Source organism: Tessaracoccus luoxuelianae (assembly GCF_054483915.1).
Genome location: NZ_CM137013.1, coordinates 3071731 through 3183704 on the forward strand (window position 1 = coordinate 3071731; position 111974 = coordinate 3183704).

Sequence of the window (111974 nt, forward strand, 5' to 3'; positions counted from 1 at the left end):
CCCGCCTGTAGTGTTGCGCGCATGACCGCGAAGTTGATTTTGCTCCGCCACGGCGAGAGCGAGTGGAACGCCAAGAACCTGTTCACCGGCTGGGTGGACGTGGACATCAACGAGAAGGGCATCGGGGAGGCCAAGGCCGCCGCCGGACTGCTCCAGGCCGAGGATCTCCTCCCCGACATCCTGCACACCTCGCTGCTGCGCCGCGCCATCCACACCGCCTACCTGGCGCTGGACGGCTGCGACCGTCACTGGATCCCCGTCAAGCGCAGTTGGCGCCTCAACGAGCGCCACTACGGTGCGCTGCAGGGGAAGAACAAGGCCCAGACGCTGGAGCAGTACGGCGAGGAGCAGTTCATGCTGTGGCGCCGCAGCTACGACACGCCGCCGCCGCTCATCGACGTCGACGACGAGTTCTCGCAGCACCACGATCCCCGGTACGCGGACATCCCCGAGGCGGACCGCCCGCGCACCGAGTGCCTCAAGGACGTCGTGGCGCGCATGCTGCCGTACTGGGAGGCGCACATTGTGCCGGACCTGGCCGAGGGCAAGACTGTGCTGGTGACTGCTCACGGCAACTCCCTGCGTGCGTTGGTCAAGCACCTGGACGGCATCTCGGACGAGGACATCGCCGGACTGAACATCCCCACCGGCATCCCGCTGTACTACGAGCTGGACGAGGACTACAAGCCGGTCACGCCGGGGGGTCGCTACCTGGACCCCGAGGCGGCCGCCGCCTCCATCGAGGCAGTGAAGAACCAAGGAAAGAAGTAGACCCGGCATCGCGCCTGGCGTAGGTGCAGGACTTGTGAGGCGATGACCGGGCGGCCCGTTGCGGTTGGCCTTGGTGCCTCTCCCAAGTTCGGAGATGCCCGGGTGGCTTGAGGGCCGCCCGGGCATCTCTTCACAACTCCTGCACTGGTCTCACCGTGGCGTGGTCGGGTCCGGGCGATGGCCGACGGGGCGGCCCTGGTGCGGCCCTGCTGAGGCGGGACGCCAGTCATGTGATCGTCGGGTTGGGCATCACTGCGCCGAGCCGCCCAGTCACCCAGCACCCTCATGCGCCTCCACAAGCCAGGTTGAGTAAGGGCGAGCCGCCAGACGAGCACTCCTGGAAACCATCCCTGATGGATCAGGCGCGGTGTGTGCCGGGGCCGCCGAACCGCTCCCTGAGGAGGGCCGCCCGCGAAGCGGCGTGGCCCGTCTCGAAGGGTCGTGACTATCACCTTCACGCGGATCTCATCGTCGTCCTAGAGTGGCCCCCATGAAGACAGCTGTGGTGACAGGGGCAAGTTCTGGGATCGGGGCAGCGACTGCGCGCCTCCTGGCGCGGGAGGGGTTTCGCGTGATCTGCGCGGCCCGCCGGTCAGACCGGATCGAGGCGCTGGCCGCCGAGATCGGCGGGGTCGCCGTCGAGTGCGACATCACCAGTGACGACGACGTGGCCCGCCTCGCCGAGGCGGCGGGCGGAGCCCTCGATGTGCTGGTCAACAACGCCGGCGGCGCGCTCGGGCTGGAGCCGGTGAGCGACGCGGACCTGGACGCGTGGACGGCCATGCTGCAGACCAACCTGATCGGCACCACCCGCGTCACCAAGGCGCTGCTCCCCGCGCTGATCGCGGCCCAGGGTGTGATCGTGTTCGTGACCTCCACTGCCGCCGATTCCGGCTACGAGGGCGGCGCGGGCTATTGCGCAGCGAAGGCCGGGGAGCGCGCCGTCGTCGAATCCATGCGCCTTGAGCTCTTCGACGTCCCGGTCCGCATCACCGAGATCTGCCCCGGCATGGTGCGCACGGAGGGATTCTCCGTCACCCGCTTCGGGGGCGACGAGGACCGCGCCGCGGCCGTGTATCGGGGTGTCGCGGAGCCGCTCAGCGCCGAGGACGTGGCGGACGCGATCACCTGGATGGCCACCCGCCCGTCGCATGTGAACATCGACAGGCTGACCATCCGCCCGCGGGCGCAGGCCGCCCAGCACAAGGTGTACCGCGAAGGTCAGTGACTGCGGCGACGCATCCGATCGAGCCAGGACCGGTGGCTCTCATCACCGTGCTCATCCTCCGCTAGGACGCCTTCATCGGCTACCTCGACCTCCGGGCGCCTCGTGCGGCGCAGCCGCACCAAGGCGCTGAAGAACTGGGCGGAGCGCTCGGACTCGCTCGCCACCACCCGACCGTCGGCTGTGGCCCACTGGACGTCGGCTGCTGACCGCTCCCCAGTCCTGATGTCGATCAGGTCCCCGAGGTAGCGCAGGACGACGGCGATGGCGGCGGCCACCGGAACGGCCAGGAAGGCGCCGATGATGCCGAACCAGACGCTCCCGAGCACCACAGCGAGCAGCACGACCACTGGGTGAAGCTGCATCACCTTGGACTGCAACAAGGGCTGCAGAATGTTGCCCTCCAGTTGCTGCACCAGAAGAATCAGGCCCAACACCAGCGCGGCGGTGGTGAACCCGTTGGAGACGAGCGCCACCAGGACCGCGAACGTGCCGGCGGTCACCGCTCCCACCATGGGGATGAAGCCGGCGATGAAGGTGATCACGGCCAGCGGGAACGCCAGGGGGACACCGAGCAGTGCCAGGCCGAGTCCGATGAAAAGAGCGTCGACGAAGCTGACGATGGCCTGCGTGCGGATGTAGCCGGAGACGGTGCCCCAGAGCCTGGTCAGGAGCTCAGTGGCATGGAATCCTGCGCGCCGCCCCACCACCCTTCGGGTCCAGCCCAGGAAGTTGGCGCCGTCCTTGAGGAAGAAGAAGGTCAGCACCATCATCAAGAGGAGGGTGATGACGACGTTGCCGACGCTGCCGCCGATGCTGAGCGCCTGAGAGAAGATCTCACCGGCCCGCGACTGCAGGTAGTCCAGCCCCTGCGTGATCCAGGTGTCAAGCTGCTCGTCCCGCAGGTTGAGCGGCGGCCCCGCCGCCCACTCCTGGAGACGCCGGACGCCCTGCACCGCCTGTGAGGACAGCTCAGGCCACTGCTTGGCCACGCTCGGCGCGATGCTGGCGATCAGCCCGGCGATGATCCCCACGCCTCCGAGCAGCGAGATCGCTGCCCCGAGGGCATAGGGCACCCCGACGCGCTTGAGCGCCGCCGTGGCCGGCCACAGTACCGAGGTGAGCAGGAGAGCGAGCACCAACGGGAGCACACCGTCCCAGAACTGGCCGAAGACCCAGCCGATAGCGGCCAGCGCCAGCGCGATGAGGAGGAACCGGCCCGCCCACAGGGCGAGCCAGCGTCCACCCTGGCCGATCACGTCAGCGCGGTCCACGGGCTCGGCCGGATCCGGGGTCAGGATCGCGTCACTCGGGTGCCCAGGCCGCGGGTCCGGGACGGAAGCGGCCGTCAGGTCCGGGTGCGGCGCGTCGCGTCCCTCCTGGTCCGCTGAGCTGTCCTGGGGCGCGGAGGCCCCACCTTCGCTCTGATCCTCGTGGTGGGTCACCCATCCTCCTTGCGTTCGCGGGCCGGGGTGTGACCGGCACCGGTCTGCCGCTCAGCGTACCGGGCGCCTGGGAGGCGGCGGATCAGGCGGCGTCGCGCAGGATCTGCGCCAACTCGTCGCGGGTCAGGGCGATCGGATTGCCCTTCATGGAGCTGCCCTTCATGGCCGCCTCGACCACGGCGTCGTGATCCCCCTCGGCGAGGCCGAGCTCGGCCAGCCCCGGGAGGCGCAATTGCTCCACCAAAGCCCCTAGCCAGGCGTCGAGCCGCTCCCCCACGAGGGCTGCGGGCGCTCCGTCGAACCGCTCACCGGTGATCGCTTCGGCTGCGACGGCGTACTTCGCCAACGCCGGGTTGTCCGGCTCGCGCTCCGCCATGGCGCGGATGTTCATGCGGGTGGTGACCCGGAGGAGGGCCGCACAGATGGCGCCGTGGGGTGCGCCTGTGGTGCCGCCCAGCGGACCGGCGAAGCCGTGGACGGCGCCGAGCTTCGCGTTGGCCAGCGAGAGGCCGCCCATGAGGGAGCAGAAGGCCATGTCCGTGCGCGCCTCCAGGTCCTCACCCTCGGCGACGGCGCGGGCCAGACCACGCGCAGCGGCCCGCAGACCCGCCGTCGCCAGGGCGTCGACCATCGGGTTGGCGAATCGGGACGTGAGCGGCTCCAAGCATTGGGTCAGGGCGTCCATGCCGGACTGCGCCGTCACCAGCGGGGGGCAGGTGAGAGTGAGGGCCGGGTCGACGATGGCCACCGTCGCCAGCATCGACGGCCCCCGCAGCGACACCTTCACCCGGTGCTCGACGGAGGTGAGGACGGCGTTCGCCGTCACCTCGGAGCCGGTGCCGGACGTGGTGGGCAGCGCGATGAACGGTGGGGATTCGTGCGGGAGCGGCTGGCCGCCGCCGATCACCTCGGCGTGGTCCATCGGGTCGGTGTCGCCGGCCGCCAGGGCCGCGACGGCCTTCGCCAGATCCAGCACCGCACCCCCGCCGATGCCGATGATGTGGTCCGCTTGGGCGTCGCGTGCGGCAGCGACGGCGGCGCGGGCGTCGTCGAAGCTGGGCTCACCGGTGAGCGCGAAGGAGCCGACGTCGGAGATGTCGCGGAGGACCTCGGCGTGGCGGTGGGTGTTGCGGCCGGTGACGACGAAGGGTCGCTCGCCGAGCCGTCGGCTGTGCTGAGGGAGTTCAGCCGCCACCCCCGCCCCGAACCGGATCGACGTGGCGGTGGCGAAGGTGAACTCGGTCATGCCTCCAGCGTGCCAGACCGACGGCAGACGAAGGCCCCGTCCCCCGGAAGAAGTCCGGAGCGACGGGGCCTCAATATCAACTCAGCTGTCGAAGCCGGCGGCCATGATGGCGGCCGCGTAGGCAGCCTGACCGGCAGCCGTGGGGTGCAGGCTCGCCGGGCTAAAGCCGGTGGGGAAAGAGAGGTCAGGCATCGGAGGATTCAGGAGCGTTGACAGTGGGTTGCACAGACCCTGTCCAGCGAAGTCGTCCTCGACGTCGACGAATACGCCTCCATTGGACAGAGCGACCACCTGGATCAGCTCGTTGAGCGCCCGGGTGGCCTGATCGACTTGGCCAGCGGAGAGCCACAGAGTGGAATCGAGGGTCGCACAGCCACTCATCGCGCTGACCTCAAAGAGGACTGGGTAGCCGGTGACGTAGATCGTCGCCTTCGGGGCCCGTTCACTCAGGGCCATCATTAGCAACGCGAGGCTCCCTCCGACTTGATCGGGCGTGGGCCTAGGCACAGCCAGCGCTGCGGCGCACGACTCTGGGCCGTCGGCGCAGGCCAACGAAATCTCGCCAAAGCCGACGTCGTTGCCACCGACGGTCAGGGTGATCCGTCTCGTCGTCGCCGGGACATGTTCAGCCTGATCAATCACGTCGGCGATCTTGGCACCGGACTCCGCGAGGAAGTTGACCTTGTATGCCTTGCCGACTAGCTGCACAGGGTATGCCTGCGAGAAACGGCCCGAAGCAGCGTCGATGAGGTCACCCGCACCGAGACCGGCCGCGTAGGAGTCGCCGAGCGCGGTGTAGCGCAGGGTCAACGGGTGTGGGTCCGGCACCGCCGCTGCGGGGGTGATGGTGGTGGCGGCGAGGAGGAGCCCCGCCGCGAGGGCCAACCCCTTGGTGAGAAGTCGATGCTGCATGTCTCGTGCCATTCTAGCGACGACCCTGGAGACGGAGCGCCGAAGGCCGATCTGAGGGGCCACACACGTCGTCGTGCAGGCCGCCCTTGATCCCCCGCGACGCATCTCCGTGATGCGAACCCTACGCCTGAATGCGACGCCCCGTGACCGTGGGTGTGCACGACTCGCCGTCGGACTCGCACCCCGTCGTCGGGGGTGCACACGCACCCACATTCAGACGGCGTGTCGTGCACCTGAGGGGCGCGCCAGGAGACGGCAACGGGCCCCGGAGTGCTTGCGCACCCGGGGCCCGTCGTCGTGTAGAAGCGGTTGTCAGAGCTCGATGAGCGCCTGACCACCCTGGACCGCGTCGCCGGGGGCGACGAGGATGGCAGAGACGACGCCCGCTGCGGGGGCGGTGATCTCCGTCTCCATCTTCATGGCCTCGAGGAGCAGCAGGACCTGCCCGGCCTCGATCTCCTCGCCGACGGTGACCAGCACCCGCGCGACCGACCCGGCCAGCGGCGCCACGACGGCGTTGGAGCTGACGGCGGACACGGAGGCCTTCGTCGGAATGGGGTTGGCACCGGCGTTGACGCCGATGATGACCGGCCCCATCCCCTGGCGCTCCTCTTCCTCGACCTCGACATCGATCTCGTATTCCGTCTCGTTGACGGTGACCTTGAGTTTCATTGGTTCTCCTGTGGCTGTGTCAGCGGACGTGGGGGACGGACCGGTCGTGGACGCGGGCCCGGCTGGCCGCGGCCCACCTGGTCTGCGACCCGTAACGGATGGCGCGCACCTTGGCCTTGTGGCCGAAGTACGCGGCCACCGCGGCGCCGATGGCGATGATGTCCGCCTCGGGGATTTGGCGGCAGTCCTCGAGGGACTCAACCCGTGCCTCGAGTACGGCAACCTTGTCCGTGAGAGCCGCGACAGCGTCGCGCAACTCCTGCAGTGTGGTGTCTTCCATCGCTATCCCCGATCAGGCCGGGCCGAGGCCGTGCTTCTTGGCGGGGCGCACTTCGCGCTTACCGACGAGCAGCTCGAGGGCCATGGCGATCTCGCGACGGGTGTCTGCCGGATCGATGATGTCGTCCACCAGGCCACGGCTCGCCGCCATGTAGGGGGTGGAGAACGTCTCGCGGTACTCCTCGACCAGTTCGGCGCGACGCGCCTCCTTGTCCTCGGCCGCGTCGATCTCGCGACGGAACACGACGTTGGCCGCGCCGGCAGCGCCCATCACGGCGATCTCCGCCGTCGGCCATGCGAACACCTTGTCCGCGCCGAGGTCCTTCGAACACATCGCCAGGTATGCGCCGCCGTAGGCCTTGCGCATCACGACGGTGATCTTCGGGACGGTGGCCGCGGAGTAGGCGTAGAGCATCTTCGCGCCGTGGCGGATGATGCCGTTGTGCTCCTGGGCGACGCCGGGCAGGAAGCCGGGGACGTCGACGAGGTTCACCACGGGGATGTTGAACGCGTTGCAGAAGCGGACGAACTTGCTGGCCTTGTCCGAGGAGTCGATGTCCAGCACGCCGGACATGACGCTCGGCTGGTTCGCGATGATGCCGATGGTGCGGCCCACGATCCGGCCGAAGCCCACCACGATGTTCTTCGCCCAGCCGGCCTGAACCTCGAGGAAGTCCGCGTGGTCCACGATCTCGGCGATGACCTCGCGCACGTCGTAGCCCTTGTTGGACTGCACGGGCAGGATGTTCCGGAGCTTCTCGTTGGGCTCCACCACGTCGTCGGGATCGACGATGGGGGCATCCTCGGTGTTGTTCTGCGGGAGGAAGCTGAGCAGCTTCTTGGCGATCAGGATGGCCTGCTCGTCGTCGTCGGCCACGAAGTGCACCACGCCGGAGCGTGCCATGTGCGCATCCGCGCCGCCGAGTTCGTCCTGCGAGACGTCCTCACCGGTGACCTGCTTGATCACGCCGGGGCCCGTGATGAACATGTGGGCCTTGCGCGTCTGGATGATGAAGTCCGTCAACGCGGGCGAGTAGGCCGCGCCACCGGCGCACGGGCCGGCGATGATCGAAATCTGGGGCACCGCGCCTGAGAGCAGGACGTTGGCGTAGAACACCTTGCCGTAGCCGGAGAGCGAGTCGATGCCCTCCTGGACGCGGGCGCCGCCCGAGTCGTTGATGAAGATGAACGGCGTTCCGGTGGTCAGCGACGCCTTCAGGGTCTCAGTGACCTTGATGGAGTGCGCCTCGCCGGCGGAGCCGCCCATGACGGTGAAGTCCTGGCTGGCCAGGTGGACCGGGCGCCCCAGCACGTAGCCGGCGCCGGTGACCACTCCGTCGGCCGGCATGTCCGCCTTGTCCATCCCGAAGGTGGTGGTGCGGTTGCGGCGGAAGGCGCCGGTCTCCTGGAAGGAGCCGTCGTCGACGAGGGAGGCGATGCGCTCGCGCGCCGTCATCTTCCCCTTGTCGCGGTGCTTCTGCAGCTTGTCCTCGCCGCCACCGGCGTGGACGTGGGCGCGCTTCTCGGTGAGCTGATCGAGGCGCTCAGCCATGGTGTATTCCTTGGGCATCTGCTTGCTCCTCAGACTGGCTCGACGGCGACGTGGTGCTCGCGGCCGGCGAGCGTCACCTTGTACTTGATGGGACCGGTGATGCCCTGGTGGCTCGCAGCGGCTACCTTCTCGGTGTTGAGCTGCTCCGGCGTCTTCGCCACGCTCTTGGGGCCTTCAGCGCGGGTCTTGAAGAACGCCGGCGCAACGCCCGGGAACATGGCGTTGGTGAGCACGTCCTCCTCGGAGCCTTCGAAGCCCTCGAGCGCCTCGGCCTGCGTGTGGAGGCTGTCCCATTCGGGCTTGAGGTAATCAGCGGGTCGGCCGGTGATGATGTCCTTCTTGGTCTGCTTCTGGGCCAGCTCGATGACCTCGGGGTTGCGGTCGCCGAGGCACTCGCCGTAGTAGCCGAGCATGAGGTCCGCGAACTCGCCCGTCATCACCTTGTAGCGGCCCATGAGGACGTTGAACACAGCCTGGCTGCCCACGATCTGCGACGACGGGGTGACCAGCGGCGGGTGGCCGGCGTCTGCCTTGACCCTGGGGACCTCTTCCATGACCTCGCGGATGCGGTCTCCCGCGCCCTGGGCCCGCAGCTGGGACTCCATGTTGGAGAGCATGCCGCCGGGAATCTGGGACAGGAAGATGTCGGTGTCCACCAGGGTGGCGGACTCGAATTCCTTGTACTTGGGGCGCACGCCCGCGAAGTGGTCGCGGATCTTGAGGAGGCGCTCCATGTCCAGGTCCGTGGTGTATTCGGTGCCCTCGAGCATCGCTACGAGCGACTCGGTGGGGTTGTGGCCGGGGCCGAGCGACATCGACGAGATGGCCGCGTCCACGACGTCCGCGCCGGCCTCGATGGCCTTCATCAGCGACACGAGGGTGACGCCGGTGGTGGCGTGGCAGTGCACGTTGATCTGCACGTCGCCGTAGGTTTCCTTGATGCCGCGGATGATGTCGTAGGCGGGCTGCGGCTGCAGCAGGGCGGCCATGTCCTTCAGCGCGATGGACTCGGCGCCCATGTCCAGCAGCTGGCCGGCGAGCTTGATGTAGCCCTCGACGGTGTGGACCGGGGAGATGGTGTAGCAGATGGTGCCCTGGGCGTGCTTGCCCACCTTCTTCACCGCGGCCATGGCGTGGGCCATGTTGCGGGGGTCGTTGAGGGCGTCGAAGACCCGGAAGACGTCCATGCCGTTCTCGGCGGACTTCTCCACGAACTTCTCGACGACCATGTCCTCGTAGTGGCGGTAACCGAGGAGGTTCTGGCCGCGCAGCAGCATCTGCAGCCGGGAGTTGGGCATCAACTCGCGGAACGTGCGCAGGCGCTTCCAGGGGTCCTCGTTCAGGAATCGGATGCACGCGTCGAACGTCGCGCCACCCCAGCATTCGACTGACCAGTAACCAGCCTGGTCGATGTCTTCGCAGGCGCCGACCATGTCCTCCATGGCCATGCGGGTCGCCATCAAACTCTGATGCGCGTCTCGGAGTACAAGCTCCGTCACGCCGATCTTTCGGGCTGTCATGGAGTAATCCAATCATGGCCGTCGGTCGCCCGGGACGGCACCCCCGAGATAGTCGGTCCGACCAACCCCTGTACGCTGGGGAACTATTCCTCTGCCGCCGTCGCCCCTAGTCGAGCGGGCACTGGGGCGGTCAGCGGGAGGACCGCCAGCACGTACCCACCGGCCTGTGTGGGGCCGGCCTCGAATGAGCCACCCAGCTCCTCGGCCCGCTCGCGCATGGACCCCAGACCCACGCCTGGGCACCACGGCCTGATCGTGTGCTGCTGCGCCTCCGCCGGCTCTCGGCCCCCGCCAATGAGGGCGGGGCCCTGCGCTGTCGTCGGGCGGAACGCGACAGATCGTGCCGGTGATCGTGCCGGTTGTGCATGCGCGACGGGAGACACCCCCGGGCGGCGTGCTGGAATCAGTCCTACGGCGGAACGACCCGCCAGCCACCAAGCCCATCATCGGAGATGCCCCATGATCGAGAAGCTGACGACGCTGGAGAAGGCCGCCCTGTTGAGCGGCAAGAACGTCTGGGAGTCGCGGGACCTCCCACGGCACGGCGTCCCCTCGTTCTTCATGGCCGACGGCCCCCACGGCATCCGCAAGCAGGTCGGCTCAGGGGACCATCTCGGGCTGAACGCCTCGGAGCCGGCCACCTGCTTCCCGACCTCCGCGACGGTGGCGAACAGCTGGGATGTCGATCTGGCCGACGAGGTGGGCCACGCCCTCGGGCGCGAAGCACGTGCCCTTGACGTCGACGTCCTCCTCGGCCCCGGCCTCAACCTCAAGCGCAGCCCTCTGGGGGGACGCAACTTCGAGTACTTCTCCGAAGACCCCTACCTGAGCGGCAAGCTCGCCGCGGCCTACGTCCGCGGCATCCAGGCCGAGGGCGTGGCCGCGACCCCGAAGCACTTCGCGGTCAACAGCCAGGAGCTCCGCCGCATGGCGTCGGATTCCGTCATCGACGAGCGGACGCTGCGCGAGCTGTACCTCACTGCCTTCGAGATCGTGGTCCGCGAGGCCGCACCCAAGGCGCTCATGAGCTCATACAACCGCGTCAACGGCACCTACGCCCACGAGCACCGCCACCTGCTCACAGACATCCTCCGCGACGAGTGGGGCTTCGACGGCGTGGTGATCAGCGACTGGGGAGGCAGCAACGACGCCGTTGCCGCCGTCGCCGCCGGGGCCAATCTCGAGATGCCCGCCCCCGGCTTCGACTCGGTGCGCCAACTCGTCGAGGCTGTCCGCGAAGGCCACCTGTCCGAGGAGACTTTGACGGCCAGGGCCGCGGAGGTGGTGGCGCTCGCGCTCGGCGCCCGCCAGTCCCCGCGGCCGCAGGTTGACCGAAACGCCCACCACGACATCGCCCGCCGCGCTGCCGAGGAGTCGATGGTGCTGCTCCGCAACGAGGGCGCCATCCTTCCGTTGCCCGCCGGCACCACCGTCGCGCTCATCGGGGACATGGCCGACACCCCCCGCTACCAGGGCGCCGGCTCCTCCGCCGTCAACCCCACCCGCCTGACCAGCGCCCGCGAGGCCATCGAGGGCAGCGGGCTGGAGCTGGCCGCGTTCGCCCAGGGCTACCGTCGGCACTCCCCCGCCGACGAGGACCTGGAGCGCGAGGCTGTCGCGGCCGCGGGATCGGCCGACGTGGCGCTGCTCTACCTGGGACTCGACGAGATCAGCGAATCAGAAGGCGTGGACCGTCGGCACATCGACCTGCCCGACGCGCAGCTCTCCCTGCTGCGGGCCGTGGCCTCCGCCAACCCGAACGTGGTCGTGGTGCTCAGCGCCGGCTCAGTGGTGGACATGGGCTGGGCTGACCAGACCCGGGCCGTGCTGCACGGCTACCTCTCGGGCCAGGCCGGCGCCGAAGCCGCGATGCGCGTCCTGACGGGAGCCGTCACGCCGTCGGGCAAGCTCGCCGAGACCTACCCGATGGCCCTGACCGACACCCCGACCTTCGGGCGCTTCCCCGCCGAGGGCCGCTCGAGCGTGTACCGCGAGGGCCTGTTCGTCGGGTACCGCCACGCTGAGGCCGCAGGGCGCGCCGTCCGCTATCCGTTCGGCCACGGCCTCAGCTACACCAGCTTCAGCTACTCGGACCTCTCCGTGAGCGAAGCCGGCGCCGAGTTCACCGTTAGCAACACGGGTCCGGTGGCCGGTTCGGAGACCGCGCAGCTGTACGTCGCGACGCCGGGCAGCGCCGTCGTGCGCCCGGAGAAGGAGCTCAAGGGCTTCGTCAAGGTTCACCTCGCGCCGGGCGAGTCACGCCGCGTCACGATCGCCTTCGACAGCTACACCTGGCGCCACTTCGACATCGCCACCGGTGGTTGGGTGGCTGAGGACGCCACCCGCCGCGTCCTGGTGGGCGCCAGCTCGGCAGACGTGCGCCTGAGGGGAGAACTGCACATCCCCGGGGTGACCGTCACCGGCGCCATCGCACCCGCGACGCTGCGCACCGCCATGCTGCGCGGCCTCACTGACGACGAGTTCCGCGACCTACTGGGCATCACCGTCCACCCGGAGCACGCGGACGGCACAGTGGACCGTAATGACCCACTCAGCGATCTCCGACTGGGGCGGAGCCCGCTCGGCCGTTTCGCGCACTGGGCCCTGAACACCCTGCGCCTCCGCAGCGAGGCCAAGGGCGAGCCCGACCTCAACATCCAGTTCCTCTACAACATGCCCTTCCGTGCCCTGGGCAAGATGACCGGCGGCATGGTCAGCGACGAGATGGTCGACGGCATCGTCACCCTCGTCAACGGTCACCACATCCGAGGGCTGCGGATGATCATCGGCGGCTTCATCCGGGCCCGCCGCACCACCAAGAACCTCACGCGCCAGCTCACCGCGGCCCGCTGAACCCAAGGAGATCCACACGATGTTGACCAAGATCCGCTCCATGTGGGCGGGATTCAGCGAACGCCACCCCGAGCTGTCCAAGTTCCTCATGTTCTTCATCCTCAGCAACGGCGTCACCGTGCTGCAGATCGTGATCATGCCCGTGTTCCGGGGGATCTTCGGCCGCACGTCGCTGATCGACACCGACTTCCAGGTCTGGCCCATCGGCTCCAACGTCGACGGCTCGCAATACTTCGTCTTCGACTACGCCGCGGGCGCCCTGCCCGATGGGGGTGGGGGCCTCGCGTACTTCCTGGCCGTCCAGCTCGCCATCCTCATTGCACAGGTGATCAACTTCTTCGCCCAGCGCAACATCACCTTCAAGTCCAACACCAGCATCTGGCGGGCGGCCTTCTGGTACTTCGTCGCCTACCTCGTCATCACGCTGGTGGCCGCGGCGGCCCAGGGCTTCTACAAGGCGCCGATCTACACCTTCTTCATCGACACGCTCGGCTGGGGCCAGACCGGCGAGACCACTGCCGATGTCATCACGATGATCATCAACTCGGCCATCTCGTTCTGGGTCTTCTACCCCATCTTCAAGGTGATCTTCAAGCAGGAGCCCGTCGGCACCGACGAGGCACCTGCCGAGCAGCACACGGCCTGAGAGGATCACCCACTGTGACGACGCTGTCCCTGGTGGTGCCGAGCTACAACTCGGCCGCCTACCTGCACCGCTGCCTGGACTCGATGCTGCCGTTCGATGACGACGTCGAGGTGATCGTCGTCAACGACGGCTCCACCGACGACACGTCCTCGATCGCGCACGGCTACGCCGGGGCGCATCCCGGCCGGGTCAGGGTCGTCGACAAGCCCAACGGGGGGCACGGGTCGGCCGTCAACGCAGGGCTCGACGCCGCCGCGGGCCGGTACTTCAAAGTGGTCGACAGCGACGACTGGCTGGATCGCGGTGCCCTCGCCTCGCTACTGGCCGTCCTTCGCGCCCAGGGCGACGAGCCGGTTGATCTGGTGGTGAGCAACTTCGTCTACGAGAAGGAGGGCAGAAGTCGCCGGCACGCGATGCGTTACCGCAACGTCCTTCCCCAGGGCCGCGAGTTCTCCTGGCGGGAGGTGGGACGATTCCGCCCCAATCAGGGGCTCCTGATGCACTCGCTGACCTACCGCACCGCAGTCCTGCGCTCATCCGGCATGCGGCTGCCGGAGCACACGTTCTACGTGGACAACCTCTTCGCCTTCGTGCCGCTGCCCTTCGTGCGGCGCCTGCAGTACCTCGACGTGGACCTGTACCGCTACCACATCGGCCGGGCGGACCAGTCGGTCAACGAATCCGTCATGCTGCGGCGGCTGGACCAGCAGCTGCGCGTCAACCGGCTGATGATCGAAGCCCTGCCCGACGCGGAGTCCACCAACCCTGCCCTGCACCGCTACCTGGTGCACTACCTGGGGTTGATCTGCGCGGTGTCGTCGATCATGCTGATCCGCGCGGGGCAGCCTGAGCACCTCCGGCAGAAGCGGGATCTGTGGCGCGACCTCCGGGGAGCCCACGCTTCGGCCCACCGGCGGCTGCGGCGCAGCGGCGTCGGCGCCCTGGTGAACCTGCCAGGCAAGGCGGGTCGGACGGTCTCCGTGTGGGCCTACCTCGCGGCGCAGCGCGCTGTCGGCTTCAACTGAGCGGCAGCAGCACCGTGCACTTGAACCAGTTGTCCTGGGCCGCGACGATGGCCTGACCGCCGTACTTCTCGGCGGCGAAGCGGATGCTCTTGAGCCCCAGCCCGTGGGTGCCGCCCACCTTTCGGGTGGCCAACTCTCCTTCCAGGTACTGCAGCTGCCCGTCGAAGTAGTTCTCGAACTTGCAGACCACGAAGCGGGCCTGGTTGAAGACCGCCACGCGGATGATGCGGTGCTCAGGATCCTCCAGTCGCGACACGGACTCGATGGCGTTGTCCAAGGCGTTGCCGAGGATGCTGGCCAGGTCCATCACCTCGACGAAACCCAGGGCTGTGCCGTCCGCCACGCAGGTGAAGTTGATCCCGCGTGAACGGCAGTAGCGGGCCTTCGAGGTGAGAACCGTGTCGAGAACCGGGTTGCCGGTGTCGAAGGCTGCTCCGAACTCGTTCAGTGTGTCTCCGAGGGTGTCCAGGTGCCGCCCGCGCCGCTCCGGATCTACCTCTGCACGGATCACCTCCAACTGGTGCTTGAGATCATGGGCGGCGCGGCTCACCATGTCGATGTCCCGCTTGGCGGCCAGATACTGGTCGTGCTGGGTGCGCAGAATCCCATCCATGGCAGCGAGTTCAAGATCGGCGCGCTGCTTGCGTAGCTGCTCGTGCTGGGCATAGAGGGCGATGTAGCCAGCAAGATCCACCAACGTGCGGATGTAGAACACCTCGATGGAGATCGCCCCACTGAACGGCGTGTTGGGCGTGATGAAGCTGAGGTTGCTGAGCGCGAACGTCGTCACCGCCATGGCGACGGCGATGGCGAGCATGCGGGGACCGACGGCCGGCGCCGTCCCGTCGAAGTGCCGGCGCTCAAGGATATGGGCCGCACCGAATGCCACCGCGTAGAGGATCAGCAGCACGATCGTCGGAACCAGGCCCGTGACCCCGGGTTCGGGGTGGAAGTAGAACGCGTGGATCTGCCACTCGAGCGAGGCCACAAGCTCGGCCAACACGAACGCGCGAGCGGCGACGTAGCCGACATCGCGGGGGCCGACCGTCGTGGTGACGGCGATGAAGGCGCACATGGCTGCGACCGCCAGCAGCATCCCGACCGTCCACAGCTGGATCGGGAGTGTGCCGGCGAACAGCTGCACGGAGACGAGGACCACGAGGCCCACGAAGGAGGTGGCAACGGTCCCCACCACCCCCCACCGTCGTGGCAACACCAGGATGTAGACCACGCACGCCAGCCATTCGGCCAGCCCTGTGATCTCGCGAGGGATGTTGGGCAGGACCTCAGTCACGCCGGGTGTCCCCCGAAGTGGCCGGTGAGCGCCTCGAGGAACGGCTTCTTCCGGGAGCGGCTCACGGGCAGCGAGATTCCGCCGGTGAGCTTCGACTCGCCCTCGCTGAAGCCCTCGACGTGACGCAGGTTGACCAGCAGGAAGCTGTTGGAACGGAAGAAGCCACGGGGCTCGAGTTGGGCGGACATCTCCTTGAGGGTGCCGATCATCGACAGCTTGCCGTCGCTGGTGTGGAACACAAGCCGATGCTTGATGCTCTCGATGTAGACCACGTCGACCAGGTTGACGCGGAGCACCTCACCGCCCACGCTGAGCACGATGTGGTCGTCGCGGGCGCGGTCGAGGCGCTGCAGCGAGCGCTTGAGCTCCTGGGAGAACGCGAAGTAGGGCACAGGCTTGAGGAGGTAACTCATCGCGTCCACCTCGTAGCCCTTGATGGCGAACTGCGCCATGTTGGTGACGAAAATGAGGATGACACCCGGGTCAACCTCGCGGATCAGCCGGGCGGTGGCGAAGCCGTCGAGGTTCTCCATCTGGACGTCGAGAAAGATGATGTCGAAGCGGGGACGGTAAGCGGCCGTGAGTTCAGAGCCGTCGGCGAACTCCTCCACGACGAACTGGCCAGCGTTCTCATGCTCGTAGCGGGCCAGGTAACTCTGCAGGAGGTGGCGGCTCTCCTCCTGGTCGTCGACAACTCCGATGCGGATCATGCGCCCTCCTCCCGGGTCCCACACATTATCAACCGGCACCTGGCGTGGCGCTGGTAGCCTCGCCCACAACTGGTTCCCGGGAGGACAGATGGATCTGTTGGTGGTGGGGTCGGGCCTGTTCGGGTTGACCATCGCGGAGCGGGCGGCAGCTGAGCTCGGGCTGCGGGTCGTCGTCGTCGAGTCGCGGGACCACATCGGTGGAAATGCCTGGAGCACGGTGGACGAGGCTACCGGCATCGAGGAGCACCGCTACGGCGCGCACATCTTCCACACCTCCAACGACAGCGTCTGGGGGTACGTCAACAGGTTCACGGAGTTCACGCCCTATGAGCACCGTGTCTACGCCCGCCACCGCGGAGAGGTGTTCCCGCTGCCGATCAACCTCGGCACCATCAACCAGTTCTTCCGCTCGGGCCTTGGCCCCGACGAGGCCCGCAGGCTCATCGATGAGCAGGCCGGCGAGCTGGCAGGCCGGGAGCCCGGCAACCTCGAGGACAAGGCCATCTCGCTGATCGGCCGGCCGCTGTACGAGGCGTTCATCCGGGGCTACACCGCCAAACAATGGCAGACCGATCCCCGGGACCTGCCCGCGTCCATCATCACGCGGCTGCCGGTGCGGTTCACCTACGACAACCGCTACTTCAACGACACCCACCAGGGCATGCCTCGGGACGGCTACGCGGCGTGGCTGCAGCGAATGGCCGAGCACCCGCGCATCGACGTCAGGCTGGGCGTGGAGTTCCTCGAACGCGGGCACGAGTTCAGCCGGGAGACCGCCGTGGGCCAGGTGCCGGTGGTGTACACCGGTCCGTTGGATCGTTACTTCGGTCACCGCTACGGGGCGCTCGGCTGGCGCACGCTGGACTTCGACCGCCAGGTCCTCGACGTGTCGGACCATCAGGGCACCGCGGTGATCAACGAGTGCGACGAGGACGTGCCCTACACCCGGACGTTGGAGTTCAGGCACTTCCACCCGGAGCGCACGCACCGGTCCGGCACCGTCGTCGTGCGGGAGTACTCCCGCTTCGCGGAGGCGGGCGACGAGCCGTTCTACCCCGTCTCGACGGCAGACGACAGGGCCCGGCTGGAGCAGTACCGAGGGGCTGCGGCCAACGAGCCGCAGGTGCTCTTCGGCGGACGGCTGGGGACCTACCAGTACCTGGACATGCATATGGCCATCGGCTCAGCGCTCAGCCGCTTCGACAACACGGTGCGCGGCTGGTTCACCTGATCATCCGCGCCGATCCGCGATGGAGGGCACAAATGCACACAGGTGCGGGACCCGCGAGGGCCCCGCACCTGTGTGCGTTGGAGGGATGGGTCAGCTCGCTCCGGAGCCTGCCTCCGTAGTGGCGCTGTGGCGGCGCACCCGACGCCACACCAGGAACCCGCCGAGGAGCACGAGCGCGCCCAGGACGGCCGTGACCGCGTACTGGATGTAGACCCAGGTAGGTGGCGTGTAGTCGACAGTCGTCCCCGGGGCGAGACCGTTCATCGCGTTGGAGTTGGCAACCGTGTACAGGATGTTCTGGGTCGCGTTGCGGATATCGGTGACCGCCTTGGCCGAAGAGGTGTCGCTGAAGGACTTCGACGGCTGGAAGGTCAAGGTGAGATCCGTGCCCGCGCTGATCGACTGGTTCGGGTTCATGTAGGGGTAGAGGTTGAAATCCGAGATGGCGAAGCCCTCGAAGCCCCACTCGGTGCGGAGGACGTTGGTCATCAGCGCCTCCGAGCCCCCCGCCCAGGTTGACCCGATCCGGTTGAACGAGCTCATGACACCGCCCGCGCCGATGGTGGTGTCCTCGACGGTGCCGTTCTCGTCGGCGATGTAGGTGACATCCATCGTGATGTCCTTGACCGCCATCTCGAACGGCTTCAGGTACAGCTCACGGATGGTCTGTTCGTTCGCCCAAGTGGCGATGCCGTTGTTGACGCGGTTCGTCTCCTGCTCGTTGAGCGCGAAGTGCTTGAGCATCGTGTAGACGCCCTTCTCCGCGACGCCGTCGGCCACCGCGGTGAGCAGTGCGCCGGACAGGAGCGGGTCCTCCGAGTAGTACTCGAAGTTGCGGCCGCCGAACGGGGAGCGGTGCAGGTTGGCTGCGGGTGCATACCAGCCGTTGATCCCCTTCTGGAGCGCCTCGTTGCCGAGCATCCGGCCCATCGCGGTGCCGAGATCGACGTCCCAGGTCTGGGCGATGAGGAACTGCGAGGGGTACGCCACGCCGTTGATCGAGGAGTTGATGAAGGAGGAGAAGCCGGCCGGGCCGTCCGGCTCCAGCGTCTGCGGCTTGGCGATCGACCCGATGCCTGCGGTCTGGTAGGCGCCGTTGAGCAGCAGGTCGGTCATCTCGCCCACGGTGAGGGAGTCCATGATCTCCTCCCACTTCGGGTCGTCCTTCGCGAGCCCGCGCATGTCGACGAGCGTCAGGTCGGAATCCTCTCCGAGGGCCGGCTTCTCACCGTCGAACTCTGCGGCGGCTGCCTCATGATCCCACGGAGCGAACCCGGCCACGACGGCCTCGTCGGCGACGAACATGTCGGGGGTCGGCGCCTGCGGGAAGGTACCCGCGAAGTCCGCCCGCGACAGCGAGAGGATCTTGCCGTCCTGGGGCTCGTTGGTGAAGGCGGCCGAGACATCGTCGAACTGGTTGGTCACTTCGGCGAGGTCGGTCGTCCGGTGGTCGTCGCCGGAGTAGACGACGTCATCTGCCACGGTGTAGGTGATGGGTTCGACGCCGTCCGCGAGGGTGTGTGAATCGGTGCGGAGGCTGATCTCGTAGTCGCCTGCCTCGAGCACGTACGCGCGGTTGTCGAGGTGGTCGTAGGACGCCATCTCCTCCACGGCGATCTCGAGGGTCAGGGTCTCGGACGCACCGGGCTCGAGCAGCCCCGTCTTGTCGAATGCCCCGAGCACAACCTCGGACTTCTCGATGCCGCCGGGGGTATAGGGCGCGGTGTAGTACAGCTCGACGACGTCCTTGCCCGCCTCGTCACCGGTGTTGGTGACCTCGACCTCCACGGACACGGTCCCGTCGAGATCGCCCGCCTCGCTGGAGACGATCTCCCACTCGAAGTCGCTGTAGCTGAGGCCGTACCCGAACGGGTAGACCACTGCGTCGTCGTAGTCGATGAAGCCCTCGGCCGCTGCCGTCTCGTAGTAGCGGTAGCCGATGTAGATGCCCTCGGCGTAGTTCACGAACGGCGCGTCAGAGGTGAGCGTGGCGTTGGAGGTGGCCTGCTCCACGGCCGAGATCGGGAAAGACGCCTCGATGTTGTCGTAGATGAAGTCACCGAAGTTCGCGAACGTCGGGTCAGCAGTGAAGTCGGCTGCCCAGACATCGGCGGTGCGACCGGAGGGGTTCACCTCGCCGTTCAGGATCTTGCCCAGTGCCGAGAGACCGGTTGCGCCCGGCGAACCGGCCAGGAGGACCGCGTCGATCCCCGGGTCGTCCTGGATGTCACCCATCTCGATGGTCGTCGAGGAGTTGACCACGACCACCACCGTCTCGAAGGACTCCTTGGCGAGCTCAAGGAGGTCCCGCTCATCCTGGTTCAGCTCCAGCTGGTGCTGACCATCGACGGCGTTGGCGTCCCAGTCGGTCATGTCCCGCGACAGGTCGCCGCCCTCGCCGCCGGGGCGGCCGATGTAGACGATCGCCGCATCGGAGTAGTCCGCGAACGAGGCCTGGTGTGCCTCATAGTCCGCGACGACGAGCTCGCCGATGTTGTAGCTGGAGGCTCCGGGGTTGTCCATCTCGATGTGGCCCCGCTTGTTCTCGGCGACGAACGCCTCGATGGCGGCGTAGACCTGGTCGTTGACCTCGAACCCGGCGTTCTCAAGACCGCCCCGTGCGGTCACCGCGGACCTCGTGTCCACGGAGCCGGAGCCGGCGCCGCCGAAGACCGGGTCAGCCGCAGCCCGGCCCAGCATCGTGACCCGCGAAGCCGGTGCGAGCGGCAGAGCGCCCGCCTCGTTCTTCGCCAGGACGATGCCACCGGCGGCGATCTCCTCGACGAGCTCCTTGGCTGCCGCGTCGACCTCCTCCATGCTGGCGAAGTCGGAGGTGTAGTACTCGGTGTCCCACTCCGCCGACTCCTCGGAGTTGGTGAATGTGTAGGTGCCGGACCCGAGCTGGGACTCGACCCAGCCACCCCCCGCGACGAGCGCCGCGTTCACGGCGACGATCAGCGCGGTCACGGTGGCGAGCACGGGGATCCAGATCCACAGGAACTTCTTGTTCGACATGGGCGCCTTCTGGCGACCGGTGTCCTTCTTGGGTCGGGCGTTCACTTCTTCTCTCCTTCGAGTACGAGCGGCGTGGGGAGTCCTCTGGTAGGACTACTCGGTGACCTCGGTGATGGTGCCGTCCTGGTCGATCTGCCAGGTCTTTCCGGTCTCGGCGGAGTCGGCCTCGATGGTGAAGTCGCCGCCATCGATCTCGATGGTCCCCTGCACGCGGGAGGTGGCCTCGGAATAGGTGTACGGCATCACGAGGAGCCCGTACTTGACGGTGGGCGCATCGACGTCGCTGGCCAGCATGACCTGGGCCCAGTCGTCGTCCTCGAGCGCCTCGAGAACAGTGAGGCGGGCGTTCTCCAGGTCCTCGGCGACGTCGACGGTGGCCGCGACGTCAGAGGCGGTGCTCTGCGAGGCGCTGCCGGAACCGTTGTCGCTGGAGCACGCGGTGGCCCCGAACACGCCGGTAAGCGCGATGAGCAGTCCCAGTCCGGTGGTCATGATCTTGTTGGTCTTCACTTCTACTCCTTGGGTCTCTGGTCCCGGGCTGGTCCCAGGGCCTGTGGTGGGGTGGCCGGCAGGAAATCCCACCGGCCACCCTTCAGGTAGTGCGTCAGCCGGCGATCGGGCCGGCGTAGTTCAGGCCGAAGCCATAGTCGTAGACGTTGCCGTTGGCGTCGGTGTAGGGCGTCATGTCCTTGGCGACGTCTTCCTGCTGGGCCTCAACAGTGTCCATGTTGATCGGGAACTGAATCGGCAGGCGGCCCTGGGGCTCGTACAGGCCCAGGGAGACCTCGATGAGGGCCTGGTCGCTCGTGCCGAACCCGACGACGATAGCGTCAGACTTCGCCTCGAACTCAGCCGGGACGACCGGGTTGGTCGCCTTGAGGACGGTGACGACAGGGATGTCCTTGCCGCTCGTCTCCACGGCGGCCACCGCACGCTCGAACGCGTCAAGGTCGGCCTCGTTCGCGATCCGCGAGGTGTTCCCGAAGTAGGAGCGGTTCTGCTTGGTGCCATCGGGAAGGATGTCACCCGAGATGGACTCCTTGCGCACGTTCTCGCCGTCGGCGGTGTACGGGCGGTACTGGAGGGACAGCGGGTACCACTCGTCGGTCTCGAGGTCGTGGCCGATGTTGGAGAAGTTACCGCCGTTGTCCGGGCTGTCCATGCCGACCAGGACGAGGTCCACGTTGCTCAGGTCGGGGGCGGTGTAGCTGGTGACCACACCCTCTGCGTCGGTCACGGCCTCGTCGGTGACGACGGTGCCGAAGTACTGCTCGGCCGTCTCGATGTCGACACTCGGGCCCTCGGTGTACTCGCCGGGGCCGAAGGCGCTGGCGAAGCCGTTGCTGTAGGAACGCGGGATGTAGACGGTCTTGTCCGACCAGTCAGCGGCCTCGGCGGCGGCGATGGTGCCGCCGGCGTTCTTGACCATCACGACGGAGTCGAGCTGCGCGGCGTAGCCGGCCTCGACCTTGTCATCGCTGGCGAGGATCTCCGCTGAGACCTCGGGGTCCAGGAAGGCGCTCTCGTACAGGCCGGGGTTGAAGAGCATCGAGAGGATGCGCGCGCCCGACTCCTGGAAGCGGGTTTCGGCGTCCACCTCAAGCTCGCCGGCCTCGAACTTCTGCTGCCACAGATCGGCGGCCTCCAGGAGGAAGGTCGCGTCGTTGACGCCACCGAACATGTCGTGGCCGGTGCCGAGCACCTCGAGGTACCGCTCAGCGGGGGCCAGGTCCTCTGCGCCCCAAGCCATGCCGAACGGAACGCCTTCATCGCTGGCCCCGCTCATGACGCCCCAGTCGGTGACGACGACGCCCTGGTAGGAGTTGTCCTCACGCAGGATTGACATGCGCCCGTTGTCGTAGGCGGTGCCGACGCGCTCGCCGAACAGCGGCTCGCCGTCAGCGTCCAGAGCGATCGAGTAGGCGGTCATGACGGCCGCGGAGTCGAGCGAGCCGAGGAAGCCCGCGGCGTGCTCGTCGAAGTTGTCACCGGGGTAGACGCCGTACTTGCCTGCGTCGGTGTGACCTTCGCGGCCACCCTCGCCCGGTCCGTCGCCGGCCCAGTGCTTGATCATGGCGTTGACAGACTCGGAGCCCCAGACGTCCTCGCCGCCGGTGCCCTGGAAGCCATCCACGTAGGCCGCGGCCAGCTCGGTGTTCTGGTCGACGTCCTCGCCGAAGGTGCCGCCGACTCGCAGCCAGCGGGGCTCGGTGGCCAGATCGATCTGGGGGCTCAGCGCCGTCGCGATACCGAGCGCGCGGTACTCAGCGGAGGCCATTTCACCGAAGTTCGCCGTGTGCTCGGCGTTGAAGGTGGCCGCAAGCCCGAGGCTGGAGGGCCAGCGGGAGATGTCCGCGCCTTCAGCGTTGTAGCCGCCGGAACCCGCGGTCGAGCGCGGATCGGAGCTGAAGTTGACCGGCACGTAGGGCAGGTCCGCCGTGGCAAGGGTCTCGACGTAGGCCTGCATTTCGTTGACCCAGGGGACGGTGACGGCCGCATCGCTACCGGCGGCGTTGAGCACGTTGCGCAGGTTGGACTCGGACAGGTAGGTCTTCTGCGCGTCGGTCAGGCCGTCGGCGGGGGTGCGCTCGTGGGAGCTGAACAGCATGAGCCCGGCGATCTGCTCGATCGACATTCCGTCGGCGAGGGCCGCAGCACGCTCGGTTGCCTCGAGGCGCCAGTCCTCCCAGGTGTCGAGCTCGCCGTTGGCGTTCATGTCCTTGAACGCGTAGGTGGCGCCGTCGATCTCCTCTTCGAGCAGCGTGATGCCGCTCTCGGAGCCATACGACAGGACAGGTCCGTCACCGGGGTTCTCGACGACCATGAACGTGGTGTCGCCGTCGGTGACCTCACGCTCGGTGTAGCTGCCCGTCGCGGCCGACTCTGACGTCGGCGCGGGGGACTCGGACTGCCCGGGATCCGCGGTGCATCCCGCGAGCGCCATGGCTGCGATGCCTGCGAAGGCCATGATCCGAACTGAAGAACGCTTCATCGGACGCCTCCCGCAATCGCGTGCTGGTGAACCATCATCACTCTCTCCTCGTTGAGTGTCGCGGGCCGATGACGGGGCGGCCGGGAGGTGGACGCTTCTGTGTCCGCAACCCGTCCCGACCAGCCGTCACGGCCCTGGTAGGACTAGGCACCCGCGTCGTTAGCCAACTTCCGTTGTTGCCAGCTGGCACATATCGGGTAGTCGGAGTCACGCCACGTGGGCCGAGACACACTCAATCAGCCCCGAAATCCTCTGTCGGGGACGTGAGCACAACCTGTCGGTCTGTGCGCACAACCTGCGCGCTGCGCCCACGGGCGGAACGAACGCAGGGTAGCTGCCGGGGCTGAGCCTGGCGTCGGTCGCCGGGGGGATGACCGGGTGCTCCGCGGGGGGCGAGGGCTGCCCCCGGGTCACTGGGCCGGGAGACACAGAGACGGGGCCGCCCGAAGGCGACCCCGTCCCGCTAGTGGTAATGCCAGGCGTGGCGTCAGTGACGCTCTGCCCTGAAGTTGAACCTATCGGCGAAGCTCGTCGTTCTCGATCAAGTCGCCGGGGCCTTCATTGGCCTTACCGATGGTCTCTTGATTCTGACATTCGCAACCCATACTTTGCCTCCCGAAATGTAGCTAACAGGACATGGACCACGGTACCCCTCCCCTCCAAGCAAGGGAAGGGTTCGGAGACTATCGGCGATGCCGGCCGAGTCACCCTCAGACGGTGCGCAGCTGGAACGCGCTCCAGGTGGCGCAGAGCGAGGTCACATGATCGTCGACGAACGCGACGTGTGCCGGTGCTGCGAGGTAGTTGCGCCAGGCCTGCTCGTCGGCGAACTCGGCGACGATTCCGACCTCCGCATTGCCGGGGTTGAGCCCCAGGTCCGCACCTGAGCGGAAGGACTCGACGCCCTCGATCTTTTCGGGGAGCTCCGCCATCGCGGCGATGAGCGCTCCGCGCTGCTCAGGCGTGGCGTCGGGGGTGAACTGCATGTTCCAGACGTGGGTGATCATGTTCTGCTCTCTCTGTGGGTGGTGGCCGCTGGCGGCTGAGTTGTTCGATCGGTGGGTGGGTGTGCTCAGTTCAGGTTCTCGGCAGCGAGCCAGTCGGCCGCGATCTCCGCGGGGGCGAGTTCCTCGTCAACACTGCGTAGATTCAGGCCCACGAGATCGTCGGCGGACATCGCTGCGCTGATCGCGTTGATGATGGCCGCTGCCTCGTCATCGATGTCGTCGCTGGCGACCGGCACGACGTGGGAGGCGAGGAAGAGCCCCTCCGTGTCGGTCAGGCTGACCAGATCGTTCTTCTGCATGGACGGATCAGCGGTGTAGATGATGGCCAGCTGGATGTCGCCGTCCTGAAGGGCCTTGACGGTCAGCGGGCCGCCGCCGTCTTCGATGGGGGTGAAGGCGACAGTGACGCCGTAGGTGGCCTCCAACCCACTGGGACCGTTGGGGCGGGCCTCCCCCTCGGAGTTGCCGCCCAGCGTGAGGGGGTCGCTCACCTTGGCCAGGTCTGCGATGGTCTCCAGACCCCACTGCTCGGCGAAGGCGCGGGTGACGGTGTAGGAGTCCTGGTCCGTGGCCGGGGACTGATCCAGGAGCCTCAGCCCCTCAGGGGTGGCGTCCTGGAGGGCGGTGTAGACCTCGTCCGCAAGCCGGGCCTCGGTGTCCGGCTCCCAGTACTGCAGCAGCGGACCCGTGTACTCGGGAAACAGGTCGATAGCGCCGGACTCGATCTCCGGGACGTACACCTCACGCTGGCCGATGCGGAACTCGCGGACGACCTCATGCCCGGCCGCTTCCAGGGCTTGGGCGTAGATCTCGGCGATGATCTCGTTGGAGTAGTAGTCCTGCGAGCCGATGACGATGGCCTCGGTCTCCCCGCTGGCGAGAGGCTCAGAGCCTCCGCAGGCGGTCAGGGCGACGGCCGCAGCAAGGCCCGCGGAGACGGCAGTAAGGGTGCGGAGCAAGGGCATGGGTTTCCTTCGGTCAGGCGCCAGGGGCCGGCGTCTCGGTGAGCGTGACCGGCCTGGTCCTGCTTGTGGGGAGGAGCCGGCCGATCGGGGAACACACCGAAGTGTATATATCGAATCGAGGTAACACGAATCGAGGTGTAGGGTGGGTTCGTGATCGAGTTGATGGTGCTGGGATTCCTGGCAGAAGGGCCGCTGCACGGCTACGAGCTGCGGCATCGGATGGAGCGGCTGCACGGCTATGCGCGAGCCATCAGCGATGGCACGCTCTATCCCGCGCTCAAGCGCCTGGAGGCGGCCGGCTTCGTGCGGCGGGACGATCCCTCCCCCGGTCGTGGGGCCGTGCAGCGGCAGACGTTGCGCCTGACCGGCGCCGGCTTGGAGGAGCTTCGGGCACGGCTGCGCGACGCCCGGGGCCACGACATCACCGACGGCGGCCGGTTCTTCGTCGTCCTCGCCTTCCTGTCCAACGTCCCCGCACTGGCCGACCAGCACGCAGTGTTGCGACGCCGATTCGCGTTCCTCGACGAGCCGGGAGTGGGATTCTTCTACGACGGGGACCGCGCCCTCGGCTTCGATGAGATCGACGATCCCTACCGTCGCGGGATCATGATGACCGCACGCGCGACCAGCCGCGCCGAGCGCGCATGGCTCCGCGAGACGCTGGAGGGCTCCCGATGACCCCCACGACGATGCGCGCGGTGGTGCTTGAAGCCCCGGGCCCTGTGGCCAACCTGCGTGTCCGCCAGATTCCGATCCCTGCGCCTCAGCCGGGCTGGGTACGCATCCGGATCCACGCGTTCGGGCTCAACCGCTCCGAACTGCACACCCGCCTCGGGCTCGCCGAGGGCGTCACGTTCCCGAGGGTCCCCGGCATCGAAGCCACAGGCGTGGTCGATCTCGCACCCGGTGGCGAGTTCGAGCCGGGACAGCAGGTGATGACCATGATGGGCGGCATGGGGCGTGTCTTCGACGGCGGCTATGCCGAGTACACCTGTGTGCCCGCCGGCCAGGTGATCGCGTTTCGTTCGGACCTGGGCTGGGCCACCCTCGCCGCCCTGCCCGAGATGCTCCAGACCGCGTACGGGTCCCTCACTGTGGGCCTGGATCTGCAGCCGGGCCAATCACTCCTCATCCGGGGGGGTCCTCATCGGTGGGGATGGCGGCCGCAGTCCTCGCCAAGCGACGAGGCGCGCTGGTGTTCGCCACCACCCGCGACCCGGCGAAGGCAGAGTCGCTTCGTGCCGTGGGAGTCGACCACGTGATCGTGGACGACGGCGAGGTCGCCGCGCACGTGCACCGCATCCTGCCCGACGGGGTCGACGCGGCGCTGGAACTCGTGGGCACGCCCACGCTCCCGGACACCCTGCGCTCCACCCGGGTACATGGCGTCGTCTGCTTCACCGGCATGCTGTCGAACCAGTGGACCGTGCGCGACTTCTACCCCATCGACTACCTGCCCCGGGGGGTCCGGCTGACCGCGTACTCGGGGGAGGCCGACGACCTGCCCACGGAGGTTCTTCAGGCGTTTCTCGACGATGTGGCCGCCGGCCGAGCCGTCGTCCCACTCGACCGCATCTTCACCCTCGATCAGATCCAGGAAGCCCACACTGTCATGGAGCAGGGAACCGCACGGGGAAAACTGGTCGTCACTCTGTGAAACGCCCCGACGATCTCACCGCCGTCGGGTCACCGCTGGGAGATGTCCTCCACCACGTCGCCGGTGGTGCGGGCATCGAGATCACGCGCCACGTCGGCCTGCGCGATGACGCCGACGAGCCTCCCCCCGTCGAGCACGGGGACTCGACGCACCTGCCGCTCGCCCATGATGCGGGCGACCTTCTCGGCATCGTCGTCGACGTCCACAGTCACGACGGCGCCCGTCGCGACCCCCGCCACGGTCGCGCTGGACGGGTCCAGGCCCTCGGCGATGCCTCGGACCACGATGTCGCGGTCGGTGACGACGCCGGCGAGGTGGTCGCCGTCGAGGATGGGGAGCGAGCCCACGTTGAGGTCCCGGAGCTGTTGCGCGGCCTCGGTGAGTGTCGCGGTGGGCGCAAGGGTCTCCGCCGGCGTGGTCATGATGTCGCGTGCTGTCTTCATCGTTCCTCCTACGGTGAGTGGCAGCCCTGACGGGCCACCCATCTCCCACGTACCCAGTGGGTGGGGATCCAAACGTCGGCGACGGCTGAGCGGGAGCGAGTCAACGCCAAGCGGCAGATCTGGTGGCGTAGTCGCCACCAAAAGCGCCTCCCAAGGATGGGCCGCCGCTAGCGGCGAACCCTCGAACGCTGAGCGGTGGATCTGGTGGCGTAGTCGCCACCAGAAGTGCCACCTCAGGACGGGCCACCGCTGGCGGCCGAACCGCGAACGCTGAGCGGCAGATCTGGTGGCGTCGCGGCGCTCGACGCAGTGCGCCAGGTGTTGTCCGTTCGCCTCACGGTGTTGTCCGCACTCCCCCATCACGAGGACAGCACGCGCTGGCGCGTGCAGGCTCGGACCGTGCATCGGCGAAAGAGCTTGACCCCAGCCCTCCTCACCCTGGCCAACTCCCAGGAGGGCGTCCTCACCACGCGCCAACTCATTGACGGTGGGCTCACCCGCGCGGTCATCGGCCGGATGGCCCGGTCTTGGGTCAACCCAGCGGACGGCCTGCACTGCATCAAGGAACCCACGTGGCAGGCCGTCGCTTGGGCAGGGCTGCTGCGCGGCGGTGAGTCGGCCATCCTCGGAGAGGACGCCGCGGCGCATCTTCACGACGCCGTCCGCGACGCGCCGTCGCGGATCGCGGTCTGGACCGAGGCCAGACGCGACGGCTTCACCGTCGGGCAGTGGACCGTGGTGTACCGACGGGGGACGAGGAAGGGGATGGGCAGCCCCCCACGGACGTCTGTGGAGACGAGTCTCGTCGATCTGGCCCGGGTCAGTTCTGAGGACGCGACTGTCGCGGCGGTGGCCCGTGCCCTCGCGCAGGGCCGGACGCTGCCAGCCAGGATCCTCACCGCGCTCGCCGCACGGCAACGGACCAGGCACTCGGCCGTCCTCAAGGAACTCTGCAGCCATGCCGGCCAAGGCATCGAGAGCGCCCTCGAATGGCGCTTCCAGACCCAGGTGCTGCTCCCACACGGGCTGCCGATGCCCGAGAAGCAGGTACCCACCATCGTCGGCCGCGGGGACGCGTTGTACCGAGACGCGCTGCTCGCCGTCGAGCTCGACGGCATGCGGGATCACACCGAATGGTCCAAGGACATGGCCCGCGACAACGAACGCCTCGTCGCGGAGGACACCGCCACCCTGCGCTACGGGTGGCAGGCGGTGACGCTCGAAACGTGCGCCGTCGCGGCTCAACTGGCCGATGCGCTGAGCGCGCGGGGCTGGGAAGGGGAGCGGCTCGACTGCCCACGCTGCCCTCCCGCCAAGGATGCGGATCTGGTCGCGTAGTCGCCACCACAAGTGCCGGCTAAGGATCGGCCCGCGGTCGACCGGGGGCCCGGAAATGCTGAGCGGCGGATCTGGCCGCGTAGTCGAGACCAGATCCGCCGCCTAGGCATCGGCAGGGATCAGCTGCTGAGCATGACCTGTCCGCCGGTGACCGGGATGGCTTGGCCGGTCTCGTACGCCTGCTCGACGATGTAGTACACCGCCCGCATGACATCCGCGCCGGTGGTGCCGCGACGCATCGGGACCTTCGCCTCGTAGAACTCGCGCACCTCCGCGACCGTGGTGGCGCCGGGGACCTTGCCGGAGCGCAGGTACTGCGCGAACAGCCCGCGGTCGGGGTCGGACCACAGGGGGCCGTCGTAGAAGTTGCCCGGGCAGATGGCGTTGACCTTCACGCCGTGCTCGACGAGCTCCAGCGCGAAGCTCTGCACCAGGCCGATTCCGCCGAACTTCGAGCCGGCGTAGGCGCCGTTCTTGTTCGAGCCCACCAGGCCGGACTTCGAGTTGATCTGGACGATGTCGGTCATCCAGCCGGGCGCCGCCTTGTGCTGGGCGGCCAGCAGGCGGCCCAGGTGCTTGGTGACGAGGAAGAACGCCGTGTAGTTGATGTCCGTGGTCAGCGCGAACGCGGACAGGTCCTGCTCCAGCACTCCCCCGGCGCGGACGATGCCCGCGTTGGAGATCACCAGGTCGAGCCCGCCCGTGGTGGCAGCAATCTGCTCCGCCATCGCCGCGACCGAGGCCTCGTCCGCCACGTTGACGGTGATCGCCGCGGAACGGTCGCCCAGCTCGGCGGCCAGGGCCGCCGCGCCGTCGCCGTTGAGGTCGGCGATGTAGACGAACGCGCCGGAGTCGACGAGCCCGCGCACGATCTCCGCGCCGAAGCCCTGCGCGCCGCCTGTGACCACGGCCACCTTCCCCGAGACGACGGCGGACCGCGAGGCCGCGCTGCGCGCCTCAGAGGAGCGTGCGCCGGGCAGCGGGGTGAGATCGCCGAGGGTCCGCGCCGAGAAGGCGTGGCGCTCCCCCGCCACCTCGACGACGACGTCGCCGGGGAGGGGGAGGTCGGCGTCGGCGAGGGCCTGGGGGAGGTCAGCGATCGTGGAGACCTTCTTAGGCTTCGAGGCCGACTGCGTCGGCACCTCAGCCAGCGGTGAGGGAGCCGCGCCCGGCTCAGCCAGCGAGGTCACGAGGACCGGGACCCCGTACTTGGCCAGGTAGGCGCCCCGGACCACCGGGGCGATGTCGACGATGCTCATGCCAGTACCTCTCGCTGGATCGAATCGAGGGCGAGGGACCTCATGCGAGTGCCCTCCTCAGTTGACTGACGCTTTCCTCGACGGTGGTCTCACCGGCCACGAGTGCCCGACCGAGCGCGCCGTAGCGCGACACCCGGTCCGTCAGCCGCAGGACCGCCAGCGGCGAATCCGGCGAGAAGAGACCCAGCGACGCGCTCACGTTCGCCAGCTGCTCGTGAGCGACCATCGCCCAGGTGGCGTCGTTGAGATGCGCCAGCTCGGGGCGCTGCAGCTCGGGGCAGTTGAAGACCTGGCGGGGCGTGTTGATGTCCACCCCGGAGACCTCCAGCATCCCGTGCTCGGCGGCCAGCTCGGCCACGCGGGCCATCTGCTCGGCAGTGTTGCGCGGCGGCATGTAGGTGATGGCCGGCATGCCCATGCGTTCCAGCTCGACGAACAGCTCCGCCAGGAAGTCGTCCTCGAACTTCTCCGCCTTCTTGTCCCCCGTCGGCGACGCGGTGACGTCGCCCAGGTAGGCGTAGCACGGGATGGCGTCCACGGACTTGGCGAAGGCGATCACCTCCGCCATGCTCGGGGACTCGCCGCCGTCCTCGAGACGCTCCGGGATCACGTAGATCTGGTCCAGGAACTCGGCCTTCATCACGCCCAGCAGGTCGAAGACCAGGTGCGGGTTGTCTGGATCCGCCAGCTGGTCCGCAACCTTGCCGGACAGGTTCAGCCCCATCTCGGCCAGGCCGTCGACCAGTGACTGCCCCGGCCCGAACCGCTCGATGAGCTTCGAGGCCATGGCCGCCAGGAGGTGACGCTCGGTCACCGTCCCGCCGCGCAGGAACTGCGACCGCTCGACGATGTCCTCCTCCAGGTCGATCAGCGGCGCGCCGAGGCGGCCGAGGATCTTGTTGGCCCGCTCCACCATCGCGGCGGTGCGCTTGAGCCGCGCCTCGCGGATGGGCACCAGGTACTCGGCCACCTTGTCGCGCGACGAGGCGGGGATGCCCTGGACCGTCATGTAGGCGATGCCCGCGGTGTCCGGGTTGTTCAGCTTGCGGGTGTGCATCGGCGCGTTGCCCGAGGCCACCTCGTCGGCGGTGTGCACGTAGACGCGGCACTCGAAGCCGGTCACCGCGCCCATGCCGAGCAACGAGGCCGCCTCCGCCATCTCCGCGGCGGCCGCCCCGGAGTCGTGGTCCACCGAACCCACCACCATCAGACCGGCCTCACGTGCCCGCAGCGCGGCCATCGCCGGCGTGTACGGGCTGAAGCTGTAGATGGTGTGGACGTGGTTGTTGGACTCGGTGACGAACTCCGGGAACTCCGGGCCGTCCTGCAGGTACTCCCGCAGGGCGGCCAGGCGCTCGGCCGGCATGGCCGTCGGATCGTTGATCACGTCGCGGGACATGGCTCAGAGCCCCAGCCGGGAGCGACGCGCAAGCTCGGCGTTGGTCTGGTTGGTGGTGGGCACGTGACCCTTGAGCGGGAGGATCCGCTCGTGGATGGCGTCGATCAGCCAGTCGGGCTGGGGGAAGAACTCCTTCTCCAGCTCGGCTGCCGGGGTGATCGCGTTGCGCGAGCCCACCACGGTGACGGGGGCGTCGAGGTGGTCGAACGCCAGCGTCTGGATGGACGAGGCCACGTTGTGCAGGAAGGACCCGCGGTCCACCGCGTCCGAGGTGAGCACGAGGCGTCCGGTCTTCTTCACGGACTCGACGATCGGGTCCAGGTTGAGCGGCGCGACGAAGCGGAGATCGATCACCTCGGTGGAGATGCCGTACTTCTCCTGAAGCAGGTCGGCGGCCTCCATCACGCGGTACAGCGTGGGGCCGATCACCGCGATGGTGAGGTCGGTGCCCTCGCGACGCACCACCGGCTCGCCCTCGGGGACCTCGTAGTAGCCCTCCGGCACGCCGTCGGCCGCGAACTGCTCGGCCACGTCGTAGAGCAGCTGGGACTCGAAGAACATCACCGGATCCGTGCCGCGAAGCGCCAGGTTCATCATGCCCTTGGCGTCGTACGGGGTGGAGGGGTAGTAGACCTTGAGCCCGGGCATGTGGGCCACGAGCGCGGACCAGTCCTGGGAGTGCTGGGCGCCGTACTTGGAGCCCACGGACACGCGCATGACCAGGGGCATCGTGAGGAGGCCGGCGGACATGGACTGCCACTTGGCGGCCTGGTTGAAGATCTCGTCGCCCGCGCGGCCCAGGAAGTCGCAGTACATGAGCTCGACGATGGCGCGCCCACCCGAGAGGGCGTAGCCGACCCCGGCGCCGATGATGGCGGCCTCGGAGATGGGCGAGTTGAACAGGCGGTGGTACGGCAGCAGCTCGGTGAGACCGCGGTAGACGGCGAACGCGCCACCCCAGTCGCGGTTCTCCTCGCCCCAGCCGGCCATGGTGGGGTCGATGGCGAAGCGGTGCGCCACGGCCTCGAACAGGGCGTCGCGGTAGGAGTAGGCCTTCGCCTTGGAGACGGGCTTGCCGTTCTCGTCAGTGGCCTTGCGGACCTTGTTCTTCAGCGACTTGACGCGGGCGTTCTCCTCCAGCGGCTCGAGCAGCTCGGCCTCACCCTCGGCCATGGCCTCAACGTTGCCGTTGGAGAACATGACGGTCTCGATGAAGTCCATGCCGACGCGGGGGCTGGACTCCTCGTCCTTCGTCGCGATGGCGATCACCTTGGTGAGGCGCTCGTCGAACTTCGCCTGGATGTCGTCGACCTCGCCCTGGCTCAGCACCTTGTTCTCGACGAGGTAGGCCGCGTAGTTCTTGAGGCCGTCGTGGGTCTCCCACAACTCCACCTCCTCGCGGGTGCGGTAGGAGGAGGCGTCCGACGGCGAGTGGCCGGAGAAGCGGTAGGTGATGGTGTCGGTGAGCACCGGGCCCTTGCCGGACTCGAGGATCTGGCGCTTGCGGGCGACGGCGTCGGCCACGGCGAGCGGGTTGAGGCCGTCGACGCGCTCCGAGTGCATCGCCTCGGGGTTCACGCCGGCGCCGACGCGGGCGAGGATGTCGTAGCCCATGGTCTCGCCGGAGGTCTGGCCACCCATGCCGTAGAAGTTGTTGAAGAAGTTGAACCAGATCGGCGGGTTGCCGTCGACGCCGTGCTTCCACAGGGTGCGGTACTGGTCCATGGCCGACATCATCATGGCCTCCCACACCGGGCCACAGCCCATGGAGGCGTCGCCGATGTTGGCGATCACGATGCCGGGCTGGCGGTTGATCCGCTTGAACAGCGCCGAGCCGGTGGCGATGTCGGCCGAGCCGCCCACGATGGCGTTGTTGGGCATCGAGCCGAACGGCGCGAAGAAGGCGTGCATGGAGCCGCCGAGGCCGCGGTTGAAGCCGGCCTTGCGGGCGAAGGTCTCCGCCACGGTGCCGTAGAGGATGAAGTTCTCGGCCAGGTCCAGCAGGCCGTCGTGGTCCACCTTCTCGGCGAAGCCGAGGGTCTCGCCGTCGAGGAAGGTGGTCATGATCTTCTCGAGTTCGGCGGGGTCCAGCTTGCGGGCCGCGGAGTAGCACTTGGCGAGGATCTCGCCGTGGCTACGGTGCGAGCCGAAGAGGAAGTCCGTGGGGTCCAGCTGCGAGGCCTGGCCGACGACCGCCGACTCCTGGCCGATGGAGAGGTGGGCAGGGCCCTTGTGGTTGTACTCCACCCCGTTCCAGGCGCCGGTGGTCTTGATCGAGTTCAGCATGGTCTCGAACTGACGCACCGCGATCATGTCGTGGAGGATGTCGACGAGGCCGTCCTTGCCGTGTGTCTCAAGCTCCGCGGCGAAGTTGGGCTGGTACTGGTTGACGGGGATGTCGGGCGTGGTGATGAACGACGCCGAGCGGACAGTGCTCGGATCGACGACGAGGGTGCGTGGCATGTGTGGCTGCTCCTGATTTCTTGTCTGTGGTCGCTCAGGCCTTGGCAGCCCAAGCCGCCTCTCGGATGAGTTCGCTGACGGTGGGGTGGGGGAAGACGACCTGGCGCAGGTCGGTGATGTTGAGTTCGGTCTCCAGTACCACGGAGGCGCCCCACATCATCTCGGAGGCGTAGCTGCCGACGACGTGGACGCCGAGCACCTGCAGGGTGTCGCCGTCGTAGACGAGCTTCGCGGCGCCGGGCGCCTTGACGCCGTTCTCGGCGACGAAGCGGCCGGACATGGCGCCGGGGACGGTGACGGTCTGCACGTTGCCGCCCTTCGCCTTGGCCTGGGCCTCGGTGAGTCCGATGCCGGCGGCCTCCGGGATGGAGTAGACGGCCCACGGGATGGTGGACCAGCGCATGACCTCGCCCCTGCGGTGCGCCTCCGGGTCGAGGATGTTGGCCGCGGCGATCTCGCCCATGCGGTAGGCGGCGTGGGCCAACAGGGAGCGGCCGGTGACGTCGCCGATGGCCCAGACGCCTGGCAGGTTGGTGCGCATGCGGTCGTCGACCACCACGCCCTTGCCGGAGACCTCGAGGCCGGTGTTCTCGGCGCCCCAGCCCTGCACGGCGGGGCGACGGCCCACGGCCATGAGCACGACGTCGGCCTCCACGGCCTCGTCCGCGCCGGCGGCGGTGGTGTATTTGACGGAGCCGCCGTCGATCGCGGTGACTTTGCAGGACAGCTTGAAGTTCACGTTGCTGAGCGCCTTGCGGAGCATGGGCGCGAGCTCGGCGTCCATGAACGGCACGATCTCGGGAAGCATCTCCACGACGGTGACCTCAGAGCCGAGTGTGGCGAACAGGCTGGCGAACTCCAGCCCGATCACCCCGCCGCCGATCACGGCCAGGCGTGGCGGGATGGACTCGACGGCCAGCATGCCGGTGGAGTCCACCACGTGAGGGTTGTCCTTCGCGCCCGGGATGGGGGGCATGACGGGGACGGAGCCGGTGGCGAGGATCACGTGGTCGCCTGTGTGGGTGGTGCCGTCGACGGTGACCTTGCCGGGCCCCTCGAAGGTGCCGTAGCCCTTGACGACGGTGACGCCGGCCTTCTTCTCCGCGAAGCCCACACCCTTGACCAGGGTGGTCACGGTCTGAGCCTTCCACTTCTGCAACTCGGTCCAGTCCACCGAGATGTCGGAGGTGTGGATGCCGAGCTGGGTGCCGTGCTTGGCGTGCTCGTAGGTCTTGGCCGCGTTGAGCAGGGCCTTGGTGGGAATGCAGCCCACGTTGAGGCAGGTGCCGCCGAGGGCCTCGGCCTCGATGAGGAGGACCTTCTTCCCGGCGTGGCCGAGGCGCTCGGCGCTGATGTAGCCGCCTGGACCTCCGCCCAGGACGATGACGTCGTAGTCACTCATTGGTGCTGGTTCCTCTCAGCCGAGAACGGTGATGTCGATGGCCTCGATGAACTTCACGAGGTCCTGCAGGAAGCGCGCTGCGTCCGCGCCGTCGATGGCCCGGTGGTCCGCGGTGAGCGACAGGCCGATGCGCTGTTCGGCGCCGATGGAGCCGTCGGCGTTGATGGTGACGCGCGGGAAGATGGCGTCGACTCCGAGGATGGCCGTCTGCGGCACGTTGAGCAGCGGGGTGAAGGACTCGATGCCGAAGCCGCCGAGGTTGGTCACCGTGAAGGTGGCGCCGGAGAGCAGGTCGGGGTTGATCGTCCCGCCGATGGCCTCGTTCGCGAGCTGCTTGCTCACCGTGGAGAACTCGCGGAGGCTCATCAGCGACGCGTTGCGCACCGTCGGGACCAGGAGGCCGCGGGGGGTGTCGCAGGCGAAGCCCATGTGGACGCGCTCGAACGTCGTGAGCACGCCTTCGCTGAGGTGCGAGTTGTGCGAGACGTTCTTCGCTGCGGCGCGGACTGCGGCGTAGCCCACGAGGTCGCCGATGGTGACGCCGTTCATGCCGAGCGACGGGTCCGAGTTCTTCAGCTTCCTGCGCAGGTCCAACAGACCCTGCGCATTCGCGGTGGTGGTGTAGGTGAGCTGGGCCGAGGTGGCCAACGAGTTCATCATCCGGTCGGAGATGACCTTGCGGATGCCCTTGACCTTGGTCTCCTCCGACGGGCCGGGGAAGTCTGCGTCGACGGCGCTGGCCGGGCGGGGCGCTGCGGGGACAGCAGCTGCGGCGGCCGGCTGGCCCGGGGCCGCGAGGTCTGCGGTGGTGACGCGGCCGCCGAGGCCGGTGCCCTGGGCCGCGACTCCGTGGGCACCTGCGCGGGCGGCGCCGGTGGTGGCCGAGGTAAGGGCGTCCTTGACGTCGCGCTCGATGACGCGTCCGCCGGGGCCGGAGCCGTCAGCGACTGCGCCGAGGTCCAGCGAGTTGGCGGCGGCGAGGTTGCGGGCGCGGGGGCTGGAGGCGCCGGTGGCGGCTGTGCGCTCCGCCGGGGGGACGGCCTCGGCCGAGGGGGCGGCGACGGGGGCATCGTTCTCGGCGGCGGGTGCTTCGGCGTCGTCGCCGCCCTCGCCCTTCCAGCCGGCCGCGTCGAGCGCGGGCTTGGGGTCTTCCCCTGCGGCGCCCACCACCAGGAGCGGCTCCTTGACCGGGACGTCGTCGCCCTCGGCCCAGAGCAGCGCCAGGACGGTGCCGGCGGCGGAGGTGGGGACCTCCATGGAGGCCTTGTCTGTCTCGACTTCGCAGACGATGGCGTTCTCGGCGATCTCGTCGCCCACCTTCACCTGCCACGAGACGATCAGGCACGACTCGACACTGTTGCCGAGCTGCGGCATGACTACGACGGTTGCCATGAGTTCTGTCCTTCTTACTGGTTGGTTGCTGGGACGACGCGCACCTGGGTGTGTTCCCGCAGTGCTTCGACGGCGCCCTCGGGGAGCCCGTCGTCGGTGATGATTCCGGTGATGCCTGCCAGGGGCAGGAAGCTGACGAAGCCGGCCTGGCCGAACTTCGACGAGTCGGCCAACAGCCAGGTTTCCTCGGCGCGGTCCGTCATGAGGGAGGCCACCTGGCCACCCTCGACGAAGCGGGTGGTCAGGCCGCGCTCAGGCGAGAAGCCGTCCGTGCCCAGAAAGGCCAGCCGCGTGTTGAAGTCCGCGATGGCCCGCTCCGCCAGCGGGCCGACGAACGACTCGGACTCGCGTCGGAAGACGCCGCCGGTGAGGATGACGGTGAGGTCCGGGTTGATCCGGGCCGTATTGAACACCAGGGCGGAGTTGGTGACTACCTGGATGCCCCGTCGGCCCGTGAGGTTGCGCACCAGCATGGCCGTGGTGGTGCCGGCCTCGATCATGATGGTGTCGTCGTCGCGGACCATGGACGCCGCCGCAGCCGCGATGCGCTGCTTGGCCTCGACGTTGAGCTGTTCGCGCTGGAGGATGGACTTGAGCGTGGTGGGGCGGGCCCCGCCGCGGGTGCGCACGAGCATTCCGCGCTGCTCCATGCCACGGAGATCCCCGCGGATGGTCACCTCGGAGACGCCGAGCTGGGCGGCGAGGGAGGTCACCGACAGCGAGCCGTCGTCGGTGAGACGAGACATGATCTCGTGCTCACGCTCGGTGCGCTCGACCGTCACTGGCTGTTCACATCGCTTTCGTTAACTTCCGAAATGCTTTCGATAGACCGACTATAACCCCGGCGATTCGGTTTCGTGCCGCGGGTCGCGAAAGCCTGGGCATCTGCTCATGCGGTCACGATTCGGTCACAGCACCAGCGTCGCATCCAGTGCGGATCTACGCTGGGGGAAGGAGGCTTTCGATGCCCAGTCGTCGGTTTGTACTCGTCACCGCGGGACTCGCGGCCCTCGCCATTCCCCTCACCGCATGCGCCACGGCCGAGCCGGGCGAGATCCGGGGCACCGCCCCGCCGGAGGAGTTCCCGCTGGACACTGCGGGAGTTGCGCAGGCTGCGGGCGCGACGGAGGCGCTGGCCTGGACGCTGCTGGCAGGGAAGACCGGCAACCGGGTGCTGGGCCCGAGTTCGCTCATGTCCGCCATCGCCATGTTGGGCGAGGGCGCTGCCGGGGCGAGCGCCGCGTCGCTCGACTCGACGATCGGCCTGGCCGGGGACGAGCGGTCCGCGGCCGTCGCGGCGCTGCGGCAGGCCCTCGCCGGGTACGACACGCTTCCGGACAGCGTCGACAAGAAGGAGCCGCCGGAGGAGATCGTCGTCCATCAGGCGTCGCAGGTGGTGATCCTGGACGAGGCGATCGTCGAGGAGGCCTTCCTGGACAGGTTGTCGCGGTTCTACGACTCCGGCGTCGCGCGCGTGGACCGGGATGAGGCCAAGGCTGTGCTCGACGCGTGGGCGAAGAAGCACACCGCAGGGCTGATCGAGAAGTCCGCCATCGAGGTAACGCCGGACCTGCAACTCGTGCTGCAGGACGCGGTGCTGTTCGCGGCCAGATGGCGCACGCCGTTCACCAGCGAGTGGCCGGTGCCGTTCACCCCCACCGGTGGCGCCCCGACGGAGGTGCCGGGGATGGCGGAGATCGTGCCGGCCCGGTTCGCGGAGGGGTCGCGGTGGAGCGCGGTACGGCTGCCGTACGACGACGTGCTCGCGATGGACGTGATCCTCCCCTCACCGGGGGTGGCTCCGAGCGAGCTCACCGTCGACGAACTCGTGGCCGTCGCGGAGGGGCTGGAGGCCGCCGGCGAAGGACAGGTCTCCGTCGTCATGCCGACGTCGGACCAGAAGCAGACCTGGGACCTGCTGCAACCCGTCCAGGAGGCCGGGATCGTCCTGTCCGACCTGAGCATGATCCTGCCCGGGGGGGCTTTGGGCCAGCTCGTGCAGCAGGTGACCCTGACGGTGAGCCCGAAGGGCACCGTCGGGGCGGTGCTGACGGAGGGCGCCGTCGGCACGGGGATGCCGTCTTACGACGCCGAGCTCTGGGTGGACCGGCCCTACGTCATGCGGGTGCTGGACACCCGGACACGCTGGCCCATCTTCCTGGCCATCGTCGAGGACCCCGCGGCCCCCAGCGAGTAGCACCCTCCGGTCGGGTCCGGCTCGGCGCCGCCGCGCCGCGGGCTAAGCCCCCAGGCCAAGCGGGAGGAGTTGCGCGACCCAGGCGACCACCATCAGCACCGTCGCGACGAGGGCGGGGGTGGGGCGGCGCCCACCCCTGGCGCCCTCCGGGCCGGCGGCGAGCCACGACTGCAGCTCGGCTGCCGCGGCCTCGGTGGTGGCGCCCGCGCGCACCACGGCCGGGTCGATGCTCAGCATGTCCTCTGGGGCGCGGAGCCGCACACCAACGGCGTGACTGCCGGGCGCGATCAGGTCGACGCGTGCTGGACCCACCACGTCGTCGAGCAGCAGCCCGTACCAGCCGAAGCCCTGCCGGAACCGGCTGAACTCGCCCCAGGACCACGACGTCGCCCAGAACGGCCCGGTCACCACCACGAGGACGGCGAGGATCAGGCGGATGTTGTCGAACCAGTCGCCCCACACCTCCTCGAGCATGAAGGGCACCGCCAGGGCGCCGACCCCCGCCACGGCCAACGCCGCCACCCAGCGCGTCCACCGCCCGTGACGCAGTGCCCACAGCGCCAAGTTCTCCTGAACCGTGGTGGGAGCCGCCTCGTCCACCTCCCAGCCCGGCTGCCCGGGCTTGATGGCACGAAGGAACCGCCGCCGACCCCTGAAGGGCTGGGGCTCCTCAACCTCGGCCAGCCAGACCTGCCCTGTCGCTCTGGCCAACGCCACCGTGGAGCCGTGCGCCCAGCCTCCGACGAGGATGAACGGCTCGGCGCCGTTGGTGTCGGGGCCGATGACGGCCTCGGCCAGCGTCTTCACCTCACCGGTGAGACCCTCCATCTCCTCGGCAACGACCTCGCGGTGGATGTCGTCGGCCCAGTGCGCCAGTTCCATGGCCGTGGCAGGCATGGGCATGTCGGCCAGTTCCTCGTCGTCGTCCTCCTGCTCCCATGCGTCAGCGTCGACGGCGGCCTCGGCCACCCTGTCCCGTTCCGCCAGGCCGTCGAGGTGAGTGAGCTCGAGGGCCGGCCAGTCCGCGTCGGTGGGGAGCACGAGCGCGATCTCGCCGTTGCACACCACCCGCACCGTCACACCGGGCGCGCCCTGCGCCACCAGCCTGGCCCGCCGCCGATGCGGCGCGACGTAGCGTCCCCACACCGCCGCCGCGGCCATGGGCACCGCGGCCACCAGGCCGAGGAGCCACGCCGGATTGTCCTGGCCCGCGCCGACCAGCACTGCCCGCGACCCGTCGGTGAGCACGTCCACCTGATCGCCCACCGCGACGTCGTCGTTCCAGGGGCTCTCGATCTCCCGATCCACGCCGTCGAGAATCACGGTCAGGTACTGGTAGCCGTCCTCGTCCTCCTCGATCGCGGAGACGGGGACGCTCACCAGCGACGCCCCGGCCTCGAACCGGGCCGCGTCCCGCGTCTCCATCTGGTGAATCGCAAGCCCGACGAGGCCAGCCACCACGACCGCCGCCACCCCGCCGACCCCGAGCCATCGACGCAGCGCCGGGGTTGCGGCCCAGGACCCTTCGAATGGCACGCCGATGGCGGGGACCACCACGTCCCCGCGCGGCCGGGAGCGCGAGTCCCGCACGAGAACGAATCCGAGCATCACGGCCGCGGTCAGCCCGGCGGCCCACCACAACGCCTGCTGGCCCGACCAGGCGACGCCGACGACGGCGCACGCGACCGCGCTCCCCAGCGCCACACGCGGCGCGAGCCACACCAGCACGCCGGAGACTGCCACGGTCAGCCCCAGGCCGATCGCGATGTATCCCCCCGACAACAGCGGCGGACGGGCGAACTCGTGGGCCCCGAGGGGCTCGAGCACGCCGATGCCGATGGCAAGGGCGAGGAAGGTCCAGGTGGTCCTCAGCCAGGCCAGGTGGGCGCGGCTGCGACGAAGGTCGCGGACGGAGAGGCGATGCACCCCCGCAGTATGGCTGACCCGTCCGCGCCTGCGTGCGCGGCCCCGGCTGATCCGCCGGTCACCCCGTGGGCGAGGGCTGCGGGCCTCCGCCTCAGCGGGCGCGCCCGTACGATCCGCTGCGCCGTCGTCCGTCATCTCGACCTCGTCTCTGAGCGCCCGCTGCCGGCCACAGCGGCGGTGGGTCCCCTTGTCCCCCTCCATCGCGACGCCCGGAAGCGGCTCGGTGGGCATCTGCCCGGATCCGCCGCGACACTCCCCGTCCGCGGCACCCCGGTGCTGGAATAGTCACAGGGCCTCCGCCCCGCTCTCCCGAAAGGCTCCCATGGACATCCTGTTCGACACCGCCAACCTCGACGACATCGAGCGCCTCACCCCGATCTACCCCGTCACGGGCGTGACGACGAACCCGTCGATCCTCAAGAAGGAGGGCCAGATCGACTTCTACGCCCACCTGAAGCGGATCCGCTCGATCATCGGCCCGAACCGCACGCTTCACGTGCAGGTGCTGGCCAAGGACGCGCAGGGGATGATCGACGAGGCCCACCGCCTGCTGGACAAGATCGACGCCAACGTCTACCCCAAGATCCCCACCACCGAGGCCGGCATCCAGGCCATGCGCACCCTCAAGGAGGAGGGTGTGAGGGTCACGGCGACCGCCATCTATTCCAAGACGCAGGGATTCCTCGCGATCGCGACCGGCGTCGACTACCTGGCGCCCTATTACAACCGCATGCAGAGCCTGGACATCGACACCCGCGGGATGATCAGCACCCTGGCCAGCTTCATCGACCGCTTCGACGCACCGAGCAAGATCATGGCGGCCAGCTTCAAGAACATCTCGCAGGTCTCACACGCTCTGGAGTCGGGCGCGCACGCCGTCACGCTGTCGCCGAAGCTGCTGCGCCAGGCCTTGTCGGCGCCCATGATCGAGGACGCCGTCGACGCCTTCATCTCGGACTGGAAAGAGGTGCACGGGACGACCACGCTCCCCTGAGCGCACCCCGTCATGGTCTGCTGAGGCTCGACGACGCATACCCCCTGGGGTATATACTCCTGTGAAACGAAGGAGTGACCCATGGCCAAGATCATCACAATTGCCACCCCGACCCTCGGCGACCGCAGCTACGTGGTCCACGACGGGAACGTGGCGTTCGTCATCGACCCCCAGCGCGACATCGATCGCGTCACGACGATCCTCGACGACGAGGGCGTGCAGCTGAGTGCAGTCTTCGAGACCCACATCCACAACGACTACGTCACCGGCGGCCTGGCCCTGGCCCGCGAACGCGGCGCGGACTACTACGTCAACGCCGCAGACACGGTGTCGTTCGAGCGCACCCCCATCGTCGACGAGCAGGTGGTGGAGGTGTCACCCACCATGTCGGTCAAGGCGCTGGCCACTCCCGGGCACACGTTCACCCACCTGTCCTACGTCCTCTTCAACCCCACCGCGGACGACGACGGCGCCCAGGGTCAGGCGGTCTTCAGCGGGGGATCCCTGCTGTTCGGTGCCACCGGACGCCCGGACCTGCTCGGCGCCGCGCACACCCACGACCTGGTCCGGCACCAGTACCACTCGGCACACCGCCTCGCCACCGAGCTCCCGGACGCCACGGAAATCATGCCCACGCACGGCTTCGGCAGCTTCTGCGCCGCCACGCAGACCAGCGGCACCGAGTCCACGATCGGGCGCGAGAAGCGCACCAACCCGGTGCTGACGCAGGACGAGGCCGAGTGGATCGACGAGATCCTGGCCGGCCTGGACGTCTACCCCGCCTACTACGCGCACATGGCCCCGGCCAACTCGTCCGGTCCCGGCGCGCCGGACCTCGCCGAACCCACGCAGGCGGACAAGGACGAGATCCGCGCCCGCCTGGAGAAGGGCGAGTGGGTGGTGGACCTGCGCAATCGCACGGCCTACGCCGCCGGACACGTGCCCGGCAGCTTCAACTTCGGCCTGGACGGACAGCTCTCCACCTACATCGGCTGGATGATCCCGTGGGGCACCCCGCTGACGCTCCTCGGCGAGTCGAGGGAGCAGGTGGCCGAGGCGCAGCGGGAGCTGGTGCGCATCGGAATCGAGCACATCGCCGCCAGCGCCACCGGCACCCCGGAGGACTGGACCGACGCCCCCGCCACGCTGCAGCAGGCGAACTTCGGCGACCTCAGCCAGGTCCGGCACCACCGTCAGGTGGAGATCCTCGACGTGCGGCGCACCTCCGAGTACGACACCGCGCACATCGACGGCGCCGTCAACATCCCGCTACACGACCTGCTCACGCGCATCAGCGAGGCCCCAGACGGCGAGATCTGGGTGCACTGCCAGAGCGGCTACCGCTCCTCCATCGCTGGCTCGATCCTGGCGGCGAAGGGCCTCAACGTCGTCATCATCGACGACAACTTCGAGAACGCAGAGAAGAACGGCCTGCCGATGGCGAGTGCGCAGTGAGCACGGCCGATGTCGTCGAGTGCACCATCTCGGAGCTGCACGCCTCCTGGAAGCGGGGCGACTTCATCCTCGACGTCCGTGAACCGGATGAGTACGCCGAGGGCCATGTGCCGTCGGCGATCCTGATCCCGCTCGGCGAGGTCGCGTCGCGGGTCGACGAGGTGCCGACGGACCGCCCCATCTATGTGGTCTGCCGCAGCGGCCGCCGGTCGATGACCGGGGCGCGCGCGCTGGCCGACGCCGGGCGTCAGGCGATCTCCGTCAGCGGCGGGACCCTGGGCTGGATCTCCGCTGGTCTCCCCGTCTCGGCGCGCCTCCACGGGGCGGGCTCAGGCAGCCGATGACGTGGTGGATCGCCCCCCTGGCCATCGCCGTGGGCCTCATCATGGGGGCGCTCGGGGGAGGCGGGGCGATCATCACCGTCCCGGTGCTGGTGTACCTGGCGGGTCAGCCGCCCGCCGCCGCGATGGCCGGCTCGCTGATCGTGGTCAGCGTCACAGCCAGCGCCGGGATGATCGGGCACTGGCGGGCCGGTCTTGTCCGCCCCTCCGAAGGGGTGGCGTTCGCCGCACTGGGCTCCGCGGGGGCGATCGGCGGATCGCTGCTGTCGATGCAGATGCCGGGCAGCGTTCTCATGGCCCTGTTCGCGGTACTGCTGCTCATCGTCGCGGCGGTGATGGCGAAGAAATTCCTTCGCCCGTCGTCGGCCTCGCCGCGCCATGTGCCGCCCATGATTGAACGCGAACCGCTTCGCGTCAACTGGCGCCAGGTCGGCCTCGTGGCGCTGACCGCGACCGGGGTAGGCCTGCTCACAGGGTTCTTCGGAGTGGGTGGCGGGTTCGCCATCGTCCCCGCCCTCGTGCTCGCCCTGGGGTTCACGATGCAGCAGGCGGTGGCCACGTCTCTGCTGGTCATCGTCCTCAACTCGCTGGTGGCGCTCGCCACCAGGCTGACGGTGGCCACCGACATCGACTGGACGATGATCGGATGGTTCAGCGCGCTGGCCGCCGTCGGCGCCATCCTCGGCGGCAGGGTGGGCCGACGGCTCCCGGCCAGGACCCTGGGCCTCGGTTTCGCGGCGCTGCTCGGCGTGACCTCGCTGGCGATCCTGGCTCAGACGTTGACGGGCTTGATCACCCAGTAGTCCTCGATGACGGCGCGGATCTCCGCGATCGTCGCCTCATCGAGGCCCCCGTCGCCGGTGACGGCCACCCAGCCGTCGATCATCACGTCGCCGAACGCGTGCCCGTGCCTGGCGGGGACGTCCACGCTGACAAGCATGTCCAGGAAGACCTGGACCGCCGTCACCACCGGGATCCAGCGCATGTGCGGGCTCACGTCCGGCGCCCTGCCGCCCTCGGTCAACCACTCCGGGCGCTGCCAGATGAGCTCAGGCCCCAGCCACGTGATCGGATCAGTTGCGTGCTGGAGGATGGCCACCCGCGGCTCGGACCAGTCCCCCTCCAGCGTGTCGAAGTCTCCGGACTGCGAGGCCCAGCGCACCCGTTGCCCGCCGTCGAGGACCGGCTGCCACGGCGGTGATCCTGCGTCGCGCGTCGCCTGCAGCTCCTGCCACAGGGGCGTGGCGTAGGTGGGCCCGACGAGCAGCGCACCCTGGGTGCGCTCGGTGAGCGCATCCACGCTGCCGAATGCGTTCATCAGGCCCTGGGCGCCGAGGCTGAGCCCGTAGACCACCAGCTTGGGACGCTCGTCCTCCGGCAGGGTGAGCCAGTGGCCCCGCACCCCGGTGAACAGCGCGGAGGCGGCCTCGACCGTGAGCTCCGGCGCCGTGACCGCGGACACGAAGCTCGGCGTGTAGGCGTACTGGAGGGCCACCGTGGCGGTGTCACCCGAGTGCAGGTACTCGACGGAGTCCACGCCCTGCGGCTCCACCCAGCCTGAGCCGGTGGTGGCCGCGACCACGAGCACCTCGCGCTCGAAGCCGCCGGTGCGCACGAGTTCCCGTACGGCGGTGGCCACCCGGTCCGCGAGCGTTCCGCCGGCCCCGACGCCCACATACACGCGCACGGGCGTCATCGCCGGCTTCCCCGTGAGCGCGCTGATCTCGTTGGCCGTCGGGCCACCGGTGACGAAGTCTCCACCCTGGCGCCCCAGTTCCTCGAACGACACCTCCGACCCCGGCCCGCCTGAGCGCTCCGGGGAGTCCGGCGCGACGACACCGCCCGCCGGCTGGCCGTTGATGCCCCGGTATGCGACGTTGAGCAGCCCGAAGAAGCCGATGCCCAGCAGGACCAGGATCAGGACCGACGCCACGGCGGCCCGGAGGCTCGCCAGTTTGAGGGCGACGGCGGGGGTGCGTCCGCCCTCCACCATCCGACCCAGCGTGCGCCGCCACGCGGAGCGGACCAGGCGGCCGAGTCCGAGGCTCGCCAGGCTGGCAACAGCCAACGCCAGCACGAACCCGAGAATGTTGACGTTGTCCTGCGGGGGCAGCTCGACGAGGCGGCGCACCTCGTTCTGCGCGGCGACGCCGCCGATCATGGCAGCGATCAGGACCGCGCCGTACAGGGGCCATCCCACCAGACGCAGCCAATGCAGCCACTCCTGCGGTGGACGCCACCGGGTCAGCCTCGCCCCCAGGACGGCCAGCGCCACGCCGATCAGGTAGCCGACGCCGAACACGATGCCGGAGCCCACACCCTGCAGGACCGCGGGCCTCGGAAGCAGCGACGGCGTGAGCGACAGCGCCAGCAGGACGGCCCCCACCGCGACACCTACCGGGTTCAGGCTGCGCAGAAACTGCTGAAGGTGCTGCTTCATGTGACCCTCCGTGTGCGGTGCGGGTCCAACGCCCCCACCGGGCGTACCGCCGGCACACGGGCTACGGCAGTGTGCCTCGTGGGCACCTCCCCCGATCCGGGGGGACGCGTCCCTAGGATGAGCCCATGGCAGATCCTGCGGCACCCCGGCGTCGGTGGCTGTCGGCCGCAGATGTGGTCGATGTCTTCGTCTACGTGGTGGTCCTCAACCTGGCCGCGGAGTATATGCCCGCTGTGATCTCAGAGACTTTCACTCTCTCGTTGCTCACGGCCGTCATCCTCAAGCTGGTGCTGGAGGTGGTGGTGGCACTGAAGGATCGGGCCAAGGCACGCTTCAAGGCAGCCACGACACCAGTGGGCCGCATCGTTGCTGGTCTCATGCTCTGGGCACTGCTCATCAGCAGCAAGTTCGTCGTGCTGGAGCTGATCGCCCTGCTCTTCGGCGACAGCGTGAAACTCGGCGGCTTCTGGGCAGTCACCGCTCTCATCCTCGTCCTCATGTTCGCCCGCGCCGGGGTACGCCGGCTCCTTGCCGGCCCGGATTCCACCGCCTAACCCACCCCGGCCCGCCGCCCGTCAACCAGAGGCGTACGATTCAATCATGCTTGAATCAAGCCTCATTGAACTGACCCTGCGCGAGGACCGCGCGGTGGCGGTGCTGCAGGCCGTCGCGGACCCCATCCGGTGGCGGGTGCTGTCGCGGCTGTCGTCGTCGACACAATGCGTCTGTGACCTCCAGGCCACGATCGACATCGCCCCCAACCTGCTCAGCTACCACCTCAAGGTGCTGCGCGAGGCGGGCCTGATCGTCGGCACCCGTCGCGGCCGCTGGATCGACTACACGCTGGCCGACGGCGCCGCCGCGCTGGCCCGCTCCGCCCTGCCCGGCGAGTTGAGAGGCTGACCGGTGTCCGCGACACTCACCCCCCGCTCCACCAGAGGCCTGATCGCCGCCCTGGCGGCGGCCGCCGTCGTCTGGGCCGGGCTGTACGCGCTCAACGAGGTCCTCTGGGACGCACTGTTCGAGCGCGCCATGGGGCTGGACCTGGCCCAGCGCATCCCAGGCGCCGTCCACTTCTTCCTGTACGACACCTCCAAGATCCTCCTGCTGCTGGTCGGCATGATCTTCGTGATCGGCCTGGTTCGCACCACGCTGCGCCCCGAGCGGGTGCGCGTGTTCCTGGAGGGGAAGCCGCTGTGGCTCTCGCTCGTGTTGGCCGCCCTGTTCGGGGCCATCACACCGTTCTGCTCCTGCAGCTCCATCCCGCTGTTCATCGGCTTCGTGGGCGCGGGCATCCCGCTGGCAGTCACACTGACGTTCCTCATCGCGTCTCCGCTGGTCAACGAGGTGGCCGTCGTGCTGCTGGCAGACACCTTCGGGATCCCCAACACCATCGCCTACGTGGTCGCGGGGCTGACCGCAGCCGTGACCCTGGGCTTCATCTACAGCCGGCTCAAGCTGGACCACCTCGTCGCGGACTTCGTCTTCAAGACCCCCGTCGCCGTGTTGCACGCCGACGGCCACCGCCCGACACTGCACGAGAGGGTGGAGGCGGCCCTCGAGGAGACCCGCGACATTGTGGGCCGGGTCTGGAAGTGGATCCTCGTCGGCGTCGGAGTGGGCGCGGTCATCCACGGCTGGGTGCCCACCGATTTCTTCGCCACCTACGCCGGCGCGGACAACCCGTTCGCGGTCGTGCTCGCCACGCTGGCCGGCGTGCCCCTGTACGCCAACGCGGCAGGGGTGATCCCCATCGCCGAAGCGCTGTGGACCAAGGGCATGGCGCTTGGCACGGTGATGTCGTTCATGATGGCCACCGTCGCCCTGTCCCTGCCGGAGTTCATCCTGCTCAAGCAGGTGCTCAAGCCCAAGCTCCTGGCGCTGTACTTCGGCAGCGTCGCGATGGCCATCATGGCCATCGGATTCGTCTTCAACCTGTTCGTCTGACCCAAGAGAGAAGGAACCCCCATGCTGATCAAGGTCCTCGGCCCCGGCTGCAAGAACTGCGTCAACCTCGAGAAGAACGTCCGGGAAGCGCTGACCCGGCTCGGCGTCGACGCCGACGTGGAGAAGGTCACCGAATACGCCGACATCATGGCCCACGGCGTGATGTCCACCCCCGGGTTGGTCATCGACGGCGACGTCGTCTCCTACGGTCGCGTTCCCACGCCCACCCAGATCGTGGAGCTGATCCAAGCCCGCTAGGAGTGCCCCGATAGGGTCGGGGGATGCGTGGTGAGTACAAGGTCCCGGGCGGCAAGCTGGTCGCGGTCGATGTGGAGAGTGACGACGGCCAGATCACCGAGGCCGCGGTCTCGGGGGACTTCTTCCTGGAGCCCGACGAGGCGCTCGACGACATCAACGGCGCCCTGCTCGGCATGCCGGACACGTCGTCTGTCGCGGATCTCGCCGCCGCCATCGTCGCCCGGCTGGACCCCGCCGCGACACTGATCGGCTTCACCCCCGAGGCAGTGGGCATCGCGGTGCGCCGCGCCCTGGGGCACGCCTCCGACTGGTCGGATCATCTGTTCGACGTCATAGGCCCAGTCTCGATGGATCCGCGGATGCACGTCGCCCTCGACGAGGTGATCGCAGGCAGGCTCGCCCGGGGCGAGGCCAACCCCAGCCTCCGCATCTGGGACTGGGACCAGCCGCTGGTGGTGATCGGATCCTTCCAGTCCTACCGCAACGAGATCGACGACGAGGGCCGGGGGCGCCACGGCATCAACGTGGTGCGCCGGATCACCGGTGGGGGCGCCATGTTCATGGAGCCGGGCAACTGCGTGACCTACTCCCTCGTCGTGCCGGCGTCCCTGGTGGAGGGGTTGAGCTTTGAGCGCAGCTACGAGTTCCTGGATCAGTGGGTGATGGGTGCGCTCGCCGAGCTGGGCGTGAACGCCCGCTACGTGCCGCTCAACGACATCGCCTCGGACAAGGGGAAGATCGCCGGCGCCGCTCAGCGTCGCGTGACGGGCGGCGTGGTGGTGCACCACGTGACGATGGCCTACGACATCGACGCGGACAAGATGCTCGAGGTGTTGCGCATCGGCCGCGAGAAGCTTTCCGACAAGGGCACGAAGTCCGCGAATAAGAGGGTGGACCCGCTGCGATCTCAGACCCGCCTCCCCCGCGATCAGATCATTGCGTCGTTCCTCGCCCATTTCGAGGGGCGCTACGCCACCCAGCGTCGGGGCTACACCGAAGACGAGTTGGCCGCCGCTCAGCACCTGGTGGAGACGAAGTTCTCCTCCGAGGCGTGGACCAAGCGGATCCCCTGACCTCGCTCCTCTGAGGAGTTGCACGTCGCGAAGCGACCGTGGGACCCACTACCCCGCTCACTGAGGAGTTCCGCGTCGCGAAGCGACCGTGGGACGTCTCGAAGGGTCGTCACTCAAACCCGCAGCAAGAACCCTTGCCAGGTCACGACACGACCCTTCGAGACGGCACCCGCGCCTACGGCGGTGCGCCTCCTCAGGGATCGAAGGGAAGACAGCGCCACCCCCGCTTCAGCGGTGCACCTCCTCAGGGATCGAGTCACCGGACACTTACTCGCCGGGCTGGCGGACCCCGACAGTGAGGATCAGGTTCGCGTACAGCCGCTGGTCCGCGCTCACGATCACCACGGACACGTCCTCGGACTTCGCCACGTCGTAGAAGTCCCACCGCGGGATCTCCACCACCTCGATGCCCGGCAATGCCGCGCGGTACTCGTCGTGCGCCGGGATGGACTCGGGCACCTCTGTGGCGTCCGCGGCGGGGACCATGATCCCCGCCTGCTCGATCGGGATGGTGAGCTTCAGCACCTCGAGGATGTCTGAGACCGTCAGCAGCCCGGGCGCCAGGTTGAGGTAGATCCGCTCCGCCGAGACGGGGGCGCCGGTGGCCGCCGGGTAGTTGCCGTCGGTGATGAGGACCTTGGAGCTGTGGCCGGCGCGACCGAGGGCGCCGAGGAGCTGGGGGTGGGTCATGGGTCCGTAGAGCATTGTTCTCCTTTGATCTGGGCCGACGCGGAGGGCCTCCGGCGGATTGGGTTGTCCTGAGGTTCAACGGCCGAAGGGGTGAACCGGGACGGTGCACGGCTTCCTGCCGCCGTGGTGATCACGTGCTGGAGCGCACCACCAGGGTGGGCGTGATGATGGCGGAGTGGGCCTCGTCACCGTTGAGCAGGAGGCTCAGCGCTGCCACGGCCGCTTCTCCCACCGCCCGAAAGTCCTGACGGACGGTGGTCAGCGGCGGCAGGAACGACTCCGAGCCCAACGCGTCGTCGAACCCCACCACCCGGACCTCGCCGGGCACCCTCCGCCCCGCCAACTGGAGTGCGGTCATGGAGCCCAGTGCGAGGTGGTCGTTGGCCGCGAAGATCCCGTCCACGCGCCCATCCAGACCGGCCATCAACGGGCTGGCATCCGCGGCGTCCCAGGATCCGGCCTGGAGGACGATCGGCTCGAGGTTGGCCGCCGCGCAGCCGGCGAGGTAGCCCTCGTGGCGCAACCGCGCGTCGATCCATTCGGTGGGCCCCTCCACGTGGGCGATCCGCGTGGCCCCCCGCCCGACGAGGTGTTCGACGGCCATCACCGCCCCCGCCCGGTGATCCACCGCGACCCCGACGGCCAGCGGCGGCAGCTCGTTGACCTGACCCACGTAGACCGTGGGCAGCCGGCTGGCCACCGTGTTGACCCACTCCCCCGGCTCGTAGCGTCCGCCGAGGATCACCACACCGTCTGCCCCTACCGGCACCAGTTCGCGCAGCGCAAGCCCGCCGAGCTCAAACCTGACGACGGAGGTGGAGATGTGCAGGCCCAGCGCCGCCAGCTGCTGGCAGATCACGACGTAGGTGGTGGCGTGGCCGTGGAGCAGCGGCACCGCGTCGATGATGTGAATGGACCCGGTGCGCCGGGCCGACAGTGAACGCGCCGCCATGTTGGGCCGGTAGTTGAGCTCCTCAATGGCGGCCAGCACGCGGGCGCGCGTGGCCTCGGCCACCACGTCCACGCCGCGCACCACCCGCGATGCCGTCTGCATCGAGACCCCCGCGGCCTCGGCGATGTCGCGGAGATTCGCCCGCTCCCCCCGCCTGCTCATGGCCGCGGCTCGTAGCGCACGGTTCTCGCCGACGCGCCGATCACGGCGTTGCGGTCCCGCGGATCCAGCTGGCCCATGATCTCGAGCTGCGCGAGCAGCGAGCCGAGGACGGAGGCCTCCACCGGCCCGGCGATGACCGGCACCCCGATCGCGTCGGCGGTGAGCTGGCAGAGCAGCGCGTTGCGGGAGCCACCACCGACGAGGTTCAGCTGCTTGGCTGAGCGGCCGGTGAGGGCCGCGAGATCCGCCGCCCCTCGCGCGTACCGGGCGGCAAACGACTCGAGGACCACCCTCACGACGGCCCCCTCGTCGAGCCCCTCCACGTCAGCGCCCTGGGCGCGCAGCGCGTCGGTCACCCGCCCCACCATGCCTCCGGGCTGCGCGAACTGCGGCTCGTCGGGGTTGATCAGGTAGCCCAGCGGCTCGGCGGCCCTGGCCCGCCCCACCAGTTCCACGATGTCGTGGACGCCGCCGGTGGCCCTCCACTCACGCTGGCACTCCTGCAGGATCCACAGCCCCGTGATGTTGAACAGGGGGCGTAGCCCGTCGTCGGCGCGGGCCTCGTTGGTGAGGCCCAACTGGTACGCCTCCCGCGACATGAGCGGCTCGTCGCGGAGCACGCCCAACACGGACCAGGACCCGCAGGACAGGAAGAGGGACTCGTCGTCCACGTCGCGCTGAAGTGCGTGAACCGCGCAAGCGGTGTCGTGCGCACCGGCGGTGACCACCGACAGCTGCTCCAACCCGGCGACGGTGCACGGCCCGACGACGGCGTGTTCGCGGGTGACCTCCCCCACCCAGCGGCGCGGGATGCCGAGCGCGTCGAACACCTCGTCGCTGAACTCATCGGCCCCCGGGCGGCAGAGACCCGTCGATGACGCGTGTGACCGGGACCAGCCCCGGACCCCGGAAAGCAGGTAGGTGAAGTAGTCGGGCAGCAGGAGGATCTGATCCACCCTCGCCGCCACCTCCGGCTCCTCCGTCAGGAAGGCGAACAGCTGGTTGGCGGTGTTGATGGTGGCCGGCGCGATGCCGGTGGCGTCCCAGGCGGCCTGGTCGCTGAGCCGAGCGCGGAACGCTGCGTGCGTCCGGGCGGTGCGTTCGTCGCGGTACGCGCGGCCGGGGGTGAGCCGATCGCCTTCGGCATCGAGGGGGACGTAGTCCACGCCCCAGGTGTCGACGGAGACGCTGATGGCGTCTGGGAAGCGGGCGACGGCGTCCCGCAGCCCCGCGACCACCTCGGCCCAGATGAAGTCCAGATCCCACGCCAGGTAGCCGCCGCGCAGCATCGCCTCGTGGGCGAACCTCCGCACCTCCACCTCCTCAACCCTGCCGTCGCGGAAGGTGCCGGCGATGACCCGGCCCGACGACGAGCCGAGGTCCACGGCCAGCGCGGTGACTGGATTCACGGTGGTCCTCCTGGTGGGATCGGGACGGCGGGGGGTTAAACCCCGCCGCGTTCCCAGTATGGGTCGCGGCGGGGTCACCGCCTCAGGCTGGGGGAACCCGAGACGTCAGTTGTAGAGCGGACCGAACTGCGCGCAGGCGCGGTAGTCGGCGCTCTCCAGATCGGCGGAGCCGAAGCCCAGCCAGTTCTTCGGGCGGAAGATCCGCTCCCTCGACACGTTGTGCATGTTGACGGGGATGCGGAGCATCGAGGCCATCGTGATGAGCTGGTGGCCGATGTGGCCGTAGCTGATCGCGCCGTGGTTGGAGCCCCAGGCGTTCATCACGTCGTAGACAGAGGTGAAGGCGCCCTCGCCGGTGATGGTGGGCACGAACCAGGTGGTGGGCCACCCCGGATCGGTCCTCAGCTCGATGGTCTTGGCCACCTCGTCGGGCAGTTCGACGGTGTAGCCCTCGGCCAGCTGCAGCACCGGCCCCAGCCCGTCGACCCAGTTGATGCGGGTCATGGTGACCGGCACGTCTCCCGCAGAGCGGAAGTGGGTGGAGAAGCCGCCGCCGCGGAAGTAGCCGGTGTTGGCCGGGTGGAAGGTGGTGGCCTCGGTCATCGCGGCGATGTCCTCGTCCGTCAGCTCCCACCAGGGCTTGATGCAGGCGTTGCCGTCGGCGTCCTTCGCGGCGAAGGTGCCGTCCAGGGTGGTGGCGCCGGAGTTGCGCAGGTCGATGACGCCCTGGGCCGCGCGGCCCTCGGGGCGGTGCCCCGTGACGCGTTCGATGGCATCGGCGCTCCAGTAGGTGCGCACGTCGGAGAAGATCTGCGCACGGTTGGTCAGCAGGTAGTTGAACAGCATCGACGCGCCGTTGAGGTTGTCGTTCTCCGTGGCCATGACCTGTGGTTGGCGCTTGCCGTTCCAGTCGAACTGCGTGTTGAGGAGGGTCTCCATCAGGTCGCCGTTGGGCAGATAGTCGGTCCACTGCCGCTGCCCCTGGAAGCCGGAGACGAGCGCGCCGTGCCCCAGCGCCTCCTCGGCGAACCCCTTCTCGGCGAGCTTCGGGTTGCCGATCATGAGGTCGCGGCCGATGAGGACGAGCTTGGTGACGTATGCCCACCACTCCTCGTGGTCCTCGGCGGAGCGCTGCCATTCCTCGGGGTTGAAGTCCTCCCCCTGGACGAGGTTCTCGCGCACCCAGGCGTAGGCCTGCTCGTATTCGGCCTCGTCGTAGATGCCGAGCTTGATGCGGCGCTCGAGCTCCACCATGTCCACGTACTCGTTGCGCATGCCGAGCCAGTAGTTCCAGAACTCCTCCTTGACCACGCAGCCGGCGATGCCCATGGACACCCCGCCGATGGAGAGGAAGGACTTGCCCCGCATCAACGCGACGGCGAGGCCGGCGCCCGCGTAGTCCAGCAGCCGCTGGCGCACGTCGTCGGGAATGGAGTCGTCGTCGGCGTCGCGGACCTCTTCGCCGTAGATGCCGAAGGCGGGGATGCCCAGCTGGGTGTGGCCGGCGAGCGCGGCGGCCAGGTAGACGGCCCCCGGACGCTCCGAGCCGTTGAAACCCCAGATGGCGTGGGGCATGGTGCGGTCCATGTCGATGGTTTCGGAGCCGTACGCCCAGCACGGCGTGACCGACAGCGTCAGGCCCACGTTCTCGCGCTTGAACTTCTCAGCCGTGGCCTGAGCCTCGGGAACTCGGCCGATCGTCGAGTCGGCGATGACCACCTGGACGGGGGTGCCGTCTGGGTAGCGAAGTTCGGCCTCATACAGCTCCTTGACGCGCAGAGCCATGTTCATGGTCTGGTCCTCGAGGCTTTCACGGACGCCGTTGCGCCGCCCGTCGATGATGGGGCGAATGCCGATCTTGGGGTAGTTGGACACGAAACACACCTTCTTTGATCAATGTCTTGCGGTTCTCATGGGTGCCGGTGCGGTGCGGTGGGCGCAGCTGGCCGGCCGGGGCTGCGCACGGGGTACGGGATGTGGGGGCGTGGGACGGGGTGGGCCCGAAGGCCCACCCCGGATCTCTCACTCGTAGAGGTTTGCGGCGATGTCGGGATCGTCGATGTTGCTGGCGTCGTACCAGGCGAAGCCGGAGTCGATGATCTTCGGCAGTTCCTGGCCGTCGATGGCGCGGATGGCGGCGACGACGGTCTCGTAGCCCATCTTGACGGGCGACTGGGTGATGGCGCCGGCCTGCTGGCCGTTGCGGATGGCGTCGAGCTGGGCCTTGCCGGAGTCGAAGCCGACCACGGTCAGTTCCTTGCCGGACTCGATGGCGCCCTGGAGCGCGCCGATGGCCGAGGCCTCGTTGGAGCCGTAGATGCCGGTGATGTCCGCGTTGGCCTGGATGAGCGCCTTGGCGGTGTTGGCGGCGAGGCCGACCTCACCCGCGTACTGGGGGTCAAGGACCTTGATGTCGGGCGCGTTGGCGGCCATGTACTCCTGGAAGCCCTCGCAGCGCTGCTTACCGGTGGCCGAGGTCTGGTCGTGGCAGACCATGCCGACGGTGCCGGTGCCGCCCAGCAACTCCACCATGTTCTTGGCAGCCTCAGCAGCCGCGGCCTTGTTGTCGGTGGAGACGGTGGTCAGCGGGATGTCGGAGTCCACGCCGGAGTCGAAGGCGATGATCGGGATGTTCGCGGCCTGGATCTCGGCCAGGACGGGGCCTGCTGCGCCGGAGTCCAGGGCGGCGAAGCCGATGGCGGCCGGAGCCGACTGCAGGGCGGTGCGGAGCTGATCGAGCTGCTGGGTGACGGCCTGCTCGTTCTCCGGGCCGACGAACTCGACCTTGTAGTTGTATTCCTTGCCGGCCTCCTCCGCGCCCTGCTTGACGGCCTGCCAGAAGCGGTGCTGGAAGCCCTTGGAGACGAGGTAGATGGTCTGGGTGCCGTCGCCCATGGGGACGTCACCCTCGGCGGGAGCCGAGGACTCGGCGGGAGCCGACGACTCGGCGGGAGCCGAGCTGCTCTCTGCCGGGGCCGGCGCGGAGGAGGTGGTGGTGGACGAGGTGGAGCAGGCGGTGAGGCCCAGGACAAGCACTGACGACACTGCCAGTGCGGAGCGCAGCATGCGCATGGCGGTTTCCTTTCGGTTTCTGGGAGGACCGCCCTCCCGTGACGTGGATGAAGTTGTGGGTGGATCTAGACGGCGGAGGCGCGCTGACGGCGCAGAATGTCCGCGTAGACGGCGAGGAGGACGACGACGCCGGTCACGACGAGCTGCCACTGCTGGGCGACGCCCATCATCTGGAGGCCGACGGTCAGCGTCATCATGAGCAGGGCGCCCATCATGGTGCCGACGATGTTGGCGCGGCCACCGGAGAGCGAGGTGCCGCCGATGACCACGGCCGCGATGACCTGGAGCTCCATGCCCAGACCCTCAGCGGGCTGGACGAAGCCGAAGCGGCCGGAGTAGAGGATGGCGCCGAAGGCGGTGAACACGCCGGCGGTGACATAGACGAGCGCCTTCCAGAACTTCACGTTGATGCCCGACAGCCGGGTGGCCTCCTCGTTGGAGCCGATCGCCAGGGCGTAGCGCCCGAGCAGGGTCTTCCCGAGGATGACGGCGGCGATGATGCCCATGAAGACGAAGATGAGCGCCGCGTTGGACAGGAAGGGGATGATCCGCCCGTTGGAGATCAGCGAATAGTCCGGGTTGGCGATCTTGATGCTGGAGGCGTTGGAGATGATCAGCGACAACCCTCGGGTGACCATCATCATCGCGAGCGTGGCGATGAACGGCGGGATGTGGAGATACGCGATGAGGAGGCCGTTGACCAGGCCCATCGCCGCGCCCACCACGATGGTGAGGAGCAGGCCGATGCCCAGGGGGAGGTTCATGAACTCCGCGGACATGAACACGCCCGCCATGACGGCGGTGAACGTCATGCCGGTGCCCACCGACAGGTCGATGCCGCCGGTGGCAATCACGAACGTCGCCCCGAGCGCCATCGTGCCGATGGCGGCGGCCTGGAGCAGGATGTTGGGGATGACGACGCCGGCGTTGAAGTTGGGCGCGAAGATCATGAAGAAGACGAACACCACGATCAGCGCGGCGAAGACGAACACCTGCTGCAGCGACGATTTGAGGAACTGCTGCACCCGGGAGGGTTCGGCTGGTGCTGCCTTGGTGGCGGTGTCAGTGCTCACGCTGCGTGTCCTTTCAACTGAGCCATGCCGACGGTGGCGAGCTCCATGATGTTCTCCTGGGAGGCGTCCTCGTTGTCGAGGAAGCCGGTGATGTGCCCGTGTGCCATGACGGCGATGCGGTGCGACACGCGCAGCACCTCCGGCAGCTCGGACGAGATGACGATGATCGCCTTGCCCTGACCGGACAGTTGCTCGATGAGGTTGTAGATCTCCTCCTTGGCGCCGACGTCGATGCCGCGGGTGGGCTCGTCGAAGATCAGCACGTCACAGTTGCGCACGAGCCACTTCGCGATGACCACCTTCTGCTGGTTGCCGCCCGAGAGCTTTCCCAGCAGCTGATTCACGTTGGGGGTCTTGACGCGCAGCTTCTGCGAGTACTCGGTGCCGACAGTCTTGATCTTGCCGTCGAGGATGAAGCCGCCGATGTGGAAGTCCTTCATGGCCGCCATGGCCGTGTTGGCCTTGACGTCCTGATCCAGCAGGACCCCGAACTGCTTCCGGTCCTCGGAGAGGTAGCCGATGCCGGCGCGGACGGCGTCTGCCGCGGTGCGGATGTTCACCTTCTGGCCGTGCACGAAGATGTCTCCGCTGGTGCGTGGGTCCGCGCCGAAGACGGCACGAGCCACCTCGGTGCGCCCAGCGCCCATCAGCCCTGCGAACCCGAGCACCTCGCCCTTGCGGACCTCGAAGCCCACGTCCCGCACAAGTTTCTTGCTGTTGAGGCCTTCAACCTTGAGGACCACCTCGTCGGAGATCGGCTTGGTCCGGGGGCGGGCATCGCCCGAGACCTCGCGGCCCACCATCATCGAGATGATCTCGCGGATCTCGACCTCCTTGGTGACGACCGTTCCGATGAACTGGCCGTCACGGAGCACGGAGACCCGATCAGTGATCTCCTCGATCTCCGGCATGCGGTGCGAGATGTAGATCAGGCCCGTCTCCGGAGTGATGAAATCGCGGATCATGCCGAACAGCGCGTCGGTTTCGGCGAGCGTGAGGGCCGCCGTCGGCTCGTCCATGACCAGGATCCGCGAATCGTAGGAAAGGGCGCGCGCGATCTCGACCATCTGCTGGCGCGCGACGGAGAGGTCGCGGACATAGGTCTTGGGATTGAGGTTCATGCCGAGCCTGTCGATCAGCTCTGCGGCCTCACGGTTGAGCTTGGCGTCGTCGATGTAGCCGCCCTTGTGGCTGCCGGGGCGGCCGAGGAACAGGTTCTGGGCGACGGTGAGGTCAGGAACCATGTTGAGTTCCTGATGGATGATGCTGAGGCCAAGGTCACGGGCATGGTTGGTGTTGCGTACCTCCACCCGCTTGCCCTGCAGCCAGATTTCCGCCCCGGGGTCTGGGGTGTAGATGCCGGTGAGGATCTTCATCAGCGTGGACTTGCCGGCGCCGTTCTCGCCGCACAGGCCGAGCACCTCGCCCGCGTTGAGATCCAGGTGGACGTTGCTCAGCGCTTTCACGCCCGGGAACGTCTTCGAGACGTTCTTCAGCTCTAGAAGTTTGGTCACACGTACTCCTTCGTACCTGCCGGATCGGTTGGGCTCTCGCGCCCAGCCCGACGGATGCTAACGCTATCATTCCGCGATCCGAGGTGCCACCGTCGTTACCGAACTGTGACGAACGTATACCCATGGGGGTATACACTGTGCGTATGAAGCTACGCATGCCCCTCCTCGCCCTCCTCGTCGCCGTCGCCGCCCTGCTCGGGCTCAGCGGATGCTCCGACGCCGGCGCCGACGCCGCACGCACGGCAATCACCGACGGCGCCACGGTCATCGATGTGCGCACCCCCTCCGAGTACGCGGCCGGCAACATCGAAGGCGCGCTCAACATCGACGTCCAGGCCGCGGACTTCGCCGACCGCGTCGGAGAGCTCCCCAAGGACGACACCTACGTCGTGTACTGCCGCTCCGGCAACCGGTCCGCGGCCGCGATCGACATCATGGAGGACCTGGGCTTCACCAGCCTCATCGACGGCGGCGCCTACACCTCCCTGAAGTAGCCCCAGACCGAAAACGGCGTGTGGCCGGCCCCCGAAGGGACCGGCCACACGCCGTTCGAACCGTGGTTCAGCTCACTTGGCGCCCATGGTGGTGCCGGCGGAGCGGAGGTTCTCGCACGCCTCCACGATGCGGGCGGCCATGCCGGCCTCGGCCAGCTTGCCCCACGCGCGCGGGTCGTAGTGCTTCTTGTTGCCCACCTCGCCGTCGACCTTGAGGACGCCGTCGTAGTTGCTGAACATGTGACCGACGACGGGACGGGTGTACGCGTACTGCGTGTCCGTGTCCACGTTCATCTTGATGACGCCGAAGTCAACCGCGTCGGAGATCTCCTGTGCGGTGGAGCCGGAACCGCCGTGGAAGACCAGGTCGAACGGCTTGTCCTTGCCGTACTTGGCGCCGACGGCGTCCTGGATCTCCTTGAGCACCTCGGGACGCAGCTTGACCGCGCCCGGCTTGTACACACCGTGCACGTTGCCGAAGGTGAGGGCCGTCATGTAGCGACCCTTCTCGCCCAGGCCGAGCACCTCGATGGTGCGCATGCCGTCTTCGATGGTGGTGTAGAGCTTGTCGTTGATTTCGGCGGAGACGCCGTCCTCTTCGCCACCGACGACACCGACCTCGATCTCGAGGATGATGTTGGCGGCCTTGGTGAGGGCGAGCAGCTCGTCAGCGATCTGCAGGTTCTCCTCCATCGGCACGGCCGAGCCGTCCCACATGTGGGACTGGAACAGGGGGAGCTGTCCGTTCTTCACGCGCTCGGCCGAGATGGCCAGCAGCGGACGGACGAACGAGTCCAGCTTGTCCTTGGGGCAGTGGTCGGTGTGCAGCGCGATCTGGATGGGGTAGTTCTTCGCCACCTCCTGCGCGTACGCCGCGAGCGCAGCGGCGCCGGTGACCTTGTCCTTGATGGTGGACCCGGAGGCGTACTCGGCGCCGCCGGTCGAAACCTGGATGATGCCGTCAGAGCCAGCCTCCGCGAACCCCTGGATGGCCGCGGTCACCGTCGACGATGAGGTGATGTTGATAGCCGGGTAGGCGAACTTGTTCGCCTTGGCCCGATCGAGCATTTCGGCGTAGATCTCGGGAGTAGCAATGGGCATGGATGCCTCTTTTCTGAGTGAGACTTCGGGTCGCCCCAACCTTATCGCCTCAGGGTCCCGGGAGGGAGGGCGGGGTTAGCACTCAGGAGCGCTCAGCTCAGAGCACCCTGTCGAGCGCTGAGACGTCCAATCCGACGCGGCCGAGCGAGTAGGCCCGGGCAGCCGAGTCGATCACCGCCGGGCTGGCGTCGAAGAAGCTTGCGGGCACCTTGGCCACCGCGACACCATCGGCCTCCAGTACGACGGACGGCCCGGCACCGGAGAGTCCCCCGGTGAGCTTGAGGGCCGTGACACGATCCCACGGGACGGGCGGCGCAGGCGGAGTGACGAACTCGACGCCGTCGGGATCGAGATAGAACGCCACTCCGTCCTGGATGCGGCCAAGGTCACGCTTGGCGCGCTGCAGGCCGAACACCGAGACCACGATCCAGAAAGCCGACGATGCCACCCAGATCGCCACCATGGCGATGGTCCACTCCTGCGGCCAGTCGCGTCCGATGGTGAGGATGATCACGGCCAGGATGGCCAGCGAGATGACGGTGGAGATGATCCGCCAGCGGAGCGCACCGCGCTTCTGTGTCACGCGGGCCGCCGTCGGAAGGGGGGTCAGGCCCGCCGCGAAACGCTCTGGCTGCATGGTCGCCACAATAGCCCGCGGGTCAGCGAGGGCCGGCGTGCTGGAGGCTCCAGTGGTACATCGCGATGGCCGCGGCGGCGCCGGCGTTCATCGAGCGGGTCGATCCCCGCTGCGTGATCGCGACGAGGCGCTCGCACCCCGCGACCATCGCCTCGGTCAGGCCCGGGCCCTCGGAGCCGAAGACCAGGCAGCAGCGCTCTGGGAGCTGTGCGGTCTCGAGCGGCACCGACCCTGGAAGATTGTCGACCCCGATCGGGGTCACGCCCTGCTCGGCGAGGTGAGCCAACAGCGACGCCTCGTCCTCGTGGTGGACAACGTGCAGGTAGCGGTCGGTCACCATCGCTCCCCTGCGGTTCCACCGTCGCCTACCCACGATGTGCACCGCCGCGACATTGAAGGCGTTGGCCGTGCGGACGATGGAGCCGATGTTGAAGTCGTGCTCCCAGTTCTGGATTGCCACCTGCAGAGGCACCCGCGTCCGGTCGAGGTCCGCGACGATCGCCTCCATCCGCCAGTAGCGGTACCGGTCGATCACGTTGCGGCGGTCGCCCTCAGCGAGGAGCTCGGGATCCAGGCGCTCGTCGTCGGGCCAGGGCTGGGGGTGCGGGCCGACACCGACGGTGGGCGCCGTCGGGTCGTGGGGCTCGGCGTCGGTCACGGAGCGAAGCTTGTCCCACTCCGTCCTGAGAGGCAAGCGACGGGGACGCGACAGCGCCCCGGCCGATCGGCCGGGGCGCTGTGTGGGTGGATCAGGCGGCCTGCTGGATCGCGGAGATCTCAACCTCGATGGCGACCTTGTCCGAGACCAGGAAGCCGCCGGTCTCGAGGGCGGCGTTCCAGGTGAGACCGAAGTCAGAGCGCAGGATGTCGGTGGAGCCCTCGAAGCCCACGCGGACGTTGCCGAAGGGGTCCTTCGCCGCGCCCTGGTACTCCAGCGGGAGGGTGATGGAGCGCGTGGTGTCCTTGATGGTCAGGTCACCGGTCACCTCGACGACGTCGCCCTTGATCGCGAAGTCGGTGCCCTTGAAGGTCCAGGTGGGGTGGTTCTCGACGTCGAAGAAGTCGGCGGAGCGGATGTGGCCGTCGCGGTCGGCGTTGCGGGTGGTGACCGAGCCGGCGTCGATGGTGACGTCCAGCGTGCTGTTGGCCAGGTTCTCCGGGTCGACGGTGGCGGAGCCCTCGAAAGTCTCGAAGGAGCCGCGGACCTTGGTGACCATCGCGTGGCGGGTCACGAAGGAGAAAGTGCTGTGCGAGGCGTCGAGGATGTAGGTGCCGTTGAGTTCGTTGAGGGCCATGAGGTGTTCCTTTCGTGGGCTGTTGGTACAACCTTAAATGACTGTTGTTGAAATGTCAACCAGTTCAGAGATTCATCACACCCGAGTCCATTTCGACGCCGCCGCGGGCGCTTCGCGCCGCGGCGGGCTCAACCAGCGAGGATCCTTCCCCTGGGCATGCGCGAGGCCCGCCCCCACGCATGGGAGCGGGCCTCGGCGCGCAGGTCAGCTGGAGAACGGGGGACGGTAGCCGCCCTCGCCCTGCGTGGGATTCTGCGACGGCGGGGGCACCGCCGGCTGGGCCGGGGGCTGGTCCTGGGCGCGCTGCGGCGGCTGGTAGGGCTGGGCCACGTCGTCGTACCTGGGCGCCTGGATCTGCTGCTGCGGCTCAGGTGAGGCGGTGGGACGCTGCGAGATCTCTCCGAAGTTCACGTCGGGGGCCTGGCGCACGATCGGGTCGTTGACCTCGAAGTAGGTGGCCTTCTCGAACTTCGCGAAGCCGGCGATGATGTTGCTCGGGACCGATTCGATGCGCGTGTTGTAATCACGCACGTTGGCGTTGTAGAAGCGGCGCGAGGCGGCGATCCGGTCCTCGGTATCGGTCAGTTCGCGCTGCAGCTCGAGGAAGTTGGTGTTGGACTTCAGATCCGGGTAGGCCTCGACCGAGACCAGCAGGTTGTGCACGGCCTGCGTCAGCTCGGACTCGACGGCGGCGCGCTGCTCGCTCGGCTGCCCGTGGCTCTGCTGGGAGAGGGATCGGGCGGTGTTGCGCAGGGCGGTGATCTGCTCGAGCGTGTTGCGCTCGTGCGCGGCGTAGCCGCGGACGGTCTCGACCAGGTTGGGGATCAGCTCGTAGCGGCGGTTGAGCTCAACATCGATCTGGCGCCACGACTCCTGGATCAGGTTGCGGCTACGGACGAAGCCGTTGTAGGCGCTCACGCCCCAGCCCACCACGGCGAGAGCGACGACGACCAGGACGATGAGGATGATCAGGATGATGTCCACGGGGGTCTCCTTCTAACAGTCGTCTTCACGGTAGCGCAGCCGAGGATTCACCCGCAGCAACACCAGAGGCCCACTACTGCTGGTGATGGGCGTCCAGGAACTGGTACACCTCGGTGTCGTCGACGCCTGGGAAGGTGCCGGGAGGCAGCGCGGCCAGCAGGTGGGCGTGGGTGCGGGCGCTCGGCCAGGAGTGCCCCGACCACCTCGTCGCCAGGTCCTCGGGGGCGCGCCTGCAGCAGGAGGGGTCCGGGCACCTGGACACGGAGTGCTCCCTCGTGTCGCGGCCGCGGAACCACTTCGAGTCCCGGTACCGCACCCCGATCCCCGTGGAGAACAGACCCGAGCCGGTCTGTTCGACCCGCGCGGTGCACCAGAAGGTGCCCGTGGGCGTGTCCGTGTACTGGTTGAAGGCGTTGAACTTGTCCGCGACATCGAACACCTCGCGAGAGGTCCAGTACCTGCAGGCGGGCTGACCCTCGATGGCGCCGAGATTGTCGCGGGGGAACGCCACTCCGTCGTTCTCGTAGGCCTTGTAGATGATCCCCGACTCGTGGACTCGCTGGAAGTGCACTGGGATCCCGAGGTGCTTCGTCGCCAGGTTGGTGAACCGGTGCGCGGCCGCCTCGTAGCTGACGGCGAAGGAATCCCGCAGGTCCTCCAGCGCCAGCTCCCGGCGCGCCTTCGCCTTCTGGAGGAACTCGACGGCGGGTCCCTCCGGGAGCAGGAGGGCCGCGGCGAAGTAGTTGGTCTCGATGCGTTGACGGAGGAAATCGCCGTAGTTGGCCGGCGGCGCGTGGTCCAGGATGTGATGGCCGAGCGCCTGCAGGAGGACCGATCGGGGGTCGTACTCCCTGGACCAGGCCGCGGCCAGATAGATGCGTTTGTTCTTCAGGTCCATCACCGAGCGCGTGGAATGCGGCAGGTCCCCCACGTGGTGCAGCGTGAAGCCGAGGTGCGTCGTGATCTCACCGATGAGGTGCTGAGAGAGGGGGCCGGAGACATAGCCGCACCGCTTCAGCAGGGCGGCGGCCTGTTCCTCGATGGCACCGAAGTAGTTGTCGCGCCCCCGCATCTCGTCGCGGAGCTGCGCGTTCGCCCGCCGCGCCTCCTCAGGCGTGGCCATCCGTTCCGCGGCGTCGTGGGCGAGCTCCCGGTGCAGGGCGACGAGCGCCTCGAGCACGTCGAGGGGCATCCGGGGCGAGATCCGCACCACGGGCAACCCCTTGGCCCGGGCCAGCGGGGACCGCATCAGGCGCTCCAGCTCGATTTCGAGCTGCGCCCGGCGGCTGGGCACGGGTGCGGTCAGGTCATCCAGGGTCGCCCCGTAGACCCGGGCCAGCGTCTGGAGCTGCGAAAGGCGGGCCTCGCGCTTGCCGTTCTCCATGAGCGACAGCTGGGAGGCGGCCAGCCCGGACTCCTCCGATACCTGCGACAGGGTGAGGCCGCGCTCCTTGCGGAGGTGGCGGAGCCGTCGTCCCAGTGAAAACGGGTCGAAAGGCCCCTCGAGGTCTGGGGCTCGCACGGGTCCAGCGTCGTCGACTGGCATGAAATTGATGCTAACGGAATTTCTGCGTTTCTTCACCAGGAATTTCTGACCAAATGCTGGCAGATCCGCCCAGGATGGTGACATCGCACCGCACGAGGCAGCAGAGAAGCCGCCACCACCGGAAGGAAATCCCATGAACGACCCGATGTCCGCAGAGCTCCTGAAGTACGACTGGAAGATCAACCCCCGCTGGACCCACGTCCAGCGCGACTACACAGCCGACGACGTGGTCCGCCTCCGCGGCCGCGTCCAGGAGGAGCACACCCTGGCACGGCGCGGCGCCGAGAAGCTCTGGGAGCAGCTGCACAGCGAGGACTTCGTCAATGCGCTGGGCGCGCTGACCGGCAACCAGGCCGTTCAGCAGGTCAAGGCCGGCCTCAAGGCCATCTACCTCTCCGGCTGGCAGGTGGCCGCCGACGCCAACCTCTCCGGGCACACCTACCCGGACCAGTCGCTGTACCCGGCCAACTCGGTGCCCCAGGTGGTCCGGCGGATCAACAACGCGCTGCTGCGCGCGGACCAGATCGAGCACGCCGAGGGCATCCGCACGGTCGAGGACTGGCTGGTCCCCATCGTCGCCGACGCCGAGGCCGGCTTCGGCGGGAGCCTCAACGCCTACGAGCTGATGAAGTCCATGATCTCCTCCGGCGCGGCCGGCGTGCACTGGGAGGATCAGCTGGCGGCGGAGAAGAAGTGCGGCCACCTCGGCGGCAAGGTGCTCATCCCCACCCAGCAGCACGAGCGCACCCTCAACGCGGCCCGGTTGGCGGCTGATGTCGCGGGCGTGCCGACGGTGATCATCGCCCGCACGGACGCCGAGGCCGCCACCCTGATCACCTCCGACGTCGACGAGCGCGATCAGGAGTTCATCACCGGCGAGCGCACCAGCGAAGGCTTCTACAAGGTGCGCCCCGGCATGGAGCCGAGCATCGCCCGCGGCAAGGCCTACGCAAAGTACGCCGACCTGCTCTGGATGGAGACCGGCGTCCCGGACCTGGCCGCCGCCAAGGAGTTCGCAGAGGCCATCAAGGCTGAGCACCCTGACCAGATGCTGGCCTACAACTGCTCGCCGTCGTTCAACTGGAGGAAGCACCTCGACGACGACACCATCGCGAAGTTCCAGCGCGAGCTGGGCGCCATGGGCTACGCCTTCCAGTTCATCACCCTGGCCGGGTTCCACGCCCTCAACTACTCCATGTTCGATCTGGCTGAGGGCTACGCCACCCGCCAGATGAGCGCCTACGTGGAGCTGCAGGAGCGCGAGTTCGCCGCCGAGGCACGCGGCTACACCGCCACCCGTCACCAGCGGGAGGTCGGCACCGGCTACTTCGACGCCATCGCCGCCGCGATCAACCCCTCCAGCTCCACCACCGCCCTCGAGGACTCCACCGAGTCCGCGCAGTTCTGACCCCACCTCGCACTCAAGCAAGGAGCACTCCCATGACGATGACACTCACCGCCCCCACCCAGCCCCACCCCCCGTCGGAGACCCACGCCCCCGTCGGGCGCCTGTGGGTGGACCGGACGCTCGTGGACTTCCTGGACCGCGAGGCACTGCCCGTGGCCGGGGTGGACCGCGAGCGGTTCTGGGCCGGCTTCGAGCGCGTCTTCGGGGAGTTCTCCGAGCGCAACCGCGGCCTCCTCGATGAGCGGGACCGGATGCAGGGCGCCATCGACGCCTTCCATCGCGCCACCCCCGGCACCCCGTATGCGCCGCACTACCGGGCGCTGCTGCGGGAGATCGGGTACCTGCTCGACGAGCCCACCGGGGTCCGGGCCCGCACCACGAACGTGGACGCGGAGATCGCGGAGATGGCGGGCCCGCAGTTGGTGGTCCCGGTCACCAACCGCAGGTTCGCGATCAACGCCGCCAACGCCCGGTGGGGCTCGCTGTATGACGCGCTGTACGGCACCGACGCCATCAGCGACGACGGAGGGGCGGGCCGGGGGGCCAGGTACAACCCGGCGCGCGGCCAGCGGGTCATCGCGTGGGCTAGGGAGTTCCTGGACCGCGCGGCCCCCCTGGCCTCGGGCTCCCACAGCGAGGTGGTGAGCTACGGGGCGGGGAAGGAGCTGCGGGCGACGCTCGGCTCGGGCGAGACCGTCGGGCTGGCGACGCCGTGGGCGTACGTGGGCTGCCGCGGTCCGGCGGAGTCGCCGTCGGCCATCCTGATCGAGAACAACGGCCTCCACATCGAGCTTCGGATCGACCCCACCGGGCCGATCGGCCGCTCAGACCTGGCTGGGATCGACGACATCGTCCTGGAGTCCGCCGTCACCGCGATCATGGACTTCGAGGACTCGGTGTCCACCGTCGACGGCCCCGACAAGGCGATCGGCTACCGCACCTGGCTCGAGCTCAACGCAGGCACCGCCTCGGAGGAGATGGAGAAGGGCGGGCACTCGTTCCTCCGGACCCTGGCCGACGACCGCACCTTCACCCGGGCCGACGGCGGGGAGCTCACCCTGCACGGGCGGGCGCTGATGCTGTGCCGCAACGTGGGGCACCTGATGACCACACCCGCCGTCCTCGACTCCGAGGGCCGCGAGCTCCCCGAGGGCATCCTCGACGCACTGGTCACCAGCCTGTGCGCCATCCCGGGGCTGTCGTCGCACAACCCGCGGCGCAACTCACGCACGGGATCGATCTACATCGTCAAGCCCAAGCAGCACGGGCCGGCCGAGGTGGCCTTCACCAGCGACCTGTTCGCCGCCGTCGAGGACGTGCTGGGCCTGCCCCGCACCACGCTGAAGATGGGGATCATGGACGAGGAGCGGCGCACCACCCTCAACCTCGCGGCCTGCATTGCGGAGGCGGCGGACCGGATCATCTTCATCAACACCGGCTTCCTGGACCGCACCGGCGACGAGATCCACACTTCGATGGAGGCCGGGCCAATGATCCGCAAGGCGGAGATGAAGCAGGCCGCCTGGATGCAGGCCTACGAGGACTGGAACGTCGACGTCGGCATCGCCTGCGGCCTGCCGGGCCGGGCGCAGATCGGCAAGGGCATGTGGGCGAAGACGGACCTGATGGCGGACATGGTGGCCGAGAAGATCGCTCATCCCTCCTCGGGGGCGACCACCGCGTGGGTCCCCTCCCCGACCGCCGCGACACTGCACGCCACCCACTACCACCGCGTCGACGCGCGGGGGCGGCTGGACGAGATCGCGGAGCGTGGGCGGCGGGCGTCGCTGGATCAGCTGCTCGAGATCCCACTGGCGCCCAGCACCCGGTGGACCGCCGAGGAGCGGCAGCAGGAGGTGGACAACTCGTGCCAGTCCATCCTGGGCTACGTCGTCCGCTGGATCGACCAGGGCGTCGGGTGCTCGAAGGTGCCCGACATCACCGACACCTCGCTCATGGAGGACCGGGCCACCTGCCGGATCAGCTCCCAGATGCTGGCTAACTGGATCCGGCACGGCATCGTCACCGAGGGGTTCGTCGTCGAGGCGCTGAAGCGGATGGCGCGGGTGGTCGACGCCCAGAACGCCGACGATCCGGCCTACCGGCCGATGTCGCCGGGTGTCGCGGGCGGAGGGGCGTTCGAGGACTCGATCGCGTGGTGCGCGGCGAGGGACCTGGTGATCCAGGGCGCGTGGTCGCCGTCGGGCTACACCGAGCCGATCCTCCACGCGCGGCGCCGCGAGTACAAGGCGCGATACGGGCTCGGCTGAGGCCATCCGATCCCTGAGCTGAGGGAGCGACGGCTCAGAGGCCGAGGTCCGCCAGATCCACCGCGTAGCGGTACTCCAGACCGGCGTCGCCGACCTTCTCGGCGGCGCCGGTCCCACGGTCCACCACCACTGCCACCGCGACCACCTCGCCCCCGGCCTCGCGCACGGCCTCGACGGCGGTGAGGGCCGAGCCCCCCGTCGTGGAGGTGTCCTCGACCACGAGCACGCGGCGACCCGCCACCTCGGTGCCCTCGATCCGGCGCTGCATTCCGTGCCCCTTGGCGGACTTGCGCACGACGAAGGCGTCGAGCCGGCCCCCCTCGGCGGCCTTGGCGTGCAGCATGGCGGTGGCGACGGGGTCGGCGCCAAGCGTGAGCCCGCCGACGGCGTCGAAGTCCAGGTCCGCGACCAGCTCGTTCATCACGCGTCCCACCAGGGGCGAGGCGGCGCCGTCGAGGGTGACGCGGCGCATGTCGATGTAGTAGTCGGCCTCTTTGCCGGACGCCAGCGTGACCTTGCCGTGCACGACGGCGAGGGCCTTGATGTGTCCGATGAGTTCGCTGCGGTCTGTCATTTCATCTCCGTTGTGTCCAGGACGCCGAAACCGACGGCGCGGTCCGGGGTGTCGATGAGGTCTTCGTGGGTGGTCAGGGTGAGGATGGCCTCGGTGGGCGCGAGGTCGGGTTTCCCGGGGACGGGCTCGAGGACCCAGGAGTCGTCGCGGTGGACGGTCAACTGGGAGGGCGGGAGCGTGATCCGGTAGGTGTAGATGGCGAGGGCCGTCTCGATGACCACCTCGTCGTCCACCTCGAGGCTGAGCAGGTCCGCGAAGGGCGCGCCGTGCGTGAGCATGAGCCCGGCGAGCGCGACATTGCCGACCTGCCCCGGGAGCGCCGTCGACGGGTACCAGCCGACGGCCTCTGTGAGCAGGTCTTCGTCCACTCCTGCGGCGATCGGCCATTCGAGGTTCTGTCCCGGGAGGCGCAGGATCCAGGCCAGTTCCCCAGGGGCGGGGGCCAATTCCGCGGGGAGTTCACCCTCCTCGGCGGGTGGCGTAGGTGTCGCGGTGGCCCACTGCTCGCGGAGTTGGGCCACGCTCTCGGCGGCGGCGCTCCGGGCGAGCCACGTGGTGCCGAAGACCTGCCAGCCGAGGAATCCGCTGACGGCGAGTGTCGCGGAGAGGAGGACGAGCCCGACGACCGCCAGTGGCGACACGCGACGCCGCGGCTCGGCGCCGCGGGACGGCTGCTCAGGCCCTGCCTGGTCCGACTCGGGCTCGACGGCACGGGATGGGCTGACGGGCTTGCCCGAGCCGTCTCGCTCAGCAGCGACCGCAGGCTCGTCACCCTCGCCCTCGCCGGCGGCCCGCTTCGCTTCCATGCGCGCCATTCTTCCCTAACCGGCCCGCCGTGGTGGTCCCGCTCCCAGGCGCCAACCACATCGAGCGATTCAAGGCCGCCGCACGGTAGAGGCCAGGAGTCAGGCGCGACGGCCGCGGAAGCGGGACGCGAGTTCGAGGCTTCACGCTCAGGAGGAGGTGGGGTGACCGGCACTGGGGTCCCGTCTCCGCGCTTGGGCGCCTCGGGCCGAGGGGAGAGCGGTGAGGGTAGCGCCCGTCACCCCTCCGCGACACCCGCGGAGTCGAACGTCGCCATCTCCCGCAGGATGCGCGCGGCCGCCTGGACCGTCGGCAACGCCAGCGCGGCGCCGGTGCCCTCGCCGAGGCGGAGATCCAGGTCCACGAGCGGCTGCAGGTCCAGCCACGTGAGCGCCGCCTTGATGCCGGGCTCGACGCCCGCGTGACCCGCGATCAGGTATCCGGTCACCGCCTCGTCGAAACCCGCCGCGACACACGCCGCCGATGCCGCGATCACCCCGTCGATGATCACCGGCACCCGGCGCGCCGCCGCGCCGAGGATGAAGCCCGCCAGGGCTGCGTGCTCGAGCCCGCCGACTGCGGCCAGGACCCCCAGCGGGTCCGCGGGGTCCGGGCGGTGCAGGGCCAACGCGCCCTCGATCACGGCGATCTTCCTGCTCAGCATGTCGTCGCCGGCGCCGGCCCCGCGGCCCGTCACGGAGGTCACGGGAAGGCCCGAGAACGCGGCGATCAGCGCGCTGGCGGGCGTGGTGTTCCCGATGCCCATCTCGCCGGTGAGGAGGATGTCGGCGCCGCCGTCGATGGCCTCGTTGGCCGCCTCGATGCCCACCTCGAGGGCCGCCCGGGCCTCATCGAGCGTGAGGGCCGGCTCGACGGAGAAGTCGCGGGTCCCGGACCGGACCTTGCGGGCGCGGATCCCGGGGTGCTCCGGCACCTCCACCGCGACACCCACATCCGTGACCCACACGTCGGCCCCCACCTGGCGGGCGATGGCGTTGATGGCCGCGCCGCCCGAGGCGATGTTGAGCGCCATCTGGACCGTGACCTCCTGCGGCCAGGGGCTGATGCCCTGCACGCAGACGCCGTGGTCGCCGGCGAACAGGCCGATGACGGCGTGCTCGGGCAGCGGGGGCGGGCAGGCGTCGGCGATGGCCGCGAGCCGGTTGCCGATCTCCTCCAGCCGGCCGAGGCTCCCGGCGGGCTTGGTGAGGGTCAACTGCCTGGCGCGGGCCGCCGCCAAGGCGTCGGCGGAGGCGGGGCGGAGGGCGGCGAGGGTGTCGTCGAGGAGGGTCATGGCGTCCTTGTCTTCGATGGTTGGATGGGCTGGTGATTCTGATCCTTGGTGGCACCGCGGAGGGCTGACGGCTGGCCGAGGTGTTGGTGGGACGCGATGCGGTGCTCTCGTTGGCCGGCCGGACCCGCGCCCCCCCCTCGTGGCGGGAGAGGTGCGGATCGGAGGCTTCGGAGGGGTCGACGTGCTGGTGACCAAGGACGCCCGCGGCCCGCACACCGACGCGAAACTGGCTGTGGCCGCCGAGCGGGGCGCCGCCGTCGTGATGATCCGGCGTCCTGCGTCGCCCTTGGGGGTGCCCGAGGTAGCCGATGTCGCGGCCGCCCTGGCCTGGCTGGGCTGACGTCACAGCCGGCCGTTGAGGGCGGAGAAGGCTGCGGCCAACCGACGGTGGACGTCGGGGGTGCGAACGGCGAACCGCAGCCAGGTGGGGCCGAGGCCGGGGAACGTCTCTCCGCGCCGCACGGCGAATCCGCGTTCGGCAAGCGGCTCCCGCAGCGACATCGGCGACAGCGCCGAGGCGTCGGCCAGCACAAATGGCGCGTGACCATGGACGACGGCAAGTCCCGCGTCCGTGAGGCGCGCGGCGAGATCCGCTCTGGCCCGTGCGGCCTCCTCCGCGAGGCGGGAGGCCTCGGCGGAGGCGCGCGGGGAGGTGCAGGCCACGGACGCGCGAATCGCGGGTGTGGACACCGACCACGGCGGTTGCTGGGCAGCCAGGAGCGCGATGAGGGCCGGGTCGCCGATCACGTAACCCACCCGCAGGCCTGCTAGCCCCCAGGTCTTCGTGAGCGAGCGCAGCACGAGGCGCCCCGGCATCGTGGGCGCGATGAGGGTCTCGGTTTCGCCAGGGATCGCGTCCATGAAGGCCTCGTCGACGACGAGAATCCCGGCCGGGAGCGCGGCGAGGTCCGCCGCGAGGTGGAGGACGCCGGTGGGGTTGGTGGGGTTGCCGACGATGATCAGGTCCGCCGCCGGAACCTGGGAGGGGACGAGCCGGAAGCCGGTGTCGGGCCGGAGCAGGTGGCGGCGGGGGTCGCGGCCGGCGGCCCGCAGCGCCGCCTCAGGCTCGGTGAACTGCGGGTGGACGACCAGCGCGTCGCCGGGGAGGGCGCGGGCGATGAGGGTGAACGCCTCGGCGGCGCCGGCGACCGGGAGCACCATGGCGGGGTCGACGCCGTGGTGGGCGGCGATGGCGTCGCGGGCGGGGCGGGGGTCGGGGTAGGCGGCGAGATCGCCGTCGCCGAAGATCTCCTCTGCCAGCCAGGTGGGTGTCGCGGGGACCCGGACGTTGACGGCGAGGTCGACGAGGCCGGGGGCGAGGTCGCGGTCGCCGTGGTGCAGGAGGTCCACGGTGCCGGGCACGAGCCGGGTCGGGTCGGGGGTGCGCGGTTGCTGTTCCTCCAGGCAGGGTCTCGGCCCCCTCAGGGGGTCGGGATCCGATCTGGAGGAACGCTGGCCGCGCGGGTGGGTCGAGCCTGCCTCGGGATCGTCCAGCTCCGCCGTCTCCCCCCGCTCCCTGAGGAGCCCCGGCACCGAAGGCACCTCCGGCGCCCCCACCCGCTCCCTGAGGAGCCCCGGCACCGAAGGCACCTCCGGCGCCCCCACCCGCTCCCTGAGGAGCCCCGGCACCGAAGGCACCTCCGGCGCCCCCACCCGCTCCCTGAGGAGCCCCGGCGCCGAAGGCGCCTCGGGCGTCTCGAAGGGTTGTGACCCAGGTCCCCACGCAGGCTTGGGTTCTCGACCCTTCGAGACGGTCCCCGCCGCTTCGCGGGCGGACCTCCTCAGGGAGCGAAGAGAGACGGCCGCTTCTACTCGCTCCTGGGCATGTGCTGCGTCGGCGAAGCGCTGGGCCAACTGTGGGTGGCCGGCCCAGTGGACGTGCAGGTACGACGCGTGGAGGGTCTCCCCCGCGACACCGTCATCCCTGCCGTCCAACAGCCAGGCCGGCCCGACAGCTGCGGTCTCGCCCGCGGCCGCATCCAGACTCACCGTCGTGCGGTGGAACTCGTGCCCCGTCACCTCCTCGTCGGGGCGGCCGAGCAACGTGTCCCGCGACGACACCGCGACCCTGTAGCCCATCGTCAATCGCGGCCCCATCGTCGCGTCCGCCTCGACGGCGCCCACCATCCCGCGACCGTCCAGGCTCCGGCACAGGTACAGCAGCCCGGCGCACTCCGCGACCGTCGGCAGCCCGCCCGCGACAGCAGCCCGGATCTCCCCCGTCAACGGCGAATTCGACGCCAACTCCCCCGCGTACACCTCCGGGAACCCGCCGCCGAGCCACAGCCCGGCCGTCCCCTCCGGCAGCGCGGAATCCACGAGCGGGTCGAACTCCACCACCCGGCACCCCGCCGCCTCCAACAGTTCGTCGGTCTCCGGATAGCGGAACGTGAACGCCCGTCCCCCGGCCACGGCCACCACCGGCCGCCGGTCCGACGGCGGCGACACCTCCCGCGCCGGATCCCACGGGGCGACGTCCAGCTCCGGCGCCCCAACGGCCACCGCCAGCAGCGCCTCCACATCAACGTGCTCGGCCACCACCTCGCCCATCGCCGCGACCCTCGAGTCGTCGCGTTCGGCCACCGGCACCAGGCCCAGGTGTCGCGACGGCGCCTCGATGTCCAACGCCCTCGGCAGCACCCCCAGCACCGGCAGCCCCACCTCCTCGACGGCGGCGCGAGCCTCCGCGGCGTGCCGAACGCTCCCCACCTGGTTGAGGATCACCCCCGCCACGCGCACGCGGGGGTCGAACCGCGCCATGCCCAGCGCCACCGCGCCGACGCTCCGCGAGGTGTGCCGCGCGTCGATCACGAGCACCACCGGAGAGTCCAGCAGCCGCGCCACGTGCGCCGTCGACCCGAATCCGCCGGTGCCGAGGCGCCCGTCGAACAGCCCCATCACGCCCTCGATCACCGCGACATCCGCCCCCACCGCACCGTGCGCGAACAGGGGCCCCATCCGCGCCTCGCCGCACAGGAACGGATCGAGGTTCCGGCCCGGCCGGCCGGTGGCGAGGCCGTGGTAGCCGGGGTCGATGTAGTCCGGCCCCACCTTGAACGGCGCCACCTCCAGCCCGCGCGCCCGCAACGCGGCCATCAGCCCCGTCGCCACCGTCGTCTTCCCCTGCCCCGACGACGGCGCCGCGATCACCAGCCGGCTCACCATTCGATGCCCGCCTGACCGCGCTGGCCCTGCTGGAAGGGGTGCTTGACGAGGGCCATCTCCGTGACGAGGCACCGCGACGATCGGCCGCTGCCGCAGGTCGCGCGTGTGGGCGCGCTCAACGCGACCCCTCCACCACGTACGCCCAACTCACCACTGCGCGCGCGGGCGTCCACCCCAACAGGCGGCCGATGGGTGCGGCGTGCTCGTGGTGCAGCCGGGCGAGCTGCCCGCCCCACCGTCGGTACGCCGCGACACACACCTCCTCGGCCTCCACCGTCACCCCGTGCACGACGAGCCGGCCCCCCACCGGAAGCGCATCAACCGCCCGCTCCAGCAACGAGGCAGTCGCTCCCCCGCCGATGAACACCGCGTCGGGCCGGGGCAGGCCATCCACCGCCTCCGCGACACCGGCCTCCACCAGCCGAACCGCCCCCGCGGGCGCCAGCCGGGCCGAGTTCGCCGCGACCCTCGCCGCCCGCTCCGGCACCCGTTCGACGGCGACCGCCCGGGCCCCGTCGGCCGCCCGGCACCACTCGATAGCCACCGAGCCGGCTCCCGCGCCGAGGTCCCACAGCAACTCGCCTGCCAGCGGCCGCAGCAGCGCCAACGCGGACGCGCGGATGTGTCGCTTGGTGATGAGCCCGTCGTGTTCGAAGACGTCGTCCGGGAGGCCGGGGGTGCGGCCGAGCAGGGCGCCGTCGGGGTCGATGATCATTGGCGGATTCCATCCGGAAGGAGAGCGAGTACCTGGTCGAGGTCGCGCGGCGCGCCGGCGAGCCCCAGGCGGGCCGCGAGCTCCAGGGGCCAGGGGCGGCGCAGCTGGGCGGCGCGGAGCAGTACCTCGTCTCCGAGCAGCGACGGCGGCCCCTGCGTCACGTGACCATCCAGCACCACGGCCACGTCGTCGGCCCAGGCCAGGGCGAGGTCGACGTCGTGGGTGGCCAACACGATCCCCGCGTCCAGACCGGACAGCGTGGCCAGCAGGTCGGCGACCCCTGCGGGATCGAGCCCGGCCGTCGGCTCGTCGAGCAGCAGCAGGTCTGGCCGCATCGCCACCGCCCCCGCCAGCGCCACGCGCTTGCGTTCGCCGAAGCTCAGCTGGTGCGTGGGGCGGGCGGCGAGGTGGGCGATGCCGAGCAGCGCGAGAGCCTCATTGGTGCGGGCGCGGGCGTCGTCGTCGCTGAGTCCGAGGTTGAGCGGGCCGAAGGAGACGTCCTGGGTGACATCGGCGGAGAAAAGCTGGTCGTCCGGGTCCTGCAGCACCAACTGGACGCGGCGGCGGTGCGCCCGCAGCGCGGCCCGCGTGTGGGTGAGCGGCTGCCCGTCGAGGGTGACCCGGCCGTCGGCGGCAGGCAGGGCCCCGGCCAGGCACTGCAGAAGTGTGGTCTTGCCCGAACCGTTGGCGCCGAGGAGCGCCACCCGCCGCCCCGACGCGGCGGAGAGGTTCGCCCCCGTCAACACGGCCGAGCCGCCCGGATACCCGACGACGACCCCCTCGGCCCGGAGCATCACGCCACCGCCCAGCAGGCCAGCCAGATGCCGGCGACGAGGGCGGCCCCCGCAGCCGGGGCCCAGGGGCGGGTGCGGCCCACGGGCCGTAGCGTCGGCAGCGCATCCTCATAGCCGCGCAACTCCAGGCCCGCCTGCAGCCGGGTGGCGCGGCGCCAACTCATCAGCAGGACGGTGCCGATGCCGTCGACGGCGGCCTGGAACCGACGACTGAAGGGCGCGTCGCCCCCGAGACGGGCGGCCTGCGCGGCCTGCAGCGCCAGCGCGCTGCTGAGCAGCACGAACAGCAGCCGGTACATCAGTGCGGCGATCTCCAGCAGCGGGCCGGGGAGGCCGCGGCGATGCAGCCAGCCCAGCACGTCACTCATCGGCGTGGTAGTGGCCAGCAGCAGGACGGCCAGGGTCCCCGCGACGCCGTGCGCGAGCATCTCCGCCGCCCGGAGCCCGCCGTCGGCGGTGATGCGCAGCCCGTCGCCCACCTCGACCGCGAGCGGCAACGCCCCCACCACGAGGAATGCCAGCGGAGGCAGCGCGACGGCGGCCACCAGACCCGGCCGGATGCGGGCCGGTCCTAGCATGAGGATCAGCGACGCCCCCGCCACCAGCAGGGTCCCGGGCCAGGCCGGCGTCAGCAGAGCGGTCAGCACCAGAGCGACGGCGAGCCCCACCTTGTGCCCCACAGGGATCGCCCGCCAGGGCCCTGCCCAGGCGGCGTCGTCGACGGCGGTGACGTGGATGCTCACGGGCGTGCGCCGGACGTCGAATGACGGGTGAGGTGGCGGTCGCTGCCGCGCATCGCGCCCCGAGTGTGACTCCCGTGGGTGAACTCAACCCAGGAATTCACACTCGGACGACGGGCCACCCCGGCAACCGTCGCGAGTTCCCTCATGACGCGCGCCGAGCCGTCAACCGGCCGAGGACGAAGCCCAGCAGGATGCCGCCCAGGCCCGCCTGGAGGGCGAAGAGTCCAGACTCGAGCTCCGCGCTCTCGGGCGCGAACAGCGGCTCGAGCCACGGCACGCCGCCGGTCAGGTCCCCCGCGGCGGCGTCGCTGCCCAGGAACTCCGCCCCCGTGGGGGCCAGCGCCAGGCTGCCGAGGTACACCCCCATGACGGCGACCACGAGCGCCACCCCGATCCACACGTCGCGACGGCTAAACACCGGCGTCCTCCTTGAGCAGACCCAGCCGGGCCAACTCCGGGCGCGCCGCACGCGTCAGGAACCCGACCAGCAGCACACCCAGCAGCCCCTCGGCGACGGCCAGCGGGACCTGCGTGACCGCGAACAGCGCGAGGAACTTCACCAGCGCGCCCCCCAGCCCGCTCACCGGGTCCGGATACGCCAGCGCCAGCTGCACCGACGTCACGGCGTACGTGGCGACGTTCGCCACCGCCATCGCCAGGAACACCGACGCCCACAGCGGGGCCGACAGCCGCGCCGTCGCCCAGTAGATCCCGTACGCCGCCCACGGCCCGACGATTGCCATCGAGAACACGTTCGCCCCGAGCGTCGTCAGCCCGCCGTGGGCGAGCAGCGTCGCCTGGAACAGCAGCACCAGCGTGCCGAGGAACGCCATCACCGGCGGCCTGAGCAGCACCGCCCCCAGGCCTGTCCCCGTCGGATGCGACGAGCTTCCGGTGATCGACGGCAGCTTCAGGGCGCTGACCACCAGCGTGAACGCCCCCGCGGCGGCGAGGATCAGCTTGCGTTCCGGGTGCTCGCGCACCGTGGTGAGCACGGCGCGGGCACCGTGGACGACGAACGGGGTGGACGCAGCCAGCCAGGCCGCGCAGTGCAACGGGGGAAGCATCCCCTCGGCGATGTGCATCGCTCTCTCAGGTCCCTTCGCCCGGGATGACGCGCCCCAGGCAGTCGGCCGTGAGGGTCCAGTTCCTGACTTCCCGCCCGACGGCGGTCCACAGTGGCGCGACCGTGCCGGCTCGTTCCGGCTTCCTGGTCCCCTCGCGGTGTGAATGTGTGGGGCCAGTCAACCAGAGCCCTGCGTCCCCCGCTATTGCGGGGTCCACTACGGTGAACGGCGTGCGCTACGACTACCTGACCGACGGCTCCGACATCTACCGCGAATCCTTCCGGATCATCCGCGAGGAGACCGATCTCACCCGCTTCCCCGACGACGTGGCCCGCGTCGTCGTGCGGATGGTGCACGCGGCCGGCGCCCCGGACGTCGCCGACGACGTGGCCTTCACTCCCGGCGTCGTGGCCGCCGCCAACGCCGCGCTGCGGGCCGGAGCACCGATCCTCTGCGATTCCTCCATGGTGGCCACCGGCATCATCGCCTCCCGCCTCCCCCGCGACAACGACGTCGTCTGCCACATCAAGGACCCCGGCCTCGCGGCGCTGGCCGCCGAGAAGTCGATGACCAAGACCATGGCCGCGATCGACCTGTGGCTGCCCCGCCTCGACGGCGCCGTCGTCGCCATCGGCAACGCCCCGACGGCGCTCTTCCGGCTGCTCGAGGTGGTCGCGGAGACCGGGGTGAAGCCGGCGGCGGTGATCGGGATCCCCGTCGGGTTCGTCGGCGCGGCCGAGTCGAAGCAGGCGCTGGCCGGCAACGACCTGGGCCTCGAGTACCTCGTCGTGCACGGCCGACGGGGCGGCTCGGCCCTCACCGTCGCCGCCGTCAACGCCATCGCCAGCACCGACGAGCTGACCAACACCTCGCGCCAGGCCTGAGAGTCGCTGGCATGCCGCCGGCAGGGCTACGCTGAGGCGCATGCCCGCCCGCCGCCACGCACCCCGCGACGAGGTGGTGTACAGGAACAAGTACGTCGGCACGGTAGAGTACCACACCAGCCGCTCCGGCTATGGCGACGCGTCGATGGTGTCCTACCGGTTCCCCTGCCAGGTCCCGCAGAAGACGAGCCCGGACTTCGTGCTCATCCACGGCATCGGCGTGTCCGCGCGTTCGTACGGTCCAACGGCGGTGGAGCTCGCCAACCACGGTGACGTCCACCTGATCGACCTGGCCGGATACGGCCGCTCCCCCCGCCCCGACCGCGACCTGAGCATCACGGATCACGCCGCCCTCGTCGGCAAGTACCTGGCGGACAAGGACCTGGACCATCCCGTGGTGGTGGGTCACTCGATGGGCACCCAGGTGGTGGCGCAGCTGGCGGCCGACTTCCCCGAGGAGGTCGACCACATCGTCCTGATCGCGCCGGTGGTGACGCCGTCGGCCCGCTCGCTAGCGAAGGTCGCGGGGCTGCTGATGGCCAACGGGTTGAAGGAGCCCCCGCAGGTCGCGGCGATGGCGATCTACGACTATCTGTTCCGAGCCGGCGTGCCCTACATGGTCCAGCAGACCCCGCACCTGCTTCAGATGGACATGGAACTGGTCGCGGGGCGGATCGACGCCAAGACACTGGTGCTCTGCGGTCTCGACGACCCCATCGTGCCCCTCGACTGGGCCGAGAAGTTGGCGGCCACGTTCAAGCACGGCTGGTTCGCAACGGTGCCCGGGCCGCACGCCACGATGTTCGCGTCGCCGAAGCTGATCGCTGATCTCATCGACGAGCACGCGCACCGCTGAGCAGTCCGCCTGACGCGGGCGATTGTTACGCCGAGGTCCCCCCAAGACCTCGGCGTAGCCGCAGTGTCGCCGCGATCCGCCGAGAATGCATCCGGGAGGGTACGAAAGTACCTTCCCGCGCTCCTCCGCTGGTCAGGCGAGCGTCGCCCACCCATAGGATGACGGCGTGGGACGAAAAGCACTCTCGAGCGGCGCGCTGGAGGTCCTCATCGCGCTCGTGATCATCACGGCAGAGCTCCTCGCTCCCCGGGCCCGCCTCGTCCTGCCCCCAGAGATCGTGGCCCTCGACGTCGCGGCGTTCCTCACGGTGGTGGTGGCCGTCCGCTGGCCGAGAGTCGGGGCGCCGCTGACCATCGTCATGGCGGTCACGGCCGCCGCGGTCGACGAGAACCTGCTCGGCTTCTGGGGCTATCTCCTCATGCTCCCTGTCGTCGCCGCTTTGAGGAACGGGCGATGGGCCCAGGCAGCGGTGATGGCAGCAACCGTGTTCACGGCGTCGGTGACCGCCACGGCTCGCAAGCTCGCGGAGGACTTCAATCCCTTCGAGGTGATCCTCGGGTGGTTCGCGCTGGACGCCGTGTTCGTGCTCGTCGGATTCGGCCTCAACGCCGTCTCGCGCAACGCCGCCGAGGCCGAGTCCAGGCGCCAGCGGGACCTCAGGCTCCAAGCCACCCTCGACCTCCACGACTCGGTGGCCCGCGAGCTCACTCTCATCGCGATGGAGGCCGACGCCGCGCATAACGCGGGCGGAGCATCTCCGGAGGCGCTGGCCGCACTGTCCGAGCGGGCCCGCAACGCTGGGGCCGCCCTCCGCGACACCATCCGCATGATGCAGCTGGGAGAGAGCGCGCCGACGGACGCGGACTTCCGGGAGACCTTGGCGCAGGAGGTCCGCGAGCTCAAGCGTCGCGGCCACGAGGTGACCACCTCCGGAGACCTCAGCCCCACACTGCATGCGTCCATCGACCGCGCGCTAGCGCAGATCCTCCGCGAGGCGCTCCACAACGTGGCCAAACACGGCCTGAAGCACGGGCCCTGCACGATCGTGGGCGAGCTGTCCGCCGTCGACTACCAGCTGATCGTCACCAACCAGATGCCGCCTGATCGGACGACCGGCGCGGGCCTCGGCACGCTCGGCATGCGCCACCGCGCCACGCTCGCCGGCGGTAGTCTCCGGCTGGCATCCGCGAACGGCACGTGGACGTGCCTGGTGGAGATGCCGCTGACCGTGCGGCAATTGCAGACATGATCAGCGTCGGGATCTGCGACGACGACCCGCTCGTCCTGAGCTACCTCGCCGCAACCCTCGCCCGCGTCGACGACATCGCTGTCGTCCACCAGTGCGCGGGGGGTCACGAGGCATTGGCTGCGCCCCCAGTCGACCTGTGGCTCATGGACATCCGGATGCCCGGTATCTCCGGGGTGGAAACGTGCCGCGCGCTGACCTCCCGCCCGGACCCGCCGCGGGTCCTGCTGCTCACCAGCCTCAGCACCACGAGTCTCACCGAGGCGGTCGGCGCCGGCGCCTGCGGCTTTCTCTACAAGGACACCCCGGCCAAGGCGCTCGCCGCGGCCATCCGGACCGCGGACGCCGGGATCTTCGTCCACTCCCCCGACGCGGCGCGGGGGCTGACCACCAGGGTGACCAGCCGGGAGTCGGCCCCCGACGGAGTGCTGCGCGACGCCGTCGACCACGAGCTGATCCGCGCCATCAACGCCGGACGCGGCTACGACCAGATGGCCGAGGCGCTGGGCATGTCGGTGTCAGGGGTCAAGAAGCGGGTCGGCACCCTCATGAGGCGCGCGGGCGTCAGCAGCCGCCCCCAGCTGATGGCACAGTCCGTCTCCTGGTCAACGCAGCCATCGGAGTCGCCCCGCCCGGATAGTCCTGCTCCGTCCTAGTTGACGGTCCAGCGCAGCTTGGTGAGATCGCACTCTTTGGGGATGTGCGTGTCATCGGAGACCTCAGCCGAGGCCGCGGACTCACCGCCGGTCAGTTCAACCGGCCGACCGAGTTCGAAGGTACCGTGCTCTGTCTCGAGTGCACCATGGTCAGCCCAACTCGGGGCGCCGCGGAAGACCGGGAGATAGTCGGTCCCATCTTCGGCAGTCAGGTACAGGCAGCCATCGTTGAGCTGCAGCATCCCGCTGACCAGGGCCGTGGGTCCGCCGTCGTTGAGCGCCCCCTCCCGCCAAGCTACCTCGGGGGCAGCCTGGCTCGCCGTGCAGCCGAGGCTCAGACCAACCGCAGCCCAAACCAGCCACACCATCAAGTGCTTCATACCGCCTACATATACGCTGCGGCCCGTCGCCGAACAGAAGCGGGACCCCAGAGGGTACTTATGTGCCCACCCATGAGTCCGCGCTACCTGTTCTTCTGCACACTGCAAGGCAGGGAGCGACGCTCGGTCCGACCCCGGCCCACTCACGATGGCGCTCCCGGCTACGCTGGCTACGTGCCCGTCACCGCCCCTCACCCTGTGACTCGAGGCTGCTGAGATGGCGCGCCGCGGGCAACTCGACGACTCCTTGCTCCGGCCCGGCTGGACAACCGGCGCCTGCGCCACCGCCGCCGCGACCGCCGCCTACGAGGCCCTGCTCACCGGGGAGTTCCCGGACCCCGTAGAGATCGAGCTGCCCCAGGGCCGCCGGCCGTCGTTTGCCTTAACCCTCGAGCATGTGACCGACGGTGTCGCGATGGCCGCCGTCACCAAGGACGCCGGCGACGACCCCGACGTCACGCACGGCGCCCTCGTCCGCGCCTGGGTGCGCCCGGGCCCGTCGGGCTCGGGCGTGCGGTTCCTCGGTGGCCCCGGCGTCGGCACCGTCACGCTGCCCGGGCTCCCGCTCCCTACGGGCGAGCCGGCCATCAACCCCGCACCCCGGGCGATGATCAGGGCGAACCTCTCCGCAGTCGCCCGCCGACACGGCGTGCCCCTCGACCTCGAGGTGACCATCGGGGTCGACGACGGCGAGGCCCTCGCGCGGCACACGTGGAACCCGCGCATCGGCATCCTGGGCGGGATCTCCATCCTCGGCACCACCGGCGTCGTGGTCCCCTACTCGTGCTCCGCGTGGATCGACTCGATCCGCCGCGGCGTCGACGTCGCCCGCGCCGCCGGCATGCAGCACCTGGCCGCCTGTACCGGGTCGACGTCGGAGCGCGTCGTCGCAGAGCTGTATGGCCTGCCAGAGCTGGCGCTGCTGGACATGGGCGACTTCGCCGGCGCCGTGCTCAAGTACGTCTCCCGGCACCCCGTCGAACGCCTCACGATTTGCGGAGGGTTCGCCAAGCTCACCAAGCTCGCCGCCGGACACCTCGACCTGCACTCCCACCGCACCCAGGTGGACCTGTCCCACCTCGCCGGCCTGGCGGTCCAGGCCGGTGCCGGGGAGGCGCTCGCCGCGGCGATCCGTGGTGCGAACACCGCGGCAGAGGCCCTCGGCCTGGCCGAGGCAGACGGCATCCCGCTGGGCGACGCCGTCGCCACCGCGGCCCGCGATCACGCCCTCACCGTCCTGCGCGGCTCTCCCGTGGCGGTCGACGTCATCTGCATCGATCGGGGCGGCGCCATCGTCGGCAACTCGGCTTGATGAGGGATGCGGCACGCCGGTCCGGTGAATGTCGGGGATGAGCGCAGACGTTTCAGGGTCCTACCGCCTCAGGTTCTTGAGTCCCTCCCCTACGATCTCGAGCCGCTCCACAGCCGAGCGCCGCAACTCATCACGCAGATAGCCGTCGAGATCCAAAACACGTGCAACTTCCTCACGGTCGAGGTGTGGGCTGAGATTCATGGCTCCCAGTCTCTCGCCGGCTCACCTGTCCTTGAGCTGCTCATGAAGGCCGCCCCGCAGCGCGAGCGGAACCAAGGCCACCCCGAGTGCCCACCCGGACGCGGCGGCCGAACCGATGGCGAGGAGACCTGCACCCAACGTCGCCGCGACGCCGGTCAGCGGGACGGCCAGCTGCGAGACGGCCACTGCGAGCGCGGCGACGGTGGCGGCGCAGGCGAGAATCACCGACGGCACGAGGACCAGGGCCACCTCCCCCATCGTGAGGAACATGAGCTCCGCGCGGCTGCTGCCGAAGGTCCGGTAAACCGCGAGCTCTGGGCGCCTGCCCCAGTGTGTGAGCAGGACCAGCAACCCGATCAGCACGCCCGCCACCAGTCCCGGGGCCAGTCCCGCGTACCGTTGCCACTGCTCCTGAGGGCTGAGGAGGGCCGAGTCGTCGACGGCGAACGGGCTGATCGCCACGCCGTGCCCTGCGAAAGAGAAATCGAGCAGGTCGCGGCCCGCCTCGAACGCCCCAGGGTCCATCCGCACCCAACACTCGCTCATCGCGAAATCGGGCGGGCGCGTCACCACCACATTGGCCAGGAGCCGGGCCGGCTTCACCGAGTCCGACGTCCGTGCGTCGATGCGATGCGAGTTGCCCTCACCGTCGTAGAGCACCATTCCCACGGCAGCCAGCCCGGTGTCGGCGAGGTCTGATCCTGCAACAACTTCTCCAGGTGGCTCGGCAACCGCCCAGGCAGCCCAGATTCCGGGGGTGGCGACATCGACGGTCACCCCCCGCGCCCCTGAGAACGCATGCCACTCACGCTGCTCCTGCCCGACGGCCCCGGCGCCGATCACCCCGGGCTGACCGTTGAGTTGGGCGCAGATTCTGGCCGGCACCGGCTGCCCATCCGAATCGGCCTGAATCCACCAGACAGTTCCTCCACGGACCAACTCACCGTCGTGCTGGTTGAGGACGCTCGAAGCGGACACGACGGTGGCAACTCCGCACATGGCGAGCATTGCGGCTGTGACCACTGCCAGCACAGCATGCCGGGGACCGAGGTTTCGGAATGCCTCGCGCAGCAGAAGACCCGGATGCCACACAGTTCAGCCTTCTCCCAGGGATCCGTCGGGCCGGATCCGCACGATCCGGTCCGCCATCGCCCCGATGCGCTCATCGTGGGTGGCCAGGAGCACCGCCGTGTGGCCGGCCGTCGCGAACAACGCCTCCGCCACCACGTCCGCGGTGCGGGCGTCGAGGTTCGCAGTCGGCTCGTCGGCAAGCAGCAGGCTGGGGCGGGAGATCAAGGCGCGGGCGAGAGCAACGCGCTGCGCCTCGCCGCCGGAGAGCGTTCGCGCATCCCGCTGATCCGATGGATCCAGCCCGACACTGACCAGTAACTCGGTGGCCGTGGCGTCGGCGGTGCCCGACGTGGAGCCCGCGGCCAGGGCAGGGAGCGCCACGTTGTCCAGAGCACTGCGCCGTGGTAGCAGGTTGACGCTCTGGAGGATCCACGCGATGCGCAGCCGAGGGCGATCCTGCACCGAGCACGCGACCCCATCGATCTCCACCCGCCCCGTCGTGGGAGCCGCAAGAAGACCAGCGACGTTGAGCAGCGTGGTCTTCCCTCTCCCTGAGGCCCCCATCAGGGCCACCGACTCCCCTGATGCCACCGTCAGATTCACCCCATCCAGCACGGCCCGGTCTGCCCCCGCGTACCTGAACGCCACGTCGACCAGCCTCAGGGACATTCAGCCTCCGGGACGACTTCCAAGGGATTGGCCAGGACGCGCGCGCCCTCGCTCAGATCAGGTGTGATCAGGGCGCTGCCGTCGACCGCCGAACCGATCAACGTCACCGTCGCAGGACTGTAGTCACCGGCCAGCAGAACGCAGGACTCACCTGACGGGTCCAGCACCAACGCCGCCGGGGGCACTGCCTGCCCCGGCTCCGGATCGGTCAATGCCACTCTGCCCTCCACCGTCACATTCCCCGTCGTGTCCGAGGGGGGAGTGGTCTCCTCCTCGACGGCGCCCTCGGCATCAGAGGCCGAGCCTGAATCCGCCACAGGATCCAGCAAGGCCGCCAACGCGGCTTCGTCGACAAGCGTCCAAGCCCCCTCGCTCAACGTGACATCGTACGAACTGCCCAGGTAGGAGAACCGGTACGCTCCATCCGGCCCACCGCCCTCCACCTCAAACCTCAGACCCTCGACGGCCGTCACTCCGTCGAGGAAGGCCGCACCGGGGGCCGGCGCCGGCTGCCCGACGCGCAGGGAGACGGAGCCGACGCGGTACGTGTCGGTTGGGAGCAGGATGAACCACCGCGGATCCAGGACTCCGGTGGGCGACATCCCGAGCGATTTCTCGTAGGCGCGCACAGCCGAGGCCGTTGCACGCCCGAAGGTGCCCGACACAGACAGAGATGCTTCGGGGACGAGATCGTTGAGAAGTTCCTGGGCCACTTTCACGTCGGCACCCTTGTCTCCCCGCGACAGTGACCTGAACAGTGCAGTGTCGGCGAAGTAGGCACGCAGCGTCACCCCGTCGACATCCACGATCGCGCTGCCCGTTCCCAACTCATCCGAGCTCCCGGCATGGACAGCGGTGACAGTGCCCGCCGAGCCGTTCCACAGCACCGGCTCCGGCGCGACCCTGCGACCCGTCAGCGACGCCGCCGACGAGTAGTCGAGTTGCGCCTCGCGGACCTCGACAACCACCGGTACCGGCGGCGCATCGAGCGCCGCCAACTGACCGCGCAGCGCCAGTGCCAGCCAGGCGCCCGCGCCGATCAAGACCGCCACCGCGATGAACACGGTGACGGGGTACAACCACGACCGACGCCTCACGGGTTGTTCGCGTCTCCCTTGGGCCAGACGCCGCGGTAGCGCTCCATGCACGCCATCGCCTCTATCTCCTCTGGGGTGTCCGACAACTGCTCCCAAATGGCCTTGACGAAGACCCGCGAATCGTTCGTCCCGGCATCCAGCCCGGTGACACCGAGGTCAGTCAAACAGCGCAGGAGATCGCTCATGGCGATCTCCTGCTCTCCTCCCGAGAGGCGCTGCGACTCCACATACGCCCTCTCAATCGCTTCAAGGTGGCGTGCCCAGCACTCGTTGTAGGCGGCCTCGCCCTTCGCGTCGTTCCCCTCCGTACTGTGAATGCCGATCGAGTAGCCGTTGGAGAGCTCACTCCACGCCAAATCCGCATCGAAGCCCAGGTCAATGAGACAATCGACCGTAGATTGGAGCGCCGCCCGGTACTCGGCCTCGGTTGGCGCCTGAGAGTCCGTCGCAGAAGCGGTGCAAGCGCTGAGCAGCAAGACCGCACACGCAGCGGCCGTAATGCGTTCTAGCATGTCAACGATGCCGAGGGGCTGTGCCGTGTCAGGGTGGTTTCGGAGCCCACCAAACATCCTGCGGCGACAACGCTGACAACCAAACCCCGAAGCCCCATGAGCCCCAACTCCTTCGATCGAGTGGGGACGGCGGAATGTCGCCCCACAGACAGACCCTGCACGATCCGGGAGATGATTCGCGGGACAACCGCAGACCGCGGATCGAAAGTGCCTGGAGACGGTACAGAAGTGCCGTGAATCAGGCCGGTGTGCTTCTTGTGCATCAAGGTTGCGATCCGCGCCATCCACTGCAGGCCGGCACTCTCCTACCGCCCGAGGTCCAGGTCTCGGAGCTTGGCCATGAGTTGGGGGCGCGAGTGGACGTCCAGGCGTTTCATGAGCGCCGCGACACGCTTCTTCAGCCCGGACTCGGACATGCCAACACGCGGAGCAATCTGCGCGTACGTCTTGCCCGTCATCACCTCGTCCGCGATCCTCCGCTCGTCCGCGGCCAGGTCGGGAACCTCGACCGGGAGACGGGGCGAGGCGGCGTCGCGTGACCGGGGGATGATGACCGCGGCTTGCGGAGATTGAACCTGGAACCCCGCTGCTGCGGCCCGGACAGCGGTGTGGAGCCGTTCCGGCTGTTCGTCCTTGAACAGGTAACCCGAGGCTCCTGCCCGGTACGCCTCGGAGACCGTCTCCGAGGTGGAGGCTGTCAGGATCAGCACGCGGGGCGGATCCGTGCCGGCAGTCAGGACGGCACACGCCTGGATACCGGTCATCTCCGGCATGCGTTGGTCCATCAGCCACACATCAACCGGCTCATCGACAGCGATGGCTTCTTCCCCGGAGCGGCAGACCGCGACCACGACAAGGTCGTCCGCGCGGCCGATGACATCGGCGACCAGCCGAAGGACCAGCGGATCGTCATCACAGACGCCCACCCTGATCATGCGACGCCACTGCGGGTGTCCTGCACGAGCGGAAGACTGGCCTCAAGTACCCACACGCCGTGGGAAAGGCCAGCCGACACCAAGCCCCCTCGCGCCCGCGCCTGGTTCCCCATGCTCTCCAGCCCCAGCCCCGAGTGGCCGCCCGCTGCCCCGGCGCGGGGTGTGTTGGTCACCGCGAAATCAAGGGCATCGTCGGTGGCCTCGACCATGATCAAGCACGGCCCGTCGGGGTTCCCGTGCTTGGCCACGTTGTGCAGCGCCTCCAGCATGATCCGGCCCGCCGCGTGATCCACCGCGGTGCGGAGTGGAGCGTCCACCTCGATGCTCACCCGAACCTCGAACCCGAGCCTCTCCAACTCAGCACGCCCCACATCCACCGCCATAGACAAACCCGTGTCCCGCTCAGGGGCTGCGGGCCGACCCCCCAGCAGCTGCATGGTTCGACGGATCGCGACACTCGCCTCGCGCGCCATCTGCGCCATCGACTCCAACTGCTCCGGAGTGGCCGAACCCGCCACAACGGCAGCATCCGCCTGCATGGCCAGAACAGCAAGATTCCGTGCGGTCGAATCATGCAGGTCCCGGGCCAGGTCAAGAGCACGCTCCTGGTAGTCACGGTGCACGCGCTCCTCGGCTACCCTCGCGAGCGCGCGACCCGCGAACCCGACCGCCCACACCAGCCCGTACGTGAACAGCCAGGTGATCGTGATCCCGATCAGGTCCCTGTCGTCCGGGTGAACCCGATAACTCACCCACCACCCCGCGGCACCCCCGATTGCCGTCGCAGCACCCGCCAGTCCGATCCGGCCACGCCGGATCGCCGTCACGGTCGGCAGCGCGTACAGATACAAAGCCATTCCCGAACCGTCAGGATCCAGCCAGAGAACGACAGCCAGCCCGGGCAGCAGAAGGCCGATCCCCAACCCCAGCCAGCGCAGAGCGACAAGCGCCAGCACCAGCGCCAGCACATCCGCCGCCAACGCAGACACAGAGATCCGGCCGCCCACGAACGCAAAGAACGAAGCCGCAATCATCAGCAGCGCGACGGCTGACTCAGCCCCGCCCCACGCCAGCAGGCGATTCACCACCATTGCACGCTTCACGAGCACCCACCCTAGGACGCCCACAACTCCGACACCCGCAAGAAGGATCTTTCGTACCCAATCCGGGCACGAATGAACCCACCCACACCCCACGGGCGCCTACATCCGCCGGGACCCCTGTCTACTTGGGCAGCATGCCGATCATGGTCTCGCTCCTCGCACTGCTACTCCTCATCGTCGCCCCCGCCGAGGCGCCTTCGCCAGCCGGGGCCGAGGCCCGGGACATCTGCACGGTCTTCCCCTGGTACCCGGGCTGCTGACCGAGGTCAGCCCTCAAACGCCGAGAGAAGCCATGCCCATATGAGTGATACTCGCGCACCTGAAGCAGATCATGCGGGGCCCAGCATTCAAAGGTTCACGAAGGTACTTAAGTACCCTGAGGCGTGCAGCCGCCTATTGAAGCAGTCGTTCCACGTGTTAGTGTCCGACACATGCACAGAAGACATTTCGCGACGGCATTGACATTCATCGCCGCTCTCTCACTGTCCGTTGCTGCACCACTGTCCGCCGGTGCCGCGACGGAATCAGGAATCACACCGACGTGTGTTGCCGGGGCGCGGCCTCTTGTGCGGGGAGAGCAGACGAGTCTCAATACCCTCCGTGTCGACATGCCCAGTGGCACAATTCGTCACAACAACGCGACAAAATACTACTTCGCCTATCAGCATCCAACCATGACCCGCGCTTCATGGTATGCGTCGTCCATCTCCTTGAAGGACTCAGGAACGTATGGTATTTGCGCGCCGGTCTAGTTCCATCGCGGCTGCGCTGCTGGCAGTTCTTGGTCTCTGCGGATGTGTTGCGCAGGAACCGGTTGCTGCCGCTTCCAGCTCGTCGGCGTCTGTCTTCGACCGCAATGAGCGTTGGGCACCGGAGCAGAGCATCACGCTCCCGCCGATGACAATGGAGCAGAAGCTGGAGTTCCGGCTGCAGTGGCTCGATGCGGAGTGGCAATCCGTCGTGGAGCAATGGCCAGAGCTGGCAGTCGAAGATGCACGACCGACGGTGGAACTGGTCTCGTTCGGGGATCCCATCGGCGGAGATGAATTATTGGCGCAGTGTTTCACCGATGCTGGATACCCGGCCGTCGCGGAGGAGGGTGGAGTCAGTTTCCCGGCCGGGGTCCAGGCGTCGCCACAGTATGGCCTGGCACATTACGTTTGCTACTCGAAATTCACGCCGGATCCGCTGATGCTTCGCGATTGGAACGATGATCAACTCGGTCTCCTGTGGGAGTATCTGACTCAGTGGCGCAATCCTTGCCTGGAGTCCTTTGGGCTTGTCACCCGTGAAGGTCCCGACCGCGCGTCGTTTATCAACGAGTTCTTCACAGACGGCGCCGAAGCCCGCGCTTGGGCATTCAGCGACCCCACCATCGGATCCGACAACCGAGACGACATTCTAGCGGCGTGCCCCTCGCTCCCACGGGAACACTTCTATGGCTCCTGACATCGCCACATCCGACACGGCTCCGCCAGGTTCGCAGCGCCGATGGCCACTGATTCTGGGCGGTGCCCTGCTCCTGGCCACCGCGGCCTTCTGGGCGGGAAGGGTCACACTGACTCCGCCGCCCGGGTTGCTCGAGACTGCGGACGAGGATCTGGTGGTCACGGTGACCGAGCGCACAATCGGCCAAACCCTCGACTACGGTGCCCGGACATCCCGCGCATCCCGAACCATCGCCACCAACGCTCTGGCTGGGGTGGTCACGGCGGCGCCGGACCAGCCGGTGGCTGTCCGCGCCGTCGGCGACGTGCTCTACGAAGTGGGGGGCATTCCGGTGCGCATCGTCGAAGGAGTGGTACCGTTCCACCGCGATCTGTCCCTGGGCACGGCCGGCCGGGACGTGGAGCAGTTGGAGGGCGCGCTCGTCGCTCTGAAATACCTCGACGCGGCAGACTCCACCTTCGACGAGGCCACCGGCCGCGGCGTGTCTGAGTGGCAGCGCAACCTCGGCGTCGCCCCTACAGGGATGGTGGGCCTCGGGGAGCTGGTCGCCGCCGACTCACTGCCCGCCGGCGTTGTGGTCGACGCGCAACAGGTCTGGGCGGGGGCGGTGCTGGGCGGCGGCGAGGTGGTGGTCTCGATGACGACAGGCGACCCGCAGTTCATCCTGCCGTTGTCACCCGGACAGATGGGCCTGGTCCCAGCGGACGCGCCGATGACGGTCGAGGGTCTCGGGCACAGCTGGCCCGCGGTATGGGGGTCGAGCCGGCCCAACGACGAGCTGGGCGCGGGCGAACTCGTGACGTTGACCAGCCCGGACGGCGGGCCGGTGTGCGGAGACAACTGCGACGCCGTGCCTGCCGAGCAAACGTGGGTGACGGTGCACATCGAGGTAATCCCCAGGACCACCGGCCCCACGGTCCCGGTGGCCGCCGTCTCTACCGACGCCACCGGGCAGGCCTGGGTGACCGTGGTCGACGGCAGCGCGCGCGAACGCAGACCCGTGACGGTCAGCAGGTCGCACGCGGGGCTCGCCGTCGTCGAGGGAGTCGAGGTAGGCGAGTCTGTACAGGCCCTCGCCTCGGCCGACGTCACACCCGAGGCGTCAGCCACAGCGACGTCCTCCGCGAGGCCGTCACCGAGCGAGACTCCGTGACATCGGTGCTCTCCGTGTCCGGGCTGCGGTTCACCTACCCGAGGGGACGCGAGCCGGTCCTCGTCGATGTGTCGGCCGAGTTCGACGCCGGAGAGACGGTTGCGCTGACGGGCCCCAGCGGACGCGGGAAGTCCACCCTCCTCTACCTACTCGGGCTGCTGCTCACGCCGGACGAGGGTGAGGTGGAAGTGCACGGACGGCCCACCTCCACGCTCAACGACGCCCAGCGCTCCACCATGCGCGCCCGCCACATGGGCTTCGTGTTTCAAGACGCTGAGCTCGACCCCGCCCGCACCGTCCTGGATTCAGTGGTTGAACCCGCTCTGTACGCCGGCCACCGCAGGAGGGATGTCATCGCCAGAGCGGGAGAACTGCTCGGCGCGTTCGGCGTGGACGCCCGGGCTGATCACCTCCCGGGGCAGATCAGCGGCGGACAGGCGCAGCGGGTGGCGCTGTGCCGGGCGCTGATGAACCGCCCCACGATTCTGTTGGCGGATGAGCCCACTGGCAACCTCGACCGCACCAACGCGGAGAACGTCTTGGACCGCCTCGTCGGGGCCGCCAAGGACGAGTCCGTGGCCCTGATCATCGCCACGCACGACCCCTTCGTCATCTCCCGGGTCGACAGGGTGGTCGAGCTGTGAGGGCGGTCTCGCTCCTCCGGGAGGCCGTTGCCTCCGCGATGGCTGCCCGGGTCCCCACGATCCTCATCCTGCTCGCTGCCGCCGCAATGACCTTCGCCGCAGCCGCCACCTCCGGGCGCGGGGCGGCCCTGCAGGAGCAGTTGGAGCAGCGCCTGGAGGACGCCGGCGCCCGCGTAATCGCGGTCACCGACCAGGGCTCCGATGGGTTCCTCACCCCCGAAGCGGTCAGCGTCATCGCGGACCTTTCCAGCGTCGACACCGTCGCAGCGGTGACCAAGGCGTCCACGGTTACCAACGCCGCCCTCGGCTGGGGCGGGCCGACGGTGAGCGCCTGGGGCGTCGTCGGCACCAGCCCCGACGACGTGGTCACCCTCCGCGCCGGCCGTTGGCCCGAGCCTGGTGAGGCGATCGTCTCGGCCACCTCGGGCGCCACCCTCAGGATGGAGGCCCCGTCCGGGGCATTAATCACGAGGGACAACCACACCTACGCCGTCGTCGGCACCTACGACGCGGCAGCCCCGTTCGACTGGCTCCGCGACGGCGCCATCTACGTTTCGGCGACACCCGGGGTTGGTGAGCAGGCACGAGTCATCGTCGACGATGTGGGTCAACTGGGCCCCACCGAACGCGGTCTCCGGAGGTTGCTGGCGCCCACCGACCCCGCGAACCTGGGCCTCTCCTCCCCACGGGACCTCGCCGAGACCTCCCAACTGGTGGGCGGGGACGTCCGGTTGGCCGGCTACGAGACCACCCTCATCGTCCTGCTCGTCGGCGCGCTGTTCGTGGGCGCCGTCGCCCTGGCCGACGTGCTCATCCGGCAACGCGACCTCGGCCGGCGGCGAGCCCTCGGCATCACCCGCGTCGACCTCATGAGCCTGATCGTTCTTCGCGCCGCGCTGTCCACCACCGCCGGCGCGGTGCTGGGCATCGTCGCGGTAACGGCCTTCGGCACGGCCACGGAAACCATCGCTCCGCTCGGGCATACCGCCGCCACCGCCACCCTCGTGGTCGTGGCGGCCCTCGTCGCGACGGTGCCCGCAGGCATGGTGGCCGCGCACCGCGACCCCGTGGCGGTACTCCGAACGGCCTGACCAGCCGCGGACGCTGTGAGATCCGGTCCCTGGCCCCGGAGCATCAGCCCTCCTTGACGGCGCCGCCCGCGGAATGAGCGCGAGATACCACACTGGTATCATGATGGCATGGCTATGACACTCCGGCTGGAACCTGAGGATGAGAAGGCCCTCGCGCTGCTCGCCGAGGCCGAGGGGGTGAGCAAGCAGGAGGCCATCGTGCGCGCTATCCGGGAAGCCGCCGCACGACGGCTCCGCGAGGACAAGGTGCGATTGCTCTCCAATGCGGCACGGGCCCGCTACGCCGACCTGCTCGACCGGTTGGGCCAGTGATCGAGTACCTCACCCTCGAGGACGTCTTGTCGTTGGTGGGGGACCTTGGAGTTGGCCCGGTTCGCGACATCGGACTGCTCGACTCCGCCGTCCACCGCCCCCGGGTCAGCGTCTTTGGCCGGGATGCGTATCCCGGCCTCGACGACAAGGCTGCCGTGCTCCTGGAATCGTTGGTCGGAAACCATGGCCTGGTCGATGGGAACAGGCGTCTTGGCTGGCTGTCGCTGGTGGTGTTCTACGGCCTCAACGGCATTGACTTGGATGCGCCTGACGACGAGGCCTACGACCTGGTCATCGCGGTCGCCAGCGGGACCGCGACGTACCAGGAAGTATCGGCGCGCCTCGCGACTTGGCACTGACACCACCAGCGGCAGAAGCGCGCGTTGGGAATGACGCGACGCTGTCACATTGAAGCTGGGCGTGTCCGCCACTGCTCGTCGCTCATCGCGTAGACGAGGTTGTCGTCCCAAGCCCCACGGCACCAATACGACTTGGGTGCGAGCGATTCGACGTGCATGCCTAGCCGTTCGAGGAGCCTCGCTGAGCGAACATTCTCCGGCGAGAGTTGGCCGTAGATTCGGTGGCACCCAAGGCGCTCGATCAGGTCGGCGATCACGGCGGAGGCGGCCTCGTATGCGTATCCCTTGCCCTGGAACTCGGTCCGCAGGGTGAAGCCGATCTCGGCGACGCCCCCATGCTCGTCGAGTCCCACGTAGAGGTCGCCGATGAGTTCACCCTCCAGTTCGATCCCGATCTGACGAGGCTCCCCCGGGACGACGTCGCCCCAACTCGCCTGGTCAGCGACGTGCCGCTCCACCCGCTCCCGCGACACAGGAAGCTCCCAATCCTGCAGCGCCGCGACGTCTGGGTCGTTGCGGTAGGCGAAGATAACGTCGATGTCTGCTTCCCGCAAGGGACGCAGAATTAGCCGCTCGGTGCGGAGGGGGTAGGGCGGACTCATGCCCTCCAGCATCCCTGCAGTCGGGTGACGCGACAAGCGGATCCCTGGCTACCAAGAACTGACGGTCTCCGGCCCGCCGCTGTGGTCGTTCGTGCTGCTGGCGGGAGTCTTCGGCGGGATCGGGCTCGGCGGCCTGAACCGCGTCATCGGGCAGGACCCCGTGCTGCCTGCGCTGCGGTGTACCTTCACGCGGCGTAGCCGGCAAGCGCGCGCCGGATCGCTTCAGAGCGTGACACATGGTCACGCTCGGCCAGCGCGTCCAATGCCGTGATTTCCTCGGCTGTCAGGCGTACCGCGATGACCTGCATCGGCTCGGCACCGCGCCCGGGACGGCCACGACCGCGACGCTTCAACTCCGCAACGTCGTAGCCGGCTTCGGCCTCATTCGTCCATTGCTGGATCTGCTCTTCACTCACCATGAGAATATCGTATAACGGAATATGTATGCGCGAAAGAGCTCCGTGGTCAGGTGCCGGAGGCCATGTAGGCGGCGAGGATGTAGTTGGTTGGGATGCCTGTCGAGGTTCTTGCGGGCGCGGTCGTAGCGCATGGTGGTTCTGGGGTCTGCGTGTCGGGCGGCGATCTGAACGTCACGCAGGTCCGACTCGGTATCGACGCGGGTCTGCCCACGGTAGCGGGCGAGATACGCGGCGACTGCCCTCACCAGAGGATCGGTCGCAGCATCGAGGAGGACAGGGAACAAGATGGGCTCAAGACTGGTCATACAGGATGCTGCGCTCACACCGACCACAACGCCAGAGGCAGCATCTTCGAACTGGCTGCGGCAAACCCGGACGTTTGGAAGGGGAGCCCGAGACGCATCCTCGCGTCGTTTGGTGTGGATCAACCTCGGGCTATTTAGGCGTAAGGGGAGCGCTTCGACTGGTCAGCGGCGGTTGGCGTGGAGGAAGGCGACGGCGGCTTGGACGCGCCGGTTGACGCTTGGGTTGGGGGGCAGGTCGAGGCTGCGGAAGATGGCGGCGACGTGGGATTCGACGGTTCGTTCAGAGACAGCGATGCGGTCGGCGATGGCCTCGTTGGAGTGGCCTTCGGCGATCAGGGCCAGCACGCGGCGTTCCTGGTCGGAGAGCCGCGCCAGCGGTCCGGCCTGGCGGGCGCTGGTGAGCATGGCGGCCACCACTTCGGGTTCGAGGGCGATCGAGCCGGCAGCGACCCGATGGAGGGCGTCGATGAGGGTGCGGGCGTCGGTGACGTGGTCCTTCAGCAGGTAACCGACGCCGGAGGGCACGTCTTTCAGCAGTCGGGTGGCCCAGTCGGGTTCGACGTAAGTGGAGAACACCAGGATCCCCAAGCCGGGGTGCTCCCGGTGCAGCTGTGCGGCCAGTTGAATGCCCTCGTCAGTGTGGGTTGGTGGCATCCGCACGTCCAGGATCGCTACGTCGGGCACGCTTCTACGTAGCACCGTCTGGAGCTCGTGCCCCGAGCCGGTCGAGGCGGTGACGGCGACACCGGCGGCCTCGAGCAGCATGGACAGCCCTTGGCGGAAGATGCCCGAGTCGTCGCACAGCGCCACCGTCAAACGGTTGCTCACGTCTCCTCCTCGGCGCGTCCTACGGGCAGGGTCACCGTCAGGATGGTGCCGGCGCCGGTTGGGCTGTCAAGGGTGAGGGTGCCCCCCGCGCCATGGACCCGGTCGCGGAGCCCGGCCAGCCCGCCGCCCGGGGTGAAGTCGACCCCCCCGTCGCCGGTGTCCATAATCTGCACCCGCAACCCGTCCGCGACATCCGCTGTCACCGTCACGCCCGCGTCGGTGTACTTCAAGGCGTTCACCACCCCTTCGGAAGCGACGAACCACGCTGTCGCCTCCGCCACTGGCGCGAACCGCCGGCCCACCAACTGCGGTGCCACGTGCACCTGCACGCGGCCGGACAGTTGCGCCAGCGAGCCCAACGCCGAAGCCAGCCCGGCCTGGCTGAGCAGGGCCGGGTGCTGCCCCCGCGCCAGCCCCCGCAACTCGGCCATCGTCGTGACCAGCCGCGACTGGGCGAACGCGATCGCCTCGGACACAGCCTGCGGTTCGCCTCCCAGCCCCGCCCGCGCCAAAGCCGCCTGGGCCGCCAGCAGGTGCTGCTGGGCGCCGTCGTGCAGGTCGCGTTCCAGCTGGCGGCGCTGCTGCACACCGGCCTCCACGATCCGCGCCCGGGACGCGCGCAACTCAACGGCCTGGGCCGCCTGTTGCACCGACAACCTGGCCCTGGCGAGCACCACCCCCGCCGCGTCCAACAGTGGCCGCACCTGCCTGCCGTTCGGGTCGACTTCTTTGTCGTGGTCGGCCACGACCGCTGGGCCGTCCGGCTCGATCACGATGGGGTGGAAGGCACGGCCTGGTTCCGGGGACACATGGGAAACCGGGTTCCCCGCCGCGTCGGTCCAACCCTCCTCGGTGCGGAACCGCAGCCGAAGCGCGGGATCGGCCACGTACTTCACCAGGACCGCCTCGATCGCGGTCGCGTCGCCGCCGGCGGCGAGCAGCGCGTCCAGGAACCCGGCCCGTCGCAGGTTGGCCGCGACCGCCACGAGCAGGACAACCAGAAGAGAGGCCGCCCCAATGGCGTTGTAGACGGGACCGATGACGTTGCCAAACCCCGATGGCGCACCGTATGCCTCCATTGCCAACAAAGCCACCAACCCCCACATCATCGGCACCGTCAGCCACACCAGCAGACGCACCGCCCTCCGGTTCGGGCCGGCAGCACGCCGATGCCGTCGCGCCTGCGCCACAGTGAAACTCACCGCCACTGGAGCCAGCGCGAAGGGCATCGCCTTCTGCACGCCGGTCACCACTGGTTCCCAGGGGAACAGGGTGAGCCACTGACCTGGTCCGGAGTAGTCGGCCATCGTCTCCGGGTCCCAGAACAGCCCCGACCCGGCCCTCAGCCCGACCAGCACGACCAGAAAGCCCACAGTGAGCAGTCGCACTGTCCGTGGCGCAGCCGGGTGATCGGGAAGACGCAGGACCGGCACGGCCAGGAAGGGCGCGCTCGCATACTGCAACGACCAACCCACCTGGCTCGAATAGCCCGTATCGAATGTCGGGAACTGGAGGAAGAAGGCCCCGAAGGCGATAGTCCCGCCCACCAGCCACCAACCGTCCGAACGCAGCTCCGGCACCCGCAGCAAAAAAACCGCCGCCACGGCCGTGACGCCCTGCACTGCCAGAGCAGCGAAAGCCCAAGGTTCGTCCCAGGCGGCGAGCACGCCCGGCACGAAACTCGCCGCAGCGGCGACCAGCAGCACTGCTGCGAGCACACGGCGCCACGCGTTCATGGCACCAGTCTGTCGCGTCACAGCCCCGGCCGTGTCCGTGCCAGCACGGAATGAACTCTGAGCCTGGCACGGATCAACCAAGCCGGCCCTTTGGCGATGCTCGATACATGACCACGACCGTTCCCAGCTTCACCAAGGACATCACGCAAACCTTCCTGGCCAGCACCCTCGCCGTCACACTCCTCATCCTGCTCGTCTGGATGTTCATTGGCATCACCGGCGCCGTCACCAACCTCTCCAACGACACCCCCCTACCGAGCCCCCAAGCGCAGATCGCGCCACAGCCAGCCCAGGCGCCCGACCCCACGATCCAGCAGTAACAGCTCTCAACCCGGAAGAGCCGATCAGCAGGCGCTTGACCGCCCTCGACACCCCAGGCGTCAAACGTGCACCACGATCGAGCGCACCGCCTGCGGCAGATCCGGATGGCTTCAGGCGGTCTTGTCCTGGTTGAGTCGGTCGAGGATCCAGGAACGCACGAGGGTCGACGGTGGGAGGTGCTGGGCGTCGGCGGCCTGCTGCACCCGGGCCTGCTCGTCTTCGCTGAGCCGGATCGAGTACACCTTCGTCCGGTTCGGGCGGGACGGTCGCGCACCCCCCGGGTAGTCGTTGTCGCGGGTTCTCTCAGAATCATCTCGCAGGCGAGCCGCCAGCGCAGGATCAATCGTCTTTGCCATGTCCAGTCCCCTCTCGATAGAACCTCAGATCGGCACCGGTTGCTGGCCACGCATTGATCCCGTGCAGATCTCCATCAGCGTCTCGGAACGCGATGACGACCAGGACTCTGCCGGCAGCCGTGGAGTAGCCGATGAATCGAGAAGCATCGGGGTAACGGTCGCCGCGATTCCGGGTGTACGCCACGGACTCGTCGTCTCAGTTGAGCACCTCTCCCACGCACCCACGGTACCCCTTCGTCTGACAATGTCGTACATCTATCGCGCACGGTTGAGGGCTCAACGGATCGGATCGGTGCGCGCTAGGTGCCGGAGGCCATGTAGGCGGCGAGGATGTAGTTGGGATGCCTGTCGAGGTTCTTGCGGGCACGGTCGTAGCGCATGGTGGTTCTTGGGTCGGCGTGGCGGGCGGCGATCTGGACGTCACGCAGGTCGACTCCGGCATCGAGCATCGTGGTGACGAACGTGTGCCGCAACATGTGGGGGTGCATCCGCGGCAGTTGTATCGCGGCGGACTCGGCCAGGTGCTTCGCCGCCGGGTGGCCGCGTGACGGTCCATCCGAGAGCCACGACGGTTGAGCAGAATCGGCCCCTCCGCTCGTCCCGCGACGGCGTGTTCGACCGCCCGCTGAACAGCCGGCGGCAGTGGAGTGAGAACAACCTTGCCACCCTTGCCGTGAACCTTCAGCACGCGGTGACCGTGCTCCTCACCGAGGTCCTCGATGTTGGCACCGCATGCTTCGAAGATCCGGAGTCCAAGCAGCCCCAGCATCACGACCAAGGCGAAGTCATTGACGTTGGCAGACAGCCGGGAAGCGCTGAGTAAGGCTTCGAACTGGAGATGGGACAAGCCCAGAGTCGGAGACTCAGCCGGCACGTTCGGGCGCCGCACGTAGTCCGCCGGTGAAGCAGCTATCACCTGGTCAATGACACAGGTGCGGTAGAAGCCCGCCATCACAGAGACACGCCGGCTCACGGTCGAGGGCTGGAAGTGGCGAACCTCCTGCATCCAACGCACATACAACTCGATCTGCGCCCGGCTGGCCATCAACGGTTCTAGACCCCGCTCCCGGCACCACACCAGATAAGCGCGAAGGTCCGACTCAGTATGGACACGGGTCTGGCCACGGTAACGAGCCAAGTACGCGGCCACCGCCTTGACGAGCGGATCAGTGGCCGCGTCGATGAGAACCGGGAAAGAGACAGGATCAGGACTACTCATGACCAGATCCTGCGCCTCCAAGCCACTGCCAGCGCACATCTCCAGCCCCATCGCAACATGTCGAGGCGCGGCAAGAGCTCGCATTGCGGACTGATGGATTGTGGCTACACTTGTAGCCATGACTGTTGAAGGATGGATGGCGCTACGGGACGTCAAGAACCACCTGTCCGAAGTGGTAGACCAGGTGGAACGTGAGCACGACCGGGTGGTGATCACCAAGCATGGCCGCCCCGCGGCCGTCGTGGTCAGCATCGACGACCTCGCCTCGCTCGAGGAGACCCTGGACATCGCCGGCCGCCCCCAGTTGATGCGGCAAGTCCGAACCAGCCTGACCGAACTCTCCGCCGGCGACGCGGAAGTCATGACCAAGGACGAGATCCTCCGCACCCTCACCGCATGAGCGACGACGCTTCGCTGTCCATCGCCTGGACCCCGACGGCCAAGCGCGCCCTGACCCACCTCCCGGAGAAGGTAGCCGCCGCAGCGGTGGAGTTCATCTACGGGACGGTGGCCGCGAACCCGCGTCGGGTCGGCAAGCCACTGCGCCGTGAAATGGAAGGCCTCCACAGCGCACGACGCGGAGACTTCCGCATCATCTACCGCATCTCAGACGTCGTCACCATCGTGGCCATCGACCATCGGTCCGACATCTACAGGAGCCAATGAACCGCCCCAGCGCGTGAGATGAGGATGTTCCCGGGCACTTGACCCGCTCACGCTCGCAAGTTACCTTGGATCGATGGAGGATCCAATCATCGCCCCGTCCGTGCTCAAGCATGGCCTTGGTGAACCGAGATCCTCCACGCCGACCGCAACCCGGTCCGGATCTGGGATCTCGGCGACGGGTTCACCATGATCGTGGGTCCCAACCAGTCCGCGATCTTCCTGGAGGTCGGCTATGTCGATGGCGATCAAGTGCACGTCATCGTCCACGCAATGAAAGCCCGCGAGAAGTTCCTGAGGTGATGACCATGCCACGCACGGTTGACGAGATCCTGCAGCACGCCGACGAGCTCGCGGCGCGCTTCGAGTCCTACGAACCCAACCCCGACGACGAACTCGACGCCGGTGCAGTCGCCCTGCTCCGCGCAGCGGTCGCGGAGCGATCCGAAGCCGAGCGCCACGTGATTGATGCCATCCGCACAGCACGCGAAGCCGGCATGCCATGGTCGGCGATCGGCGCTTTCGTCGGCACCAGCGGAGAGGCCGCCCGTCAGCGCTACGCAAGCAAGGTCGCCTGACGCACCAGGCGCGGCATGAGCGAGCATTGATCGGTCAGCTCAGGGCAGGAGGTCCCAATACTGCTTCTGCCCAGGCATGGCATGAATGACCATCTCCTCACCACTCGCGAAGACCAGGACCACGGTCTCGAGTAGACGAGCTTGGGTGTCGAAGCCGAGTCGCAGTTCTCGTTGCGGCCAGCCGTCATCGTCAAGCGGCTCAATCCACAGGGACCAGTCGGCGGCCTGCACCGCGTCCTCGGGCAGGACCCCGTGCTTGCCTGCGCTGCGGTGTACCTTCACGCGGCGTAGCCAGCAAGCGCGCGCCGGATCGCTTCAGAGCGTGACACATTGTCACGCTCGGCCAGCGCATCCAATGCCGTGATTTCCTCGGCTGTCAGGCGTACCGCGATGACCTGCATCGGCTCGGCACCGCGCCCGGGACGGCCACGGCCGCGACGCTTCAACTCCGCAACGTCGTAGCCGGCTTCGGCCTCATTCGTCCATTGGGCAGGAAGTCCGTCACTTCCAGCCCTCGACCGTGAGCCGGCGTGTCTCTGTGATGGCGGGCTTCTACCGCACCTGTGTCATTGACCAGGTGATCGCTGCTTCACCGGCGGACTACGTGCGGCGCCCGAACGTGCCGGCTGAGTCTCCGACTCTGGGTTTGTCTCATCTTCAGTTCGAAGCCTTGCTCAGCGCTTCCCGGCTGTCTGTCAACGTCAATGACTTCGCTCTGGTGGTGATGCTGGGGCTGCTCTTCACTCAGCACATCCAGCGCACGTACAACTCGACCTGGGCGCCCCCAGGGGGTCGACACCCCGCTCGCGGCACCACACCAGGAAGCTACGCAGGTCCGACTCGGTATGGACGCGCGTCTGCCCACGGTAGCGGGCGAGGTAGGCGGCGACTGCCCTCACCAGAGGATCGGTCGCTGCATCGAGGAGGACAGGGAACAACATGGGCTCAAGACTGGTCATACATGATGCTGCGCTCACACCGACCACAACGCCAGAGGCAGCATCTTCGAACTGGCTGCGGCAGAGGCGGATGTTCGGGGGCCCGTCAGGCTACACGGGTTGCAAGGTCGTCGAGTTCTGCCCGGATCCTGGCAATCAGCGCCTTGGCGGACTCGTCTGGGCCCGCCAATTGTGACAGCAGGAGGTCGCGAGCCAGAGTGGAAACGGGAAGCCCGCGCTGCTCGGCCAGCCGCGTCAACGTCTCCAACTCCTCGACGTTCAGGCGAACCTGGAGCGTCTTGGCACGCTGATGGCCGCGGGTGACCTTGCTGCCGGGCTTGATCACGGCGTCGGGGTTGCGTTCAGCCGCCTCGGCCTCGGTCGCGATGAGATCACTAATCGACATTTGTCCGCTCCTCTCTGTAACGGCGCTGATCGGTGGTGTTCGATGGCCACGCGTTGACTCCCCAAATGACGTCCTCGTCGGGAAGGACAATGATCGTGACCAGTCTCCGGACGGAGGCTGCCCAGCCGATGACCCGAATGGTTCTGCCCGACACGGACGCGGGATCCGGATCGATGACCAGCCTGTTGGGATCGGCGAAAGCTTCGTCGGCAACAACTGGGGTCAGCCCATGCTTGGCGATGTAGTCGCCCCGATGGCGCCAGTCGATGCCTTCATCCACCATCCCAGCGTACTACGCGCGCAATACGGCCACCAAGCCCGTCGTCACCCCGTCTCAGACAAGTCGTCACCCGTCTCAGACAAATCGTCCGCGCACCACGCGGCATGTCCGGATGTTCGGTGAGTGGCTACTCGTAGTGGGTCCACATCCTCAGGATGTGGACGACGTGGCGATCAGGGAGCACCTCATAGACAAGTCGGTGCTGGATGTTGATGCGCCGTGAGTAGCAGCCAGCGAGGTCGCCGACCAACTTCTCGTACTTGGGTGGCGTGGTGAACGGGTCCTGGGCCAGAACCTCTAGCAGGTGCTGCGCCTTCGTCTTCAGCCCTGAGGAGGCCAGCTTCTTGGCGTCCTTCTGGGCTTGGCCTGAGTACACCAGAGTCCAGGGACTCACCAGTCAAGCTCGGTCGAGCCCGCGTCGACGCCCTCCGCGCGGGCGCGCCGGATGGAATCGGCCAACCCCGGTACCGACTCAAGGAACAGCGTCTCCTGGATGGCGAGCCAGTCCTCCTCGCCGATAAGCACCGCGTTGCCACGCTGGCCGGTGATGGTCAGCGGCTCGGACTCCTCGTTGACCTGGTCGATCAACCGGTACAGGTTCGCGCGGGCAGACGTTGCGCTTACAGCAGTCATGGGTACCACCTCCACCAAGCAGCGTACGTTATGACGTACGTTCCTGCAAGTATGGACGGAAGAGTCAAGGTCACGCGGCAGGGGCACCGATGCGATTCGGTCTGGCCATACACCTGCCACACCGGATTCAACCGTCCCAGGAGCGGCATGATCAGACGTTTAGTAGAGCGTTGCTGCAACGGATCAGGGTTCGCGAGACTGAATCGCCGTTGTGGCGAGGTTGAGGCAGGGACCGGGTAGGCGTGGCGGCACAGGCGGGTGTGTACTTCCGACATGAGTGATTTCGGGACCCGGATCCGGGAGAGTCTCCGCCGAGCGTCGCCAATCCCGGTTTCGGCGGTCCCGCTCGGTCCGGTCGACCGCGCCGCCCGACCGGGCCCCCAACCTGCCGCCCCTACAGTACGGCGCTGGCTGGCGGCAGCCGTTGGCATCATCGTGGCGGCCGGCATCGGACTGGCCGCCTCGGGCTGCAGCACGCCAGTCTCCGACGCGCCCGCGGCCCCGCCCAGCCGGACCACCGTGATAGTCGACCTTTACTCGGGACGGGAGAACCCGCAGCTCCCGCTCGACCCTGACGTTGCCGAGGAAATGTACCTGATGATCGGCGATAGTGCGGCTGCCGGGGAGGTGATCCCTGCCGACCCGCCGGACCCCGGGCCCGGCTTCCGCGGCTTCGTCGTCACCCCCGCCGACGCGAACCTCCCGGTGCTGCGGATCCTGCCGACGGCCGTCTATGAAGACGAGTCGGGCACCCCCGGGCGCGTCGACGACCCCGGCAGCGGCTTCTACAACCGGGTGTACGACGCCATCCGCCCGCTGCTCGACGACGCGACCCGGACCGCCCTGCCAGATTCGAACCCGGCGATCCCCGAAGTCACCGCCACGATCCCGCCCCAGGTGGGCGCAGCCGCGACCTGGACCCTCGCCGACTCCGAGCGCGTGACCGCCACGTCGACGACCGTCACTATCGAGGTCACTCGCGCAGAGTGCTCCAGCGGGGTGACCGGAGCGATCGCCCAGCCAGTTGTCTCACTCGGCATCGACGACATCATCATCCGGGTCGACGCCGAACCGCTCCCTGGCAACGAGCCCCAGAACTGCCAGGGCAACGACAGCGTCCAGATGACCGTTTCCCTTCACGAGCCCATCGGCGATCGCGCCCTGGTCGACGCCGCCTGCCTCGAAGGCCCGGCAGTCCGCACCAGCTTCTGCGAAACCGGAGCCACCCGCTGGAGCCCATGACGTCGCCAAGCGACTGTGGCCCACGGTGGCCCCAGGTCTGCTTTCGCTGGTCGCTGTCACTGCGTGGTTTGCATCCTTGGCTGTGCAGCCCTCCGTCGGGCCGTGAGCGCACTCAGCTCCTCAGGTCCGAGCGTCACCGCGTGGGAAGCGGTGTCGGCAGACATCGGGTCGTTTGGCTCCTGAGCCCGATCTGGTTTCGCGGCATGGACCCACTCCGACGGGCGGGGTGTTCCCAGCTGCAGGGTCCGAGAGGGCTGGCCCGCTGTCAGACTGGGCCCATGGAACGCGTAATGCCGCCCGCGGAAGAGCGGTTCGACCCGATCACCGGGCGGTGGATCAACGCTCCACTTCCCGATCCCGCCCGAGCCTGGGTTAACCCAGCCGGCGACGCTCCCGTGACCGTCGTCGGCGAGATCCCGCCTGAACTCTCCGAGCACGACAGGCCACCCACCCCCGGCTCCACCGCTGTAGAGACGCGGGCCACGCGAACCCAGCGCCTGCGTTGGCTGATCATCACTGTGTTGGTGGTCGCGGTCATCGCGCTCGGGATTGCGACACTTATCGCCACGGCGTAGACGCAGCATCAATCGCAGGCCCACGAGTTCGACGTCGAAGACCCGCCGACTCAAGCCCAGGATCACGATCTCGCGAACCCGACCGAATCAGACTTCTCAAGGCGGAGCGACGCTGGACAAGCAAACGCGAGAAACGTACGCTCGGTCGGCGGCAGAAGCGGATGTTCGGTGAGGGGCTACTGGCGGCAGGTGCTGCGTCTTCGTCTTCAGCCCTCTGGAGGCCACCTTCTTGGCGTTCTTTGGCGTGGGTACACCAGAGTGCAGGGACTCACCAGTCAAGCTCGGTCGAGCCCGCGTCGACGCCCTCCGCGAGGGCGCGCCGGATCGAATCGGCCAGCCCCGGTACCGACTTAAGCAACAGCGTCTCCTGGATGGCGAGCCAGTCCTCCTCGCCGATGAGCACCGCGTTGCCACGCTGGCCGGTGATGGTCAGCCTTCAGCGTTGACCACATGCTCCACGACGAACAATTCGGGTTGACGGGGCACTGGAGGAGGATTGCAGGGCACGACTTCGGACCCGCAGCGGATTCGTGGTGTATGCATGGTTCATGAAGCTGCGCCTCGCTGTTGTCGCCACCGTCTTGGTCACTGTTGGCTGCACGGTCGACCCGGCACCCGAACCCACCTCCTCCCCGACGGAGAACAACCCAGCCCCGACCAGCCCGACGTCCACCCTCTCGGCAGCACCGGATCCCTCGATGTCCGCGGCGCCGGAGACGTTCGTAGCGCCGGAGAAACTCGAGGGCGAGGTCGCCCGGATTACCTACCTCGACAACGCTGCAGTAGCCGCACAGGGCGCCACCCCTGACCCGAAACTGGCCTACCAGATGCGGGCGTCCTGTGTCGGAGAAGGCTCGATCACCCCAGAACTTTGGGTCAACGGCGTCAAGGTCGCCGACAGCGCGACCTGGGAATGTTCGGATGAACTCCCCGCCGCAGTCAACGTTGATGCGGCTATGCCGCCACTTGATAGCAGCGACGAAGTGGAGATCCGCTTCAAGGAGCTCTTCACCAACCAAGAAGCCTGGGCTGGCCCGCGCCTCTCAGCGAGGAGTAAAGCGTGGAACCAGCGGGATAGGCGGATGCCCGCTGAGGATTAGGCTTGCTCCTCAGAGTCGCCGTCGGCGAAGTGCAGCAACGCCATGTTGTCGGGCAACTCGCCGGAGTCGAGCAGTCTGCTCGGATCCGCTCCGTGTTCGATCGCGCGGCGCACCAGATGTCCAGTTGCTGCCCTCGCGAGGTGACCAGGCTCCCAAATCGTTCCGGTGACACGCTCGCGCTGATCTCCATGCTCAGCACGTCGCCGATTCTCGACTTCCCTCGAGAGCTCGCTCATGCACTCATCGAACTCCCGCTCATTGTCGAAGGCGCTGACCAGCACATGACGGCGTTCTCGGCGGAGCGGGTCGTAGCGGTAGTGGTGTACAACCCACCGCATCATCGAATCGTCCTGCGGATCCACCCTTGACATGATCGAAGCCTATCTGCGACCGGGCCCTGGGGGCGCTACCGCACTAATGGCGGGGTGAAAGCGATCGGATCAGCGCCAAAGGCACGAGTGACCCGCGGCAGTTGAGTGCGTCACTGGCCGTAGGAGAAGCGGAGGTCAGCGAACAGCAGGTGGTTGAGTCGTCTCCGCATGTGTCCGAGCTTGCTGGCGTCGGGTTCCTCGTCGGGCGTCGACAGGATGAACCGCAGCAGCGTGCCACCGTCCTTGGGGCTGAGCTCGAGGTCCACGAGGTCGTTGGGCCGCGAGGGCCACAGGGAGCTCCACTGGACACGGTGCGGCTCGTGACTGCTGAGGATGACGGGTGGCACCTCGTCGTCCAGGAGCACCAACCAGGGACGCGCACCGGGAAGGCCTGGGTGTGTCAGGGAGGTGAACACGACGTGCGGCGGCGCCGGCAATTGTCGGGTCCTATCTCCCAGGATCTGCATGGGGCAAGGCTAGACAAGGGTCCGTGAGCGTCGCGCGAAAGCTCGCTTCTCGGCATGAGCGGAAGTAGCCCGGCGCATTCGGGCAGCACGCTGGAACGAGAGCCGGTCATTCACCTTGAGTCGAGTGTGGCGGCTCCGAGAGTGCCGCCACGATCGCATCGCGGACATCGCGCGTTCGTCGCGGCTCCCGGTTCCCGACCACGCCGATCGTCACACCCCGCACCTCCGCCGTCGCCGGGGTCCACGCCGAACCGCCGCGGGCGTCGTCGGCCCGCACGCAGAACGTGTGCCTCAGCTCCGCGCCCTCCGCGACCTTCGCATTCACCTCCGGCGAGTCGGTGGCCGCCATCACGTACCAGGTGCCGTCGAGGTCGGCGTCGTCGAACTCCCGCGCCAGCCAGGTCAGCCGACCGGCGTCGGCAAGGGCCTCCACGGCCCGCGTGACCGACGGCGCCACCACCCGCACCCGGGCACCTGACTCCACCAGCCGCGACACCCGCCGGCTGGCCACCTTGCCGCCCCCGACGACGAGCACGTCACGCCCACCCAGCATCAGCCCGGCCAGGTAGGCCGGCGACCCGCCCTCCGACACCGGCAGCGTCTCCCGGTACCGCTCGGCCACCACGTCGGCCAGCGCCGCGCACGCCCCGATCACGTTGGCCACCCGCACCTCCGCGTCCGGGTGCGCCCCCTGCCACTCCGCGGCCTGCTCTCGGGTCCAGCCCTTGAGCCGGCCCGCGAACAACCAGTGCCCCATGACGACGATGCGCCGCGCGCCGTGCGCGTAGGCCCGGTCCAGCTCCTCCGGCAGCGACGGCCGGGTCACCTGGATGAACGCCGACTCGACGTCGGCCCACCCGCCCCGCTCGTAGAGCAGCCGCGCCACCCGGAGGTGGTCGGCGTTCGCCTCGGGCACCAGCGCGCCTCGGCCCACGAACACCACCGTCGTCTCGCCGGGGACCCACTCTTCCGCGGCCTCCGTCAGCCGCGCCTCGACGGCCTCGATCAGCCTCGGCTCCGGGCCCAGGTGCCGCGCGTATTCCACGCGGCTGCCCGGCACCCGCGCCGTCGCTTCGGCGATGAACTGCGGGATGTCGGAGCGGACGTGGCCGCCGGTGCCGAGCATGAGGGGCACGACGACGGCGCGGCGCCCGCCGTCGGCCAGTGACGCCACCAACGCGTCGGTGATGGTGGGCTGGGCGAGCTCGACATAGCCGACCGTGACTGGGACGCCGGGCAGCCGCTCCGCGACCAGGCCTGCCAGTTCCTCGCACTGCGCGACGCCCTCGCCCACGCGGGTGCCGTGGGCGGCGATGATCAGGGGCACGTTCATGCGTCCACCTCCTCCACCGTGTCCGGCATCCACTGGTAGTCCCGCGGGGTGACGATCAGCCGCCGCCCGCCGCCCGAGGTGACGAACCTCGTCGTCGACGATCCCACCACCACCAGCGAGTTCATGTCCACCCACTCCGGCTGGAACTCCGCCAGCGTGCTCATGATCACCTTCTGCCGCGGCCGGCACGCCTGCTGCACCACCGCGACGGGGGTCTCCGGTGAGCGGTGCGCGCCGAGGATCTCCAGCGCCCGCGGCAGGTGGGCCGTGCGGGTGCGCGACCGGGGATTGTAGAGCGCGACGACGAAATCGCCGACGGCGGCGCCCTGCAGCCGTCGCTCGATGTTGGGCCACGGGGTGTGGAGGTCGGATAGGGAGATGGTGGCGTGGTCGTGGCCGAGCGGCGCGCCGAGGATCGCGGACACGGCGAGGCTGGCGGTCACGCCGGGCACGATGTCGACGTCGATCCCGTCGGTGCCCTGCTCCAGGACGGGGCTGGCCATGGCGTAGACGGCGGGGTCTCCGCCGCAGACGAGGGCCACGTTCTCGCCGTTGCGTGCGGCCTCGATCGCGGCGGAGGTGCGCGCCTCTTCGGTGCCCATTTTGGAGGCCATGACCCGGACGCCGGGGCGGATGAGGTCGCGGATCTGCTTGACGTAGGGACCGTAGCCGACCACGAACGTCGCCTGCTGGAGGCGCTCCTTGGCTCGCGGGGTGAGGAGGTCGCGGACGCCGGGGCCGAGACCCACCACACTCAGCCGCCCCCGGGCGGGGATGCGGCCGACGGCGCACGTCGCGTCGGTGCTGCGCTGCTTGGGCACGATCAGCTCGGCGCCGTGCGCGAGGACGGACGCCTCGGCCACCGACGGCGTGCCGACGTGCCCCTCCACCATCGGGCTGGGCGTCGGGACGGGTTGGGCGGCCAGTTCGTCGGCCGGGTAGTCGATGAGCTTCACGCCGAGCTGCTTGACGAGTTGGAGCAGCCCGATCTCGCCGGCCTTGAGGTCGACGGTGGTGATCGCGGCGACGGAGTCGAGGGCGAGGCCGTGGTCGGCGAGGGTGCGCTCGAGGAGGTCGCGGAGGTGGGCGACGTCGGTGCCGCGGTTGCAGCCCATCCCGACGACGAGACTCTTCGGGTGCAGGACGATCTCGTTGGCTGAGGTGGAGCGCAGCGAAGTATCCGTCACGACGAGCGTCGCAACGGGATCCTCGGCGTCCGCCGACACGTTGGCGGGCAACGGCGGCAGCGGCCAGGGCTGGGACTTTTCCACCCGCACGGGGCGACCATCGAGGATGGCCCTGGTCACGCCCGCGACGTCGCCGTGATACGCCCACCCGAGCGTGTCGAGGGCGGGGATGTTCAGCGCGTCGGTGGCGGTGGTCAGCACGGGCGTGCCCCCCGTCGCCTCGGCGATGCGTCTGGCCAGCTCGTTGGCGCCGCCCGCGTGGCCACCCACGAGCGGGACCGCGAACCTGCCCGCCTCGTCCACCACCACCACGCCCGGATCTTCCGTCTTGTCCGCGAGCAGCGGGGCCAGGATCCGGGCGGTGGCGCCGAGCGCGAGGTGGGAGACGATGAGGTCGCACTCCTGCCACGCCCTCACCAGCCCCTCGGCGGCCGGGCCGTCGTAGCGGCGGGTTGCGGCGCCGAGGGCGGCGTCGATCGCGTCGGCGTGCCTGCGCGCGGCCTCCGAGTTGGTGACCTGCCCGATGACTGGGCCGTCGGCGCCGCGCTCCGCGGGGACGGAGTCATCGAGGATCAGCACCACGTTCGGCTCCGCGACCTCGGCGACGGCGGCCTCCTCGGCGCTCAGCTCATGCACCCGCTGATCCGGCTCCCCGAGCCTCTCCGCGACCACGTAGCGCCGCGACCATCCCTCGAGCGCCCCGGCCAGCTCGCGGACCCCGGCGCCGGGCCCGGTCAGCACCGCAACCTTGGGGTGCCGCCGCGACGCTGCCACGGCGTCGTCGATGGGGCGGCCGTGGGCGGAGACCACGACGGCGTCGTCCCAGGGCAGCGCGACGGCGGCGAACGCGGCCGCCACCGAGCTGACCGCGGGCGTGACCGCGAGGTCGAGCCCCTCCTCGCGGAGGCGGCGGACGATGCCGTGGAATCCGGGGTCGCCGCTGGCCAGCACCAGCGCGTCGTCGCCGTCGGGCAGTGCCTTCAGCCGTTCGACGGCGGGGCTGAGCGCGCCGAGCACGACGCGCCGCTCGTCGGGCACGCCGAGGGCGTCGAGGTGGCGCCGCCCGCCGACGACGAGCGCCACCCGTCCGGCGAGGCTGCGGGTGGCCGGCGAGATCTCGCCGAGGTAGCCGTGCACGTGGATCATCGGTCCTCCTCCAGGACTCCGCGGGTGCCGTGGGCGCGCAGGTCGGCCTGCGCCTCGGGTTCGGCCGCGCGGTACTCGTGCCGGAAGCCGGGGTGGTAGAGGTGGCTGCGCGTGGCGAGGGGGCCCTCGGCGAGAGCCGGGCCGACGAGGACGACGGTGTGCTTCCACAGCTTGTGCTCGCGCATGGTCTCGGACAGGTCCTTCAGCTCGCAGCGAAGCATGAGTTCGTCGGGCCAGGACACCTGGTAGCCGACGATGCAGGGCGTCTCGGGTGGGTAGCCGCCGGCGAGCAGTTCCTCCTGGAGCGCCTGGTTGCGGGCGGCCGAGAGGTAGAGCGCCATGGTGGTGCCGTGGGCGGCGAACCCGCGGACGGTCTCGCGCGGCGGCATCGGGGTGCGGCCGCCCTCGAGGCGGGTGAGGACCAGGCTCTGCGACACCTCCGGCACCGTCAGCTCCACCTCCATCCGCGCCGCGGCGGCCGAGTACGCCGATACGCCCGGCACGGACTCGAACTCCAGGCCAAGCGAGCGGATGAGGTCGCGCTGCTCGGCGGTGGCGCCGTAGATGGCCGGATCGCCGGTGTGGACGCGGGCCACGAGGAGGCCCTCGGCGCGGGCGCGGCGGTAGAGGGGCTCGATGTCCTCCAACGACGCCGACGCGGAGTCGACGAGTTCAGCCCCCGGCTTGGCGCCCGCGACGATCCCGGGGTGGACCAGGCTGGAGGCCCAGATGATGATGTCGGCCTCCGCGATCACGCGGGCCCCGCGGACGGTGATGAGGTCGGCCGCGCCGGGGCCGGCCCCGACGAAGACCACCCTGCCGGTCACAGCCGGCCCCCCGTCGTCGCGCGGGTGGGAGCCGCCAGGACGGTGGAGAAGTAGGGGGCGGACTCGCCGTCGGCCAGGTCCGAGAGGCGGACGAGGCGTTGGTTCGGCAGCGAGACGTCCACGCCCATGACGGCGTCGCGGCCCTCGCCGCGCAGCAGCTCCGCGACCTCCGGGAGGCGCCGCCCGCCCTTGTAGGCGACGGTGGAGTCGGCCATGGCGAGCACCTCGCGGAGGCGGTCCAACCCGGCCGTCACCGGGACGAGAGCGAGCACCTCCTGACCCTCGACCAGCGGCGTGCGGCTGGCCGCCGCCAGCGCCTGCATCGCGGTGATGCCGGGGATCACCTCGACCTCGACGTCGGGCAGCTGTTCGACGACGTGCGCCGCCAGGTAGGAGAACGTGGAGTAGACGCTCGGGTCGCCGACGGTGGCGAACGCGACGGTCGCGGCGCCGTCGGCGAACGCATCGACGGCGGCCTGGGCAGAGGTCAGCCACGCCTGCTTGCGACGCGGGGAGACTCCTGACTTGTCGGCCATGGAGAAGGGGACGCGGACGATCCGTGTCGCGGCGCCGGGGCAGGCCGCCTGGACGATCCGTTCCGCGCGGCCGGGCCCATCGCCGGACTCCTCCGTCGCGGGGACGAGGATCGCGTCGGCTGCTTCAACGGCGCGCACGGCCTTGACGGTGATCAGCTCCGGGTCTCCGGGGCCGACGCCGACGCCGATCAGCCGTCGCGCAGGAACGGGGGAAATGGTGGGTACGGTCATCTGCCGTGGCCTCCTGGGGTCGCTCGCCCGAATGGTTGGCCGCGCAGGCCCGAGTTCCTGACTCCCCCATCGGGGTCACAGTGGCGGCACCGCCCCGGACTCACACCGGGTTCCTCGACGTCGCCTGCGCGCAGCGTCAGTCTGTCAGAGCCCGCAGTTGGACCTGACCTGGGGTCGGCTAGGGCAGATTCGCGCCTCCGAGCGGTCTGCGAGGGCACAGGGAGGCACGCCCAGCGGGTGGGCGGGGAGCTAGGTTGGTGGCATCGAGAAGGCGGGGTCGGATGAAGAGGTTGTTGGCGGCAGCAGGGTGGCTGGCGACGGGTGCCGCGCTCGGCGTGGGCGCCGTGGCCGGGGCCACTGCCTGGACTCTGAACGGGCCAAGGCGCCCCTGGCCGAACTACACCTTCACTCCGTTCGAGGTTCGGGCTCCGTCAGAGGACGTCACCTTCACCGCAGCCGACGGAGTCTCCTTGGCGGGCTGGTGGCTCGACCAACCAGCGTCGTCCACGGTCGTCGTCTGCGCCCACGGCCATCGTGGCAACAAGGCGGACATGTTGGGGATCGGCTCGGGTCTGTGGAGGGCGGGCCACAGCGTCCTGCTCTTCGATTTCCGTGGCAACGGGGACTCCGGTGATGGC

General features: G+C 68.8%; 117 protein-coding genes and 1 riboswitch (1 of these 118 running past the window's edge). Of the genes, 44 read left to right on the plus strand and 73 right to left on the minus strand.

All coding sequences use genetic code 11. The features are described 5' to 3' along the window. Positions 1-21: 21 nt before the first annotated feature. Together ACX1D1_RS14175 and ACX1D1_RS14180 are read left to right on the plus strand one after the other, a co-directional pair. A complete protein-coding gene (locus ACX1D1_RS14175; protein WP_182781695.1) occupies positions 22-771 on the plus strand; it encodes a phosphoglyceromutase in 750 nt (249 codons plus the stop codon). Between the two features lie 490 nt (positions 772-1261). Then, positions 1262-1999 carry an SDR family oxidoreductase gene (locus ACX1D1_RS14180; RefSeq protein WP_182781694.1) on the plus strand — a complete coding sequence of 246 codons (738 nt, stop codon included), beginning with the start codon at positions 1262-1264 and terminating at the stop codon, positions 1997-1999. Here ACX1D1_RS14180 and ACX1D1_RS14185 read toward each other — a convergent pair. From ACX1D1_RS14185 to ACX1D1_RS14215, 7 genes are all read right to left on the minus strand, one after another. Beyond that, positions 1993-3441 (minus strand): AI-2E family transporter, encoded by a 1449-nt coding sequence (locus tag ACX1D1_RS14185; RefSeq protein ID WP_459054990.1) that lies wholly within the window; start codon positions 3439-3441, stop codon positions 1993-1995. The two genes, ACX1D1_RS14180 and ACX1D1_RS14185, sit on opposite strands and share 7 nt — an antisense overlap. Positions 3442-3523: 82 nt before the next feature. Beyond that, on the minus strand, positions 3524-4687 hold the full coding sequence (locus tag ACX1D1_RS14190; RefSeq protein WP_459054991.1) for an iron-containing alcohol dehydrogenase: 1164 nt from the start codon (positions 4685-4687) through the stop codon (positions 3524-3526). A gap of 81 nt (positions 4688-4768) precedes the next feature. Then, complete coding sequence (locus ACX1D1_RS14195) at positions 4769-5599, minus strand: SGNH/GDSL hydrolase family protein (protein ID WP_459054993.1); 831 nt, start codon at positions 5597-5599, stop codon at positions 4769-4771. Between the two features lie 312 nt (positions 5600-5911). Then, positions 5912-6271, minus strand: coding sequence for a biotin/lipoyl-containing protein (locus ACX1D1_RS14200; RefSeq protein WP_182781690.1), 360 nt, complete (start codon positions 6269-6271; stop codon positions 5912-5914). A gap of 19 nt (positions 6272-6290) precedes the next feature. After that, positions 6291-6551 carry a hypothetical protein gene (locus tag ACX1D1_RS14205; protein ID WP_182798658.1) on the minus strand — a complete coding sequence of 87 codons (261 nt, stop codon included), beginning with the start codon at positions 6549-6551 and terminating at the stop codon, positions 6291-6293. A 12-nt stretch (positions 6552-6563) separates the two neighbouring features. Then, positions 6564-8120: an acyl-CoA carboxylase subunit beta gene (locus ACX1D1_RS14210; protein ID WP_182781688.1), complete on the minus strand. Its 1557-nt coding sequence runs from the start codon at positions 8118-8120 to the stop codon at positions 6564-6566. An 11-nt stretch (positions 8121-8131) separates the two neighbouring features. Then, entirely contained in the window at positions 8132-9622 is a 1491-nt protein-coding gene (locus ACX1D1_RS14215) for a methylmalonyl-CoA carboxytransferase subunit 5S (RefSeq protein WP_459054996.1), read from the minus strand. A 459-nt stretch (positions 9623-10081) separates the two neighbouring features. Here ACX1D1_RS14215 and ACX1D1_RS14220 point away from each other — a divergent pair, with 459 nt between their 5' ends. The 3 genes from ACX1D1_RS14220 to ACX1D1_RS14230 are packed head-to-tail and all read left to right on the plus strand — an operon-like array spanning position 10082 to position 14146. Then, the gene (locus ACX1D1_RS14220; RefSeq protein WP_459054998.1) at positions 10082-12475 is read left to right on the plus strand and encodes a glycoside hydrolase family 3 C-terminal domain-containing protein; all 2394 of its coding nucleotides are present in this window, start codon (positions 10082-10084) and stop codon (positions 12473-12475) included. A 19-nt stretch (positions 12476-12494) separates the two neighbouring features. Next, entirely contained in the window at positions 12495-13121 is a 627-nt protein-coding gene (locus tag ACX1D1_RS14225; protein WP_459055000.1) for a GtrA domain-containing protein, read from the plus strand. Between the two features lie 14 nt (positions 13122-13135). Then, on the plus strand, positions 13136-14146 hold the full coding sequence (locus tag ACX1D1_RS14230; protein ID WP_459055001.1) for a glycosyltransferase family 2 protein: 1011 nt from the start codon (positions 13136-13138) through the stop codon (positions 14144-14146). Here the strand turns inward: ACX1D1_RS14230 and ACX1D1_RS14235 are convergent. Beyond that, complete coding sequence (locus tag ACX1D1_RS14235) at positions 14139-15440, minus strand: sensor histidine kinase (RefSeq protein ID WP_459055003.1); 1302 nt, start codon at positions 15438-15440, stop codon at positions 14139-14141. The genes ACX1D1_RS14230 and ACX1D1_RS14235 overlap by 8 nt on opposite strands. Further along, the gene (locus tag ACX1D1_RS14240; protein WP_459055005.1) at positions 15437-16150 is read right to left on the minus strand and encodes a LytR/AlgR family response regulator transcription factor; all 714 of its coding nucleotides are present in this window, start codon (positions 16148-16150) and stop codon (positions 15437-15439) included. The genes ACX1D1_RS14235 and ACX1D1_RS14240 overlap by 4 nt, the downstream gene beginning before the upstream one ends. An 88-nt stretch (positions 16151-16238) precedes the next feature. On the opposite strand from ACX1D1_RS14240, the gene glf reads away from it, so the two are divergent. Continuing rightward, positions 16239-17381, plus strand: a complete 1143-nt coding sequence (gene glf / locus ACX1D1_RS14245) for a UDP-galactopyranose mutase (RefSeq protein ID WP_459055007.1) — start codon at positions 16239-16241, stop codon at positions 17379-17381. Positions 17382-17471: 90 nt separating this feature from the next. On the opposite strand, the gene ACX1D1_RS14250 is transcribed toward glf, so the two are convergent. The 5 genes from ACX1D1_RS14250 to ACX1D1_RS14270 form a co-directional block, all read right to left on the minus strand. Then, entirely contained in the window at positions 17472-20441 is a 2970-nt protein-coding gene (locus tag ACX1D1_RS14250; protein WP_459055009.1) for a glycoside hydrolase family 3 C-terminal domain-containing protein, read from the minus strand. A 48-nt stretch (positions 20442-20489) separates the two neighbouring features. Continuing rightward, the gene (locus ACX1D1_RS14255; RefSeq protein WP_459055011.1) at positions 20490-20906 is read right to left on the minus strand and encodes a hypothetical protein; all 417 of its coding nucleotides are present in this window, start codon (positions 20904-20906) and stop codon (positions 20490-20492) included. A gap of 94 nt (positions 20907-21000) precedes the next feature. Then, positions 21001-23388, minus strand: coding sequence for a glycoside hydrolase family 3 N-terminal domain-containing protein (locus tag ACX1D1_RS14260; RefSeq protein ID WP_459055013.1), 2388 nt, complete (start codon positions 23386-23388; stop codon positions 21001-21003). Positions 23389-24098: 710 nt separating this feature from the next. Then, positions 24099-24395, minus strand: a complete 297-nt coding sequence (locus ACX1D1_RS14265) for a Dabb family protein (protein ID WP_459055015.1) — start codon at positions 24393-24395, stop codon at positions 24099-24101. Between the two features lie 65 nt (positions 24396-24460). Then, positions 24461-25360: an ABC transporter substrate-binding protein gene (locus tag ACX1D1_RS14270; protein ID WP_459055017.1), complete on the minus strand. Its 900-nt coding sequence runs from the start codon at positions 25358-25360 to the stop codon at positions 24461-24463. A 150-nt stretch (positions 25361-25510) separates the two neighbouring features. Between ACX1D1_RS14270 and ACX1D1_RS14275 the strand changes: the two genes are divergently transcribed. From ACX1D1_RS14275 to ACX1D1_RS14285, 3 genes are read left to right on the plus strand one after another with little or no spacing between them, the layout of a single operon-like run. Then, positions 25511-26038, plus strand: a complete 528-nt coding sequence (locus tag ACX1D1_RS14275; protein ID WP_459055019.1) for a PadR family transcriptional regulator — start codon at positions 25511-25513, stop codon at positions 26036-26038. Then, on the plus strand, positions 26035-26622 hold the full coding sequence (locus ACX1D1_RS14280; RefSeq protein ID WP_459055021.1) for an alcohol dehydrogenase catalytic domain-containing protein: 588 nt from the start codon (positions 26035-26037) through the stop codon (positions 26620-26622). Before ACX1D1_RS14275 ends, ACX1D1_RS14280 begins: the two co-directional genes overlap by 4 nt. Continuing rightward, entirely contained in the window at positions 26517-27017 is a 501-nt protein-coding gene (locus tag ACX1D1_RS14285; RefSeq protein ID WP_459055023.1) for a zinc-binding dehydrogenase, read from the plus strand. Before ACX1D1_RS14280 ends, ACX1D1_RS14285 begins: the two co-directional genes overlap by 106 nt. Before the next feature lie 29 nt (positions 27018-27046). Here the strand turns inward: ACX1D1_RS14285 and ACX1D1_RS14290 are convergent, their stop codons facing one another. After that, positions 27047-27460, minus strand: coding sequence for a CBS domain-containing protein (locus tag ACX1D1_RS14290; protein WP_459055025.1), 414 nt, complete (start codon positions 27458-27460; stop codon positions 27047-27049). A gap of 399 nt (positions 27461-27859) precedes the next feature. Here ACX1D1_RS14290 and ACX1D1_RS14295 point away from each other — a divergent pair, with 399 nt between their 5' ends. Further along, positions 27860-28798 (plus strand): putative endonuclease domain-containing protein, encoded by a 939-nt coding sequence (locus ACX1D1_RS14295; protein WP_459055027.1) that lies wholly within the window; start codon positions 27860-27862, stop codon positions 28796-28798. A gap of 119 nt (positions 28799-28917) precedes the next feature. Here ACX1D1_RS14295 and ACX1D1_RS14300 read toward each other — a convergent pair whose 3' ends face one another. Genes ACX1D1_RS14300 through ACX1D1_RS14325 form a run of 6 tightly spaced genes read right to left on the minus strand, consistent with a single transcriptional unit; the run spans position 28918 to position 37495 of the window. Beyond that, the gene (locus tag ACX1D1_RS14300; RefSeq protein WP_459055029.1) at positions 28918-30057 is read right to left on the minus strand and encodes an SDR family NAD(P)-dependent oxidoreductase; all 1140 of its coding nucleotides are present in this window, start codon (positions 30055-30057) and stop codon (positions 28918-28920) included. Between the two features lie 40 nt (positions 30058-30097). Next, complete coding sequence (locus ACX1D1_RS14305) at positions 30098-31456, minus strand: PHP domain-containing protein (RefSeq protein WP_459055031.1); 1359 nt, start codon at positions 31454-31456, stop codon at positions 30098-30100. 3 nt (positions 31457-31459) lie between these two features. Continuing rightward, positions 31460-33919 (minus strand): alpha-ketoacid dehydrogenase subunit alpha/beta, encoded by a 2460-nt coding sequence (locus tag ACX1D1_RS14310; protein ID WP_459055033.1) that lies wholly within the window; start codon positions 33917-33919, stop codon positions 31460-31462. Between the two features lie 34 nt (positions 33920-33953). After that, positions 33954-35321: a dihydrolipoyl dehydrogenase gene (gene lpdA / locus ACX1D1_RS14315; RefSeq protein ID WP_459055034.1), complete on the minus strand. Its 1368-nt coding sequence runs from the start codon at positions 35319-35321 to the stop codon at positions 33954-33956. Between the two features lie 15 nt (positions 35322-35336). After that, positions 35337-36713: a dihydrolipoamide acetyltransferase family protein gene (locus tag ACX1D1_RS14320; protein ID WP_459055036.1), complete on the minus strand. Its 1377-nt coding sequence runs from the start codon at positions 36711-36713 to the stop codon at positions 35337-35339. A 14-nt stretch (positions 36714-36727) separates the two neighbouring features. Next, positions 36728-37495, minus strand: a complete 768-nt coding sequence (locus ACX1D1_RS14325; protein WP_459055038.1) for a DeoR/GlpR family DNA-binding transcription regulator — start codon at positions 37493-37495, stop codon at positions 36728-36730. Between the two features lie 182 nt (positions 37496-37677). On the opposite strand from ACX1D1_RS14325, the gene ACX1D1_RS14330 reads away from it, so the two are divergent. Continuing rightward, positions 37678-38910: a serpin family protein gene (locus ACX1D1_RS14330; RefSeq protein ID WP_459055040.1), complete on the plus strand. Its 1233-nt coding sequence runs from the start codon at positions 37678-37680 to the stop codon at positions 38908-38910. 42 nt (positions 38911-38952) lie between these two features. Here ACX1D1_RS14330 and ACX1D1_RS14335 read toward each other — a convergent pair whose 3' ends face one another. Continuing rightward, positions 38953-40836, minus strand: a complete 1884-nt coding sequence (locus ACX1D1_RS14335; RefSeq protein ID WP_459055041.1) for a hypothetical protein — start codon at positions 40834-40836, stop codon at positions 38953-38955. A 9-nt stretch (positions 40837-40845) separates the two neighbouring features. Here ACX1D1_RS14335 and ACX1D1_RS14340 point away from each other — a divergent pair, with 9 nt between their 5' ends. The 5 genes from ACX1D1_RS14340 (at position 40846) to ACX1D1_RS14360 (ending at position 44429) form a co-directional block, all read left to right on the plus strand. Then, entirely contained in the window at positions 40846-41121 is a 276-nt protein-coding gene (locus tag ACX1D1_RS14340) for a hypothetical protein (protein WP_459055043.1), read from the plus strand. 37 nt (positions 41122-41158) lie between these two features. Further along, complete coding sequence (locus ACX1D1_RS14345; protein ID WP_182781661.1) at positions 41159-41830, plus strand: fructose-6-phosphate aldolase; 672 nt, start codon at positions 41159-41161, stop codon at positions 41828-41830. 81 nt (positions 41831-41911) lie between these two features. Then, a complete protein-coding gene (locus ACX1D1_RS14350) occupies positions 41912-43285 on the plus strand; it encodes a rhodanese-like domain-containing protein (protein WP_459055045.1) in 1374 nt (457 codons plus the stop codon). Then, the gene (locus ACX1D1_RS14355) at positions 43282-43629 is read left to right on the plus strand and encodes a rhodanese-like domain-containing protein (protein ID WP_459055047.1); all 348 of its coding nucleotides are present in this window, start codon (positions 43282-43284) and stop codon (positions 43627-43629) included. The genes ACX1D1_RS14350 and ACX1D1_RS14355 overlap by 4 nt, the downstream gene beginning before the upstream one ends. Then, positions 43626-44429 (plus strand): sulfite exporter TauE/SafE family protein, encoded by an 804-nt coding sequence (locus ACX1D1_RS14360; RefSeq protein WP_459055049.1) that lies wholly within the window; start codon positions 43626-43628, stop codon positions 44427-44429. The genes ACX1D1_RS14355 and ACX1D1_RS14360 overlap by 4 nt, the downstream gene beginning before the upstream one ends. Here ACX1D1_RS14360 and ACX1D1_RS14365 read toward each other — a convergent pair. After that, complete coding sequence (locus tag ACX1D1_RS14365) at positions 44399-46066, minus strand: alpha/beta hydrolase (RefSeq protein ID WP_459055051.1); 1668 nt, start codon at positions 46064-46066, stop codon at positions 44399-44401. The two genes, ACX1D1_RS14360 and ACX1D1_RS14365, sit on opposite strands and share 31 nt — an antisense overlap. Positions 46067-46191: 125 nt before the next feature. Here ACX1D1_RS14365 and ACX1D1_RS14370 point away from each other — a divergent pair, with 125 nt between their 5' ends. From ACX1D1_RS14370 to lplAB, 5 genes are read left to right on the plus strand one after another with little or no spacing between them, the layout of a single operon-like run. Continuing rightward, positions 46192-46620, plus strand: coding sequence for a hypothetical protein (locus ACX1D1_RS14370; RefSeq protein WP_459055053.1), 429 nt, complete (start codon positions 46192-46194; stop codon positions 46618-46620). Positions 46621-46666: 46 nt separating this feature from the next. Next, a complete protein-coding gene (locus tag ACX1D1_RS14375) occupies positions 46667-46969 on the plus strand; it encodes an ArsR/SmtB family transcription factor (protein ID WP_459055055.1) in 303 nt (100 codons plus the stop codon). A gap of 3 nt (positions 46970-46972) precedes the next feature. Beyond that, positions 46973-48013, plus strand: a complete 1041-nt coding sequence (locus tag ACX1D1_RS14380; protein WP_220489039.1) for a permease — start codon at positions 46973-46975, stop codon at positions 48011-48013. A gap of 21 nt (positions 48014-48034) precedes the next feature. Further along, positions 48035-48271, plus strand: coding sequence for a thioredoxin family protein (locus tag ACX1D1_RS14385; RefSeq protein ID WP_182798685.1), 237 nt, complete (start codon positions 48035-48037; stop codon positions 48269-48271). Positions 48272-48294: 23 nt separating this feature from the next. Continuing rightward, the gene (gene lplAB / locus ACX1D1_RS14390) at positions 48295-49344 is read left to right on the plus strand and encodes a lipoate-protein ligase LplAB (protein WP_459055057.1); all 1050 of its coding nucleotides are present in this window, start codon (positions 48295-48297) and stop codon (positions 49342-49344) included. A 267-nt stretch (positions 49345-49611) separates the two neighbouring features. Here the strand turns inward: lplAB and ACX1D1_RS14395 are convergent, their stop codons facing one another. From ACX1D1_RS14395 to ACX1D1_RS14425, 7 genes are all read right to left on the minus strand, one after another. Further along, complete coding sequence (locus tag ACX1D1_RS14395) at positions 49612-50049, minus strand: RbsD/FucU family protein (RefSeq protein WP_182781652.1); 438 nt, start codon at positions 50047-50049, stop codon at positions 49612-49614. 115 nt (positions 50050-50164) lie between these two features. After that, complete coding sequence (locus ACX1D1_RS14400) at positions 50165-51148, minus strand: LacI family DNA-binding transcriptional regulator (protein WP_459055060.1); 984 nt, start codon at positions 51146-51148, stop codon at positions 50165-50167. Continuing rightward, the gene (locus tag ACX1D1_RS14405) at positions 51145-52557 is read right to left on the minus strand and encodes a rhamnulokinase (protein ID WP_459055061.1); all 1413 of its coding nucleotides are present in this window, start codon (positions 52555-52557) and stop codon (positions 51145-51147) included. Before ACX1D1_RS14405 ends, ACX1D1_RS14400 begins: the two co-directional genes overlap by 4 nt. Positions 52558-52662: 105 nt before the next feature. Then, on the minus strand, positions 52663-54432 hold the full coding sequence (locus tag ACX1D1_RS14410) for an L-fucose isomerase (protein ID WP_459055063.1): 1770 nt from the start codon (positions 54430-54432) through the stop codon (positions 52663-52665). A 147-nt stretch (positions 54433-54579) separates the two neighbouring features. Continuing rightward, a complete protein-coding gene (locus ACX1D1_RS14415; protein ID WP_182798689.1) occupies positions 54580-55629 on the minus strand; it encodes an ABC transporter substrate-binding protein in 1050 nt (349 codons plus the stop codon). Between the two features lie 65 nt (positions 55630-55694). Beyond that, a complete protein-coding gene (locus ACX1D1_RS14420) occupies positions 55695-56702 on the minus strand; it encodes an ABC transporter permease (RefSeq protein ID WP_370585674.1) in 1008 nt (335 codons plus the stop codon). Beyond that, complete coding sequence (locus tag ACX1D1_RS14425) at positions 56699-58216, minus strand: sugar ABC transporter ATP-binding protein (RefSeq protein ID WP_459055065.1); 1518 nt, start codon at positions 58214-58216, stop codon at positions 56699-56701. The genes ACX1D1_RS14420 and ACX1D1_RS14425 overlap by 4 nt, the downstream gene beginning before the upstream one ends. Positions 58217-58359: 143 nt before the next feature. Here ACX1D1_RS14425 and ACX1D1_RS14430 point away from each other — a divergent pair, with 143 nt between their 5' ends. Further along, positions 58360-58710, plus strand: coding sequence for a rhodanese-like domain-containing protein (locus ACX1D1_RS14430; RefSeq protein ID WP_459055067.1), 351 nt, complete (start codon positions 58360-58362; stop codon positions 58708-58710). Positions 58711-58782: 72 nt separating this feature from the next. Here ACX1D1_RS14430 and fbaA read toward each other — a convergent pair whose 3' ends face one another. The 6 genes from fbaA to ACX1D1_RS14460 form a co-directional block, all read right to left on the minus strand. Further along, positions 58783-59811, minus strand: coding sequence for a class II fructose-bisphosphate aldolase (gene fbaA, locus ACX1D1_RS14435; protein ID WP_182781645.1), 1029 nt, complete (start codon positions 59809-59811; stop codon positions 58783-58785). A 97-nt stretch (positions 59812-59908) separates the two neighbouring features. Continuing rightward, complete coding sequence (locus ACX1D1_RS14440; protein WP_459055069.1) at positions 59909-60448, minus strand: hypothetical protein; 540 nt, start codon at positions 60446-60448, stop codon at positions 59909-59911. Positions 60449-60470: 22 nt separating this feature from the next. Further along, complete coding sequence (locus ACX1D1_RS14445; protein ID WP_459055070.1) at positions 60471-61106, minus strand: TrmH family RNA methyltransferase; 636 nt, start codon at positions 61104-61106, stop codon at positions 60471-60473. A gap of 91 nt (positions 61107-61197) precedes the next feature. Then, positions 61198-61743 carry a YceI family protein gene (locus ACX1D1_RS14450; RefSeq protein WP_459055072.1) on the minus strand — a complete coding sequence of 182 codons (546 nt, stop codon included), beginning with the start codon at positions 61741-61743 and terminating at the stop codon, positions 61198-61200. A 204-nt stretch (positions 61744-61947) separates the two neighbouring features. Then, positions 61948-62727 carry a LemA family protein gene (locus ACX1D1_RS14455; RefSeq protein WP_182781641.1) on the minus strand — a complete coding sequence of 260 codons (780 nt, stop codon included), beginning with the start codon at positions 62725-62727 and terminating at the stop codon, positions 61948-61950. Positions 62728-62800: 73 nt separating this feature from the next. Continuing rightward, positions 62801-64273, minus strand: a complete 1473-nt coding sequence (locus ACX1D1_RS14460; RefSeq protein ID WP_459055074.1) for a helix-turn-helix domain-containing protein — start codon at positions 64271-64273, stop codon at positions 62801-62803. 133 nt (positions 64274-64406) lie between these two features. Here ACX1D1_RS14460 and aceA point away from each other — a divergent pair, with 133 nt between their 5' ends. Next, positions 64407-65681, plus strand: coding sequence for an isocitrate lyase (gene aceA, locus ACX1D1_RS14465; RefSeq protein ID WP_182781639.1), 1275 nt, complete (start codon positions 64407-64409; stop codon positions 65679-65681). A gap of 32 nt (positions 65682-65713) precedes the next feature. Beyond that, positions 65714-67951 carry a malate synthase G gene (locus tag ACX1D1_RS14470; protein WP_459055075.1) on the plus strand — a complete coding sequence of 746 codons (2238 nt, stop codon included), beginning with the start codon at positions 65714-65716 and terminating at the stop codon, positions 67949-67951. 34 nt (positions 67952-67985) lie between these two features. On the opposite strand, the gene pyrE is transcribed toward ACX1D1_RS14470, so the two are convergent. The 3 genes from pyrE to cobT form a co-directional block, all read right to left on the minus strand. After that, a complete protein-coding gene (gene pyrE / locus ACX1D1_RS14475; RefSeq protein WP_182781638.1) occupies positions 67986-68525 on the minus strand; it encodes an orotate phosphoribosyltransferase in 540 nt (179 codons plus the stop codon). After that, positions 68522-69331: a sortase domain-containing protein gene (locus tag ACX1D1_RS14480; RefSeq protein ID WP_459055076.1), complete on the minus strand. Its 810-nt coding sequence runs from the start codon at positions 69329-69331 to the stop codon at positions 68522-68524. Before ACX1D1_RS14480 ends, pyrE begins: the two co-directional genes overlap by 4 nt. Before the next feature lie 236 nt (positions 69332-69567). After that, positions 69568-70623 carry a nicotinate-nucleotide--dimethylbenzimidazole phosphoribosyltransferase gene (cobT, locus tag ACX1D1_RS14485; protein WP_459055078.1) on the minus strand — a complete coding sequence of 352 codons (1056 nt, stop codon included), beginning with the start codon at positions 70621-70623 and terminating at the stop codon, positions 69568-69570. A 151-nt stretch (positions 70624-70774) separates the two neighbouring features. On the opposite strand from cobT, the gene ACX1D1_RS14490 reads away from it, so the two are divergent. After that, on the plus strand, positions 70775-70963 hold the full coding sequence (locus tag ACX1D1_RS14490; RefSeq protein WP_459055079.1) for a precorrin-6A/cobalt-precorrin-6A reductase: 189 nt from the start codon (positions 70775-70777) through the stop codon (positions 70961-70963). A 2-nt stretch (positions 70964-70965) separates the two neighbouring features. On the opposite strand, the gene cobBC is transcribed toward ACX1D1_RS14490, so the two are convergent. The 7 genes from cobBC to ACX1D1_RS14525 all read right to left on the minus strand — a co-directional run bounded on the left by cobBC (position 70966) and on the right by ACX1D1_RS14525 (position 77125). Beyond that, entirely contained in the window at positions 70966-73788 is a 2823-nt protein-coding gene (gene cobBC / locus ACX1D1_RS14495) for a bifunctional hydrogenobyrinic acid a,c-diamide synthase/histidinol phosphate aminotransferase CobBC (protein WP_459055080.1), read from the minus strand. Beyond that, positions 73782-73907 (minus strand): hypothetical protein, encoded by a 126-nt coding sequence (locus ACX1D1_RS14500; protein ID WP_459055082.1) that lies wholly within the window; start codon positions 73905-73907, stop codon positions 73782-73784. The genes cobBC and ACX1D1_RS14500 overlap by 7 nt, the downstream gene beginning before the upstream one ends. Continuing rightward, entirely contained in the window at positions 73904-74503 is a 600-nt protein-coding gene (cbiT, locus tag ACX1D1_RS14505; RefSeq protein WP_182781635.1) for a precorrin-6Y C5,15-methyltransferase (decarboxylating) subunit CbiT, read from the minus strand. Before cbiT ends, ACX1D1_RS14500 begins: the two co-directional genes overlap by 4 nt. Beyond that, positions 74500-75312 (minus strand): energy-coupling factor ABC transporter ATP-binding protein, encoded by an 813-nt coding sequence (locus tag ACX1D1_RS14510; RefSeq protein ID WP_370585683.1) that lies wholly within the window; start codon positions 75310-75312, stop codon positions 74500-74502. Before ACX1D1_RS14510 ends, cbiT begins: the two co-directional genes overlap by 4 nt. After that, positions 75297-76040 carry a cobalt ECF transporter T component CbiQ gene (gene cbiQ, locus ACX1D1_RS14515; RefSeq protein WP_182781633.1) on the minus strand — a complete coding sequence of 248 codons (744 nt, stop codon included), beginning with the start codon at positions 76038-76040 and terminating at the stop codon, positions 75297-75299. The genes ACX1D1_RS14510 and cbiQ overlap by 16 nt, the downstream gene beginning before the upstream one ends. Positions 76041-76182: 142 nt before the next feature. Continuing rightward, entirely contained in the window at positions 76183-76458 is a 276-nt protein-coding gene (gene cbiN, locus ACX1D1_RS14520; RefSeq protein ID WP_220489042.1) for a cobalt ECF transporter S component CbiN, read from the minus strand. Then, positions 76451-77125, minus strand: a complete 675-nt coding sequence (locus ACX1D1_RS14525) for an energy-coupling factor ABC transporter permease (RefSeq protein WP_459055083.1) — start codon at positions 77123-77125, stop codon at positions 76451-76453. The genes cbiN and ACX1D1_RS14525 overlap by 8 nt, the downstream gene beginning before the upstream one ends. 212 nt (positions 77126-77337) lie before the next feature. On the opposite strand from ACX1D1_RS14525, the gene ACX1D1_RS14530 reads away from it, so the two are divergent. The 4 genes from ACX1D1_RS14530 (at position 77338) to ACX1D1_RS14545 (ending at position 80749) form a co-directional block, all read left to right on the plus strand. After that, positions 77338-77991 carry a precorrin-8X methylmutase gene (locus ACX1D1_RS14530; RefSeq protein ID WP_459055084.1) on the plus strand — a complete coding sequence of 218 codons (654 nt, stop codon included), beginning with the start codon at positions 77338-77340 and terminating at the stop codon, positions 77989-77991. A 40-nt stretch (positions 77992-78031) separates the two neighbouring features. Further along, on the plus strand, positions 78032-78847 hold the full coding sequence (locus tag ACX1D1_RS14535; RefSeq protein ID WP_459055086.1) for an alpha/beta fold hydrolase: 816 nt from the start codon (positions 78032-78034) through the stop codon (positions 78845-78847). A gap of 166 nt (positions 78848-79013) precedes the next feature. Then, positions 79014-80096 carry a sensor histidine kinase gene (locus ACX1D1_RS14540; RefSeq protein WP_182781629.1) on the plus strand — a complete coding sequence of 361 codons (1083 nt, stop codon included), beginning with the start codon at positions 79014-79016 and terminating at the stop codon, positions 80094-80096. Next, entirely contained in the window at positions 80093-80749 is a 657-nt protein-coding gene (locus tag ACX1D1_RS14545; protein ID WP_182781628.1) for a response regulator transcription factor, read from the plus strand. Before ACX1D1_RS14540 ends, ACX1D1_RS14545 begins: the two co-directional genes overlap by 4 nt. On the opposite strand, the gene ACX1D1_RS14550 is transcribed toward ACX1D1_RS14545, so the two are convergent. Then, a complete protein-coding gene (locus tag ACX1D1_RS14550; protein ID WP_459055087.1) occupies positions 80746-81117 on the minus strand; it encodes a hypothetical protein in 372 nt (123 codons plus the stop codon). The genes ACX1D1_RS14545 and ACX1D1_RS14550 overlap by 4 nt on opposite strands. A gap of 229 nt (positions 81118-81346) precedes the next feature. Between ACX1D1_RS14550 and ACX1D1_RS14555 the strand changes: the two genes are divergently transcribed. After that, positions 81347-82441, plus strand: a complete 1095-nt coding sequence (locus ACX1D1_RS14555; protein WP_459055088.1) for a cobalt-precorrin-5B (C(1))-methyltransferase — start codon at positions 81347-81349, stop codon at positions 82439-82441. A gap of 60 nt (positions 82442-82501) precedes the next feature. Here ACX1D1_RS14555 and ACX1D1_RS14560 read toward each other — a convergent pair whose 3' ends face one another. The 7 genes from ACX1D1_RS14560 to ACX1D1_RS14590 form a co-directional block, all read right to left on the minus strand. After that, positions 82502-82642, minus strand: coding sequence for a ribonuclease HepT family protein (locus ACX1D1_RS14560; RefSeq protein WP_459055090.1), 141 nt, complete (start codon positions 82640-82642; stop codon positions 82502-82504). A gap of 21 nt (positions 82643-82663) precedes the next feature. After that, a complete protein-coding gene (locus ACX1D1_RS14565) occupies positions 82664-83734 on the minus strand; it encodes a hypothetical protein (RefSeq protein ID WP_459055092.1) in 1071 nt (356 codons plus the stop codon). Positions 83735-83737: 3 nt separating this feature from the next. Further along, positions 83738-84382, minus strand: coding sequence for an ABC transporter ATP-binding protein (locus ACX1D1_RS14570; protein ID WP_459055093.1), 645 nt, complete (start codon positions 84380-84382; stop codon positions 83738-83740). After that, on the minus strand, positions 84373-85479 hold the full coding sequence (locus ACX1D1_RS14575; protein WP_459055095.1) for a peptidoglycan-binding domain-containing protein: 1107 nt from the start codon (positions 85477-85479) through the stop codon (positions 84373-84375). The genes ACX1D1_RS14570 and ACX1D1_RS14575 overlap by 10 nt, the downstream gene beginning before the upstream one ends. Beyond that, positions 85476-85991: a hypothetical protein gene (locus ACX1D1_RS14580; RefSeq protein ID WP_459055096.1), complete on the minus strand. Its 516-nt coding sequence runs from the start codon at positions 85989-85991 to the stop codon at positions 85476-85478. The genes ACX1D1_RS14575 and ACX1D1_RS14580 overlap by 4 nt, the downstream gene beginning before the upstream one ends. Positions 85992-86296: 305 nt before the next feature. Continuing rightward, positions 86297-86917 (minus strand): response regulator, encoded by a 621-nt coding sequence (locus tag ACX1D1_RS14585; RefSeq protein WP_459055098.1) that lies wholly within the window; start codon positions 86915-86917, stop codon positions 86297-86299. Positions 86918-86922: 5 nt separating this feature from the next. Next, positions 86923-88029 carry a sensor histidine kinase gene (locus ACX1D1_RS14590; RefSeq protein ID WP_459055100.1) on the minus strand — a complete coding sequence of 369 codons (1107 nt, stop codon included), beginning with the start codon at positions 88027-88029 and terminating at the stop codon, positions 86923-86925. 897 nt (positions 88030-88926) lie between these two features. Here ACX1D1_RS14590 and ACX1D1_RS14595 point away from each other — a divergent pair. The 6 genes from ACX1D1_RS14595 to ACX1D1_RS14620 all read left to right on the plus strand — a co-directional run bounded on the left by ACX1D1_RS14595 (position 88927) and on the right by ACX1D1_RS14620 (position 93037). Further along, positions 88927-89478: a hypothetical protein gene (locus ACX1D1_RS14595; protein ID WP_459055101.1), complete on the plus strand. Its 552-nt coding sequence runs from the start codon at positions 88927-88929 to the stop codon at positions 89476-89478. Positions 89479-89641: 163 nt separating this feature from the next. Continuing rightward, positions 89642-90631, plus strand: a complete 990-nt coding sequence (locus tag ACX1D1_RS14600) for a peptidoglycan-binding protein (protein ID WP_459055103.1) — start codon at positions 89642-89644, stop codon at positions 90629-90631. Next, positions 90628-91275: an ABC transporter ATP-binding protein gene (locus ACX1D1_RS14605; RefSeq protein WP_459055104.1), complete on the plus strand. Its 648-nt coding sequence runs from the start codon at positions 90628-90630 to the stop codon at positions 91273-91275. The genes ACX1D1_RS14600 and ACX1D1_RS14605 overlap by 4 nt, the downstream gene beginning before the upstream one ends. Further along, complete coding sequence (locus ACX1D1_RS14610; RefSeq protein WP_459055106.1) at positions 91272-92366, plus strand: ABC transporter permease; 1095 nt, start codon at positions 91272-91274, stop codon at positions 92364-92366. Before ACX1D1_RS14605 ends, ACX1D1_RS14610 begins: the two co-directional genes overlap by 4 nt. Positions 92367-92474: 108 nt before the next feature. Beyond that, a complete protein-coding gene (locus tag ACX1D1_RS14615; protein ID WP_459055107.1) occupies positions 92475-92678 on the plus strand; it encodes a toxin-antitoxin system HicB family antitoxin in 204 nt (67 codons plus the stop codon). Beyond that, positions 92675-93037, plus strand: a complete 363-nt coding sequence (locus tag ACX1D1_RS14620) for a type II toxin-antitoxin system death-on-curing family toxin (RefSeq protein WP_459055109.1) — start codon at positions 92675-92677, stop codon at positions 93035-93037. The genes ACX1D1_RS14615 and ACX1D1_RS14620 overlap by 4 nt, the downstream gene beginning before the upstream one ends. 44 nt (positions 93038-93081) lie before the next feature. Here the strand turns inward: ACX1D1_RS14620 and ACX1D1_RS14625 are convergent, their stop codons facing one another. The 4 genes from ACX1D1_RS14625 to ACX1D1_RS14640 form a co-directional block, all read right to left on the minus strand. Continuing rightward, positions 93082-93639: a GNAT family N-acetyltransferase gene (locus tag ACX1D1_RS14625; protein WP_459055111.1), complete on the minus strand. Its 558-nt coding sequence runs from the start codon at positions 93637-93639 to the stop codon at positions 93082-93084. A gap of 185 nt (positions 93640-93824) precedes the next feature. Further along, the gene (locus ACX1D1_RS14630) at positions 93825-94058 is read right to left on the minus strand and encodes a ribbon-helix-helix domain-containing protein (RefSeq protein WP_459055113.1); all 234 of its coding nucleotides are present in this window, start codon (positions 94056-94058) and stop codon (positions 93825-93827) included. A 467-nt stretch (positions 94059-94525) separates the two neighbouring features. Continuing rightward, positions 94526-95191: a response regulator transcription factor gene (locus tag ACX1D1_RS14635; RefSeq protein ID WP_459055115.1), complete on the minus strand. Its 666-nt coding sequence runs from the start codon at positions 95189-95191 to the stop codon at positions 94526-94528. Then, positions 95188-96927 carry a sensor histidine kinase gene (locus ACX1D1_RS14640; protein ID WP_459055117.1) on the minus strand — a complete coding sequence of 580 codons (1740 nt, stop codon included), beginning with the start codon at positions 96925-96927 and terminating at the stop codon, positions 95188-95190. Before ACX1D1_RS14640 ends, ACX1D1_RS14635 begins: the two co-directional genes overlap by 4 nt. A 107-nt stretch (positions 96928-97034) precedes the next feature. Between ACX1D1_RS14640 and ACX1D1_RS14645 the strand changes: the two genes are divergently transcribed. Beyond that, positions 97035-97247, plus strand: a complete 213-nt coding sequence (locus tag ACX1D1_RS14645) for a hypothetical protein (RefSeq protein ID WP_459055118.1) — start codon at positions 97035-97037, stop codon at positions 97245-97247. 111 nt (positions 97248-97358) lie between these two features. Here ACX1D1_RS14645 and ACX1D1_RS14650 read toward each other — a convergent pair whose 3' ends face one another. Then, the gene (locus ACX1D1_RS14650) at positions 97359-97604 is read right to left on the minus strand and encodes a YlcI/YnfO family protein (protein WP_459055119.1); all 246 of its coding nucleotides are present in this window, start codon (positions 97602-97604) and stop codon (positions 97359-97361) included. A gap of 299 nt (positions 97605-97903) precedes the next feature. Beyond that, a complete protein-coding gene (locus ACX1D1_RS14655; protein ID WP_459055120.1) occupies positions 97904-98092 on the minus strand; it encodes a tyrosine-type recombinase/integrase in 189 nt (62 codons plus the stop codon). Between the two features lie 849 nt (positions 98093-98941). Here ACX1D1_RS14655 and ACX1D1_RS14660 point away from each other — a divergent pair. The 3 genes from ACX1D1_RS14660 to ACX1D1_RS14670 all read left to right on the plus strand — a co-directional run bounded on the left by ACX1D1_RS14660 (position 98942) and on the right by ACX1D1_RS14670 (position 100064). Continuing rightward, complete coding sequence (locus tag ACX1D1_RS14660; RefSeq protein ID WP_459055122.1) at positions 98942-99223, plus strand: type II toxin-antitoxin system Phd/YefM family antitoxin; 282 nt, start codon at positions 98942-98944, stop codon at positions 99221-99223. Further along, positions 99220-99489, plus strand: a complete 270-nt coding sequence (locus ACX1D1_RS14665) for a type II toxin-antitoxin system RelE family toxin (protein ID WP_459055123.1) — start codon at positions 99220-99222, stop codon at positions 99487-99489. The genes ACX1D1_RS14660 and ACX1D1_RS14665 overlap by 4 nt, the downstream gene beginning before the upstream one ends. 305 nt (positions 99490-99794) lie before the next feature. Beyond that, positions 99795-100064 carry a hypothetical protein gene (locus ACX1D1_RS14670; RefSeq protein ID WP_226996284.1) on the plus strand — a complete coding sequence of 90 codons (270 nt, stop codon included), beginning with the start codon at positions 99795-99797 and terminating at the stop codon, positions 100062-100064. Between the two features lie 39 nt (positions 100065-100103). Here ACX1D1_RS14670 and ACX1D1_RS14675 read toward each other — a convergent pair whose 3' ends face one another. From ACX1D1_RS14675 to ACX1D1_RS14700, 6 genes are all read right to left on the minus strand, one after another. Further along, positions 100104-100346, minus strand: coding sequence for a toxin (locus ACX1D1_RS14675; RefSeq protein ID WP_182781599.1), 243 nt, complete (start codon positions 100344-100346; stop codon positions 100104-100106). After that, positions 100343-100465: a ribbon-helix-helix protein, CopG family gene (locus ACX1D1_RS14680; RefSeq protein WP_459055125.1), complete on the minus strand. Its 123-nt coding sequence runs from the start codon at positions 100463-100465 to the stop codon at positions 100343-100345. The genes ACX1D1_RS14675 and ACX1D1_RS14680 overlap by 4 nt, the downstream gene beginning before the upstream one ends. A gap of 643 nt (positions 100466-101108) precedes the next feature. Continuing rightward, on the minus strand, positions 101109-101408 hold the full coding sequence (locus tag ACX1D1_RS14685) for a YlcI/YnfO family protein (protein ID WP_182781596.1): 300 nt from the start codon (positions 101406-101408) through the stop codon (positions 101109-101111). Then, positions 101398-101688 carry a BrnT family toxin gene (locus ACX1D1_RS14690; protein ID WP_220489047.1) on the minus strand — a complete coding sequence of 97 codons (291 nt, stop codon included), beginning with the start codon at positions 101686-101688 and terminating at the stop codon, positions 101398-101400. The genes ACX1D1_RS14685 and ACX1D1_RS14690 overlap by 11 nt, the downstream gene beginning before the upstream one ends. A 127-nt stretch (positions 101689-101815) precedes the next feature. Further along, entirely contained in the window at positions 101816-102082 is a 267-nt protein-coding gene (locus ACX1D1_RS14695) for a Txe/YoeB family addiction module toxin (RefSeq protein WP_182798725.1), read from the minus strand. After that, entirely contained in the window at positions 102079-102321 is a 243-nt protein-coding gene (locus ACX1D1_RS14700; protein ID WP_068751161.1) for a type II toxin-antitoxin system Phd/YefM family antitoxin, read from the minus strand. Before ACX1D1_RS14700 ends, ACX1D1_RS14695 begins: the two co-directional genes overlap by 4 nt. Before the next feature lie 519 nt (positions 102322-102840). On the opposite strand from ACX1D1_RS14700, the gene ACX1D1_RS14705 reads away from it, so the two are divergent. Together ACX1D1_RS14705 and ACX1D1_RS14710 are read left to right on the plus strand one after the other, a co-directional pair. Then, positions 102841-103563 carry a hypothetical protein gene (locus tag ACX1D1_RS14705; protein ID WP_459055128.1) on the plus strand — a complete coding sequence of 241 codons (723 nt, stop codon included), beginning with the start codon at positions 102841-102843 and terminating at the stop codon, positions 103561-103563. Positions 103564-103841: 278 nt separating this feature from the next. After that, complete coding sequence (locus ACX1D1_RS14710; protein ID WP_459055130.1) at positions 103842-104138, plus strand: hypothetical protein; 297 nt, start codon at positions 103842-103844, stop codon at positions 104136-104138. Between the two features lie 268 nt (positions 104139-104406). On the opposite strand, the gene ACX1D1_RS14715 is transcribed toward ACX1D1_RS14710, so the two are convergent. Further along, positions 104407-104541 carry a type II toxin-antitoxin system Phd/YefM family antitoxin gene (locus tag ACX1D1_RS14715; protein WP_385899803.1) on the minus strand — a complete coding sequence of 45 codons (135 nt, stop codon included), beginning with the start codon at positions 104539-104541 and terminating at the stop codon, positions 104407-104409. 145 nt (positions 104542-104686) lie between these two features. Between ACX1D1_RS14715 and ACX1D1_RS14720 the strand changes: the two genes are divergently transcribed. Beyond that, the gene (locus ACX1D1_RS14720) at positions 104687-105238 is read left to right on the plus strand and encodes a hypothetical protein (RefSeq protein WP_459055132.1); all 552 of its coding nucleotides are present in this window, start codon (positions 104687-104689) and stop codon (positions 105236-105238) included. On the opposite strand, the gene ACX1D1_RS14725 is transcribed toward ACX1D1_RS14720, so the two are convergent. The 6 genes from ACX1D1_RS14725 to cobI form a co-directional block, all read right to left on the minus strand. Continuing rightward, positions 105235-105600, minus strand: a complete 366-nt coding sequence (locus ACX1D1_RS14725) for a hypothetical protein (protein WP_187721000.1) — start codon at positions 105598-105600, stop codon at positions 105235-105237. The two genes, ACX1D1_RS14720 and ACX1D1_RS14725, sit on opposite strands and share 4 nt — an antisense overlap. 119 nt (positions 105601-105719) lie before the next feature. Continuing rightward, a complete protein-coding gene (locus ACX1D1_RS14730; RefSeq protein WP_182781591.1) occupies positions 105720-106076 on the minus strand; it encodes an SRPBCC family protein in 357 nt (118 codons plus the stop codon). Positions 106077-106182: 106 nt separating this feature from the next. After that, positions 106183-107409 carry a siroheme synthase domain-containing protein gene (locus ACX1D1_RS14735; protein WP_459055135.1) on the minus strand — a complete coding sequence of 409 codons (1227 nt, stop codon included), beginning with the start codon at positions 107407-107409 and terminating at the stop codon, positions 106183-106185. Beyond that, a complete protein-coding gene (gene cobJ / locus ACX1D1_RS14740) occupies positions 107406-109742 on the minus strand; it encodes a precorrin-3B C(17)-methyltransferase (protein WP_459055137.1) in 2337 nt (778 codons plus the stop codon). The genes ACX1D1_RS14735 and cobJ overlap by 4 nt, the downstream gene beginning before the upstream one ends. Continuing rightward, entirely contained in the window at positions 109739-110569 is an 831-nt protein-coding gene (gene cobM, locus ACX1D1_RS14745; RefSeq protein ID WP_459055139.1) for a precorrin-4 C(11)-methyltransferase, read from the minus strand. The genes cobJ and cobM overlap by 4 nt, the downstream gene beginning before the upstream one ends. Continuing rightward, positions 110566-111321, minus strand: coding sequence for a precorrin-2 C(20)-methyltransferase (gene cobI, locus ACX1D1_RS14750; RefSeq protein ID WP_459056597.1), 756 nt, complete (start codon positions 111319-111321; stop codon positions 110566-110568). Before cobI ends, cobM begins: the two co-directional genes overlap by 4 nt. A 44-nt stretch (positions 111322-111365) precedes the next feature. Continuing rightward, positions 111366-111479: riboswitch (cobalamin riboswitch) on the minus strand. Positions 111480-111617: 138 nt separating this feature from the next. On the opposite strand from cobI, the gene ACX1D1_RS14755 reads away from it, so the two are divergent. After that, positions 111618-111974: the start of an alpha/beta hydrolase gene (locus tag ACX1D1_RS14755; RefSeq protein ID WP_459055141.1), read on the plus strand. The gene runs 567 nt beyond the window's last position; the window shows 357 of its 924 coding nt (coding positions 1-357); it begins with the start codon at positions 111618-111620; its stop codon lies off the right edge, out of view.

Coding starts and splice junctions, on each gene's coding strand:
- ACX1D1_RS14175 (WP_182781695.1), top strand. CDS start 22: ATGACCGCGAAGTTGATTTTGCTCCGCCACGGCGAGAGCGAGTGGAAC.
- ACX1D1_RS14180 (WP_182781694.1), top strand. CDS start 1,262: ATGAAGACAGCTGTGGTGACAGGGGCAAGTTCTGGGATCGGGGCAGCG.
- ACX1D1_RS14190 (WP_459054991.1), bottom strand. CDS start 4,687: ATGACCGAGTTCACCTTCGCCACCGCCACGTCGATCCGGTTCGGGGCG.
- ACX1D1_RS14195 (WP_459054993.1), bottom strand. CDS start 5,599: ATGCAGCATCGACTTCTCACCAAGGGGTTGGCCCTCGCGGCGGGGCTC.
- ACX1D1_RS14200 (WP_182781690.1), bottom strand. CDS start 6,271: ATGAAACTCAAGGTCACCGTCAACGAGACGGAATACGAGATCGATGTC.
- ACX1D1_RS14205 (WP_182798658.1), bottom strand. CDS start 6,551: ATGGAAGACACCACACTGCAGGAGTTGCGCGACGCTGTCGCGGCTCTC.
- ACX1D1_RS14210 (WP_182781688.1), bottom strand. CDS start 8,120: ATGCCCAAGGAATACACCATGGCTGAGCGCCTCGATCAGCTCACCGAG.
- ACX1D1_RS14215 (WP_459054996.1), bottom strand. CDS start 9,622: ATGACAGCCCGAAAGATCGGCGTGACGGAGCTTGTACTCCGAGACGCG.
- ACX1D1_RS14220 (WP_459054998.1), top strand. CDS start 10,082: ATGATCGAGAAGCTGACGACGCTGGAGAAGGCCGCCCTGTTGAGCGGC.
- ACX1D1_RS14225 (WP_459055000.1), top strand. CDS start 12,495: ATGTTGACCAAGATCCGCTCCATGTGGGCGGGATTCAGCGAACGCCAC.
- ACX1D1_RS14240 (WP_459055005.1), bottom strand. CDS start 16,150: ATGATCCGCATCGGAGTTGTCGACGACCAGGAGGAGAGCCGCCACCTC.
- glf (WP_459055007.1), top strand. CDS start 16,239: ATGGATCTGTTGGTGGTGGGGTCGGGCCTGTTCGGGTTGACCATCGCG.
- ACX1D1_RS14260 (WP_459055013.1), bottom strand. CDS start 23,388: ATGAAGCGTTCTTCAGTTCGGATCATGGCCTTCGCAGGCATCGCAGCC.
- ACX1D1_RS14265 (WP_459055015.1), bottom strand. CDS start 24,395: ATGATCACCCACGTCTGGAACATGCAGTTCACCCCCGACGCCACGCCT.
- ACX1D1_RS14270 (WP_459055017.1), bottom strand. CDS start 25,360: ATGCCCTTGCTCCGCACCCTTACTGCCGTCTCCGCGGGCCTTGCTGCG.
- ACX1D1_RS14280 (WP_459055021.1), top strand. CDS start 26,035: ATGACCCCCACGACGATGCGCGCGGTGGTGCTTGAAGCCCCGGGCCCT.
- ACX1D1_RS14285 (WP_459055023.1), top strand. CDS start 26,517: ATGGCGGCCGCAGTCCTCGCCAAGCGACGAGGCGCGCTGGTGTTCGCC.
- ACX1D1_RS14290 (WP_459055025.1), bottom strand. CDS start 27,460: ATGAAGACAGCACGCGACATCATGACCACGCCGGCGGAGACCCTTGCG.
- ACX1D1_RS14300 (WP_459055029.1), bottom strand. CDS start 30,057: ATGAGCATCGTCGACATCGCCCCGGTGGTCCGGGGCGCCTACCTGGCC.
- ACX1D1_RS14305 (WP_459055031.1), bottom strand. CDS start 31,456: ATGTCCCGCGACGTGATCAACGATCCGACGGCCATGCCGGCCGAGCGC.
- ACX1D1_RS14310 (WP_459055033.1), bottom strand. CDS start 33,919: ATGCCACGCACCCTCGTCGTCGATCCGAGCACTGTCCGCTCGGCGTCG.
- lpdA (WP_459055034.1), bottom strand. CDS start 35,321: ATGAGTGACTACGACGTCATCGTCCTGGGCGGAGGTCCAGGCGGCTAC.
- ACX1D1_RS14320 (WP_459055036.1), bottom strand. CDS start 36,713: ATGGCAACCGTCGTAGTCATGCCGCAGCTCGGCAACAGTGTCGAGTCG.
- ACX1D1_RS14330 (WP_459055040.1), top strand. CDS start 37,678: ATGCCCAGTCGTCGGTTTGTACTCGTCACCGCGGGACTCGCGGCCCTC.
- ACX1D1_RS14340 (WP_459055043.1), top strand. CDS start 40,846: ATGGCTGACCCGTCCGCGCCTGCGTGCGCGGCCCCGGCTGATCCGCCG.
- ACX1D1_RS14345 (WP_182781661.1), top strand. CDS start 41,159: ATGGACATCCTGTTCGACACCGCCAACCTCGACGACATCGAGCGCCTC.
- ACX1D1_RS14350 (WP_459055045.1), top strand. CDS start 41,912: ATGGCCAAGATCATCACAATTGCCACCCCGACCCTCGGCGACCGCAGC.
- ACX1D1_RS14360 (WP_459055049.1), top strand. CDS start 43,626: ATGACGTGGTGGATCGCCCCCCTGGCCATCGCCGTGGGCCTCATCATG.
- ACX1D1_RS14365 (WP_459055051.1), bottom strand. CDS start 46,066: ATGAAGCAGCACCTTCAGCAGTTTCTGCGCAGCCTGAACCCGGTAGGT.
- ACX1D1_RS14370 (WP_459055053.1), top strand. CDS start 46,192: ATGGCAGATCCTGCGGCACCCCGGCGTCGGTGGCTGTCGGCCGCAGAT.
- ACX1D1_RS14375 (WP_459055055.1), top strand. CDS start 46,667: ATGCTTGAATCAAGCCTCATTGAACTGACCCTGCGCGAGGACCGCGCG.
- ACX1D1_RS14385 (WP_182798685.1), top strand. CDS start 48,035: ATGCTGATCAAGGTCCTCGGCCCCGGCTGCAAGAACTGCGTCAACCTC.
- lplAB (WP_459055057.1), top strand. CDS start 48,295: ATGCGTGGTGAGTACAAGGTCCCGGGCGGCAAGCTGGTCGCGGTCGAT.
- ACX1D1_RS14395 (WP_182781652.1), bottom strand. CDS start 50,049: ATGCTCTACGGACCCATGACCCACCCCCAGCTCCTCGGCGCCCTCGGT.
- ACX1D1_RS14400 (WP_459055060.1), bottom strand. CDS start 51,148: ATGAGCAGGCGGGGGGAGCGGGCGAATCTCCGCGACATCGCCGAGGCC.
- ACX1D1_RS14415 (WP_182798689.1), bottom strand. CDS start 55,629: ATGCGCATGCTGCGCTCCGCACTGGCAGTGTCGTCAGTGCTTGTCCTG.
- ACX1D1_RS14430 (WP_459055067.1), top strand. CDS start 58,360: ATGAAGCTACGCATGCCCCTCCTCGCCCTCCTCGTCGCCGTCGCCGCC.
- fbaA (WP_182781645.1), bottom strand. CDS start 59,811: ATGCCCATTGCTACTCCCGAGATCTACGCCGAAATGCTCGATCGGGCC.
- ACX1D1_RS14440 (WP_459055069.1), bottom strand. CDS start 60,448: ATGCAGCCAGAGCGTTTCGCGGCGGGCCTGACCCCCCTTCCGACGGCG.
- ACX1D1_RS14450 (WP_459055072.1), bottom strand. CDS start 61,743: ATGGCCCTCAACGAACTCAACGGCACCTACATCCTCGACGCCTCGCAC.
- ACX1D1_RS14460 (WP_459055074.1), bottom strand. CDS start 64,273: ATGCCAGTCGACGACGCTGGACCCGTGCGAGCCCCAGACCTCGAGGGG.
- aceA (WP_182781639.1), top strand. CDS start 64,407: ATGAACGACCCGATGTCCGCAGAGCTCCTGAAGTACGACTGGAAGATC.
- ACX1D1_RS14470 (WP_459055075.1), top strand. CDS start 65,714: ATGACGATGACACTCACCGCCCCCACCCAGCCCCACCCCCCGTCGGAG.
- pyrE (WP_182781638.1), bottom strand. CDS start 68,525: ATGACAGACCGCAGCGAACTCATCGGACACATCAAGGCCCTCGCCGTC.
- ACX1D1_RS14480 (WP_459055076.1), bottom strand. CDS start 69,331: ATGGAAGCGAAGCGGGCCGCCGGCGAGGGCGAGGGTGACGAGCCTGCG.
- cobT (WP_459055078.1), bottom strand. CDS start 70,623: ATGACCCTCCTCGACGACACCCTCGCCGCCCTCCGCCCCGCCTCCGCC.
- cobBC (WP_459055080.1), bottom strand. CDS start 73,788: ATGGTGAGCCGGCTGGTGATCGCGGCGCCGTCGTCGGGGCAGGGGAAG.
- cbiT (WP_182781635.1), bottom strand. CDS start 74,503: ATGATCATCGACCCCGACGGCGCCCTGCTCGGCCGCACCCCCGGCCTC.
- ACX1D1_RS14525 (WP_459055083.1), bottom strand. CDS start 77,125: ATGCACATCGCCGAGGGGATGCTTCCCCCGTTGCACTGCGCGGCCTGG.
- ACX1D1_RS14535 (WP_459055086.1), top strand. CDS start 78,032: ATGCCCGCCCGCCGCCACGCACCCCGCGACGAGGTGGTGTACAGGAAC.
- ACX1D1_RS14545 (WP_182781628.1), top strand. CDS start 80,093: ATGATCAGCGTCGGGATCTGCGACGACGACCCGCTCGTCCTGAGCTAC.
- ACX1D1_RS14550 (WP_459055087.1), bottom strand. CDS start 81,117: ATGGTGTGGCTGGTTTGGGCTGCGGTTGGTCTGAGCCTCGGCTGCACG.
- ACX1D1_RS14555 (WP_459055088.1), top strand. CDS start 81,347: ATGGCGCGCCGCGGGCAACTCGACGACTCCTTGCTCCGGCCCGGCTGG.
- ACX1D1_RS14560 (WP_459055090.1), bottom strand. CDS start 82,642: ATGAATCTCAGCCCACACCTCGACCGTGAGGAAGTTGCACGTGTTTTG.
- ACX1D1_RS14570 (WP_459055093.1), bottom strand. CDS start 84,382: ATGTCCCTGAGGCTGGTCGACGTGGCGTTCAGGTACGCGGGGGCAGAC.
- ACX1D1_RS14580 (WP_459055096.1), bottom strand. CDS start 85,991: ATGCTAGAACGCATTACGGCCGCTGCGTGTGCGGTCTTGCTGCTCAGC.
- ACX1D1_RS14595 (WP_459055101.1), top strand. CDS start 88,927: ATGACAATGGAGCAGAAGCTGGAGTTCCGGCTGCAGTGGCTCGATGCG.
- ACX1D1_RS14615 (WP_459055107.1), top strand. CDS start 92,475: ATGGCTATGACACTCCGGCTGGAACCTGAGGATGAGAAGGCCCTCGCG.
- ACX1D1_RS14625 (WP_459055111.1), bottom strand. CDS start 93,639: ATGAGTCCGCCCTACCCCCTCCGCACCGAGCGGCTAATTCTGCGTCCC.
- ACX1D1_RS14630 (WP_459055113.1), bottom strand. CDS start 94,058: ATGGTGAGTGAAGAGCAGATCCAGCAATGGACGAATGAGGCCGAAGCC.
- ACX1D1_RS14640 (WP_459055117.1), bottom strand. CDS start 96,927: ATGAACGCGTGGCGCCGTGTGCTCGCAGCAGTGCTGCTGGTCGCCGCT.
- ACX1D1_RS14645 (WP_459055118.1), top strand. CDS start 97,035: ATGACCACGACCGTTCCCAGCTTCACCAAGGACATCACGCAAACCTTC.
- ACX1D1_RS14650 (WP_459055119.1), bottom strand. CDS start 97,604: ATGGCAAAGACGATTGATCCTGCGCTGGCGGCTCGCCTGCGAGATGAT.
- ACX1D1_RS14655 (WP_459055120.1), bottom strand. CDS start 98,092: ATGCACCCCCACATGTTGCGGCACACGTTCGTCACCACGATGCTCGAT.
- ACX1D1_RS14660 (WP_459055122.1), top strand. CDS start 98,942: ATGACTGTTGAAGGATGGATGGCGCTACGGGACGTCAAGAACCACCTG.
- ACX1D1_RS14665 (WP_459055123.1), top strand. CDS start 99,220: ATGAGCGACGACGCTTCGCTGTCCATCGCCTGGACCCCGACGGCCAAG.
- ACX1D1_RS14670 (WP_226996284.1), top strand. CDS start 99,795: ATGCCACGCACGGTTGACGAGATCCTGCAGCACGCCGACGAGCTCGCG.
- ACX1D1_RS14680 (WP_459055125.1), bottom strand. CDS start 100,465: ATGCAGGTCATCGCGGTACGCCTGACAGCCGAGGAAATCACGGCATTG.
- ACX1D1_RS14685 (WP_182781596.1), bottom strand. CDS start 101,408: ATGTCGATTAGTGATCTCATCGCGACCGAGGCCGAGGCGGCTGAACGC.
- ACX1D1_RS14700 (WP_068751161.1), bottom strand. CDS start 102,321: ATGACTGCTGTAAGCGCAACGTCTGCCCGCGCGAACCTGTACCGGTTG.
- ACX1D1_RS14710 (WP_459055130.1), top strand. CDS start 103,842: ATGGAACGCGTAATGCCGCCCGCGGAAGAGCGGTTCGACCCGATCACC.
- ACX1D1_RS14720 (WP_459055132.1), top strand. CDS start 104,687: ATGAAGCTGCGCCTCGCTGTTGTCGCCACCGTCTTGGTCACTGTTGGC.
- ACX1D1_RS14730 (WP_182781591.1), bottom strand. CDS start 106,076: ATGCAGATCCTGGGAGATAGGACCCGACAATTGCCGGCGCCGCCGCAC.
- ACX1D1_RS14735 (WP_459055135.1), bottom strand. CDS start 107,409: ATGAACGTGCCCCTGATCATCGCCGCCCACGGCACCCGCGTGGGCGAG.
- cobJ (WP_459055137.1), bottom strand. CDS start 109,742: ATGATCCACGTGCACGGCTACCTCGGCGAGATCTCGCCGGCCACCCGC.